Origin of the sequence: Streptomyces sp. NBC_01571, from assembly GCF_026339875.1 — a bacterium.
GTDB lineage: Bacteria > Actinomycetota > Actinomycetes > Streptomycetales > Streptomycetaceae > Streptomyces.
On sequence record NZ_JAPEPZ010000001.1, the window covers coordinates 9145831 to 9261173 of the forward strand.

At 71.4% G+C, this 115343-nt stretch carries 88 protein-coding genes and 2 pseudogenes (1 of these 90 running past the window's edge); 59 read left to right on the forward strand and 31 right to left on the reverse strand.

Features of this window, described 5'->3' with window-relative positions:
- Positions 1-454: 454 nt before the first annotated feature.
- A complete protein-coding gene (locus tag OHB41_RS40880) occupies positions 455-1291 on the reverse strand; it encodes an SAM-dependent methyltransferase (RefSeq protein ID WP_266704825.1) in 837 nt (278 codons plus the stop codon).
- Between the two features lie 163 nt (positions 1292-1454).
- Between OHB41_RS40880 and wrbA the strand changes: the two genes are divergently transcribed.
- Positions 1455-2087 carry an NAD(P)H:quinone oxidoreductase gene (gene wrbA, locus OHB41_RS40885; protein ID WP_266704827.1) on the forward strand — a complete coding sequence of 211 codons (633 nt, stop codon included), beginning with the start codon at positions 1455-1457 and terminating at the stop codon, positions 2085-2087.
- 87 nt (positions 2088-2174) lie between these two features.
- Here the strand turns inward: wrbA and OHB41_RS40890 are convergent, their stop codons facing one another.
- The gene (locus tag OHB41_RS40890) at positions 2175-2660 is read right to left on the reverse strand and encodes a MarR family winged helix-turn-helix transcriptional regulator (RefSeq protein WP_266704829.1); all 486 of its coding nucleotides are present in this window, start codon (positions 2658-2660) and stop codon (positions 2175-2177) included.
- A gap of 265 nt (positions 2661-2925) precedes the next feature.
- Between OHB41_RS40890 and OHB41_RS40895 the strand changes: the two are divergent.
- Positions 2926-3087: pseudogene (locus tag OHB41_RS40895) on the forward strand (SRPBCC family protein); the annotation flags it as partial.
- Positions 3088-3447: 360 nt separating this feature from the next.
- On the opposite strand, the gene OHB41_RS40900 reads toward OHB41_RS40895, so the two are convergent.
- Positions 3448-7527: a discoidin domain-containing protein gene (locus OHB41_RS40900; protein WP_266704831.1), complete on the reverse strand. Its 4080-nt coding sequence runs from the start codon at positions 7525-7527 to the stop codon at positions 3448-3450.
- A 281-nt stretch (positions 7528-7808) separates the two neighbouring features.
- Here OHB41_RS40900 and OHB41_RS40905 point away from each other — a divergent pair, with 281 nt between their 5' ends.
- The 12 genes from OHB41_RS40905 (at position 7809) to OHB41_RS40960 (ending at position 21321) form a co-directional block, all read left to right on the forward strand.
- A complete protein-coding gene (locus tag OHB41_RS40905) occupies positions 7809-9959 on the forward strand; it encodes a DUF8189 domain-containing protein (protein WP_526025015.1) in 2151 nt (716 codons plus the stop codon).
- A 35-nt stretch (positions 9960-9994) separates the two neighbouring features.
- A complete protein-coding gene (locus OHB41_RS40910; protein ID WP_266704833.1) occupies positions 9995-11278 on the forward strand; it encodes an ABC transporter substrate-binding protein in 1284 nt (427 codons plus the stop codon).
- Between the two features lies 1 nt (position 11279).
- A complete protein-coding gene (locus tag OHB41_RS40915) occupies positions 11280-12218 on the forward strand; it encodes a carbohydrate ABC transporter permease (protein ID WP_266704835.1) in 939 nt (312 codons plus the stop codon).
- The gene (locus OHB41_RS40920) at positions 12218-13075 is read left to right on the forward strand and encodes a carbohydrate ABC transporter permease (RefSeq protein WP_266704837.1); all 858 of its coding nucleotides are present in this window, start codon (positions 12218-12220) and stop codon (positions 13073-13075) included. Before OHB41_RS40915 ends, OHB41_RS40920 begins: the two co-directional genes overlap by 1 nt.
- Positions 13072-15177, forward strand: coding sequence for an alpha-galactosidase (locus OHB41_RS40925; RefSeq protein WP_266704839.1), 2106 nt, complete (start codon positions 13072-13074; stop codon positions 15175-15177). Before OHB41_RS40920 ends, OHB41_RS40925 begins: the two co-directional genes overlap by 4 nt.
- 65 nt (positions 15178-15242) lie before the next feature.
- On the forward strand, positions 15243-16016 hold the full coding sequence (locus OHB41_RS40930) for an SDR family NAD(P)-dependent oxidoreductase (protein ID WP_266704841.1): 774 nt from the start codon (positions 15243-15245) through the stop codon (positions 16014-16016).
- A gap of 31 nt (positions 16017-16047) precedes the next feature.
- Positions 16048-16785, forward strand: coding sequence for a FadR/GntR family transcriptional regulator (locus OHB41_RS40935; RefSeq protein WP_266704843.1), 738 nt, complete (start codon positions 16048-16050; stop codon positions 16783-16785).
- Positions 16782-17927, forward strand: coding sequence for a galactonate dehydratase (dgoD, locus tag OHB41_RS40940; protein WP_266704845.1), 1146 nt, complete (start codon positions 16782-16784; stop codon positions 17925-17927). Before OHB41_RS40935 ends, dgoD begins: the two co-directional genes overlap by 4 nt.
- A gap of 2 nt (positions 17928-17929) precedes the next feature.
- Positions 17930-18742 (forward strand): aldose epimerase family protein, encoded by an 813-nt coding sequence (locus OHB41_RS40945; RefSeq protein WP_266704847.1) that lies wholly within the window; start codon positions 17930-17932, stop codon positions 18740-18742.
- Between the two features lie 31 nt (positions 18743-18773).
- Positions 18774-19406 carry a bifunctional 4-hydroxy-2-oxoglutarate aldolase/2-dehydro-3-deoxy-phosphogluconate aldolase gene (locus OHB41_RS40950; RefSeq protein ID WP_266704849.1) on the forward strand — a complete coding sequence of 211 codons (633 nt, stop codon included), beginning with the start codon at positions 18774-18776 and terminating at the stop codon, positions 19404-19406.
- The gene (locus OHB41_RS40955) at positions 19403-20302 is read left to right on the forward strand and encodes an SMP-30/gluconolactonase/LRE family protein (protein ID WP_266704851.1); all 900 of its coding nucleotides are present in this window, start codon (positions 19403-19405) and stop codon (positions 20300-20302) included. Before OHB41_RS40950 ends, OHB41_RS40955 begins: the two co-directional genes overlap by 4 nt.
- Complete coding sequence (locus tag OHB41_RS40960) at positions 20299-21321, forward strand: sugar kinase (RefSeq protein WP_266704853.1); 1023 nt, start codon at positions 20299-20301, stop codon at positions 21319-21321. The genes OHB41_RS40955 and OHB41_RS40960 overlap by 4 nt, the downstream gene beginning before the upstream one ends.
- A 200-nt stretch (positions 21322-21521) precedes the next feature.
- On the opposite strand, the gene OHB41_RS40965 is transcribed toward OHB41_RS40960, so the two are convergent.
- A complete protein-coding gene (locus tag OHB41_RS40965; protein ID WP_266704855.1) occupies positions 21522-22922 on the reverse strand; it encodes a pyridoxal phosphate-dependent decarboxylase family protein in 1401 nt (466 codons plus the stop codon).
- A gap of 497 nt (positions 22923-23419) precedes the next feature.
- On the opposite strand from OHB41_RS40965, the gene OHB41_RS40970 reads away from it, so the two are divergent.
- From OHB41_RS40970 to OHB41_RS41020, 11 genes are all read left to right on the forward strand, one after another.
- Positions 23420-24700 carry an MFS transporter gene (locus OHB41_RS40970; RefSeq protein ID WP_266704857.1) on the forward strand — a complete coding sequence of 427 codons (1281 nt, stop codon included), beginning with the start codon at positions 23420-23422 and terminating at the stop codon, positions 24698-24700.
- A gap of 191 nt (positions 24701-24891) precedes the next feature.
- The gene (locus OHB41_RS40975) at positions 24892-25167 is read left to right on the forward strand and encodes a hypothetical protein (protein WP_266704859.1); all 276 of its coding nucleotides are present in this window, start codon (positions 24892-24894) and stop codon (positions 25165-25167) included.
- 338 nt (positions 25168-25505) lie between these two features.
- A complete protein-coding gene (locus OHB41_RS40980) occupies positions 25506-26087 on the forward strand; it encodes a TMEM165/GDT1 family protein (protein ID WP_266704861.1) in 582 nt (193 codons plus the stop codon).
- A 258-nt stretch (positions 26088-26345) separates the two neighbouring features.
- A complete protein-coding gene (locus OHB41_RS40985; protein ID WP_266704863.1) occupies positions 26346-27353 on the forward strand; it encodes a LacI family DNA-binding transcriptional regulator in 1008 nt (335 codons plus the stop codon).
- Between the two features lie 278 nt (positions 27354-27631).
- On the forward strand, positions 27632-28966 hold the full coding sequence (locus OHB41_RS40990; RefSeq protein WP_266704865.1) for an ABC transporter substrate-binding protein: 1335 nt from the start codon (positions 27632-27634) through the stop codon (positions 28964-28966).
- A 7-nt stretch (positions 28967-28973) separates the two neighbouring features.
- Positions 28974-29921 carry a carbohydrate ABC transporter permease gene (locus tag OHB41_RS40995; protein WP_266704867.1) on the forward strand — a complete coding sequence of 316 codons (948 nt, stop codon included), beginning with the start codon at positions 28974-28976 and terminating at the stop codon, positions 29919-29921.
- 47 nt (positions 29922-29968) lie between these two features.
- Positions 29969-30775, forward strand: a complete 807-nt coding sequence (locus OHB41_RS41000; RefSeq protein WP_266706515.1) for a carbohydrate ABC transporter permease — start codon at positions 29969-29971, stop codon at positions 30773-30775.
- Between the two features lie 59 nt (positions 30776-30834).
- Positions 30835-33573 carry a glycoside hydrolase family 38 N-terminal domain-containing protein gene (locus OHB41_RS41005; RefSeq protein WP_266704869.1) on the forward strand — a complete coding sequence of 913 codons (2739 nt, stop codon included), beginning with the start codon at positions 30835-30837 and terminating at the stop codon, positions 33571-33573.
- Between the two features lie 110 nt (positions 33574-33683).
- Positions 33684-36665 carry a glycoside hydrolase family 2 TIM barrel-domain containing protein gene (locus OHB41_RS41010; protein WP_266704871.1) on the forward strand — a complete coding sequence of 994 codons (2982 nt, stop codon included), beginning with the start codon at positions 33684-33686 and terminating at the stop codon, positions 36663-36665.
- 180 nt (positions 36666-36845) lie between these two features.
- Positions 36846-37544 carry an SDR family NAD(P)-dependent oxidoreductase gene (locus OHB41_RS41015; RefSeq protein ID WP_266704873.1) on the forward strand — a complete coding sequence of 233 codons (699 nt, stop codon included), beginning with the start codon at positions 36846-36848 and terminating at the stop codon, positions 37542-37544.
- A 173-nt stretch (positions 37545-37717) separates the two neighbouring features.
- The gene (locus OHB41_RS41020) at positions 37718-39127 is read left to right on the forward strand and encodes an FG-GAP-like repeat-containing protein (protein WP_266704875.1); all 1410 of its coding nucleotides are present in this window, start codon (positions 37718-37720) and stop codon (positions 39125-39127) included.
- Between the two features lie 126 nt (positions 39128-39253).
- Here the strand turns inward: OHB41_RS41020 and OHB41_RS41025 are convergent, their stop codons facing one another.
- Positions 39254-40411 (reverse strand): alpha/beta hydrolase, encoded by a 1158-nt coding sequence (locus OHB41_RS41025; protein WP_266704877.1) that lies wholly within the window; start codon positions 40409-40411, stop codon positions 39254-39256.
- A 510-nt stretch (positions 40412-40921) separates the two neighbouring features.
- Here OHB41_RS41025 and OHB41_RS41030 point away from each other — a divergent pair.
- The 5 genes from OHB41_RS41030 to OHB41_RS41050 all read left to right on the forward strand — a co-directional run bounded on the left by OHB41_RS41030 (position 40922) and on the right by OHB41_RS41050 (position 49340).
- Positions 40922-41608: a FadR/GntR family transcriptional regulator gene (locus tag OHB41_RS41030; RefSeq protein WP_266704879.1), complete on the forward strand. Its 687-nt coding sequence runs from the start codon at positions 40922-40924 to the stop codon at positions 41606-41608.
- A complete protein-coding gene (locus tag OHB41_RS41035) occupies positions 41605-42987 on the forward strand; it encodes a tocopherol cyclase family protein (protein WP_266704881.1) in 1383 nt (460 codons plus the stop codon). The genes OHB41_RS41030 and OHB41_RS41035 overlap by 4 nt, the downstream gene beginning before the upstream one ends.
- Entirely contained in the window at positions 42984-44819 is a 1836-nt protein-coding gene (locus OHB41_RS41040; RefSeq protein ID WP_266704883.1) for a GMC family oxidoreductase, read from the forward strand. Before OHB41_RS41035 ends, OHB41_RS41040 begins: the two co-directional genes overlap by 4 nt.
- A gap of 203 nt (positions 44820-45022) precedes the next feature.
- Positions 45023-47380, forward strand: a complete 2358-nt coding sequence (locus OHB41_RS41045; protein WP_266704885.1) for a GH92 family glycosyl hydrolase — start codon at positions 45023-45025, stop codon at positions 47378-47380.
- 328 nt (positions 47381-47708) lie between these two features.
- Positions 47709-49340, forward strand: a complete 1632-nt coding sequence (locus tag OHB41_RS41050) for a CehA/McbA family metallohydrolase (RefSeq protein WP_266704887.1) — start codon at positions 47709-47711, stop codon at positions 49338-49340.
- A gap of 183 nt (positions 49341-49523) precedes the next feature.
- On the opposite strand, the gene OHB41_RS41055 is transcribed toward OHB41_RS41050, so the two are convergent.
- Positions 49524-50687 carry a DUF3103 family protein gene (locus OHB41_RS41055; protein ID WP_266704889.1) on the reverse strand — a complete coding sequence of 388 codons (1164 nt, stop codon included), beginning with the start codon at positions 50685-50687 and terminating at the stop codon, positions 49524-49526.
- Positions 50688-51232: 545 nt separating this feature from the next.
- On the opposite strand from OHB41_RS41055, the gene OHB41_RS41060 reads away from it, so the two are divergent.
- The 4 genes from OHB41_RS41060 (at position 51233) to OHB41_RS41075 (ending at position 56039) form a co-directional block, all read left to right on the forward strand.
- A complete protein-coding gene (locus OHB41_RS41060; protein ID WP_266704891.1) occupies positions 51233-53152 on the forward strand; it encodes a glycoside hydrolase family 5 protein in 1920 nt (639 codons plus the stop codon).
- A 166-nt stretch (positions 53153-53318) separates the two neighbouring features.
- A complete protein-coding gene (locus tag OHB41_RS41065; protein WP_266704893.1) occupies positions 53319-53870 on the forward strand; it encodes a YciI family protein in 552 nt (183 codons plus the stop codon).
- Positions 53871-54200: 330 nt separating this feature from the next.
- Positions 54201-54767, forward strand: coding sequence for a hypothetical protein (locus tag OHB41_RS41070; RefSeq protein ID WP_266704895.1), 567 nt, complete (start codon positions 54201-54203; stop codon positions 54765-54767).
- 459 nt (positions 54768-55226) lie between these two features.
- On the forward strand, positions 55227-56039 hold the full coding sequence (locus OHB41_RS41075; RefSeq protein ID WP_266704897.1) for a hypothetical protein: 813 nt from the start codon (positions 55227-55229) through the stop codon (positions 56037-56039).
- A 223-nt stretch (positions 56040-56262) separates the two neighbouring features.
- Here OHB41_RS41075 and OHB41_RS41080 read toward each other — a convergent pair whose 3' ends face one another.
- Complete coding sequence (locus tag OHB41_RS41080; protein WP_266704899.1) at positions 56263-56934, reverse strand: type 1 periplasmic-binding domain-containing protein; 672 nt, start codon at positions 56932-56934, stop codon at positions 56263-56265.
- A 173-nt stretch (positions 56935-57107) separates the two neighbouring features.
- Here OHB41_RS41080 and OHB41_RS41085 point away from each other — a divergent pair, with 173 nt between their 5' ends.
- From OHB41_RS41085 to OHB41_RS41095, 3 genes are all read left to right on the forward strand, one after another.
- The gene (locus tag OHB41_RS41085; protein WP_266704901.1) at positions 57108-58316 is read left to right on the forward strand and encodes a HupE/UreJ family protein; all 1209 of its coding nucleotides are present in this window, start codon (positions 57108-57110) and stop codon (positions 58314-58316) included.
- A gap of 127 nt (positions 58317-58443) precedes the next feature.
- On the forward strand, positions 58444-60423 hold the full coding sequence (locus tag OHB41_RS41090) for a purple acid phosphatase family protein (RefSeq protein WP_266704903.1): 1980 nt from the start codon (positions 58444-58446) through the stop codon (positions 60421-60423).
- A 74-nt stretch (positions 60424-60497) separates the two neighbouring features.
- On the forward strand, positions 60498-61571 hold the full coding sequence (locus tag OHB41_RS41095; protein ID WP_266704905.1) for a WxL protein peptidoglycan domain-containing protein: 1074 nt from the start codon (positions 60498-60500) through the stop codon (positions 61569-61571).
- Positions 61572-61677: 106 nt separating this feature from the next.
- Here the strand turns inward: OHB41_RS41095 and OHB41_RS41100 are convergent, their stop codons facing one another.
- Positions 61678-62922 carry a glycoside hydrolase family 3 N-terminal domain-containing protein gene (locus tag OHB41_RS41100; protein ID WP_266704907.1) on the reverse strand — a complete coding sequence of 415 codons (1245 nt, stop codon included), beginning with the start codon at positions 62920-62922 and terminating at the stop codon, positions 61678-61680.
- Positions 62923-63538: 616 nt separating this feature from the next.
- Between OHB41_RS41100 and OHB41_RS41105 the strand changes: the two genes are divergently transcribed.
- Entirely contained in the window at positions 63539-64033 is a 495-nt protein-coding gene (locus OHB41_RS41105; RefSeq protein ID WP_266704909.1) for a hypothetical protein, read from the forward strand.
- Positions 64034-64304: 271 nt separating this feature from the next.
- Positions 64305-65090, forward strand: a complete 786-nt coding sequence (locus tag OHB41_RS41110) for a polysaccharide lyase family 7 protein (RefSeq protein ID WP_526025016.1) — start codon at positions 64305-64307, stop codon at positions 65088-65090.
- A 570-nt stretch (positions 65091-65660) separates the two neighbouring features.
- Here OHB41_RS41110 and OHB41_RS41115 read toward each other — a convergent pair.
- Positions 65661-66230 carry a universal stress protein gene (locus OHB41_RS41115; RefSeq protein WP_266704911.1) on the reverse strand — a complete coding sequence of 190 codons (570 nt, stop codon included), beginning with the start codon at positions 66228-66230 and terminating at the stop codon, positions 65661-65663.
- A gap of 325 nt (positions 66231-66555) precedes the next feature.
- Between OHB41_RS41115 and OHB41_RS41120 the strand changes: the two genes are divergently transcribed.
- Positions 66556-67014 (forward strand): SAV_915 family protein, encoded by a 459-nt coding sequence (locus OHB41_RS41120; protein WP_266704913.1) that lies wholly within the window; start codon positions 66556-66558, stop codon positions 67012-67014.
- 13 nt (positions 67015-67027) lie between these two features.
- Positions 67028-68362 carry a diaminopimelate decarboxylase gene (gene lysA, locus OHB41_RS41125; RefSeq protein WP_266704915.1) on the forward strand — a complete coding sequence of 445 codons (1335 nt, stop codon included), beginning with the start codon at positions 67028-67030 and terminating at the stop codon, positions 68360-68362.
- Between the two features lie 167 nt (positions 68363-68529).
- Here the strand turns inward: lysA and OHB41_RS41130 are convergent, their stop codons facing one another.
- Together OHB41_RS41130 and OHB41_RS41135 are read right to left on the reverse strand one after the other, a co-directional pair.
- A complete protein-coding gene (locus OHB41_RS41130) occupies positions 68530-68694 on the reverse strand; it encodes a hypothetical protein (RefSeq protein ID WP_266704916.1) in 165 nt (54 codons plus the stop codon).
- 216 nt (positions 68695-68910) lie between these two features.
- Positions 68911-69675: an SDR family NAD(P)-dependent oxidoreductase gene (locus OHB41_RS41135; protein ID WP_266704917.1), complete on the reverse strand. Its 765-nt coding sequence runs from the start codon at positions 69673-69675 to the stop codon at positions 68911-68913.
- 352 nt (positions 69676-70027) lie between these two features.
- On the opposite strand from OHB41_RS41135, the gene OHB41_RS41140 reads away from it, so the two are divergent.
- Positions 70028-71218, forward strand: a complete 1191-nt coding sequence (locus OHB41_RS41140) for an MFS transporter (protein WP_266704918.1) — start codon at positions 70028-70030, stop codon at positions 71216-71218.
- 370 nt (positions 71219-71588) lie between these two features.
- Here OHB41_RS41140 and OHB41_RS41145 read toward each other — a convergent pair whose 3' ends face one another.
- The 5 genes from OHB41_RS41145 to OHB41_RS41165 all read right to left on the reverse strand — a co-directional run bounded on the left by OHB41_RS41145 (position 71589) and on the right by OHB41_RS41165 (position 76205).
- Positions 71589-72263 (reverse strand): response regulator, encoded by a 675-nt coding sequence (locus OHB41_RS41145; protein WP_266704920.1) that lies wholly within the window; start codon positions 72261-72263, stop codon positions 71589-71591.
- Positions 72260-73555 carry a sensor histidine kinase gene (locus OHB41_RS41150; protein ID WP_266704922.1) on the reverse strand — a complete coding sequence of 432 codons (1296 nt, stop codon included), beginning with the start codon at positions 73553-73555 and terminating at the stop codon, positions 72260-72262. The genes OHB41_RS41145 and OHB41_RS41150 overlap by 4 nt, the downstream gene beginning before the upstream one ends.
- 90 nt (positions 73556-73645) lie before the next feature.
- Positions 73646-74494 (reverse strand): ABC transporter permease, encoded by an 849-nt coding sequence (locus OHB41_RS41155; RefSeq protein WP_266704924.1) that lies wholly within the window; start codon positions 74492-74494, stop codon positions 73646-73648.
- Positions 74491-75441, reverse strand: a complete 951-nt coding sequence (locus OHB41_RS41160) for an ATP-binding cassette domain-containing protein (protein ID WP_266704926.1) — start codon at positions 75439-75441, stop codon at positions 74491-74493. Before OHB41_RS41160 ends, OHB41_RS41155 begins: the two co-directional genes overlap by 4 nt.
- A gap of 284 nt (positions 75442-75725) precedes the next feature.
- Positions 75726-76205, reverse strand: coding sequence for a carboxymuconolactone decarboxylase family protein (locus OHB41_RS41165; protein ID WP_266704928.1), 480 nt, complete (start codon positions 76203-76205; stop codon positions 75726-75728).
- A 341-nt stretch (positions 76206-76546) separates the two neighbouring features.
- On the opposite strand from OHB41_RS41165, the gene OHB41_RS41170 reads away from it, so the two are divergent.
- The 3 genes from OHB41_RS41170 to OHB41_RS41180 all read left to right on the forward strand — a co-directional run bounded on the left by OHB41_RS41170 (position 76547) and on the right by OHB41_RS41180 (position 79146).
- The gene (locus OHB41_RS41170) at positions 76547-77260 is read left to right on the forward strand and encodes a DUF3159 domain-containing protein (RefSeq protein WP_266704930.1); all 714 of its coding nucleotides are present in this window, start codon (positions 76547-76549) and stop codon (positions 77258-77260) included.
- Between the two features lie 36 nt (positions 77261-77296).
- Positions 77297-77722 carry a hypothetical protein gene (locus tag OHB41_RS41175; protein ID WP_266704932.1) on the forward strand — a complete coding sequence of 142 codons (426 nt, stop codon included), beginning with the start codon at positions 77297-77299 and terminating at the stop codon, positions 77720-77722.
- A gap of 203 nt (positions 77723-77925) precedes the next feature.
- Positions 77926-79146, forward strand: coding sequence for a carbohydrate-binding protein (locus tag OHB41_RS41180; protein WP_266704934.1), 1221 nt, complete (start codon positions 77926-77928; stop codon positions 79144-79146).
- Between the two features lie 140 nt (positions 79147-79286).
- Here the strand turns inward: OHB41_RS41180 and OHB41_RS41185 are convergent, their stop codons facing one another.
- Entirely contained in the window at positions 79287-80501 is a 1215-nt protein-coding gene (locus OHB41_RS41185; protein WP_266704936.1) for an alpha/beta hydrolase family protein, read from the reverse strand.
- A 279-nt stretch (positions 80502-80780) separates the two neighbouring features.
- On the opposite strand from OHB41_RS41185, the gene OHB41_RS41190 reads away from it, so the two are divergent.
- Positions 80781-82874: an FUSC family protein gene (locus tag OHB41_RS41190; RefSeq protein ID WP_266704938.1), complete on the forward strand. Its 2094-nt coding sequence runs from the start codon at positions 80781-80783 to the stop codon at positions 82872-82874.
- Positions 82875-83018: 144 nt separating this feature from the next.
- Here the strand turns inward: OHB41_RS41190 and OHB41_RS41195 are convergent, their stop codons facing one another.
- Together OHB41_RS41195 and OHB41_RS41200 are read right to left on the reverse strand one after the other, a co-directional pair.
- Complete coding sequence (locus tag OHB41_RS41195; protein WP_266704940.1) at positions 83019-84950, reverse strand: N-acetylmuramoyl-L-alanine amidase; 1932 nt, start codon at positions 84948-84950, stop codon at positions 83019-83021.
- A gap of 458 nt (positions 84951-85408) precedes the next feature.
- A complete protein-coding gene (locus tag OHB41_RS41200) occupies positions 85409-87010 on the reverse strand; it encodes a M1 family metallopeptidase (protein WP_266704942.1) in 1602 nt (533 codons plus the stop codon).
- A 75-nt stretch (positions 87011-87085) separates the two neighbouring features.
- On the opposite strand from OHB41_RS41200, the gene OHB41_RS41205 reads away from it, so the two are divergent.
- Positions 87086-87361: a hypothetical protein gene (locus OHB41_RS41205; RefSeq protein WP_266704945.1), complete on the forward strand. Its 276-nt coding sequence runs from the start codon at positions 87086-87088 to the stop codon at positions 87359-87361.
- A gap of 258 nt (positions 87362-87619) precedes the next feature.
- Positions 87620-90343: a SpoIIE family protein phosphatase gene (locus OHB41_RS41210; RefSeq protein WP_266704947.1), complete on the forward strand. Its 2724-nt coding sequence runs from the start codon at positions 87620-87622 to the stop codon at positions 90341-90343.
- On the opposite strand, the gene OHB41_RS41215 is transcribed toward OHB41_RS41210, so the two are convergent.
- A complete protein-coding gene (locus tag OHB41_RS41215) occupies positions 90340-91542 on the reverse strand; it encodes a PP2C family protein-serine/threonine phosphatase (protein ID WP_266704949.1) in 1203 nt (400 codons plus the stop codon). The two genes, OHB41_RS41210 and OHB41_RS41215, sit on opposite strands and share 4 nt — an antisense overlap.
- 760 nt (positions 91543-92302) lie before the next feature.
- On the opposite strand from OHB41_RS41215, the pseudogene OHB41_RS52760 reads away from it, so the two are divergent.
- Positions 92303-92538 (forward strand): annotated as a pseudogene (locus OHB41_RS52760) (ATP-binding protein).
- A 33-nt stretch (positions 92539-92571) separates the two neighbouring features.
- Here OHB41_RS52760 and OHB41_RS41225 read toward each other — a convergent pair.
- Positions 92572-93306, reverse strand: coding sequence for a hypothetical protein (locus OHB41_RS41225; protein ID WP_266704951.1), 735 nt, complete (start codon positions 93304-93306; stop codon positions 92572-92574).
- 18 nt (positions 93307-93324) lie between these two features.
- Entirely contained in the window at positions 93325-94725 is a 1401-nt protein-coding gene (gene lpdA / locus OHB41_RS41230; protein ID WP_266704953.1) for a dihydrolipoyl dehydrogenase, read from the reverse strand.
- Positions 94726-95236: 511 nt separating this feature from the next.
- On the opposite strand from lpdA, the gene OHB41_RS41235 reads away from it, so the two are divergent.
- From OHB41_RS41235 to OHB41_RS41245, 3 genes are all read left to right on the forward strand, one after another.
- Positions 95237-96373: a trypsin-like serine peptidase gene (locus tag OHB41_RS41235; RefSeq protein WP_266704955.1), complete on the forward strand. Its 1137-nt coding sequence runs from the start codon at positions 95237-95239 to the stop codon at positions 96371-96373.
- Between the two features lie 318 nt (positions 96374-96691).
- On the forward strand, positions 96692-97600 hold the full coding sequence (locus tag OHB41_RS41240) for an SDR family oxidoreductase (RefSeq protein ID WP_266704957.1): 909 nt from the start codon (positions 96692-96694) through the stop codon (positions 97598-97600).
- A 208-nt stretch (positions 97601-97808) separates the two neighbouring features.
- Positions 97809-98429 carry a TetR/AcrR family transcriptional regulator gene (locus tag OHB41_RS41245; RefSeq protein WP_266704959.1) on the forward strand — a complete coding sequence of 207 codons (621 nt, stop codon included), beginning with the start codon at positions 97809-97811 and terminating at the stop codon, positions 98427-98429.
- A 93-nt stretch (positions 98430-98522) separates the two neighbouring features.
- Here the strand turns inward: OHB41_RS41245 and OHB41_RS41250 are convergent, their stop codons facing one another.
- From OHB41_RS41250 to OHB41_RS41260, 3 genes are all read right to left on the reverse strand, one after another.
- On the reverse strand, positions 98523-98945 hold the full coding sequence (locus tag OHB41_RS41250; protein WP_266704961.1) for an SsgA family sporulation/cell division regulator: 423 nt from the start codon (positions 98943-98945) through the stop codon (positions 98523-98525).
- A 164-nt stretch (positions 98946-99109) separates the two neighbouring features.
- Positions 99110-99529 (reverse strand): hypothetical protein, encoded by a 420-nt coding sequence (locus OHB41_RS41255; RefSeq protein WP_266704963.1) that lies wholly within the window; start codon positions 99527-99529, stop codon positions 99110-99112.
- A 378-nt stretch (positions 99530-99907) separates the two neighbouring features.
- A complete protein-coding gene (locus OHB41_RS41260; protein ID WP_266704965.1) occupies positions 99908-100456 on the reverse strand; it encodes a GNAT family N-acetyltransferase in 549 nt (182 codons plus the stop codon).
- Positions 100457-100676: 220 nt separating this feature from the next.
- Between OHB41_RS41260 and OHB41_RS41265 the strand changes: the two genes are divergently transcribed.
- Positions 100677-100997: a hypothetical protein gene (locus tag OHB41_RS41265; RefSeq protein ID WP_266704967.1), complete on the forward strand. Its 321-nt coding sequence runs from the start codon at positions 100677-100679 to the stop codon at positions 100995-100997.
- An 83-nt stretch (positions 100998-101080) separates the two neighbouring features.
- On the opposite strand, the gene OHB41_RS41270 is transcribed toward OHB41_RS41265, so the two are convergent.
- Entirely contained in the window at positions 101081-102310 is a 1230-nt protein-coding gene (locus tag OHB41_RS41270) for a phosphodiester glycosidase family protein (RefSeq protein WP_266704969.1), read from the reverse strand.
- A 200-nt stretch (positions 102311-102510) separates the two neighbouring features.
- Here OHB41_RS41270 and OHB41_RS41275 point away from each other — a divergent pair, with 200 nt between their 5' ends.
- Positions 102511-102660 carry a hypothetical protein gene (locus OHB41_RS41275; protein WP_266704971.1) on the forward strand — a complete coding sequence of 50 codons (150 nt, stop codon included), beginning with the start codon at positions 102511-102513 and terminating at the stop codon, positions 102658-102660.
- Positions 102661-102792: 132 nt separating this feature from the next.
- Here OHB41_RS41275 and OHB41_RS41280 read toward each other — a convergent pair whose 3' ends face one another.
- Positions 102793-104040, reverse strand: coding sequence for a PP2C family protein-serine/threonine phosphatase (locus OHB41_RS41280; RefSeq protein ID WP_266706519.1), 1248 nt, complete (start codon positions 104038-104040; stop codon positions 102793-102795).
- 316 nt (positions 104041-104356) lie between these two features.
- Between OHB41_RS41280 and OHB41_RS41285 the strand changes: the two genes are divergently transcribed.
- From OHB41_RS41285 to OHB41_RS41295, 3 genes are all read left to right on the forward strand, one after another.
- Positions 104357-105376, forward strand: coding sequence for a DUF4331 family protein (locus OHB41_RS41285; protein ID WP_266704973.1), 1020 nt, complete (start codon positions 104357-104359; stop codon positions 105374-105376).
- Between the two features lie 471 nt (positions 105377-105847).
- Entirely contained in the window at positions 105848-106816 is a 969-nt protein-coding gene (locus OHB41_RS41290) for an SDR family NAD(P)-dependent oxidoreductase (RefSeq protein ID WP_266704975.1), read from the forward strand.
- 217 nt (positions 106817-107033) lie between these two features.
- Complete coding sequence (locus tag OHB41_RS41295) at positions 107034-108062, forward strand: terpene synthase family protein (RefSeq protein ID WP_266704977.1); 1029 nt, start codon at positions 107034-107036, stop codon at positions 108060-108062.
- A gap of 91 nt (positions 108063-108153) precedes the next feature.
- Here the strand turns inward: OHB41_RS41295 and OHB41_RS41300 are convergent, their stop codons facing one another.
- From OHB41_RS41300 to OHB41_RS41310, 3 genes are all read right to left on the reverse strand, one after another.
- Positions 108154-108549 carry a hypothetical protein gene (locus OHB41_RS41300; RefSeq protein ID WP_266704979.1) on the reverse strand — a complete coding sequence of 132 codons (396 nt, stop codon included), beginning with the start codon at positions 108547-108549 and terminating at the stop codon, positions 108154-108156.
- A gap of 11 nt (positions 108550-108560) precedes the next feature.
- Entirely contained in the window at positions 108561-108797 is a 237-nt protein-coding gene (locus OHB41_RS41305; RefSeq protein ID WP_266704981.1) for a hypothetical protein, read from the reverse strand.
- 133 nt (positions 108798-108930) lie between these two features.
- Entirely contained in the window at positions 108931-111681 is a 2751-nt protein-coding gene (locus tag OHB41_RS41310) for an alpha-L-rhamnosidase-related protein (RefSeq protein ID WP_266704983.1), read from the reverse strand.
- A 572-nt stretch (positions 111682-112253) separates the two neighbouring features.
- Between OHB41_RS41310 and OHB41_RS41315 the strand changes: the two genes are divergently transcribed.
- On the forward strand, positions 112254-114122 hold the full coding sequence (locus tag OHB41_RS41315; RefSeq protein ID WP_266704985.1) for a glycoside hydrolase family 76 protein: 1869 nt from the start codon (positions 112254-112256) through the stop codon (positions 114120-114122).
- On the opposite strand, the gene OHB41_RS41320 is transcribed toward OHB41_RS41315, so the two are convergent.
- Positions 114119-114922 (reverse strand): SDR family oxidoreductase, encoded by an 804-nt coding sequence (locus tag OHB41_RS41320; protein ID WP_266704987.1) that lies wholly within the window; start codon positions 114920-114922, stop codon positions 114119-114121. The genes OHB41_RS41315 and OHB41_RS41320 overlap by 4 nt on opposite strands.
- A gap of 227 nt (positions 114923-115149) precedes the next feature.
- Here OHB41_RS41320 and OHB41_RS41325 point away from each other — a divergent pair, with 227 nt between their 5' ends.
- Positions 115150-115343: the start of an endonuclease/exonuclease/phosphatase family protein gene (locus tag OHB41_RS41325; RefSeq protein WP_266704989.1), read on the forward strand. The gene runs 622 nt beyond the window's last position; only the first 194 of its 816 coding nucleotides appear in the window; the start codon lies at positions 115150-115152; the stop codon falls past the right edge of the window.

The window sequence follows — 115343 nt, forward strand, 5'->3', positions numbered from 1 at the left end:
GGTCCCCGACACGGTTCGGCTGAACTCATCCAAACCACCCCTTCGTGGCGGACGGCACGCGCCGCCGCCGGTTCATGGGTCCCCGACGGGAGGCGCTCGACCCCGCTCGACCCCATGAATCCACCCGACAGAGGGACGGTGGAGGGGTGCCCGGCAGGCGAAGCGGAGCTGGCCGTCCGCCCGGGTCCCTAGGCGCCCGAACGCGTGCCGCCGTCCCTCCGGGTGCTGTGCTCGGGGGTTGCTGCCAGTAGGCCTGCCGCGGAAGCTCAGGCAGCTCGAACGCAGACGGTGCCGCCCGTGACGACCGGGTGCGGCAGGACATGCCCGGGAAGCTGGTGGACGCCGTCGGGGTGGGTGATGAACTCGGGCTCGCTCACGGTGAATCAGCTCCTCGAAGAGTGCGACGGTGCGGCTCGGGTGGCCGGTCCGGCCGCCGGTTCGGCCGGTGGCGGTGTCACGCGAGCGTCGCCGCGGCCAGCCAGGAGCGGCCCTCGGCCTGCGGCCCGGGGACGTAGGCGGGATGGGGCGTGCGACCGAAGCGGGCGGCCACGTCGACGAGTTCGTGCAGGTCGGGCTGCCATCCGTGACGGTGCAGCCAGGCGGCGGGATCGGTGGGGCCGGTCTGCCACAACCGGGTCAGGCCGGGGCTGATGCGGTCGGTGGCGGCGCGCAGGGACGGTCCGACCTCGAAGTGGTCGAAGGCGAGGGTGCTGCCCGGCGAGCTCAGTCCGCTCACGGTGGCTAGCAGCCGGTCGGAGGCCTGCTCGTCGAGCGAGTAGAGGAGACCCTCGATGAGCCAGGCCGTGGGCAGGTCGTCGCGAAACCCCTCGGAGCGTAAGCGGGCGGCCCAGCCCTTGCGCAGATCGGCGGGCACCGCGCGGCGGGTGGCTGTGTCCGGGCCCGCGTGGTCCTCCATCACCGTGTTCTTGAACCGCAGCACCGGTTCCTGGTCGACGTCGAAGACGGTGGTGCCCGCGGGCCATTCCAGCCGCCAGGGGCGGCTGTCCATACCGGACGCCAGCAGGACGACCTGACGGCATCCCCGCTCGGCCGCCGAGCGGAGGTGGTCGTCGAAGAACCGGGTCCGCACGACGGCCTGGGTCCGCATGACCGCGACGAAGGCCTGGGCCCGATGCCGCGGGCCCAGGACGTCCCCGGCCGCCCGCAGGAAGCGCTCGGCGTACGGATCGGTGAACAGGCTTTCCGGAGTGCGGTGTTCGGCGGCGCGCAGAGTGGCGACCGCGAACGCGGTACGGCCGATCGCGTCGATGCCGGAGACGTCCCGTTCCATGTGAACCACCTCGGGATCCGAGGCGCGGCGGGGGAGCACGGCGTGGCCGTCCCGTTCCGCGGCGCCAACCTTCTGTTACGATAGAAACGGTATCATTCAATACCGTCTCGCGAGATACGCCTACTGCCGACGCGCCCCGCGCACCGCTGGGAAGGTGAGACTCATGCCGGAACCGACCGCGAACGTCGCCGTCGTCTACTACTCCGCAACGGGAACGATCTTCACGCTGGCCAACGAAATAGGCGCCGGCGCCGCCGACGCGGGGGCCCAGGTCCGCCTGCGGCGCGTCATGGAGACGGCACCCGCCCAGGCCGTGGCGCGCAATGGTGCCTGGGTGGACCACCTTTCCGCCACCGGACACATCCCCGTGGCCACGCCCGAGGACCTGCTGTGGGCGGACGCCATTGTCTTCGGCACACCGTCCCGCTTCGGCAACGTCGCCGCCCAGCTCAAGGCGTTCATGGACACCCTGTCCGGGCTCTGGCACCAGGATCTGCTGGCGGACAAGGTCTACAGCGGCTTCACCTCGACCGCCTCACGCCATGGTGGCCAGGAATCCACCCTGCTGGCGCTCTACAACTCCGTCTACCACTTCGGCGGCATCATCGTCCCGCCCGGCTACAAGAACCATGTGATCGACGGCCCCGGCAACCCGTACGGGACCGGTCATGTCACCGGCGAGGACGGCTCCATCGCCGTCGGTGAGGAATCCCTGACAGCCGCCCGTGCCCAGGGCCGGCGTGGGGCGGAGACGGCCGCCGCCCTCAAGGCCGGCTTCGCGGCAAAAGCGAAGTGAAACGACGCCTGCCCGCACGGCGTTGGTCCGAACGGCGTCCGTCCCCACGACGTCTGTCCGCACGGTCGACGGCCCGCGCGGACGCGCTCACTCCTCGCTGTCGTCCGGGTGGGTGAACCGGTTGAGCAGGTCCGTCAACTGCTCGGGCTCACCCGCTCCCAGGTGCGCGACCAGGCGCTCGGCCAGCGGCTCGGCCGCCGCATGGGCCTGGTCGAAGAGCTCCAGGCCCTTCTGCGTGATCTCCACGACCCGCACCCGCCGGTCCCCTGGGACGGCCTTGCGCACGGCCAGCCCCTTGCTCTCCAGGTCGTCCACGACGCGCATGATCCCCGCCTTGTCCGACCCCGTCGCCTGGACCAGGTCCCGCTGCACGGTCGGGCCGCGGTCGGCCAGCAGGATCAGCACCCCGAAGTGCCGCAGCTCGATCCCGAGGGGCCGCAGCGCCTCCGCCATCACCGAGGCCGCACGCCGGTGCGCCCGGCGCAGCAGCAGCCCGAGCGCGAACGGCGAGGCGTCCCCAGGGCGGTCCGTGGCTCGCGCGGGCGTCTTCTCGGACGGGGTGTCGACGGTCATGAGACGGACATTACCAGACAGTCGAATCAATCGATACCGTATCGTTTGAAATCAAATGGGGATGCTGTCAGCTGCCGCCGAAGGAACCCCCGCACCTCCCGCTTCGCCTGTGCCAAGGAGGAGAACAAGGGCGTCCTCGCCGACTCCTCGCGGTACTGCGGCGAGCAGGGCCCGGTAGCCCGCGCGGTCGCATACACAGTCCTCTTACGGGTACCGAGTGGCTACTGAACCTTCCGATGCCCCAATCTCGCCGAGGAGTCATCAATTGTCCGCCTCTCTGGTCGAAACGGTCGACATTCAAGCTCCTGTTCCCGTCGCGTGGGCGCTCTGGAGCGATGTCACCCGGTGGCCGAGTTTTCTGAGCCATGTACGCCGAGTCGACAGGCTGGACGGACGTCGTTTCGCCTGGCAATTGCAACTTCCCGGCGTGAGGGCTTGCTGCGCAGCTGGCAGCAGGTGGGCGACGAACGGCGGGACATGTTCATGTACGCGATGCTGGACGGCGACAGGAACTGACCGACTGTGCTCCGGCCGGTGCTCGATCGGCAGGACGTAGCCGCGGAGCCGGTAGGACGGGCCGTCGATGCCGGCGAACGCCGCCCGGCGCAGGAGCCCGTCGCCCCCGTGCCCCGGCAACCGGACAGCGATTTTCCCGGCCCACGCGGCGGGCGCGGACCACGGCAGGATGCCGGTCGTGGTGTCCCCCTACGCCGACGGAGCACCATGACCGGCCGTCCTCGGCTCGTCCACGGCCCCGCACACAGGGGCCGCGGGCGAGCCGGCTCGATCAGTGCTGTGCCACCGCGGTCACCGCCGGCGCGTTGTAGGCCTCGACCCGCAGTTTCGGCCTGCCCGAACGGAGTGCCCCGGCGGGCCAGGACAAGGTGAGGGTGCGGGACTCGCCGGGCAGCAGCCACAGGTAGTTGTCGCTGTACAGAGTCGGCAGCACCCGCTCACCGGTCGCCGGGTCGACGAGCGAGACGCGGACCATCGCCGCCACCGACCCGCCCTTGTTGCGCAGCCGCGCGGTGAGTTCGCCGCGGTCGCCCGAGCGGTCCGTGCCGGTCACCTCGGCGGACAGCCTCGTCCGGTCGGCACGGTTCAGCGCCTGCATGGCCTGGGCGTTGCGATGACGCCAGTAGGTGTTCTCGGCCAGCAGCCTGCCGCCCGAGTCCTCCAGCCGCAGCCGCAGCAGATGGAGATCGGGCAGGTCGTCCGTCCAGCCGGCGGTGAACGCGTCCGCCGTGGCAGACGGAGCGATGTCGACGGACTTCCGCCGTTGCGCGGCCACTTCGCGCCCCGACAGGTCGAGGAACTTCGCGGTGACCGTGGCGCGACGGACCCGGTCCGGGGTGTGGTTGACCGCGATCACCCGGCCGTCCGGATCGGCCTGCACATGCAGGGCCTCGTTGGCCTTGCGGGCCCCGTAGTAGGCGCCGTTGACGTCGAAGTCGTAGTCGTACGTCTGCCAGACGGTGCTGTACCAGGCGGGGTGCGACATCCACAGCATCAGACCGGTCGCGTCGTCCCACAACTTCGCGTTCCAGGCCTCGAACATGGCCCGGAAGTTCTCGTAGTTGACGAACTGCGCCTTGCGGCAGAAGTCGTCGAGGTCCTTGGCCTTGCCGAGCCTCTCCTCGACGGCCGCCATGTAGTTCTGCGGGGCCTGGTTGCCCCGCGTGCTCCAGTCGTGGAGGTACCAGGCGCCGCCCACGGGCCACTCGGGCTCGTCGCCGACGAGCCGGCGCATGGTCTCCGCCGTCGGCAGTACGGGCATGCCTATCTCGGTGTGGAAACCGAAGTCGCCGCTGCCGTAGGTACTGGGCGAGTAGTAGCGCTCGGGCTCCACCCAGCCGTAGGGGCCGCCGCCCGTCACGATGCCGCCGGCCGAGTTGTTCTGGTACAGCACGTCCGGCGCCTCGGCCCGCACCGCCTTGCGCATGCCGTCGTCGACCGCACCCGGAGGGTTGCCCTCGTTGGCGCCGCACCACACCACGACACAGGGGTGGATGCGATAGCGCCGCACGGTGTCCTGCGCGGCGTCGAGGAACAGCTGGTGGTCGGGCGGGTCCATGCCCCACGCGTTGGGGAAGTCGTTCCACACGAGCAGCCCGTGCTCGTCGCAACTCGCGAAGAACTCCTCGCGGTTGCTGCACCCGACCCAGTTGCGGATCATGGTGAAGTTCATGTCGCGGTGCATCCGGACGGCCGCGTCCATCCGCTCGGCGGGCATCCGGCGCAGCAGTTCGTCCCAGCCCCAGTTGCCGCCGCGGCAGAAGACCCGGACGCCGTTGACACTGATCTTGAGCGGGTCGATGGAGTTGTCGACGGAGGTGACGTCCGTCCACTGGTCGCCGTCGTCCGACACCTGGATGGTGTACGTCTTCGCGTACGCCTGCTCCCAGGTGATCGCGACCCGGTCGAAACGCACCGGCGAGCCGAGGTCGACCTGGATCCACTGCTCGTCCTCGTAGGCCGAGGCCCAACGGGTGTTGGGGTTGCCGTCCACGGCGTTCGTGGGCCCGTTGGAGTCCTGCTCGACGGAGGACGCGGTGGCCTTCTTGCGCAGGGCGAGGTCGGTGTCCGCGGCGGCGCTGTCCACGACCGAAAGTCCCCACATCGACGAACCCCAACTACTGGCCCGCGTATGGCAGAAGACCCGCACGTAGCGCGCGGTCCGTGCCGCGAAGTCCACGTTCTGCAGGCTCGCCGAACCCGACGTGTGGAACGGCAGCGGAACCGCCGTGTTGTCCACGGCCTTCGCGTCGGTCCACCGGTCGCCGTCGTCCGACACCTGGACGGTGTACGTCTTCGCGTACGCCTGCTCCCAGGTGAGGACCACGCGGTCGAACGAGAGGGAGGAGCCCAGGTCGACCTGGACCCACTGCTCGTCCTGGAACGCGGAGGACCAGCGGGTGCCGGGGTCCCCGTCCGTGACGTTGCCGGCGCCGTTGGAGTCGGTGTCGACCGTGGACGCGGTGGCCGGCTTGTGCAGTGCGAGGTCGGTGTCGGGCGCCGCGCTGTCGGCGACGCTCAGGCTCCACAGGGAGGAACCCCAGTCCGTGGCGCGGGTGTGGCACGCGATGCGCACGTACCGGGCCTTCTGGCGGGTGAGGTCGACCGTCTGCGCGTACGAGTCACTGCCGGTCTGGAAGACCAGCGGCACCTGGTACTCGTAGCCGAACTGGCGGATGCCGAACCGTGTGGTGCGCCGGTCGCTCTCCTCGCCGTCGACCGAGGCGGCCAGCGTCAGCCTGTGCAGCGCCGCCTCGCCGTAGCCGTTGGGCCACCACAACTTCGGGTCGCGCAGCCGGAGTCGGGAGTAGTCCGCCGGGCTGAAGACGACGTCGGCGCTCTGACCGCCGGGGACCGTGACCGTCCTGGTCACCCGTACGTCGTCGAAGGCGGCCGAGACGGTGACCCGTCTGCTGACCGTGTCGGCGTTGCGCACCGGCACGGTGATCGTCAGCTCGGCCGTCCGCGTGTCCGGGAGGTCCGGCAGCCGCGAGTCCACGCGCGGATCGCCGATGACCGCCGCCCCGGTGGAGCGCAGGCGTACGTGGTTCCAGATACCGGCCGCGCGGTCGCGCACCGCGGGCATCCAGTCCCACCCGGAAGAGGCCAGGTAGGTGGGCGAGTTGCGGTTCATGGTGTTCGCGCCGGCGTCGACGAAGGCGAGTCCCTGCGGGCCCTTGTCACCCGGACTGCCGGGAACCGGCATCGGACTGATCTTCACGGCGACGGCCTGGTCGCCGTCCTCGAGCAGCTTCGTCACATCGAAGGCGCCCCGGGCGAACGGGCTCGTGACGGTACCCACGGTGGAGCCGTTGAGCCACACCTCGGCCTCGTGGTTGACGCCGTCGAACTCCAGCCAGACGTGCCGGCCGGCCCCCGTGCGCAGGCCCTTGGGCAGCTTGAACGCGCGGCGGTACCACCAGGAGTGGCGGGAGAGGGCCTCGGGGACGTGCAGGTTGTTCATCCCGGCGACCGGGTCGGGCAGGTGACCGCGGTCCACGAGAGAGGTCAGGACGGTGCCGGGGACCGTCGCGGGCAGCCAACCGCTGGTGTCCACCGAGGGCTTGGACAGTTCCGCGCCGCCCTTGCCCGCCCAGTCGTCCATCGTCAGGTCCCAGCCGGACTCCAGCACCACGGTGCCGTCCGCACCGGCCCGCAGCGCCGGGGGCGTGCGGTGGTGGGTGCCCCAGTCGGTCCAGCCGGTCACCGACGGGCGCGAGGTGCGGCAGGTCCCGTACACCTGCAGGCCGTTGAGGCCGACGGGGTTCGTGTTGGACCGCTTGTTGACGGTCATGCGCACCCAGCGGGCGGTGACGGGCTTCTGGAACGGGATCTCCATCACCCCGCCCTTGCCCGAGTCGGTGCGGAACGCGGCGGTCCAGGTGTGGTTGTCACGCGAGGTCTCGACGACGAAGTCGGTCGCGCAACTGGACAGGATCTCCTTGCCGGTGGTGTCCAGCCGGGGGTTGCCACTGGTGGAGTCCACGTACGGGGGATCGTCGAGTGTGGCCTCGAAGGTGAGCCGCAGCGACTCCACCTCGCACAGCGCCTGGAGGTCGACGGAGATCCACTGCGGGTCGCCGGCCGCGGCGCGCCAGCCCGAGTTCCTCACACCGACACCGGTCAGGCCGTCTACGGCGAACTCGGCCGGAGTGGGGGCGTAGTCGGTGGAGGACACCTGCACCGGTCGGTTCGCCGCGAGTTCACCCCGGCTGGAAACAGCGCCCGGCCGACCGGTGGCGGCCGCCGCGGCGGACGCGGGCAGGGCCATGCCGACGCCGAATCCGGCGAGCAGGGTGGAACCGGCCGAGAGAACGGCACGCCGGGAAGGAGGGGAGGACTGATTCGACATGAACCTTGGCTCCGATCAGGGATGTCGAAAGAACCGGGCGCTCGACTCGGTGAAGGGTGACAACGTTGCCAACGCCCATGACAACGTTGCCGAACACTGCCCCGGCGTACGCGCCCTGTCAAGGTTTCCGGCGGGTGACGGACCACGGCTTCTATTAAATTAGGAATTAATATTGACAAGGTTTCGGCCGCGGGCCAAAGTCGTCGCCGTGACGCCGAGGCCCCCGGCCCAGTGCGGCCCGCGTCACGCCCCTACTGCTTCCCAACCACCGGGAGTGGCACGTGACTTCGCAAGCACCCGCACCGAGGCCCGGACTCCGCCGCCTCACCCGCCGTAGTGTCGCCACCGCCGCCATGGTGGTCGCCGCGGCGACCACGGCCCCCACCGCCTCAGCCTCCGCCTCCGTCCCGCAGGACCACGGCGCGACCGCCTCGTACGACAGCGGACTCGCCCCGACCCCCTACATGGGCTGGAACACCTACTACGGCCTGGGCGCGCCCACCGAGAAGGAGGTCCGCTCCGTCGCCGACAAGCTGGTCAGCAGCGGTCTGCGCGACAGCGGCTACGACATCGTCTGGCTCGACGGCGGCTGGCAGGCCGACAACCCGCGCGACGCGCAGGGCCGGTTGGTCGCCAACCCCGAGCGCTTCCCCTCAGGCATCCCCGCCCTCGTCTCGTACCTGCACCAGCGCGGTCTGCGGGCGGGCATCTACACCGACGCCGGCACCTACGACGGCGGGAAGAGCTGCGGACTGGGCAGCCGCGGCCACTACGACGCCGACGCGCGGCAGTTCGCCGGCTGGAAGATCGACGCCATCAAGGTCGACTTCCTGTGCGGCATCGGCGCGAAGCTCGATCCGGGGCCCGCGTACAAGGAACTCAGCGACGCGGTGGCGAAGTCCGGCCGCCGTATGCTGCTGAACCTGTGCAACCCGCTCACGGACGACTGGGGCCTGCCGCACACCCCCGAGCAGGACGCCCACAACACGTTCGTGTACGCCCCGGCCATCGCCGACTCCTGGCGCACCGGCACCGACATCGCCTGGGGCACGCCGACCCCGGGCGAGTGGCCCAACATCCTGCGCAACATGGACGCCAACGCCTGGCACCCCGAGGCACAGGGCCCCGGCCACTGGAACGACCCCGACTACCTCATCCCCATGCGCCCGATGTCCGACGGGACACCGGAGCTGACCGAGGAGGAGTCCACCACCCAGTTCGTGATGTGGGCCGAGATGGCCTCCCCGCTCGTCCTCGGCTCCGACCCGCGCACCCTGAACCCCTCGATGCTGGCCACCCTCCGCAACCCGGAGATCATCGCCGTCGACCAGGACCGCCTCGGCGTCCAGGGCGTCCGGGTCGCCTCCGACGACACCGGCGACGTGTACAGCAAGGTCCTCTCGGGCCGTGGTGAGCGGGCGGTCGTCCTGCTCAACCGGTCCGACAAGCCGGCCCAGCGCACCGTGCGCTTCGCCGACACCGCCCTCGGCGGACCCGTCGCCGTGCGCGACCTGCGCACCCGCGCCGACCGCGGCGTCCACACCGACTCCTACACGGTCGAAGTCCCCGCCCACGGAACCGCGTTCCTCAAGCTCACCGGCGCGGACGCGCTGCCCGGCGCCGGCCTGGGGGAGCGGACCACCTCCGACCCCGCGATCGCGCGCTCCGGCGACACCGTGCACACCTTCCTGCGCGGACCCCACGGCTCGCTGGTCCAGCACACGGACACCGGCCGCGGCGCACCGCGCACCCGGGACCTCGGCGGTCCGGTGAAGGGCGGCATCCTCGGCCAGCCCGCCGTCCACGCCTCCGCCGACGGACGGATCGACGTGTTCGTGCGCGGCGCCGACTCCCGTGCCTACCGGCGGATCTACGCGGGCGGCCACTGGGGTGACTGGCAGAGCCTCGGCGGACGGCTCGGCGACGCGCCGTCGGTGGCGTTCACCGACCCCGCCCACTGGACGCTCGTCGCCCGGGACGGCGAGGGCCGGATCGTACAGCGCGGCCCGTCCACCGGCTGGACCTCGCTCGGCACCCCCGACGGCCGTGTGACGTACGGCAGGCCGTCCGCGGCGGCCGACTCCACCGGCCGGGTCCACGTCGCCGTACGGACCGCGTCGGACGACATCTGGACCCTCTCCCGGGACGCCTCGGGCCAGTGGTCGGACTGGAGCGCGCTCGGCGGCACGGTCAGCGGCAGCCCCACCCTCGTCACCGTGGGGGACCAGGTGCTCCTGTACGCGCGAGCCGGTGACTACACCCTCTGGCAGCAGCGGTACGAGGCGGGCTCCTGGCAGGGCTGGTCGAAGCGGCAGGAGTTCCCCAGCGCCGCGTTCGACGGAGCGCTCGGAGCCGTCGCTGGTGCGAACGGGACGGTCGACGCGGTCTACCGCGGACTCGACGGCACCGCGCACCGCACCGCGTTCAAGTAGATCAGCCAACCGTCCTGACCTCGCAGGAGCCTTCCATGACCCACTCACAGACCAGCCGCCGGCGCTTCCTCGCCGGAGCCGGCGCGGCCGGAACCGCGGCGTTGCTCAGCGGTTGCGTGACCTCCACCTCGTCCTCGTCCAAGACCTCCTCCAAGGGCGCGGTCTCCCTGCAGTCCAACCTCTCCGCACCGCAGGCCAAGGCCGCGATGCAGGACCTGGTCGCCGCCTACAAGAAGAAGGGCGGCGTCGACCTCAACACCGTCGCCGCCGAGACGTTCCGGACCCAGCTGCCGACGTACCTCACCTCCGCCAACCCGCCGGACGTCTACACCTGGTACCCCGGCTCGGTCGCGGACGCGTACGCCCGCAAGAACCTCCTGCTCGGACTGGACGAGGTGTGGACCTCGCCCGACCTGCAGCGCTACTCCAAGGCACTGCACACGCTGTGCACCTCCAGCGGCGGCAAGAAGGTCTTCGTGCCGACCACCTACTACTGGTGGGGCATGTTCTACCGCAAGTCCAACTTCGCGAAGTGGGGCGTGACTCCGCCCACCGACTGGGACGGCTTCCTCGACCTGTGCGACAAGCTCAAGTCCAAGGGCGTCGCCCCGATCGGCCTCGGCGCGGGCGGCAACACCGCCTGGGTCGCCTCCGCCTGGTTCGACTACCTCGACATCCGCATCAACGGCGCCCAGTACCATCGCGAACTCCTCGCCGGCAAGCACCGCTTCGACGACCCGGAGGTCCACAAGGTCTTCGACCGCTGGAAGGAGGTCCTCCCGTACTTCGACCCGAACGGCACCGCCGTCGCCTTCCAGGACGCCACCACCGCCCTGCTCAACGGCCGTTCGGGAATGATGCTGATCGGTACGTTCTTCGCCGACGCGGCACCGAAGGACGCCCTGGACGACATCGACTTCTTCCGCTTCCCCGTCATCGACCCCAAGATCCCGCTCGCCGAAGAGGCGCCCACCGACGGGTACTTCGCCAGCGCCCGCTCCGGCCACCGCGAGCAGGTCTTCGACCTGCTGCGTTTCCTGGCCGGCGCCGAGGCCCAGGAGATCTACCTCAAGGGCTCCTCCGGCACCGCACTCCCGTGCCACCCCGACGCCAAGGACACCGGCACCCCGCTGGTGACCAAGGGCCGCAAGCACGTCGCGGAGGCCGCCGAGGTCACCCAGTTCTTCAACCGTGACTCCAGCGACGCCCTTCAGCCCACCGCCGACACCGCCCTGACCAAGTTCATCGCCAAACCCAAGGAGATCAACAGCATCCTCACGGACTGGCAGCGCGACGCCCAGAAGATCTGGGGAGCGTGACGTGGCCGTCCTCACCACGGCCGCCCGCAAGACGACCCCGGTCCCGACGCCGCCCCGCGGCCGAAGGGCCGGGGGCCCGCGCCGCACCCCTCCACTGGTCCTGGCGTTCGTCCTCGTCCCGCTGCTCGTCGAGGCACTCTGGGTCTTCTGGCCGGCCCTGCAGGGCTTCTACCTGGCGCTCACCAGCTGGGACGGGGTCTCCGCACCGCGCTTCGTCGGCCTCGCCAATTTCCGGGAGATGATGCACGACGACGTCTTCCGCACCGCGGCCGTCGACACCGTACTGTGGCTGCTGCTCTTCGGCGGACTGTCCGCGCTGCTCGGCCTCGGCACCGCCCTGCTGCTCCAGCAGGAACGCCGCGGCGTGGGCTTCTACCGCGCCGCCCTGTTCCTGCCGGTGGTGTTCTCCCTGGTCGCCACCGCCCTCGTCTGGCAGGCGATCTACCAGCCCGACGGCGTCCTCAACCAGCTCCTCCAGTCGGTCGGCCTCGGCAGCCTGCGGCACGCCTGGCTCGCCGACCAGGACACCGCCCTGTACGCCGTCATCGTGCCCGCCCTGTGGCGCCAGATCGGCTACGTCATGGTGCTCTACCTGGCCGGACTCAAGGGCATCGATCCGGCCCTGTACGAAGCGGCCAAGGTCGACGGTGCCGGACGCTGGCAGGCCTTCCGCCATGTGACGCTTCCCCAACTCCGCAGCGTCAACGCGGTGGTCCTGTCCGTCATCGTCATCGACTCACTGCGCTCCTTCGACGTGGTGTGGTCCCTCACCCGCGGCGGCCCCTACCACTCCTCGGAACTGCTGAGCACCTACATGTACTCCGCCGCCTTCCAGTCCCTGCGACTCGGCTACGGCTCCGCCCTGGCCGTCGTCATCTTCGTGCTGGCCTTCGGTGTGATCGCCTCCTACCTCGTGCGCGCCTTCCGGGAGGCGGACTGATGACGACCTCGCACAGCTCCGACGCCGCCCTGCGCCGGCGCCGCCTGTCCACCGCCGGATTCCACGCCGGTGCCGGGGTCCTGTCCCTGCTGTGGCTGCTGCCGATCCTCCTGGTCCTCGTCACCAGCCTGCGGTCCTTCGACGACATCGCCGCGCACGGGCTGGGCAGTTGGCCCCGGTCCTTCACCCTCGGCAACTTCCGGCAGGCCTGGGTCGACGGCGGCCAGCAGCGCGCCCTCATCAACAGCCTGCTCGTGACCGTCCCCTGCGTCGTGGTGACCCTCGCACTGGCCGCGATGGCCGCGTTCGGGCTCAGCCGCTACGAGATGCCCTTCCGCCGCTCGCTGCTCCTGCTCATGCTCGGCGGCAACCTGCTGCCCCCGCAGATCCTGCTGATCCCGGTCTCCAAACTCAGCGAACTCATGGGCGTGTACGACACCCTGCCCGCGCTGATCGGTGTGCAGATCGGTTTCGGCGTCGGCTTCTACGTCTTCGTGCTGCACGGCTTCATGCGGTCCATCCCCGTCGAGATCCAACAGGCGGCGGTCGTCGACGGCGCCGGTCCCTGGCAGATCTTCTGGCGGATCATCCTCCCCCTCACCCGGCCCGCCCTCGCCGCGCTCAGCGCCCTGTCCTTCACCTGGATCTTCAACGACCTGCTGTGGGCGATCACCGTCCTGCGCAGCGACACCAAGATGCCCATCACCGCGGCCCTCATCGGACTCCAGGGGCAGTACGTGTCCATGTGGAACGTGATCGCCGCCGGCTCCGTCATCGCCGCCGCCCCGACGGTGGCCGTCTTCCTCCGTTTCCAGCGCCACTTCGTGGCCGGACTCAACCTCGGAGCAGTGAAGTGACACCGTACGACCGCTGGACCCTGCGCACCGAGAACACCAGCTACACCGTGCGGCTGTCGCCGGACGGACCCTGGGCCGAACTGGACGCCTGGGGCCCGCACGGAGCCGAGGACGGGCCCTCCGCCCTCGACTGGTCGCACCGCACCCACTTCGTCACCCCGGCCGACGCCGCCCCCGCCGAGTATCTGCCGCACGGACAGCGGCCCTTCACCGGTGCCGACCTCATCGCAGGCCGCCCCGGACAGGAACGCGGCGTCCGGTGGGAATTCACCGGAGCGCAGGAGGGCACCGGCACTCTCCGGCTGACCTTCACCGACGACCTCCTCGGCCTGCGCACCACCCTGTGCTACGCCGTCGTACCGGGCACCGACGTCCTGCACCGCTGGACCGAACTCACCTGCACCGGCACGGAGGAGCTGCGCCTGGAGCGCTTCGACTCCGGCGCCGTCAACGTGCCGGTCACCTCCGGCGCCCGGCTCACCTACCTCACCGGCCAGTGGTCGCAGGAGTTCCAGCACACCGAACTCGCCCTCACCCGGGGCACCTTCACCATGGGCAGCACCCAGGGCACTCCCGGGCACGCCTACGCGCCCTGGCTCGCCGTCCAGGACCTCGCCGCGAACGACGCGCCCGCCTACGGCGTCGCCCTGGAGTGGGCCGGCAACTGGCACATCACCACGGAGGCCGAACCCGGCGGCGCCGTCCGGGTCCGCGCCGGACGCGTGCCGCACGAGGGCGCCGTCCTCCTCGCCCCCGGCGCGACACTCACCACGCCACGTCTCGCCTGCGCGTTCAGCGCGGACGGGCTCGACGGCCTCTCCCGTGTCTGGCACCGCTACGAGCGCCACCTCACCGGAGAGCGACTGCACCGCCCCCGCAAGGTCCTCTACAACTCGTGGGAGGCGACCGGCTTCGACGTCGACGCGGCCGGGCAGCTCGAACTCGCCAAGTCCGCCGCCGACCTGGGCGTAGAGCTGTTCGTCGTGGACGACGGCTGGTTCACCGGCCGCGCGGACGACACCGCCGGCCTCGGCGACTGGTATCCCGATCCGGCCGCCTTCCCGGGGGGCTTCGACCGGTTCGTCGAGGACGTCCGCGCGCTCGGCATGGACTTCGGCCTGTGGATCGAGCCCGAGGCCGTCAGCCCCGGCAGCCGGCTGCTGGCCGAACACCCCGACTGGGCCTACCGGATCGACGGCCGCCCGGCCCGCCTGGTCCGCAACCAGCTGCTCCTGGACCTCGGCCGCGCGGACGTGCAGGACTTCGTCGTCGCCACCCTGGACCGACTGCTCACCGAGCACCGGATCGACTACCTCAAGTGGGACATGAACCGGCCGCCCACCGAACGCGGCCGCCCCGGCCCCACCCCCGCCGAACGCCTCGACCTGGACGCCGCCCACGTCCACGGATACCTGCGCGTCCTCGACCACCTGCGCACCGCCCATCCCCACGTGACCGTCGAGGGCTGCGCGGGCGGCGGAGGGCGGATCGACCACACGACCCTCGCCCGCACCGACGTCGTCTGGCCCAGCGACAACACCGCGCCCCTGGACCGGCTCGCCATCCAGTACGGCTTCCTGCACGCCCACGCCCCGCACGTGATGAGCTCCTGGGTCACCGACGCCCCCGGAATCTTCGACCCCCGCCCGCGCAGCCTCGCCTTCCGCTTCGTCACCGCGATGTGCGGCGTCCTCGGCATCGGCGCCGACCTGCGCACCTGGTCCCCGGAGCAACGCGCCGAGGCCGCCGGATGGATCGCCCGCTACAAGGACGTACGGGACGTGATCCACCACGGTGAGACCCACCTGCTCGGCAGCCCGGACGACGCCACCTGCGGAGTCCAGTACGACGGCGCGGACGGCCGGACCGTCGTCGCGGCCCTGAACACCGGCCGCCTGGACGGCGCCCCCCTGGTGCCGGGCCGACCCGCCCGACTGCGCCCGCGCGGCCTCGATCCGGAGGCCCGCTACCGCGACGAGGACTCCGGCACGACCTACGGCGGCGCCCACCTCCTGCACTACGGACTGCCGTTCGCCTGGACCGCCGGTCACGACGCCGAACTGGTCGTGCTGACCCGCCACCCGGGCCGGCGACCGGCGTAGGTTCGACCCACCCCGCCCCGTGGGCACGCATTCCGTGCCCGACCCCGAAGGAGCCGTAACCCACGATGGACCAGCCCGTACGAGACGGCGGTGCCCGCTTCACCGGCCGCACGGCCGTGGTCACCGGGGCCGCCTCCGGCATCGGAGCCGCCACCGCCGCCCGCCTCGCCCAGGAGGGAGCCGCGGTCGTGCTCGTCGACATCGACGAGGAGCGGGGCCGTGGCGAGGCGGAACGGATCACCGACGACGGCGGCCGGGCCCGCTTCGTCACGGCGGACGTCGCCGCGGAGGACGACTGGCACCGCGTCATCGCCGCCGCCCACTCCTTCGGACCGGTCGACGTCCTGGTCAGCAACGCCTACACCGTCGACGTCCACCCCGCCCACGAACTCTCCCTCGCCTCCTGGCGCCGCCAGCTCGACGTCAACCTCACCGCGGGCTTCCTCGGGGTCCGTGCCGTCCTGCCCGACCTGCGCGACCGGGGCGGCGCTGTCGTCCTCACCTCGTCCGTCCACGCCCACAAGGGCATCCCGGGGCATCCCGCCTACGCCGCGTCCAAGGGCGCCCTGCTGTCCCTGTGCGGCCAGCTCGCCGTGGAGTACGGGCCCGAGGTCCGCGTCAACGCCGTCCTGCCGGGACCGATCCTCACGGCCGCCTGGGACCGGGTGCCGCCCGAGGACCGTGAACGCAGCGTCGCCGAGACGGCGGCCCGCCGGTTCGGCACCCCCGCGGAAGTGGCCGCGGCCATCGCGTTCCTCGGCTCCGACGAGGCCTCCTACATCACCGGGTCGCACCTGCTCGTCGACGGCGGCTGGAGCGTCCTGAAGGCCTCCGCATGACCGCACCCCGACCATCGAAAGGCTGTACGACATGACGCCCTACGCCCGCCGCGGCGTGCACGGTCAGACCGTGGAGTTCCTCGCCCGCCGCATCCTCGGCGGCGAGATCCCCGAGGGGGCCACGCTCGACCTCGTGGCGCTGCAGCGTGAGCTGGACGTCAGCCTCACCGCGCTGCGCGAGTCCCTCAAGGTCCTCGCCGCCAAGGGCATGGTCGACGCCCGGCAGAAACGCGGCACGTTCGTGCGCGCCCGCTCCGACTGGAACCTGCTCGACGCCGACGTGCTGCGCTGGCAGATCCAGGGCGCCGGTTCCACCGAGGCCGACCTCGGCCTGCTGCGCAACCTCGCCGAAGTACGCGCCATCGTCGAACCGGCCGCCGTCCGGCTGGCCGCCGAGCGCCGCACCGACGCCGACCTCGCCGCCCTGGAGGACGCCCTGACGGCGATGGGGGAGCACGGTACCGGCGCCGCCCACGCCGTCGAGTCCGACCTCGCCTTCCACCGTGCCCTGCTCGCCGCGACCCACAACGAACTCCTGGAGCGCATGGAGGTCGTGATCGAGTCGGGACTCGCCCACCGCGACCGCATCGTGCACAGCGCCCCGCACAGCGAGGACCCCGTACCCGCCCACCGCGCCGTCCTGGACGCCGTACGCGACCGGGACCCGCGGGCCGCCGAGGCGGCCATGCGCGCCCTGCTCGACCAGGCCGGACGCGACCTGGACCGGATCGGCGGGCCCGACGACCCGAAAGGCACCGGTGGCCGGTGAAGATCACACGCGTCGAAACCTTCCTCGTACCGCCGCGCTGGCTGTTCTGCCGCGTGGAGACCGACGAGGGCGTGACCGGCTGGGGCGAACCCGTCGTCGAGGGCCGCGCCGAACTGGTGCGGACCGCCGTCGACGTCCTTGCCGAATACCTCCTCGGCCAGGACCCGCTCCGTATCCAGGACCACTGGCAGGTCCTCACCAAAGGCGGCTTCTACCGGGGCGGCCCGGTCCTGTCCAGCGCCGTCGCCGGACTCGACCAGGCGCTGTGGGACATCGCGGGCAAGACCTACGGCGCTCCCGTGCACGCCCTTCTCGGCGGCCCCGTGCGCGACCGGGTCCGGGTCTACGCCTGGGTAGGCGGCGACGAACCCGCCGAACTCACCGAGCAGATCAGCGCGCAGGTGGAGGCGGGATTCACCGCCGTGAAGATGAACGGTGCCGGACGTGTCGGGCCGGCCGCCACGATGGCCGAGACCGCTGCGGTCGTCGCCCGCGTGGCGGCGGCCCGTGACGTCCTCGGGCCCGACCGGGACGTCGCCGTCGACTTCCACGGCCGCTTCACCGCCGCCAACGCCCGCCGCGTCCTGAACGAACTCGCCCCCCTGCACCCCCTGTTCGTCGAGGAACCGGTCGTCCCCGAGCAGAACCACCTCCTGGCCGGGCTCGTCGGCGCGAGCCCGGTGCCGCTGGCCACGGGCGAACGCCTCTACTCCCGCGCCGAGTTCCTGGCTCCGCTCACCGCCGGCATCGCCGTCGCCCAGCCCGACCTCTCGCACGCCGGAGGCATCTCCGAGGTCCACCGCATCGCCTCCCTCGCCGAGACCTACGGCGCCCACCTCGCCCCGCACTGCCCCCTCGGCCCGATCGCCCTCGCCGCCAGCCTCCAAGTCGCCTTCGCCACACCCAACTTCCTCATCCAGGAGCAGAGCAGGGGCATCCACTACAACAAGGACGCCGACCTGCTCTCCTACGTCGTCGACCCCGAGCCCTTCCGGTTCGTGGACGGGCACGCGCGGCGCGGCGACGCGCCGGGCCTCGGCGTCACCGTCGACGAGGCCGCCGTCCGCGCCGCCGACCGCGCGGGCCACGCCTGGCGCAACCCCGTGTGGCGGCACCCCGACGGCTCCTTCGCGGAGTGGTGAGCATGCCACTGGACATCGTCACCGACCCTCTCCACGGCGGCCGTTGGACCTCCCTCGCGGCGCCCGGCCGCGAGTGGCTCTGGCATCGCCCCGAACCCGGGCGCCAACAGGCGGTTCCCGGCTCGGCGTTCGTGGACGCGGGCGGCCTGGAGGAGTGCGTGCCCACCGTCCGCGGCACCCCGGACCACGGGGACGTCTGGTCCCGGCCCTGGACCCGCGAGGGTGCCGCCGAGTCCGTCCGCTGCGCGGACTTCACGCTCCGCCGTACGCTCCGTGCCACGGCCGACGGAGCCGAGGCCCACTACGTCCTCACCGCCGAGCCCGGCTTCCGCTTCGTCTGGGCCGCGCACGCCCTGCTCGACCTGTCGTCCGCCGCCACCCTGCACCTGCCCCACGGGGCGTCCACCCGGTTGTTCCCGGAGTCCGCCGCGCTCGTCGACCGCTCCTGGCCGGACGGCGCCCCCTGGATCACCGGCGCCTGGCCGGCCCCGTGCGGAGTGCCGCTGGACCGGCTCGGTCCCGACGACGGAACCGCCGTGGGGGCCGTCGTCGACGCCCCGCGGGCCTGTGTCCACGACGGCCCCGACCGCCTCGGCCTCGCCCTGCACGCCGACGAACAGCCGGTGTCGGTCGCCCTGTGGCGCAACCTCGGCGGCTTCCCGCAGCCCGCCCCCTACCGCAGCACCGGCGTCGAACCGATGCTCGGCCGCGTCTTCGACCTCGCCGAGGCAGGACCCGACGACGCCGCCCGCGTCCCCGCCTCCGGCGAGGTGCGCTGGCGCCTCACCCTCGGCACCACCTGCCGCTGCCCCTGAACACCGCCGTCGAGAACTGGAGTTCCCTGCCGTGGATCTGCAAGCCGCCCTGGCCGCCCGCCGATTGCTGGCCATCGTGCGCGGAGGCGACGCGGACGCCGCGCTGCGCACGGTGCTGGCCCTCGCCGAGGAGGGCGTCGACCTCATCGAGGTCTCCCTGAGCGGAACGGACGCCCTCACCGTCATCGAGCGGGCCCGGCACGCCCTCGGGCCCGACGCGCTCCTGGGCGCCGGGACGGTCCTGAGCGCCGACGACGCCCACGCCGCACACCGTGCGGGAGCCGCCTTCGTGGTGACACCCGGACTCGGCGACGGCGTCCGCGCGGCCCGCGACCTGGGCCTGCCGGTCCTCGCCGGGGTGCTGACCCCGACCGACGTCATCGCCGCCCGCGCGCTCGGAGCCGAGGCCCTGAAACTCTTCCCCGCCGGAGCATTCGGCGGAGCGGACTACCTCAAGGCCCTGCGCGGCCCCTTCCCCGACGCGCAGTTCGTGCCCGTCGGCGGCATCGACGAGGCCGCCGCACATGCCTGTCTCACGGCCGGCGCGACAGCGGTCGGTGTCGGCTCGCCCCTGGTCGGCGACGCCGCCGACGGAGGCAGTCTCGCCGCGCTCCGCGACCGGGCCCGCGCCTTCCGTGCCGTCGCGGAGGAGTCCGGACGATGAGCTCCTCCGTGCGCGTCACCCGCCCCGACCGCCTCGAACTCGGCGAGGGCATCCGCTGGACGGGCGAGGAGGTCGTCCTCGTCGACCTCCTCGCGGGCCGCCTCCTCAGGGCGCCGGCGGACCCCGCCGGCGTCCTGGAGACACTGAGCCGACTCCCCTTCCCGATCGGCGCGGTGGCCCCGGTGGCCGGGCGCCCCGGCACCTGGATCGCCGCCGCGGACACCGGCGTCTGCCTGCTGACGCCCGACGGCGCGACCACCTGGCTGGGCCGGCCCGAGGACGGCGCGGCGGTCCGTACGCGCATGAACGACGCGGTCGCCGACCCCTCCGGCCGCTTCTGGGCGGGCAGCATGGGCTACGACGCCGACGAGGACGCCGGTTCGCTGTACCGGGTCGACCACGACGGCACCGTGGTCCGGGTCCTGGACGGCGTCACCGTCCCGAACGGGCCCGCCTTCACCCCCGACGGCAAGGCCATGTACCTCGCCGACAGCGCCCGGGGAGTGATCCGGCGCCACCCGGTCGACCCGGACACCGGCGTTCCCGGCACGCCCGAGGTCTTCGCCACGATGGACGACGGCAGCCCGGACGGCATGACCGTCGACGCCGAGGGCGCCCTGTGGGTCGCCGTATGGGGAACCGGCACGGTACGCCGCTACCTCGCGGACGGCACCCCCGACCGCGTCCTGACGCTGCCCGCGAGCCTGCCCGCGGGTGTGTGCCTGGAGCACGACGTCCTGCACGTCACCACCGCCCGGCTGGGCCTCGCCGATCCGCGTCCCGAGGACGGGGCCGTGTTCTCCGTCCGCGTGGACGTGCCCGGCACGCCGACGCCCGCGTTCCGCCTCCAAGGCACCACGCCCGTGCGGCCGTTCCCGGCCGGGGGGTCCGTGTGACCGCGTCGTGGCGGCCCGCGCCCGGACCCGTCGTGTGCGTCGGGGAGACGATGGCGGCCCTGGCTCCCGACCCGGTCGGCCCGCTGGAGGAGGCCGAGCATCTGCGCCTGACGGTGGCCGGGGCCGAGTCCAATGTCGCGATGTACCTGGCCGACCACGGCATACCGGTGGCCTGGCTCTCCGCCCTCGGCGACGACGCGCCCGGCCGGCGCGTCCGGGCCGCCGTCGCCGCCGCGGGCGTCGATGTCACCCACGTCCGCACCGACCCCGACCGCCCCACCGGCCTGCTCCTCAAGTCCCCCCACCGGGACGGGACCCGGGTCCAGTACTACCGTTCCGGGTCCGCGGCATCCGCCCTCGGGCCCGGCCTGCTGGACACCCGACCGGTACGCACCGCCTCCCTCCTGCACGTCAGCGGGATCACCCCGGCGCTGTCCCCGTCCTGCCGGGAACTGGTGAGCCGGGCGCTCGGTACCGCACCCGGCGAACGGCCGTACGCCGTCAGCTTCGACGTCAACCACCGCCCCGCCCTGTGGCACGACGACTCGGCGGCCACCGTCCTGCGGGACCTGGCCGACCGCGCGGACGTCGTCTTCGTCGGCCTGGACGAGGCGCAGGACATGTGGGGCTCCGACCTCACGGCCGACGGCGTACGGGAGTTGCTGCCGCGCCCGCGGATCGTCGTCGTCAAGGACGGCGCCGACTCGGTCACCGCCGCCGTACGGGACGGGGACGTCGTCGTGGTTCCGGCGCTGCGCACCCTCGTGGTCGAACCCGTCGGCGCGGGTGACGCCTTCGCCGCGGGGTTCCTGGCCGGTCTGCTCCGCGGCGAGACCCTGACACGCGCCCTGCGCCTCGGCCACATCACGGCCGTCTCCGCCCTCAAGGTGACGGGCGACCACGGGTCACTGCCCGGCCCAGGGACCGTACGACGGCTTCTCGCGCTGTCGGCCGAGGAGTGGGTGCGGGTGGCACGCGCGGAGGACGCCCACCGCGAGGAGCGATCGCCGGGCCGATGAGGCGAAGGGGAAGCCCCGGCTGCGTGCGACGAAACGCCACGCGACGCGACGCGAGGGACGCGGTGTCGGACAGTGGGCCCGGACAGCGCAGTTGGGCGAACTCCCAGCGAGTCCGCCAGTGGCTCTTGACCGTTGCGCGGGAAGGTCCGTAGGAGTGGCGGGTGGCCGCGAGGATTCTCGCGCGGCCTCCGGAACGTGGGCTACGAGACCGGTGCCGTCGCGTCGGTGATCGCCGCGAGGGCCCGTTCCATGTCCGGCTCCGTCGTGCGCCAGTTGCTGAACGCCGCGCGCAGGGCGGGCACGTGACCGTAGACGGTCGGGGTGACGAAGACTTCACCGGTGGCGGCGATGGCATTGGCGGCGGCCTGGACACGGTCGGGTGTGGCACCGTCGGCGAGGGTGAAGCAGACGGTGTTGAGCCGCACGGGCGCCAGGAGTCGCAGGTGTGGGACGCCGACGACGGCATCGCCGAGACGCCGGGCGAGACCGGTGTTGCGGGCGACGATCTCACGATGCCCGTCCCGGCCGTAGGCGACCAGGGAGAACCAGGCGGTCAGGGCGCGCAGCCGCCGGGAGTTCTCCGGAGTGAGGTGCAGGAAGTCCGGGTCGGGGAGGGAGGGCGTGCCGAGGTAGGGCGAGGAGTTGTGGAAGACCCGGACCTGGAGGTCCTGTCGCCGGGTGAACGCGACCGCGCTGTCATAGGGGACGTTCAACCACTTGTGGAGGTCCAGACAGACGGAGTCCGCGGCGTCCAGGCCGTCGGTCAGGTGGGAGTGGGAGGGGAGCAGCGCGGCGAAGGCCCCGAAGGCGCCGTCGACATGCAGCCAGAAGCTGTGCCGCTCCTTGAGTGCCGCGATGGCGCGCAGGTCGTCGAAGTCGACGGTGTCGACGGTTCCGGCGTTGGCGACGACGATGGCGGGACGGCCGTCCATCTTCTCCAGCGCGTCCGCCAGAGCCGCCACGTCGACCGCCTCACGGTTGCCGGGCAGGAGTGGGACCCGCCGTACGCTCGCGCGGCCGAGGCCCAGGACGGACGCGGCCTTCCCGATACTGGAGTGCGGTGCCCCGGACAGTACCGTGACCGGGCCGAGCGCGGCCGCACCGTCGTGGGAGACGGACACCTTCCACTGTTCGCCCAGCCACTCGCGTCCGATGGCCAGGCCCACCGTGTTCGACATGGTCGCGCCGGTGACGAAGGCCCCGCTGTGTGCCTCGCTCAGCCCGAACAACTCGCGCAGCCAGGCCAACGTCTCCCGTTCGAGCGCGGCGGCGGACGATCCGGTGCTCCCGCCGACGTTCTGGTCGTACACGCTGGTGAGCCAGTCGGCGGTGAGGGCGGCGGGCGTCGCGCCCCCGGTCACGAAACCGAGGTAGCGGGGTCCGGCGCTGCCGGAGAAGCCCGGTGACCACCGCTCGGCGAAACGGGCCAGCGCGCCTTCGGTGCCCGCGCCCTCGGCGGGCAGAGGCTGCGGCTTCGGGGCGGCGCCGAGCCGCGCGGCGGGGCGGGCGTCGACCGCCGCCAGCTCCCGGCCCGCCAACTCGCTCACGGACCGGAGCAGTTCCGTGAGGCGCGCGCGGTCTTCGGCGAGTACGGGATGCATGGCGGTCCTCCGGGGGTGTGCGGCGCCTTGAGCCGGCCACCGCGTCGACTCCGCGAGCGCACCTGTGCCACCCGCATCGTCGGCACGACCGAGGGGACGGCTGCGCACGTCGGTTCGGGTGGCGCGACTCCCTGTCGGGGCACAGTAACCGCAAAGCGGCGGTGCGCCTCCGACCGCTGCTCGGTCGGGTGGGCCATGTGGAGGGGGCGGGCGTCCCGGTACGGAGTGTGCGCGCGGGCGGTTCCCTCCAGCCCACCAGTCAGCCGGCGCAGCCGTCTGTTCGCCTGACGCCTCGGGCGTGACGCAGGTCATGGTGTGTCCTGCGCGATCCCGGAATGCGCGGGTCCCCGCCGCTGTTCCCGCGTTGAGGGCCCTGCCCTGTTCCGAGGGGTGTCGGGCAATGGTGCTCGCCAGGTGACGGGAGCTGGACACGATCCAGGCCCTTCCTGCTGCTCCCTGGTTCCTGGATCGATGTCTTCGAAGGGTTCTTCTGCGCCATGCCACTTGCCTTGCTGGCCCTGGCTGTCGTCGCGTTCGGTATCGGCACGACCGAGTTCGCCACGATGGGGCTGCTGCCCCAGATCGCCGACGGCGTGGGCGTCTCGGTGCCGCACGCCGGCAACCTCGTGTCGGCCTACGCGCTCGGTGTCGTCGTGGGTGCGCCCGTACTGACGGGCATCGGTGCGCGCGTCCCCCACAAGCGACTGCTGCTGCTTCTGTCCGGCCTGTTCGTGGTCGGCAATCTCGCGTCCGCGCTCGCTCCCGGCTTCGGTCTCCTGTTCGCCGCGCGTTTTCTGGCGGGTCTGCCGCACGGCGCGCTGTTCGGCGTGGGCGCCGTCGTGGCCTCACGACTGGTCGCGCCCGAACGGGCCGCGCGCGCGGTCTCCAAAATGTTCCTGGGTCTCACCGTCGCGAACATCGTCGGTGTCCCGGCCGGGACGATCCTCGGGCAGCAGCTGGGCTGGCGGTGGGCCTACGGTGCTGTCGCCGTCATCGGGCTCATCGCGCTCGCTTCGCTGGCCCTGTTCGTGCCTCATCAGCCGCGCGGCCGGCAGGCGGGCATCGGCCACGAGCTGCGGGCGATGGGGAACAGGCAGGTGGCGATCGGTCTGGCCACGGCGGTGATCGGGTTCGGCGGATTCTTCGCCGTCTACAGCTATCTGGTGCCCATGTTGACGAATCTGACGGGCATCTCCGACTCCTCGACCACCTTGGTCCTCGCGCTCTACGGCGTCGGTATGACGCTGGGCACGCTGATCGCGGGCCCCCTCACCGACCGGGCCCTGCGTCCGACGCTGTACGTGGGGCTCACCCTGCTCGCCGCGGCGCTGGTGGCGTTCTACTTCACCGTGCACAGCACCGTGCCCGCCCTGCTGACGATCGCCTTCATCGGCGCGGTGGGAGCCCTCATCACCACACCCGTCCAGATGCTGCTCATGGCCAAGGCGAAGGACGCTCCCACCATGGCCGCGGCCTCCAACCACTCCGCCTTCAACCTGGCCAACGCGGGCGGTGCCTGGCTCGGCGGTCTGGCCATCTCCGCCGGCTGGGGCTGGGCCTCGCCCAGTCTGGTCGGTGCGGCTCTCGCGGTGGCGGGCCTCGGCCTGGCCTTCACAGGCGGGTTCATGGACCGGGGCAGTCCTGGCTCCATGGTGGTCACTTCGTCCGGCGGGGAGGAACCGAAGGCGGCCGCACAGGACGTGGCCCGGGGCGCCCGGGGCGCGGACGTGCCGGCCCTCTCCCCGCGGGCGGCGGAGGCTCCCCAGAACCTGGACTGAGGACCGTCCCGTATTCCCCGGTGGATCGGCGTTCCCCGGTGGATCAGCGCGTCACGCGGCGAACGCGCTGCCCACGGCGGCGGGCGGCCTCCGCCGTGTCCGCGGAGGCGTCCGCTGGCCGCGGTGACCGGAGCCCGTCGAGCGCCTCGGGCGGCCCGGCGTTGTCAGTGGTGACTGGAATCCTGGGGCGTATGGACAGGGACGAGGAGTTGCTGCGCGGCCGGGTCTACGGCGTGGACCACGACGATCCCCGGCGGGGTCCACAGCCGGGACACGTCTACGGCCAGTTGGTCGGCGGTCCGCTGGACGGCCTGCTGCTCGACATCACCGGCTGGACACCGGACGAGACCGGCACCGGCGTCGCCCTCGAAACGGAGCTGGGGCGGTTCGGTGCCGGCGGGCGGGCGATATACGACCCGCGCCCGGGCGGCGGGGCCCGCTGGGACTGGTCGGGCGACACTCCCTGACGGCGGTCGCGCGGTCTCCGCCCGAGCCGACAGGTGGCCGGCCACGTGAGTGGACTCCCGGGCGGGCGCGCGGGGCGGGCGCCGGAGATCGCCTGTTAGGGTGAACGGCAGCGAAGGGGAGTAGTCCCGAGAACCGCTGGTCGACACACTGGGCCCCCGAGGGGGCCCCGGCCACCGGGCCACCGTACGCAGTGCGGGGCGGACGAGACCTTCGGCCAGGCATGACCAGGCTCATACTTCCGTGTGGGCCGTTCCGTCGTGCCGGGCCGAGTGGTTCCTCCCGTCGCCCTGTGGGTGCCGCACGAGCCGACGGCCCGGCCCCAGCAGAAAGCAAGGGAATGACCTTCGACCCCCTGGCGATCCTCACCGCCTTCGGGCTGATCTTCCTCGCGGAGCTCCCTGACAAGACCATGTTCGCGTCACTGGCCATGGGTACCAGGATGCGGCCGCTGTACGTGTGGTTCGGCACCTCCACCGCCTTCATCGTGCACGTCGCCATCGCCGTCGGCGCCGGCAGTCTGCTCGGCATGCTTCCGGGCATGGCCGTCAAGCTCGTCTCCGCGGCGCTGTTCGCGTTCGGCGCCTTCGTCCTGCTGCGCGGGGGAGACGATGACGACGAGGACGGCACCGCGAAGACGGTGACCGGCTTCTGGCCCGTCTACACCACGGCCTTCATGGCCGTCTTCATCAGCGAATGGGGCGACCTCACCCAGATCACCACGGCCAACCTGGCCGCCACCAACGGCTGGCTGCCCACCGCCATCGGCTCGGCCCTCGCCCTGATGTCGGTCTCCGCGCTCGCCCTGCTGGTGGGCCGTTTCATCGCCCAGCGCGTTCCCCTGAAGAACGTCCAGCGCATCGGCGCCCTGTGCATGGCCGGACTCGCCGTCTGGACCCTGGTCGAAGCCTTCACCGGCTGAGGCTCCCGCCCCGCCGGCGAGGCAACGGGACACCGGCCGAGGATCAGGCGGCCGGTTGTTCAGGACCGGTTGTCCAGGAGGGGGTGCTGCCGGGACCTCCGTGTCCGGGCGCACCCCCGCCGGAGTCGCCGCGGCAGACAGTCGACGAGGCCGTGGTCGCCGGCCGCGAGAAGACCTGACCTCGCGCGTTCCCGTCAGGCACAGGCATACTCGGGCCCTGCGGGCGCATCGGCGTCCGCTGGCAGCAGGAGGTGGGCGATGGTGTCGTCGTCGGTGTCGGGGGAGCCCCGGAAAGTCACGATCCATGACGTCGCCCGGTCCGCCGGGGTGTCCCGGCAGACCGTGTCGAGGGCACTGAACGACAAGGACGAGATCGACGGCTCCACGAAACAGCGCGTCCTCGACGCCGCCCGCGCGCTCGGATACCGGCCGAGCCGGTTCGCCCGCGGTCTGGTCCGGCAGGACACCACCACCATCGGGCTGGTCATACCCGACCTGCTCAACCCCTTCTTCACGGAGGTCGCGGCGGCCGCGCTGGAGGCGGCCCGGGCGCGCGGCTGGCACGTGGTCGTGTACGACACGGCGGACAGGGCCGAAGAGGAACGCGGCACCCTCCAGGTGATCAGCTCGCAGGTGGACGCGGTCGTCGGATACTTCAGCTGCCCCGAGGACGAACTCCAGCTGTTCACCCGTGGCATGCCGGTGGTGCTCATCGGCCGTGAGCACCACACCGCGCGCTTCAGCTCGATCCGGATCGACGGCGAGGAGGGCGTCCACGCCGCGGTCGCGCACCTGGTCGCGGCCGGGCACACGCGGATCGGCATGCTCGACCACCACGGTCGCGTCGACCCCAGCCTCCGGCGCGATTGGTTCACGGCGGCCGCGGTGTCGCACGGCATCGACGCCGACGTGGTGGTCGGCGCCGACCAGTCGGCCGACGGCGGTGGAGCGGCGCTCAGGGCCCTGCTCTACGCCCATCCCGACGTCACCGCGGTTTTCACCTTCAACGACATCATCGCGATCGGTGTCCTGCGCGAGGCGCGCCGGCTCGGCAGGAGCGTCCCGCAGGATCTGGCCGTGATCGGCTTCGACGGCCTGCAACTGGGCGCGCTCGTCGAGCCCCCGCTCGCCAGCGTCGCCCTGGACACGCGCAAGCTCGGCGCGCTCGCCATCGAGCAGGTCGCACGGCTGCTGACCGGGGCGAGCCCGCTCACCGACGACGACCTCGTGGTCCGCGCCGAGCTGCGGCTGGGCGGGTCCGCTTAACCTGCCGGACTCGTGCGCGACTCGAAAGTCTTGACACTCGAACACGCCGGAGCGCAGACTTCCGAACACTTCACCACGTTCCCGTGAGCGCTCCCGTGAACGTTCACGGGAACGCTCACGGGGCGCGCTGGAAGGTTGCTGAGTTCCACCACGGCGCCCGGCGCTCGAGCCGACACCGTGATGTATGTCCCGCCCATTCCAACCAGAAGGCTTCACGCCTGAGGTGTCAACGTCGACCCGCCTAGCGCCGTCGCTAGTCGTTCTCTGGAACGGAAGATATGAGCAACACAGTCACGCGCATCCGCCTCGCCGTCGTCGCTGCGGCAGCCGGTGTCGCCGTACTCGCCGGGTGCTCGTCGCCCGCGCCGTCGAGTGATGCATCCGCGGCCTCCTGCGAGCCCGCGAAGGGCAAGGTCACCCTCCAGTACTGGAACACCGTTCCGGGCATGGACAAGGTCGTCGCCCTCTGGAACAAGAAGAACCCGGACATCCAGGTTCAGATGAAGAACATCTCCAACGACCAGTACGGCACCATCGGCAACGCCCTCAAGGCGGGCAAGGCGCCGGAGCTCGCCCAGGTCGGTTACGACGAACTCCCCTTCCTGCGCACCCAGAACGCCTTCGTGGACGCCTCGGCCTGCTCGGCGGCCACCGCGGCCAAGTCGAAGTTCGTGCCCTGGACCTGGTCCCAGTCCAGCTTCGGCGGCACCGGCGTGTTCGCCTTCCCGCAGGACACCGGCCCGATGGCGCTCTACGTGCGCAGCGACATCTTCAAGCAGCACGGTCTGGCGATCCCCAAGACGTGGGACGAGTACGCGGCGGACGCGCAGAAGCTGCACAAGGCGGACTCCGGACTCAGCATCACCTTCTTCGATCCGAACAACGCCGAGGCGTTCAACGGACTGCTCTGGCAGAACAACGCCGAGATGTACAAGTACTCCGGCGACAAGTGGCACGTCTCGGTCGCGTCCGACCAGAGCAAGCAGGTCGCCGACTACTGGCAGAAGCTGATCGACGCCAAGCTCGTGCGCACCGACCTCGCCCACGGCTCGACCCAGATGTACACCGCGTACCAGAAGAACCAGATCGCCAGCTACGTCGGTGCCGCCTGGGGCTACAGCATGTTCCGCGACAACCTGCCCGACCAGGCCGGCAAGTGGTCCATCGTCCCGATGCCGACCTGGGGTTCGAGCGCCTCGTCCGGTGACTGGGGCGGTTCCACCGTCGCGTTCATGAAGGGCAACAAGCACCTGTACGAGTCGGTCAAGTTCAACTCCTGGCTGAACACCGACCCGGAGGCCCTCGCGCTGGAGAACAAGCTGGGCGGCCTCTACCCGGCGGCCACCGCCGGTTCGAAGCTTCCCGCCCTCTCGCAGGGCGTCCCGTACTACAACAACGAGAAGATCTTCGACGTCTTCGCCGACTCGTCCAAGAACATCGACACCGACTTCTCCTGGGGCCCCACCCAGAAGACGGTGAACCTGTCGCTTCAGGACGCGATGGCCAAGGCGACGGCGGGCAGCGGCACGCTCAGCGACGCGCTCTCGGCCGCGCAGGCGACCGCGCTGAAGTCGATGAAGGACCAGGCGATCCCGGCGACCGCGGGCAAGTGACCAGGGAATGACTGACATCGCACCCCGCGCGACCCGCGTGGTGGCGTCTACGGGGGGCCGTCGCCGTCAGCGCGGCGGCGGCCCCCGGGCCCGCACCATCGCCGCGTTCCTGACCCCGTTCTTCCTCCCGTTCGTGCTCTTCTACCTGGTCCCCGTCGGCTACGCGGTCTGGCAGAGCTTCCTCGTCGTGCGCCGCACCGGCGGCCAGTACGGCACGTCGTACACCACCTTCGGCGGCTTCGAGCAGTACACGAAGGTGTTCCAGAACGACGAGTTCTGGTCCAGCATCGGACGCATCGGACTGTTCGGCGTCGTACAGGTGCCGGTCATGCTGTTCGTCGCGCTGATCATGGCGCTGCTGCTCGACACCCCGTTGCTGAAGCTCAAGTCGTTCTTCCGCATCACGGCGTTCATGCCGTACGCCGTACCCGGTGTCATCGCCGCGATCATGTGGTCCTACCTGTACTCGCCGCAGATCAGCCCACTGGTCGACGGGCTGAAAAGCGTCGGGCTCCACCCCGACTTCCTCGGTCCGGGAGCCGTGCTGTGGTCGGCGGCGAACGTCTCCACCTGGCTCTGGACCGGCTACAACATGCTGATCATGTTCTCGGCACTGCAGTCGATCCCGCAGGAGCTCTACGAAGCCGCCAAGCTCGACGGCGCGAGCAACTGGACGATCGCCTGGCAGATCAAGGTCCCGATCATCGCGCCGTCGATCATCCTCACCACGGTGTTCTCGATCATCGGCACCCTGCAGCTCTACGCCGAGCCGGCCGTCCTGCGGCAGATCTCCTCGAACATCTCCAGCACGTACACACCGAACATGCTCGCGTACGCGGTGGCCTCCGGAAACAACTACCAGCAGGCAGCAGCGATCTCCGTGGTCATCGCCGTCATCACCTTCGTCCTGAGCTTCGGTTTCATGCGACTGACCTCGAAGAAGGCCGGACTGTGAGCAACCCGAACACGATCCGCGAAAGCCGCGCCAGCCGCACCGCCGTCATGGCGCTGATGTTCCTGCTGGCGATCTACTTCCTGCTGCCGGTCTACTTCCTGATCGTCGCCGCGACGAAGCCGCAGAGCGACCTCGCCTCCACCAACGGTCTGGCGTTCTCGCACTTCGACCTGTTCAGCAACCTGAGCACCCTGTTCAGCCGCAGCGACGGCATCTTCGTCAAGTGGGCCCTGAACAGCGTGATCTACGCGGTGCTGGGCGCCGCCGTCGGCACCCTGATCTCCGCGCTGTGCGGCTACGCGCTCGCCAAGTTCACCTTCCGGGGCCGCGAGTTCCTGTTCTCGGTCATCCTCGGCGGCGTCCTCGTCCCCACCACCGCGCTCGCGCTCCCGCTCTTCCTGCTGTTCTCCGCGACCGGGATCGTCAACACCTACCTCGCGGTGTTCCTGCCCAGCATCGTCAGCCCGTTCGGCGTCTATCTCGCCCGCATCTTCGCCTCCGCCGCGGTCCCCGAGGAGATCCTCGAATCGGCTCGGCTGGACGGCGCCGGTGAGTTCCGCACCTTCTTCTCGGTGGCGATCAGGCTGATGGGGCCCTCCCTGGTGACCATCTTCCTGTTCCAGTTCGTCGCGATCTGGAACAACTTCTTCCTCCCGATGGTGATGCTGCAGAAGGAGTCCCTCTTCCCGATCACGCTCGGCCTCTTCGAGTGGAACGGTCAGACCGCCCGTGCCCCGCTCCTGCAGGAATCCGTGATCACCGGCTCACTGGTCTCGATCGTGCCCGTGATCATCCTCTTCCTGCTCCTCCAGCGGTTCTGGCGCACCGGACTCGCCTCCGGTGCCCTCAAGTAACCGCGCACCCCGTTCGCCTCCCCCCTCCGCGTCACCGCAAAGAGAAGGTCGCTCGCGCTATGCAGAACTCCGCCGACTCTGCCGTTTTCGTGCCCCATTTCCACTGGGACCGGGAATGGTACGAGCCTTTCCAGGTGTTCCGGCACCGCCTCGTCACCGCTCTCGACACCGTGCTGGAGACAGCCGAGGCGAACCCGGACTTCCGGTTCACCGTCGACGGGCAGATGGCCGCGATCGAGGACTACCTGGAGATGCGCCCGGAGAACCGCGACCGTGTCGTGGCCCTGGTCGCCGGCGGCCGACTCGCCATCGGTCCCTGGCTCATCCTGCTCGACGAGTTCCTCTGCTCCGGCGAGACCATCGTGCGCAACCTGCAGATGGGCTGGGCGGCCGCGGCGGACCTCGGCGGCTCGATGCCCATCGGCTATCTGCCCGACATGTTCGGCCACGTCGCGCAGATGCCACAGATCCTGGCGCGCGCCGGGATCGAGCACGCGGCACTGTGGCGCGGTGTACCGGGCTCCGTCGACGGCCACGCCTTCCGCTGGCGCGCCCCCGACGGCTCCGAGGTGCGCACCGAGTTCCTCTTCGACGGCTACGACAACGGCCTCGACGTCCTGCTGGTGCCCGACCAGATCGGGCGCGCGCTAGGCGAGTACGCGGAGATGACGGCCGAGCGGTGGGGCGACGACCCGCTGCTCGCGATGGCCGGCACCGACCACAACGCGCCCGACCCTCAGCTCGCGACCTGGCTGCGGCGCGCGTCGAGCGAGGAGCGCGCCATCACCATCGCGACCCTCGACGAGTACATCCGTGAGCACGTACGCGACGAGGTCACCGCCGTCGTCACCGGCGAGCTGCGCAGCCATGTGCGCGGCAACATCCTCCCGGGCGTGCTCTCCGTGCGCCTCGCGCTCAAGCAGCGGATGGCCGCCGCCGAGCGCACCGTCGACCACGCCGAGCGGATGAACGCCCTGTGGTCCGGCCGGGACGACTCGCCCTTCCTCTCGCTCGCCTGGCACAAGATCATCGAGTCGTCCGCGCACGACTCGGTCGTCGGCTCCGGCACCGACGAGACCTCCGACCAGGTCGAGGCCCGTCTCGCCGAGGCCGCGCAGACCGCCCGTGCGGTCCGGGACGCCGCCGTCGCCGAGCCCGCCGCCCGGGTGCCGAGCGACGGTTACCTGGTCGCCAACCCGTTGCCCTTCCCGCGTACGGCCCTGGCCGAGGTGGATGTCGTGGCCCCGCCCGAGGGAACCGTGCTCGTCGCGACCGCCGACGACGGCTCGGCCCACCCCGTGCAGCTCGTCTCCCAGGCCCCGACCGTGCTCGCCGACGAGCGCATGGACGCCTCGCAGCTCGAACGCGTGCTGCGCCGCATCCACCGCCGCGAGCTCTTCGGCCGTCTGATCGACCACTACGAACTCACCGCCGGGTCGCTCGTCTTCCACCTCGCCGAGGTGCCGAGCAGCGGACCGTTCGACCTGCTGATCCTGCGCCGCGAGGTCGCCGCCGCGGCCGCCGCGCATCCGGGGGAGTGGCGGGTGCTGACCCTGGAGGAGGCACGGGCGACCGCGCTGGTGCCCGTGGAGGTCCCCGCCGCCGGGCTCACGAGTTTCCGGGTCGCACCGAGCGACAGCGCCCCCGCCCGCCCGACCGGGTTCGCACCCGCGACGGCGACGGCCCGCACGCTGTCGAACGGACTGGTCGAGGTGACGATCGCCGCCGACGGCACCCTGGACGTGACCGGCGCCGACGGCACGGTGCTGCACGGTGTGGGTCGCCTCGTCGACGGCGGTGACCGCGGCGACAGCTACAACTACGCCCCTCCGGCCCGGGACGTGCTCGTGTCGGAGCCCACGGAGGTCGCCACCGAACTTCTGGAGGACGGCCCGCTGCGCTCCAGGATCCGGGTCACCCGGGTCTACGAGTGGCCCGCGGCCCTCTCCTCCGAACGCGACGTCCGTGGCGCCCGCACCGTGCCGACCCCGGTGGAGACGCTCGTGGAGGTACGGGCGGGCGAACCGTTCGTGCGCGTCTCGACGTCGTTCCTGAACCAGTCCGCCGACCACCGGCTGCGCTTCCACGTGCCGCTGCCCGAGCCGGCGGCCGGATCCGCGTCCGCCGGACAGTTCGCCGTCACCGAGCGCGGGCTCACCGCCGAGGGCGGCTGGGGCGAGTACCCGATCCCGACCTTCCCCGCGAGTGCGTTCGTGTCGGCCGGTGCCGCCAACGTCCTGCTCGACCACGCCACCGAGTACGAACTGGTCGGGGACGGCTCCGAACTCGCCATCACGCTGCTGCGCGCGATCGGCTCGATCAGCGTCAACATCCATCCCCTGCGGGACGAGCCCGCGGCGAGCGAGATTCCCGCACCGGGCGCGCAGGATCTCGGCGTGCGCGTCGAGAACCGCTTCGCCGTCGTGCCCTCGGCGACCGGCTGGCAGGGCGCGAACGTGGTCGCCCTCGCCGAGGACTTCCGCAACGACGTGCTGGTCATCCGCGGGACCGCACCCGCCGAAGGCCGACTGCCGCCCGCCGCGACCGGCGTGCGGGTCGACGGCAGGGACGTCCTCGTGTCGAGCATCCGCCGCGTCGCCGACGACGAGCGCGGAGCCGGCACCGAGATGCGGTTGGTGGCCATGAGCGACGCGGGGTCGGCCGTCCGTGTGACCGGCGTGTTCACCGAGGCCACCACGGTCGACCTGCTCGGCCGCCCCCTGTCCACGGCACCGGCCGCGGACGGACTCGAACTCGCCCTCGGCCCCTGGGAGATCCGAACCGTCGTGGTCCGGTAACCCGCGGCGACCGCGCGCGACGAGGGCGACGAAGCCCCGATCGGTCGAGTCGGCGGACACCGCCGGCGTTCGGATCCCCGTTCTTTTCAGCAAGAAAGAGTTGTGACCCAGTGCCCTCCCAGAACTCCGCATACGTTTCGGACACCGCCCCAGGGCGTGGCGCGCTGCGTGCGGCGCGCTCGTGGCTGCACTCCGACGCCCCCAGCCGTTCGCTGAACGGGGACTGGCGGTTCCGGCTGTCGCCGACGGTGCCGGTGGCGGCGGACTTCGCGGCCGAAGGCTTCGACGACAGCGGCTGGGACAGCATCCCGGTGCCGTCCCACTGGGTTCTCCAGGGCGACGGAGCCTACGGCCGGCCGATCTACACCAACGTGCAGTTCCCGTTCCCGATCGACCCGCCCCATGTCCCGGACGAGAACCCCACGGGCGACTACCGCCGCCACTTCGACATGCCCGCCGACTGGGCGGGGGCCGAACGCGTCGTGCTGCGGTTCGACGGTGTCGAGTCGCTCTTCAGGCTGTGGGTCAACGGCGAGGAGATAGGCGGCGCGAGCGGCAGCCGGCTCGCCCACGAATTCGACGTCACGTCGTCCGTGCGTCCGGGCGACAACGTCGTCGCCGTGCGCGTGCACCAGTGGTCCGCGGCCAGCTATCTCGAGGACCAGGACCAGTGGTGGCTGCCGGGCATCTTCCGCGACGTCACCCTGATCGCACGGCCGGCCGGAGGCATCGAGGACGTCTGGCTGCGGGCCGGTTACGAGAAGGGGCGGGGCCGGGTCGAGCCGGAGATCAGCGCCGGCGCGGCGGCGTTCCCGGTCACCGTCCGTATCCCCGAGCTCGGCGTCGAGCAGGTCTGGGCCGCCCCGGCCGACGTGGTCCCGTTCGACGTCGACGCGGTGGAGCCCTGGTCGGCCGAGCAGCCGCGGCTGTACGACGTCACCGTGTCGGGCGCCGCGGAGAGCATCGCCCTGCGAGTGGGGTTCCGCACGGTCGAGATCCGCGGCGACCGGTTCCTGGTCAACGGCCGCCGCGTCGTGTTCCACGGGATGAACCGCCACGAGACCCACCCCGAGCGCGGCCGCGTCTTCGACGAGGAGCACGCCCGCGAGGACCTGGCCCGCATGAAGCGGTTCAACGTGAACGCGATCCGCACCAGCCACTACCCACCGCATCCCCGGCTGCTCGACCTCGCCGACGAACTCGGCTTCTGGGTCGTCCTCGAATGCGATCTCGAGACGCACGGCTTCGACAAGGTCGACTGGGCCGGCAATCCGAGCGACGACCCGGCCTGGCGCGAGGCGTACCTCGACCGCATCCAGCGCACCCTCGAACGGGACAAGAACCACCCCAGCGTCGTGATCTGGTCCCTCGGCAACGAGGCGGGCACCGGCGGCAACCTCGCCGCGATGGCGGCGTGGGTCCACACCCGCGACACCGGACGACCCGTGCACTACGAGGGCGACCACACCGGCGAGTACACCGACCTCTACTCCCGGATGTACGCGACGGTGCCGGAGACCGAGCGCATCGGAAGCGACGACTCACGGTCGCGGCTGATGAACTGCACTCCCGCGCAGAGCGCCCGGCAGCGCACCAAGCCGTTCCTGCTCTGCGAGTACGCCCACGCGATGGGCAACGGGCCGGGAGCGCTCGACCAGTACGAGGCGCTGGTGCACGCGTATCCCCGGCTGCACGGCGGCTTCGTCTGGGAATGGCGCGACCACGGCATCCTCACGACCACCCCGGACGGTACGCCCTACTACGCGTACGGCGGCGACTTCGGAGAAGCCGTGCACGACGGCAACTTCGTGATGGACGGAATGCTGCTGAGCGACGACGTCCCGACGCCAAGTCTCCATGAATACAAGGCGGTTGTGCAGCCGGTCCGCTTCAGCTTCGACAGCGACGCGGGCGAGGTCGCGATCACCAACCTGCGGCACTCCGCCGACACCTCCGACCTGCGCTTCGTCTGGCGCGTCGAGCACGACGGGACACTCGTGGACTCCGGGGACATGGAGGTCCCCGTCGTCGCGGCGGGCGAGTCGGGGCGGGTGAAGCTTCCATCGGTCACGGTGGCGCACGACGCGGAGACATGGCTCACCGTCGACGCCGTGCTGGCGGCCGACACCGCCTGGGCGAGCGCCGGGCATGTGATCGCCACCGCCCAGCTCGACCGTTCGGCCCGTCGTCCCGCGCCCGGTGTCCGCTCCCGTACCGACTGGCGGCACAGCGACGGAACGCTGACCCTCGGCATCGCCGAATTCGTCGACGGGTCCCTCGTACGGCTCGCCGGCCGGCCCGTGACGGGCCCGCGCCTTGAACTGTTCCGTGCCCCGACCGACAACGACGAAGCCGCGTCCGACGAGGTCGAGGAGAGCGACGCCGCCGTCGCCGGGGTCTCCCAGGCCGCACTGTGGCGTGCCGACGGCCTCGACCGGCTGACCGTACGACGGGTCTCCGTGGAGCACACCGCCGAGGCCCTGCGCACGATCTCCAAGGTCTCCGCCGCGAACTCCGGATCGTCGGTGACGGTGGAGACCGTCTGGTCGATCGAGGGCGACGAGCTCGAACTGCGGGTGGAGATCGAGCCCTCGCGCGGTTGGCGGACGGTGTGGCCGCGGATCGGGATCCGCTTCGACCTGCCCGACGGCACGGCCCCCGTCGACGGCGCCCAGTGGTTCGGTCTCGGACCGCTGGAGTCCTACCCCGACAGCCTGCGCGCGGCACGCACCGGGCGCTTCTCCTCCACCGTCGGCGACCTCTCCGTCGACTACGCGCGCCCCCAGGAGACCGGGCACCGCTCCGGGGTGCGGCAGCTGACGCTGACGAGTGCCGGCACCGAGGTACTGCGCCTCACGACCGTGCCGGACACGCGGGGACGCCGTCCCGGGTTCACGCTCAGCCGCCACACCCCGCAGCAGATCGCCCGAGCCGAACACCCCTTCGAGCTGCCGGGTTCGACCACGAGTCACCTGATCGTCGACGCGGCCCAGCACGGACTCGGCTCACGCGCCTGCGGACCGGATGTGTGGCCCGAGTTCGCGCTCCGCCCCGAATCCCGCACGATCAGGCTGCGCGTCTCGGCGGCCTGACGAAGGGGCGCTCGAACGGCGCCCGGGACACCGCCGTCGCGGTCCACGGTGGGGTGGGTGAGGTACGGGCCCGCCCCACCATGGACCACGACAGCGGTGAGGAGATCCGATCCTGGTACTGCCGGTCCCTGGGCAGGAGCGTCACTGGCGGGGCGCCGGCGCGCTGGGGACGATCGACGCATGACCACCACGTTCATCACCGGAGCCAACAAGGGACTCGGCTACGAGACCTCCCGCCGCCTCATCGCACTCGGTCACACCGTGATCATGGGAGCCCGCGATCCCGAACGCGGCAGGGCGGCCGCCACCGCGCTGGGCGCGCGATTCGTCCGTATCGACGTCACCGACGACGCCTCCGTGGCCGCCGCGGCCTCCGACGTCGCCGCACACGAAGGCGTGCTCGACGTTCTCGTCAACAACGCGGGCGTCCACGGTCCGCACGGTGACCCGAGCGACCTGACGGGCCCGGACGCGCTCGGCGTCTTCGACGTCAACGTCTTCGGTGTCGTCCGGACGACCAACGCCTTCCTCCCGCTGCTGCGCCGGTCGCCCGACCCGGTCGTCGTCAACGTCAGCAGCGGTATGGGATCACTGGCCATCACCCACGACCCGTCGCGTGTCGAGTCCTCCGTCGTCGCGCCCCTCTACACCGCCTCGAAGGCGGCCCTCACGATGCTGACCACCCAGTACGCCAAGGCACTGAAGGACATTCGGGTCAACGCCGCCGACCCCGGCTACACCGCGACCGATCTCAACGGCCACAGCGGGCCCCAGTCCGTCACCGAGGGCACGGACGCGATCGTGCGTCTCGCCACCGAAGGGCCCGGCGCGGGCTCGGGACGGTTCATCGACCGCACCGGCCCGATCGACCTGACCTGAGCTGTCCTGACCCTGACCCTGACCCTGACCCGAACTGGCTCCGGCAGCGCGGGTCTCCCAGGTGAACCCGAGGTGAAGGGACGGCGTACAACCCTTCACGTCCCTTGAGGGTCAAGGTGGTTGCGAGCGTGCGCGAAGCGCGGCCCACCGCTTTCCAGCCCTAGGGGTGCATCTTGTCCTCTCGAAGACTCCACAGGTCCGCCGCCGCCGTGGCCGCGGCCGTCGTCGTCGCCGTGACCGGGGCGACCCCCGCGGTGTCCTACGGCGAGGACGCCTCCGTGGCTGCCCTCGCGGCCGGTGCCGCGGGCTCCGTGCGGGCCGACTTCGACGGTGACGGATACCCCGACGTCGCGATCGGCGCTCCGGGCGGCACCGTGAACGGCAGGTCCCAGGCCGGGTACTTCTCCGTCGTCTACGGCATGGCCGAGGGCCCCGACGGCGTCAAGCGCCAGGTGATCAGCCAGGACCGGTACGGCATACCCGGCACGGCGGAGACGGGTGACCGCTTCGGCAGCGACCTCACGGCGGCCGACCTGGACGGCGACGGCTTCACCGATCTCGTCGTCGGATCCCCGGGCGAGGACATCGGCAGCGTGCGAGACGCCGGGCGGCACACCGTCCTGTGGGGAAGCGTGGGCGGCCTCATCGCCGCCTCCGTCATCGGCGAGGGCCGGTCGGAGACCAGGGCCGGTGACTTCGACGGGGACGGGCACCTCGATCTGGCGACGGCCGACCGTATGCGCTACGGGCCCTTCAGCCGCACCGGCGAGGCGGCCCGCACCGGGCCGCTCGTCGACCTGGACGTCCGTCTCTACGCGATGGAGGCGGGCGATGTGGACGGCGACGGCAGGACGGACCTGGTCGTCAGCAGCGGTTCGTGGGACTCGGACGACGGAGGCGAGCTTCCGCCGCCGCATCTGCAACTCTTCAGGGGCACCGGGAAGGGTTTGGTGGCGGGACCGTCGATCGCCTCCCCCGACACCGTGTCCGCGGACAGCGTCGCCCTCGGTGACGTCAACGGCGACGGCCGCCAGGACGTCGTCTTCGGCCGCAGTACGGCGGCGGGCGGCGGCCTCGTGGGTGTGGTGCGGGGTACGGCGGGCGGATTCGCGTCGCGGGCCACGCTGATCGGCCAGAACACCGCCGGCGTCCCCGGGACGGGAGAGAGCGGCGACGGTTTCGGCACCGGTGTGTCGGTCGGCGACGTCACCGGTGACGGGTACGCCGACGTCGTCGCCGGGATCCCCGGCGAGGATCTCGCCGGCCGGACCGACGGGGGCACCTTCGCGGTCCTCAAGGGGAGCGCGTCGGGTCTCACCGGGACCGGGGCCCAGGTCTTCAGCCAGAACACCGCCGGTGTGCCCGGTACCGTCGAGAACGGTGACCGGTTCGGCAGCCGCACCGCCGTCGTCGGCCGGTACGTCGCCGTCTCGGCGCCGCAGGAGAACACCGGTTCCGGCGCGGTGTGGGTCTTCGCCACCAACGCCTCCGGCGTCACCGCGACCGGCTCGGTGAGCTTCGGACCGGGCACACTCGCCGCCCCCGTGCCCGGCGCGCTCCTCGGCTCCGCCTTCCACCACTGACGGACGCGACGGACGGAAGGGAGTCCTCGACGTCGGCGGCGCACTCGCCGTGGAGACCAGCGAGTGCGCCGGACCCGCTCGCGGGACGAGGAGGACGACGGGACGAAGGGGACGACGGAGGTCCGGCTACTTGCCGGCGCCGGTGTCGGCCGACGCGTACAGCGCGTCGCGCAGTGCCGCGGTGGCCTGGGCGACGGCCTCCTTGGCGGCCGCGGTGTCCGCCAGCGCGTTGAGCATCATGAAGTCGTGGGTGACACCGGCGTGGTGGGACGAGGTGACCGGCACACCGGCCGAGCGCAGCTTGGCGGCGTAGGCGTTGGCCGCGTCGAGCAGCACATCGGAATCGGTGATCATCAGCGCGGGCGGCAGTCCGCGCAGCTGGTCGACGGTGGCCCGCAGCGGCGAGGCCAGGGGGTTGTCCCGATCGGCCGCGCGAGGCGCGTAGGCGTCCCAGAACCACTTCATGGCCGGCCGGGTGAGCCAGCAGTTCTCGGCGAAGCGGTGGTAGGAGGCCGTGTCGAAATCGGCGTCCGTGACGGGGTAGAGCATGACCTGCTGCCGGAAGTGCGGGCCGCCGCGCTGCTTGGCCATCAGGGTGACGGCCGCGGTCATGTCGCCGCCCACCGAGTCGCCGGCCACCGCCAGACGGCTGCCGTCGACGCCGATCTCCCGGCCGTGGCCGGCCACCCACTGGGCGACGGCGTAGGCCTGCTCGACCGGTACCGGGAACCGGGCCTCGGGGGAGGGGGTGTAGTCGACGAAGACGACAGCCGCGCGGGCACCGTCGGCCAGCTGCCGGACCAGGCGTTCGTGGGTCGCGAAGTTGCCCAGGACCCATCCGCCACCATGGATGTAGACGATGCCGGGCAGGTCGCCCTTGACGCCGTCGGGGCGGACGACGTGAACGGACACCGGGCCGGTCGGACCGCCGGGCACGGTCCGCTCGCTGATCTGCGCGGGCAGCATGTCCACCGGCCCCGCCTGCAGCTTGTTCAGCACCTCTCGGGCGGCGTTGTACGACATCTCGTACAGCGGCGGGCCACCGGCTGCCGCGAGACCGTCGAGGAAGTCCTGGTCGGTCTTCTCGAGCTTCACCGGCGGCGTGCCACAGGCGACGTACTTCGCCTTCACCTGGTCGCCCACGGCGGCTGTCACCGTCGTGCTCCTGTCGGAGGCGCGGTCGCCGCCACAGGCGCTCAGCGTCGCGCTGGTGGTGGCCAGGAGCGCGACCAGGACGCAGTAGCGGGCCCTGCGGGATATCGGCCGTCGTTGCGAGGCTGTCATGTGTGCGGATTCCCAACGTGATCGTAGGTTCCCCCAGGTCAGCCTGATCGCATCGCGGGTCACCGACCAGCCGGGTTAGGCCGCAGGAGTGTCCTGCGGCGGCGGGCGGCGGCGGGTGCGTCAGCGGGGCGATGGGCGCCGACGCCGTCGTCCTGCCCCGGAGGCGCCCCCCCTGCGACCAGCAGCGGCGGGGTCCGCCGGGACCGCGCTGCCCGGACGCACGGCGCCGGCGAGGAGAGGACCCCGCACGTCGCGGTGAGAAGGGGACCCGGGACCCGCGGAAACCGGGGACGCAGGTGCGTGACGGTGCCGGCCGGGTCCGGTCCGCGTCGGGCGATACCCTGCCGGCCTACCGAACCGCCAACTCCGCGGCCCTGGCGCACACATGAGGCGACGCTCCGAGCGGCGCAGGCCGACGACACCGTGCCGTACGGGGGGTTGACCCGGAGCGCCTCCACTGGTTCAGTGGCTGAGCCACTGGACAATCGGGCACTCACCGGAGGAGGAACCGTGGAGGCGCTGCCCCGCGAGACCATCGTGGACGTCCTGGAGGGGCGACTGCGCACGGACATACTCGACGGCCTTCACCCGGCCGGGAGTTACCTGCCACCGGAGCGTCAACTCGCCGACGGTTACGGAGTCACCCGCACCACGCTCAAGCACGCCTTCGGCCGGCTCGTCCAGGCCGGTCTGCTCGAAACCCGGCACGGCGTCGGGACCCGGGTGCGCGACTACGCCCGGCTGGGCGGAGCGGATCTGCTGCCCATGCTGGTCCGGCACGACGCGAAATGGGTCCGCGAGATCTTCGAAGTACGGCGCAGCATCGGCGCGTTGATCGCCGAACGGTCCGCCACGCGCGCCACTCGCGCCCAGCGGGCGGAGCTTCGCACGCTGCTGGAAGCCGTACGGGCGGGCGACGACGCCGACGCGGTCCAGCTCGCCGACCTCGAAGTGCACCGAGCCCTCGCCAGGGCGACCGGAAATCGCGTCTACGTCCTGCTGACGAACACGCTGTTCAACGCCTACCTGCCCGTCCGTTCCCTGCTCCGGGCTCCCTTCACCGACCCCGCGGCGGCCCACGGACGACTGTCCCCCGTCGTGGAGGCGGTGCTGGCGGCCGACGCCCCGGGGGCCCACGCGGCAGCCGACGCCTACCTCGGGGCCACCGAGCGCATCATGCTGGACGACCTCGCATGAGGGGCACCGTGTTCACCGAGACGATGCTCGGCACGGTCCGGCTCGACGCCGACAGCCGGGAGCGCCGCATACGCCTCGACCTGCGCGCCGAGACCGAAGAAGTACTGCGCCCGCACCGCACGACCCGGGCGCGCCTGACCGGCCGGGTGCGGATCGCCGGTATCGCCGACGCGCCCTGCGAGGGGGGCGAGTTGGAGATCTCACCACTCGCCAGGAGACGCATCCGCTACCGGCTCACCTTCACCGCCGACGGCCGCACCCTCGTACTGGACGGCTGGAAGTCCGTCACGGCACGCCACCCGGTCGCGTCGATGACCGTCCTGCCGGTCACGCTGTACGAAGGGGGCAAGCGGGCCGGCGAAGGCGTCCTGCGGTTCCCCCTCACGACCGGTCTGGCACCGTTCCTCCTCAGCTTCCGCTTTCCCCGCCGCGAGGACCACGCCGAGCACTTCGCACCGCGCTGGAACGGCACACCGGGCCGCACCGAGGTCTGGTACACCACGCTGACCGACCCGGCGAGCGGCACCGGCGTATGGCTGCACCACGAGGTGACCGCGCCCGCCGACGGCTCCGAGGCGTTCGCCCACGGATGGGTCGCGGCGTTTCCCCGCGAGGGGGAGGTGCGACACGCCCGTTTCGGGCCCGTCCCCTGGACCCGCCCGACGGTCGGATTCGAGGGCGACTCCGTCACCGCCGCCCCTGGGCAACTGACGGGCAGCGCCGACGACTTCCACTGGAAGATCAGTGAACATCCGGAGGGGGAGAGTCTGTTCACCTTCCCCCGCTGGTCCTGGCGCCGGTCGCTGCTCCCCGCCGCCCAGATGCTGCCGGCCGCGCGGGCCACGTACGACGGCGTGTTCTCGTACGGACAGGACACCTTGACCCTGCGCGGCGCGCCCGGCGCCTCGGCCCGCATCTACGGGCACGGCAACGCGCACCGGTGGACCTGGCTCCACGCGGATCTGGGCGGCGGCGACGTCCTGGAGATCGTCGCGGCGGTGTCCACCAGGCCCGGTCTGCGGCGGCTTCCTCCGCTGGTCTTCCTGCGCCTGCGCCGTGGAGAGCGGACCTGGCCACGGCGGGCGGAGCGGTCCGCGATCGGCTGGCTGGGCCTCGGACGGTTCCGCGCCGGGTTCGGGCTGCCACGATGGACGGTCACCGGCCGCACCGCGCTGCGCCGCATCCGCGTCGAGGTCGAACAGCCCCCCGAGCGGACCCTCACCCTCGAGTACCGCGACCCTGACGGAGCCCGCGCGGTGTGCCGCAACAGCGAGTCCGCCGACGCCCGCGTCGTGCTGGAACGCTGGTGGGGCCGATGGCGCCCGGAGCGGTCCTGGGTGCTGGACGGCACCGCGCACGCCGAGTCAGGCGAGCGATGACCGCCGAGGGACTCGTCGCCGCGCTGCTCGCCGACGACGGCGAGCAGGCCTGGCCCGCCCGCGTGCCGCGCCGCCTCGGCACGGTGCTCGCGGCGCTGCCCCGCCCGGCCAGGGCCGGGGTGCGCACCGCCGCCGCGGCCGTGGAGGCGTACGCCCTGGCGCGCACCGGCAGGCGGCTGGCCGCACTCGGTCCCGACGAACGCGAGCGTGTGCTGCGCTCGCTCGCCGCACACCCGCGTCTCGTCCCCCTGCTCGACGTCCTCAAGGTGCCGGTGATGCTGGCGGCGGGCACCGAACGCATGCCGTCCGTGCCGGCTCCCCTGTCACCTCCGCAGGACCCGCCCCTCGACTGCACCCCGGCGCACGCGTGGCCGGCGCGTTCCACCGCCGACGTGGTGGTCATCGGGTCCGGGGCGGGCGGCGCCGTGGCCGCGAGGACGTTCGCGCGCGCCGGAATGAGCGTCGTCGTCCTGGAAGAGGGCGAGCACCACTCGACGGCTTCGTTCGGACGCCGGGCGCCGCTCGACCGTTTCACCGACCTGTACCGGGACGGCGGTGCCACCATGGCGCTGGGCAACCCACCACTCCTGCTGCCGGTCGGCCGCGCGGTCGGCGGCACCACCGTGGTCAACTCCGGTACCTGCTACCGGACTCCGGATCACGTGCTGGCCCGGTGGAGCCGGGTCTACGGATTCGGTCTCGCGGAGGGCCTCGGAGCCCGTCTCGACGAGGTCGAGCGCACCCTCCGCGTCGCCACCCAGCCCCTCGACGTACTGGGGAACAACGGCCTGTTGGCGCTCTCCGGCGCCGAACGCCTCGGCTGGCGGGCCGGTCCGCTGCGGCGCAACGCCCCCGGCTGCAAGGGCTCGTGCCAATGCGTGGTCGGTTGTCCCACCGGTGCCAAGCAGAGCGTGCAGCTCTCCGTCCTGCCCGCCGCGTGCGCCGCGGGGGCCCGGATCGTCACGGGCGCACGGGTCCGGCGCATCCTCCTCGACCCCGACGGACCGGGAGCCCCGCGCGCGGCCGGCGTGCGGGCGCGGCGGCCGGACGGCAGCGAACTGGAGATCCTCAGCCCGCTCGTCGTGACGGCGGCCGGCACATTGGGGACCCCGCCTCTGCTGCGCCGCTCCGGACTCGGCGGCCACCTGCGGCTCGGCCGCAACCTCAGCGTGCACCCGGCCACCAGCGTCGCGGGACGCTTCGCCGAGCCGGTCACCGCCTGGCGGGGCGTCCTGCAGAGTGCCGGAATCGAGGAACTGCACGACCGCGGCATCCTCATCGAGGCGACCGCGAGCCCGCCCGGCATGGGAAGTTTCGTCCTCCCCGGTCTCGGGCGCGAGCTGCGGCGCGAACTGGAGGACGCGGAACGCCTCGCGACACTCGGTGCCATGATCGCGGACCGTCCGTCCGGACGGGTCCAGGGCCGGGACCGTACCCTCGTCCGCTACGACCTGGACCCCCGTGACGGGGCACGGCTGATGACGGCCGTACACGCCATGGGCCGCCTGCTCCTCGCGGCCGGCGCCGAGGAGGTCCTCACCGGCGTCCCCTCCGCCCCGCGCGCCCGCTCACTGGCCGAACTCGACGAACTGCTCACCGGGGTGACCGCGCGGAACCTGCACCTCTCGGCGTTCCATCCGACCGGCACGGTCGCCGCGGGCGGCGATCCGCAGCGCGCTCCCGTCGACCCCGAGGGCCGGCTGCGCGGCGCCCACGGGATCCTCGTCGTGGACGGTTCCGTCCTGCCCGGCTGTCCTGAGGTCAATCCGCAACTGAGCATCATGGCGGTGGCGCTGGCGATCTCGGAGACCTGGCTGGAGGCAACGGGCTGAACGCTCCGGCGTCGTGACCGGCCGACGCGGAGCGTGGACGACGGATCCGGCGGGCAACGGCACCGGGGGAACCCCGGTTGCCCGTCCGGGACACGAACTGCCCGTCCGTCCGGAGTACTTGACGATTACGTGTACACGACGAAGAATGATCGCGCTCCACGCTTTGACAACGTTGTCCAGGCTTTGAGGAGGCGTTCCCGCCCATGAGATGGACTCAACGGCTGCGCGGTGCGGGGATGGCGGTGGCGACCGCCATGCTCCTCGGCAGCTCCCTGGCGGTTCCGGCGGCCCGGGCGGCCGTCCCGCCGAGCTCCCCGCTCACCGATCTGGTCAATCCGTTCATCGGAACGGAGAACGAGGGCAATACCTATCCCGGCGCCGCCGTGCCCTTCGGCATGGTGCAGTTCTCGCCGGACACCGGGCACAACACCGGCTACGACTACTCCCAGAACCACATCCGGGGCTTCTCCCTCGTCCACCTCTCGGGCGTCGGCTGCGGCCTGGGCGGCGATCTTCCCGTGCTGCCGACCACGGGTGAGGTCACGGAGACGGACTACGCCAAGTACGAGGCCGAGTTCAGTCATGACAGCGAGCAGGCCGCCCCCGGCTCCTACCGGGTCGGTCTGAAGACCGGCATCGAGGCCGAACTCACCGCGACCGCCCGGACCGGTGTGCAGCGCTACACCTTCCCGGCCACGGACAAGGCCAACGTCCTGCTCAACGCGGGACAGTCACTGCACAGGACGATCTCCACCAAGGTCGAGATCCTCGACCACCGCACGGTGCGCACCGCCATCACCGGCAGCGGCTTCTGCCAGGACACCAAGCCGTACACCGTCTACACGGTCACCCGCTTCGACCGTCCGTTCACCACCTCGGGCACCTGGAACGGCGACACCGTCACCGAGGGTTCCAAGGAGTCCGTGAGCACGGGACGAGGCGGCGCCTTCGTCCGCTTCGACACGACCAAGGACCGGACGGTCGAGGCGACCACCGCGCTGTCGTACGTGGACGCCCGCGGCGCCGCCCTCAACCTCCGTTCCGAGGGGGGCCGTTCGTTCGACTCCGTCCGGCGTGCGGCGAACCGCGCGTGGGAGGACCGGCTCGGCGCCGTACGTGCCCAGGGAGGCGGTGACACCCTGCGCCGCACGTTCTACTCGTCGCTCTACCGGTCCTTCCTCGCACCCAACATCGGCAGTGACGCCGACGGCCGCTACACCGGCTGGGACCAGCGGATCCACCGCGCACAGGGCTTCACCTACTACCAGAACTGGTCGCTGTGGGACACCTATCGCACCCAGTCGCAACTCCTCGCCCTGCTCGCGCCGCGTGAGGCCCGGGACATGGCGATCTCCGTCATCAAGATCGACGAGGACAGCGGCTGGCTGCCCAAGTGGGGCTACGGCACGGTGGAGACGAACATCATGACCGGCGACCCGGTCACCCCCTTCCTGACCAACGCCTACCAGCAGGGCCTGCTCAAGGGGCCCGGCGGATACGCCGAGCGGGCCTACCGCGCCCTGAAGAAGAACGCCGACGGGGTGCCGCCCGCCGACTCTCCCGCGGTGGGTCGCGAGGCCAACAAGGAGTACATCGCGAACGGCTTCGCGCCCTACGTCAAGGACCGCCCGCACGCGAAGCCCGGCGACTCGGACTACGACCACGGAGCCTCCGCGACCCTGGAGTACGCGCTGTCCGACGCCATGCTCGGCGCGATGGCACGGGATCTGGGTCATGACGCGGACGCGGCGCGCTATGCCGCACGGTCCCGGAACTACCGGAAGATCTTCGACGGTTCGACCGGCTTCTTCCGCGCGCGGGACGCCTCGGGCGCCTTCACCGGACCGGCGGACCCGGCCCTGAGCGAGGGCTTCCACGAGGGTACGGCCTGGCAGTACCAGTGGCTCGTGCCGCAGGACCTGCCCGGGATGGTCGACCTGATCGGCGGCACGCAGGCGGCCAACGACCGCCTCGACTCGTTCTTCGCGTACGACCAGTTGCTGAAGGACCCGGCGAAGACGGCCCGCGAGGTGTGGGTCAACGGCCCGTACGACTACTACAACGCGGACAAGTACAACCCGCAGAACGAGCCCGACCTCATCGCCCCTTACACCTATCTGTCGACCGGACAGCCCTGGAAGACGACCGACGTGGTGCATGCCGCGCTGACGCTGTTCACGGACGCGCCGACCGGCATGACCGGCAACGACGACCTCGGCACGATGTCCGCGTGGAACGTGCTCTCGTCCATCGGGATCTTCCCGGTGCAGCCCGGCTACGACACCTGGGGCCTGTCGACGCCCGTCTTCGAGCGGGTCGATCTGAGGCTCGACCGGCGCTACTACCCGCGCGGCGCCCTGACCGTGACGGCACCGGGCAGCTCGGACCAGCACCGCTACATCCAGTCGGCGCGGGTGGACGGCTCCGCCTACGGACGTACGTATCTGACGACCGAGTCGCTCCGGCACGTGCGGTCGCTCTCCTTCACAGTCGGCGCCGAACCGTCCGCGTGGGGGACGTCCGCCGACGCGGCCCCGCCCGCTCTGCAGCCCGCGGGGTGAGCCGGCACCTGGCTCACGTCCGGAAGTGACGGACGCGGCACCCGCCCACGCCCTGGTCGAAGGACGGGCGGGGCGGGTGCCGCGTCCGCGTTCCCGGACCGGCCGGCCGGCCGTCCGTTCCGGGACAGGGCGTTGAGCCGGACATGGCAGATGTCCCTCGTTCCTGCCCCGGACATCTTCCGCCATTGGTCCTGACCTGCGGCGACGCGGAGGAGTACGCCACGGGCAGTTGCCAACCGGGCCATACGGGACTCATGTGTCGTTCACCGAGGCGTATGAGAGTCCAGGGCATCCCATGTACCCATCACGAAGACATTGCTGAGGACACATGTGCCTTGACGGACACTGCGAGAGCCACGTGAACATCTTCGAGCCCGAGGCGGGAGGCGACGGCGAGGCGGGTGGCACGCTGGGCCGTCGTCGGCTGCTGGCCGCGGGTGTCGCGGGCGCCGCGGCCATCACCCTCGCCCCGGTCTCGTTCGCGGAGGCGGCCGACAGCACGACCGCGGGCACACCGCCGAAGACCGGCGAGGAGACCCGTGTCATCACCGGGCTGCTGCCCACCGGCGTCGCCGACTTCGTGTACCTCCCGGTCGAGGTCCCGCGCGGCGTGCAGAAGATCGCCGTGTCGTACTCCTACGACAAGCCGGCCGTCCCGTCCGGCACGCCCGGCAACTCCTGCGACATCGGCGTCTTCGACGAGCGTGGCATCGAGCTGGGCGGGCGCGGCTTCCGCGGCTGGTCCGGCGGCTTCCGCACCTCGTTCGAGATAAGCAACAGCGAGGCCACCCCGGGTTACCTGCCCGGCCCCGTGGGCCGCGGCACCTGGCACATCGTCCTCGGCCCCTACCAGGTCGCGCCCCAGGGCCTGAACTACCGGGTGCAGGTGACGCTGACCTACGGCGAGCCCGGCCCGGCCGCTGTCAGGAACTTCCCGCCGCGGCGGGCCATGGGCCGTGGCCGCGCCTGGTACCGGGGCGACTGCCACCTGCACACCGTGCACTCGGACGGTAAGCGCCAGCCCGCCGAGGTGGCCGCCGGTGCGCGCGCCGCAGGGCTCGACTTCATGGTCTCCACCGACCACAACACCTCGTCCTCGCACGGTGTCTGGGGCCAGTACGCCGACTCCGAGCTGCTCATCATCACCGGTGAGGAGGTCACCACCCGCAACGGCCACTGGCTGGCGCTCGGTCTGGAGCCCGGCGAGTGGATCGACTGGCGTTACCGCAACCGCGACGACGCGTTCCCGCGCTTCGCCCGCCAGGTGCGCCGCAGCGGCGGCATCGTGGTGCCCGCGCACATGTACTGCGCGTATGTCGCGAGCCAGTGGAAGTTCGGCTTCGAGGACACGGACGCCACCGAGGTGTGGACCGGCCCGTGGACGTACGACGACGAGCACGCCATCAGCACCTGGGACCAGAAGATCGGTGAGGCGGTCCGCAGCGGTGGGCGCTGGGTCCCGGCGATGGGCAACAGCGACGCGCACAGCGAGCCGCAGGTCATCGGTATGCCGCACAACGTCGTCCTCGCCGACGACCTGGCCACCGACTCGATCATGGACGGCATCCGCGCCGGCCGCAGCTACATCGCGGAGACCTCCGCCGTGCAGCTGACCTTCACCGCCTCCGGTGACGCCCGGCAGGCCGGCATCGGCGAGACCCTCAAGGCGTCCGCCGACGCGCCCGTGGACATCCGTCTCGACGTGAAGGGCGTGCCCAACGGCACGGTCCGATTCATCACCGACGAGGGTCAGATGCACCAGGAGTCGCTGGGTGCCTCTGGCGAGGGCACCGTCACCTGGCGGACGACCGCGTCGCTCGCCGCGTACGTCCGCGCCGAGGTCCGCCACCCCATGGCGGACGGCACGCCCGGTCAGGGCAACACCATGGGCGCCGCGCTCATGTTCGGCCCGATGGCGGCCCTCACCAACCCCATCTTCCTGAAGAAGACCGGCCGGTGATCCCCGCCGCGGTCCGCCGTCCGGTCACCGCGCGGTGAGGGACGACGTATCGCGGCCGAGCCGTGCCCGGGGCGTCCCCCGGGCACGGCTCCTTGCGTTCGTGGCCCGCTCAGGCCTGTCCCGGACCGGTCCCCGCGCCGCACGCCGTGCGGGGGAGCGTGGAGACCGGGGGAGCGTGCCGCCTCAGAACTCCTGAACGAAGTACGGCTCCACGGTCATCCATCCGTTGCCGCGCGCGCCGTAGCGGGTGCCGTTGTCGCTCTGGGCCAGGGTGTACCAGGAGTCGACGTAGTCGGGGTCGTCGGTCCACCAGTCGTCCGGGATGGCGTCCAGCACGGCGTTCACCAGGGGAACGTAGGTGCCCTGGTCCGTGATGGTCAGCAGGGCCGTGGCGATGGCCTTGGCGAGGTCGCGGTAGTTGGTGCTGCCGTCCTCCTCCATCATCACGGCGTCGGCCAGGTCGTACTTGTAGTTGGACCAGTTGACGAGGATCTGGTTGGGCCGGTAGACGGTGCCGTCGTTGTCGAGGTACGGCATGTCGACGGGGTCGACCCGCACCTGGCCGTCCTGTCCGAAGCCGGTGACGAGCGTGTAGATCTCTGCGTCGCCCTTCACCCAGGGCTCCTCGTCGTCCGAGAGCTCCACCGCGGTGATCCGGCTGGTCCAGAAGCCCGCGCCCGCCGCCTGCGCCCGCTTGGGCGCGTCCGCCCGCGGGGTCGCGGCCGGGGCGGCGGAGTCGAGGCCGTACCGGCGGAACTGCTCGTCGAGGACGTCCAGTCCGGCGGCCAGGGCCTTGGAGCCGTCGATGTCGACGACGTAGACGGGGTGGGAAGGCGTGTGACGGGCGTCGAGGGTGTGCGTCCGGCCGTGGCTGTCGTAGGCGACGACGGTGGTGGCGTCGTCGTCGGAGGTGGCCGGGGCGACCCACGGCGCGGTGCCGGAGGCCAGCGCGCCGCGCATGCTGTCGGACCCGAGGCGCAGCCGGAGCAGCGGACCGACCTTCGCGTCCAGCCCCTTGGCGGTGGCGATCCGTCGGTCGGCCGCGGCCAGCGTGGCCTTCAGACCACCGCCCGCCCGCCCCGCGAGGTCGGTGACGGGCACCTCGTCGGAGGTGAGGGCGGCGCGCCGGACGCGGGCGCGCCAGGCGGAGTCGGCGAGGGAGCGGGCGATCGCGCGGGCGGCCTGGTCCTGCGTCGCGTCGACCGAGGCTGCGGTGGAGGGAGCGGGGGTGGCCGCGGTCGCCTGGAGGGCGCCGGCGGTCTGGCCTGCGGACAGGGCCAGCAGGGATCCCACGAGGGCGGCGACGGTGCCGCGCCGACGGGACTGACGGGATTGACGGGGTCTCACTGGGGCGATCCTCCTGGTAGCGGGGGACGGATGGTCGCTGTCAGTGGAGCTGGTGGAGCTGCTGAAGCCGGCGAAGCGGGAGGAAGGGGGAGAAGCCGGGTTTCTATGCGAGTAGATTCCCGGCGGCAATGATGGCGTGTGCATGCCTAATCAGGCAAGGGTGCAGGAGCCCCCCACCACATGAACAACTGGCAGACACAGGTGGGGCGTTCTCGCTGCGGGGCTTCGTGCCGCGCCCCGGCCGACGGCCCTGCGGTGCTTCCGGATGCGGCCGGCGATCTCCCGCCGGGCGGGGCCCGCGACCGTGGGGTGCACCCCTCCGCGATGCCCTCACGGGTGACCCGAACCGTCCCCTCGGGCACTGTCCTCCCGCTAGGCTCGGGCCCGTACCCGCGATCACCGGGAAGCGCGAAGTCCCTTCGGTGCAACGGACGTTCCGGCCGTCGCCCCCGGCCCGGGATCACGTCACCGCGAGCCGTACCGCCCAGGTGACATCCGGCGCACACCTCACCGTCCGTGCACCAACACCCGCTCGCGGAGGTCTCATGACGACGCACAGACTTGGCAAGTACCTGACAGCCGCAGCCGCGGCCCTCCTGCTGCTGGCCACAGCGCCCGGAGCCGTCGCCGCCACCGTGGAGTCGCCGGGCGGGCCGACAGTCCCCGGCGTCGCCCCCGTGGCGGAGACATGGCAACCGCCGTTGTCCACCCGCGGGCGGTACATCGTCGACGCCGCGGGCAACCGCTTCCGGCTGAAGTCGGCCAACTGGGACGGCGCGCAGGGCTCGTGGACCGGCAGCGGCAGCGCCGCCGACCCGGCCGACCACCACGCGGGCCAGGACTCCTACGGCATCCCCCTCGGCCTGGACCGTGCACCCCTGCCCCAGCTTCTCGGCGACTTCCACCGTCTCGGCATCAACAGCATCCGGCTGCCGTTCTCCAACGAGATGCTCCACGGGACGACTCCCGTGCCGGACGCCGCCGTCACGGCCAACCCGCAACTGCGCGGCAGGACACCGCTCCAGGTCTACGACGCCGTCGTCGCCGCCCTCACCCGGGACGGCTTCGCGGTCATCCTCAACAACCACACCAACACGTCCCGTTGGTGCTGCGGCATCGACGGCAACGAACGCTGGAACAGCGGTCAGTCCACCCAGCAGTGGGCGGACGACTGGGTCTTCATGGCGCGCCGTTACGCCGGCGACCCCGGCGTGGTGGGTGCCGACCTCTACAACGAGGTACGCCGCGACGTGCTGGACGATCCCAACTGGGGCCGGGGCGACGCCCACGACTGGTACGCGGCGGCGCAACTCGCCGCGGACCGCATCCTGACCGAGGCCGACCCCGACCTTCTCATCGTCATCGAGGGGATCAACTGGACCGGGCTGCCCGTCGACGGACTGCCGCACGGCCGCCCCACCCTCACCCCGGCGCGCACGCTCTCGCACACCCTCGTCGCCGCTCACAAGCTGGTGTACTCCGCCCACTTCTACGGCTACACCGGCCCCCAGCACAGCGGTGCCACCGGGATCGGCGAGACCCATGACGCCCGCTACCAGGACCTCACCCGGGACCAGCTGTACCAAACCCTCGACGACGAGGCCCTCTTCGTCGCCGAGGAGGGAAGCCAGCACTTCACCGCACCTGTCTGGATCAGTGAGTTCGGTATCGGAGCGAGCGAGACCGGCACCGCCGCCCGTACCTGGTTCGGCAACATCACCGACTACTTCGCCGACCACGACGCCGACTTCGCCTACTGGCCGCTCGTCGGGTGGGAGGGCCACGACGACTGGTCCCTGCTGCGCTACGACACCGCGGGCAACCGCTACGGCATCCTCGACCAGGCCGACTGGCGCGGCACCGCCTGGAACCGGCTCATGACCGCCCCGACGCGCACCGGACCCGTCGCCGCGGTCCCCAGCTGGCGCATGCTCGCCACCGACCACGGCGACCACGTGCAGTCGTTGCGGGTGCGCGCCGGCGGTGACTGGGACTCGGGCGCCTACAAGGCCGCCTGCCCCGACGGTCAGCGGCTGACGGGGCTCGGCCACAGTGACGGTCGGGGACTGTGCACCGACGTCACCACCGGCGACCTGCGCGCCTCGGGGGACGCCCAGACGGTCGTCACCGACGAACGCTATGTTCCCGCGGGCGGCGACTGGGCCTCCGGATACACCAAGTTCCAGTGCCCCCAGGGGAATTTCCTCATCGGCTACAGCCGTCGCGGCGGCCGGACCTCGGCGGCCCTGTGCGTGCCCGCCCGCATCTCGTTGGGGGGCACCGGGCGAACCGTGTGGTTCGACCGGTCCGACAACCGGCCCGCCGACGCCGCCGGAGGTGACTTCGCCAACGGTGACTACAAGGGCCAGTGCGCCGACGACGAGTACGCCGCCGGAATCGCCTTCACCACCCGGCTGGGAGCCGGCCCGGGCCCCGCGGCCCTGCTGTGCCGCTCACTGAACTGACCCGACTCAGCCGCGCCGCACCGGCGCACCTGTGCGTCCCCCGTCTTCCGCCGCCCGCACAGGTGCGCCCAGGGGAAGCGTCCTCCCCGACGACGGCGCCACGCGGCCGGAAGGCGTCCCCGAATCCCGTTGAGACGCGGCCGTCGAGCAGGAAGAGTCTGGGGGCATGGAGTTCCTCTGCTACCACCAGGACCGGCCCGGCTCCCTCGCGTTGCGCGACCAACTGCTGGAAGAGCACTGGTCCTACATGGACCGCTACGCGAAGGAGATGATCGCCCGCGGCCCGACTTTCGCCGGCGACGACGAGACGCCCACGGGCAGTGTGCACATCGTCGATCTGCCGGATCCCGCCGCCGCCCGTGCGTTCGCCTTCGACGAGCCCGGCTACCGGGCCGGTGTGTACCGCGACGTGCTGCTGCGCCGGTGGCGCAACACGCTCGGGCGCACCATGTGGGACTTTCCCGGTGGCCGTACCGGTGGCGACAGGTACCTGGTGCTCGGCCTCGGCACCGGGGAGGCCGTCGATCTCGCCGTGCCGCCCGGCCGGGACGAGCTGATCGCGTACGGGCCACTGCTGTCCGACGACGGCGCCGACTGGCTGGGCACGGCGGCGCTGGTCCGGGCACCGGGCCCGGAGGCGGCGCGCGCCGTACTGACGGCGGACCGGTACGCGTGCGTCGAGGTCCATGACTGGCGGTTCGGCGGCCGGCCGTCATGAGCGGACGACGCACCGCGCCGTCGGTCTTGGGTAGTCCGGTCGGGTGAAGGGGGCCACGGGCCGGGCCGCGGCCCGGCCCGTGGCGTGGCGTTCCAGCTGCCGTCGGCCCGCTGCTGTGAGACGTCAAATAGCCACGTGAGAAGGCTACTTGGGCGCTCGGTAGGCGCGCTTCTCGAGCGTCGACCGACCGCGGTCCATGGGTCCGTGCGTCCATTCGGGTGTCTGTCGACGGACTTCTGCGTGTCCGATATTGAAGATAAAGGGATTATCGGTACGTTCACTCACAGATCGGCCGGTGCGGCCGACGTCTCAGAGATAGGGAAATGCGACATGACCACGCGCAACATTGCGGTGACTGCCACCGTTGCGGCCGCTGCGGCCCTCGTCGCCACGGGCGTCACCTACGCCTCGGCCTCCGCGGCTCCTGAGGCCGCCCCCGCCGTTCAGCAGGTCGCTCCCATGGGTGGCGACAGCGGCCAGTCGAAGGGTAACGAGGGAGGTGGCGGAGGCGACCGTGGTGGGCGTCGCCACTACGAGGGGCACATCGACTTCAACGAGCGTACGTACTCCGCTCGCTCCTGGGGCTGCATCACCGTGGTCAGCGGTCTCGGTTCCCGTAGCTTCAACGTGCGCAACGACAGCCGCAAGACCGTCGAGGTCTTCCGTGGCGCCACCTGCGACAACGGTTCGCCGCTCGCCACGGTCGGCCCGTGGAGCACCAGCAACGGTGTCGTGCCCTTCCGGGTCCACGGTGGCGTGAAGGTCAGGGACGGTGTCGTGGGCAGCTTCCGCGTCGTCGAGGACCACCACGGTGGTGGCTACGGCGGTGGCTTCGGCGGCGGCGGCGGCGACCGTGGTGGCGACGGTGGCGGCTTCGGCGGCGACGACCGCGACTAGTCCTCACGGGCAACGTCCGCACCACATGGAGACTCCGGCCCGCTGCAATCGGGCCGGAGTCTCCGGCATGTGGTGCGGCTCCCGGGGGCTTCCCTGGAGTGGAGGCCTGGGCCCGTGGGAAGCCTGCGTCCGGTAAAACCTATTACGCCATACTAAGTGTTCTTCGGCGGTTTCGCGTGTCGCTCCGCCCGGACCGGGGCATCCCACTCTCCGGCCTGCTTGTACGGTCATCACCCTCCACGTACTGCCGTGTGCTCCCGCGTGCTGCCGTGCGTGCGCGATCCGCGCGGGCCCCCGGAATGCCGGTCCGGGTCGCGAAGCCGAACACTGTCCGGCCTTCGTCGGCATCGCCCGCGTCCGCATCCGACGGCACGGGATCGCCAAATAGGATGATTGTTTAGCAGACCATATGCGCGTCGATGTCGCGGGTCACGATCGGGTGCTATCACTGTCGACCCAGTGTCCATCAATCGTGAGAGCGCTATGAAACTACTGTCCAAGGTATTCAGGCAGCCGAAGAACTCGGCTGACGAAGTGATGCTGCGGCTCCTTGAGGAAAGTGCCGAGGACGCGGGTTACTGGGCCGGCCGCATGCCGCGGGAAGCCGCCAGGCTGGTGCGGAAAGTTCGGATGTACACCATCGCATCGGCGGGGCTCAGCCTCACCGCTGGACTGCTCGTCTGGCCCGCGATCGCCGAATCCTCGCAGTTCGGCGCCCAGGTGGTCGTCTCCGCGCTGTCGGGATTCGCCGCACTCGTGATCGTCGCCCCCCATGCCAGCGGGCTGAGCGATCGCGCTGACGAATCCATCAAACTGTGCAGTGCCTACAGCGCCGTGTACGGCGACCTTCTGGCAGCGAAAAGCCGTCTCGATTCGGGATCCACGGCCGACTTCTCGCACGCGGCGGAAATCTTCCGCCGGTTCCAGCACATCCAGGAGCGCAAGGACGCCCTCGGGCTTGCGGTCGGGAACGGACGTGTGGCGGGTGCGATCGCCCGGGTCAAGGAGAACGGGCGGCCGGCCCGGATGATCACCGGCATGCCGCGGAGGGCCGAACTGCCCTTGATGCCGTATGCCCTGGAGAACCGCTCGGCGACGGACCGGGAGGAGAAGGTGATTCCCGCCGAGCTCGCGCACCCGTCGACGAGCGGGCACCCGGCAGCTCAGGAGCTGCCCGATCCCGGCTCCTCGACACCCAACCCCAACATCCCGTCCCCCCACCAGATCCGGGGCCGCGGGGCAGCACTGGTGGCGAACCCGCACAAGAGATGACGCGGGGTGCGAGCACCGCTTCCACCGTGGCAGAAGTGAGAGGCGACGGTCGCGGACCGGCGCACCCGGCCTGTCCTCGCGTACGGGAGCCGTGGCCGCGCCACGCACGTACGACCAAGGGTGGAATCGCTCGTAAGGGCCCCCGTTCCGGAAGCGGGGGCCCTGGTCATGGGATCACCTCGTACCCCCGCCGCGCCGCCGGGGCAGGCCCGGGGCTCGGCCGCTACAACCGGTCGAGCCAGAGCACGATGCCCGTCAAGCCGTGGAGCACGGCCGCCACACCGGCCCTGACGGCGGCCGAGCAGCGCCGGTCCGTGAACGAACGCGCGTCGTAGGTCGACGACATGCCGAGGCCCTCGCCCCGGAAGGACGCGCCCGACCAGTCGACGGCGGTCACGTTCGCGGTGGGCTCGGCCAACTCCGCGCCCACGACGAGGAACTGCTGCGCGAGATGGTTCGGGGTGACCATCGCGAGGGGGTCGATCAGGTCGTTGCCCGCGCTGATGACGAGGTCCGGTCGCATGTCGAGGGCCCTGGTGACGCTCGGGACGAGGTCGGAGGGGCCCGAGGCGGTGACGGTACGCAGGGAGACGTGTTCGGCTCCGGCCCAGGACTTGACCGCGCTGACGAGAGTCCTGGTGGGGCGGTCGTGACCGGAGGTGAGCAGCACGACCCGGTAGTCCTTCGGCGGGTGGACGCCGTTCCAGGAGCCGGGCCGTGGCGTGGTGGTCGCCTCGGGCTGGGGCCGTCGGGCGGGGTCGACGAATCCGGCGCCCAGGGCACCCGCGGCGGTGGGCCTGGGGTGTGGGCGTGACCAGTCGTCGCCGGCACCGCATCCGGTGACCAGCGCGGCGACCGCGGCCAGTGCGGCCAGGGCGCTGAGCGGGGGGCGCAAGGTGATCGTCCTTCGGGTGGTGGTGGGCGGTACGCCCCCATCCTGCTCTCCCGGGTGCTGGAGTTCCGCCCCCGGAAGCCCCGTCCGCATGCTTGTTCTTGTGGGGTTCGCCGACGCGGCGGCACGAGTTCACCGATGACATGGACCGTGCACGGGCAACCCGAAGGAGCACCATGTCACGACCGTTCCGCCGCGCTCTCCTCGCCCTTGCCGCAGCGGTGATCACCCTCCTGTGCGTCGGCGGGCCGGCCCTCGCGCACGGATTCAGCTCGACCGTGTACGTCCATGTCACCGAAGGGGACGGAGGCCGGCTGCGGACAGCCGTGGACGTCGAGTACGACCTCTTCGTCGTGTCCGCCGCCGACTTCGAGCACGACGATCCGCTGTTCCGTTCCGGCACCGCCGCGTTCGACGCGGGAGACCCCGCCGAGCAGGCCGCGGCACTCCGTGCCCACACGCGCTCGGCCGTGAAGTACGTGACGGACCGGTTCTCGGTCACCTCGGGCGGGACGGCCTGCCGGGCCACGCGCGCGGGTGACTTCACCATCGGCCGTCATGAGGGCGTGCCGTACGCGGGGCTGGTGCTCGACTGGTCCTGCCCGGCCGAGAGCGCCGACCACACCGTACGCAGCGGACTGTTCCCGGACGGGGAGCACTACGTCCGGGACGCCAAGACGATCGTGACCTACGAGGTCGGCGGCCGTTCGGGCAGCGCGGCGCTCGACGGACGGCATCCCTCCTTCTCGATCGGGCAGTCGTGGTACGAGCGGTTCTGGGAGTTCTTCCGCCTGGGCGCCGAGCACCTGCTGACCGGCATCGACCACATCCTCTTCCTGCTGGCGCTGATCGCAGGATCGCGGCGCCCCCGCGAGGTCGTCCTCGCCGCCACGAGTTTCACGCTGGCGCACTCGGTGACGTTCCTGCTCGCCGCCCTCGGAGTGGTGGACGTGCCCCCGGGGGTGGTGGAGCCGGTCATCGCCCTGTCCATCGCGGTGGTCGCGGGCTGGTACCTGTGGCGGGTGTGGCGGCGTGGCGACGCGGCGGCCGACCCCGGGATCGCGGGAGAAGGTCACTTCGGCCTGGACCGCGCGGGCTGGACCCGGTTGGGTGTCGTGTTCTGCTTCGGTCTCGTGCACGGGCTGGGATTCGCGGGTGCCCTGGGTATCCACGACGCGTGGTCGTGGACCCTGCTGTGGTCGCTGCTGGTGTTCAACGTCGGTATCGAGGCCGTGCAGTTGGCCATCATCGGGCTCGCCTTCCCGCTGCTGATCCTGATCCGCCGTCAGGCGCCACGGGCCGGCCTGTGGACCACCGGGACGGTCTCCGCGGGCGTCGCGGCGATGGGCCTGGTGTGGTTCGTGCAACGCGTGTCCGCCGTGTGAGACCAGCCCAGACATCCTGCGCTGTTCAGTCAACCCGGAGATTGCATTTAACTTTTCTTTACCCGGGCCCGCGAGCTTGACGATCTCCACATCATGCACATCTCCCGTGCACAGAAGGAACACAGCAATGAGATCGAACCACTCCGCGCGGGCTTCCGAGCCCTCGCAGCGCCGTATGGCCCGAGGGGCCGCCGCGGCGTTCCTGGGCCTGACCGTGGCCCTCGGCTCCGGCCTGGCTGCCTCCCCGGCCGAGGCCGCGGGTACCGACGCGGTCACCGGCATCGTCCTGGGCGTCGGCGCCAACGAGTCGCAGCGCACGGTCACCTGGTACACCTCCGCCGACACCGCGCAGAAGGTCCAGATGGTCCCGACCGCGCAGCTCGCCGGCGGCGAGTTCCCGGCCGACGCGGCGACCTTCGACGCGACCGGCGGCGCGAACATCGCGACGAGCGGCGGCTTCAACCGCCACGCGACGATCACGGGCCTCAAGGAGAACACCGCCTACTCCTACCGGGTCGGCACCGAGGGCAACTGGTCCTCGGCGTACTCCTTCAAGACGCAGGACTTCGAGGGCGACTACGACTTCCTGTTCTACGGCGACCCGCAGATCGGCTCGTCCGGCGACCTCGCCAAGGACCAGGCCGGCTGGCAGGACACCCTGGACGTCTCGCTGGCCGCCAACCCGAACGCCGAGCTCCTGGTGTCCGGCGGCGACCAGGTCGAGACCGCGAACACCGAGTCCAACTGGAACTCGTTCCTCGCTCCCGACAAGCTGCGCCAGTACCCGTGGGCCGCCACCATCGGCAACCACGACGTCGGCGGCAAGGCGTACGAGCAGCACTTCACCACGCCGAACACCGACCGCTCGGGGTCGTACTACTCCAACGGCAACCCGGCGTCGAACACTTCGGGCGGTGACTACTGGTACATCTACAAGGATGTGCTGTTCATCGACCTCAACAGCAACAGCTACAACCCCGCCACCGGTGGCGGCGGCGACGCGGCGCACGTCAACTACGTCTCCGACGTCATCAACAAGCACGGCTCCGAGGCCAAGTGGAAGGTGCTCGTCTACCACCACTCGATCTACTCGCCGGCGTCCCACGCCAAGGACGGCGACAACAAGACGCGTCGTGTGGACTTCCCGACCACCTTCTCCAAGCTCGGCGTCGACCTGGTGCTCCAGGGTCACGACCACAGCTACTCCCGCAGCTACCTGATCAAGAACGGTGAGAAGGCGGACCCGGCCGAGCAGCCCGGTGCCGCCGACGTGTACCCCGGCCCCGGTGGCGTCCTCTATGTGACGGCCAACTCCTCCTCGGGCTCGAAGTACTACGACATCACCGCTCCGGACAACAGCGGCACCAGCGGTGCGGGCAACGGCGCCGACCCGCTGAACCCGAAGAACTACTGGTACAACTCGGTCCAGAACCAGGAGCACGTCCGCTCCTACGTCAAGGTCCAGGTGCGCAACGACAAGCTCGTCGTCGAGGACCTGCGCAGCGGTACGTGCGCGGCCCCGAACTCCGAGGTCGAGCACGGCCTGTCGTGCAGCAACACCACCGCCGACCAGCCGGTCGGCTCCACGGTCGACAAGGTCACCGTGCACCCGTTCCACGGCGACAAGCAGGACCTCCAGGTCAACGTGCCCAACCCGGCCCCGGGCGAGTTCGGCTGGACGATCGACGGCTACAACGGCCTGGTCGACCTCGGCACCGCCAAGGAGCAGGACGGCGACCACTTCACGGCGACGGGCAAGATCAACCCGCTTCTCGTCTCCGACAGCCGCCGTTCGCTCGCGCCCTGGTCCATCTCGGCCAACGTGAGCGACTTCCGGGACGCCGACAAGACGTTCTCGGGCTCCAACCTCGGCTGGACGCCGTTCGTCCTCGACGGCGGCGCGGGCGCCAAGGCCGGTGACCCGGTGGCCTCCGGCTACGACGACCACGGTCAGGGCCTGGCCCTCTCGCGTGCGCTCGGTTCGGCCGAGCAGGGTCACCCGCGCGGCGAGGCCCGCCTCGGTGCCGACCTGGATCTGAAGATCCCGGACAGCGTCGAGAAGGGCGGCTACCGCGCCACCCTGACGATCACCGCGCTCAGCAGCTGATCCGACCCGTTCCACCGGGCGGGGCGGGCACCTTCCGGGTGTCCACCCCGCCCCCCTCCCAGGAGATCCCCGACATGCACCCGCCCGCATCGCGCCGTACGACCACGGCACTCGTCCGCGCCGTCATCCTGACCCTGCTCCTGGCCTGCGCACTCGCCGGCCTGCGGGCCGTCCCCGCGGCGGCGGCCGACGGCGACGTCACCTGGACGGTCAGGACGGCCGCGAACGGGTACGGCGACGACCGCTCCAGCTTCAGCTACGGGGTCAACCCCGGCGGCCGGATCAAGGACGCCATGGTCGTCGCCAACCACGGCAAGACGCCACTCACCCTCGCCGTGTACGCCGCCGACGGGTTCACCACCGACACGGGTCAACTCGACCTGGTCACCAAGGACAAGAAGTCGGTCGCCGTCGGCAGCTGGGTCCACGCCGACCACCCCACCGTGCTGGTCCGCCCCGGCAAGTCCGTCGAGGTACCGTTCCAGATCGCCGTACCCGGCAACGCCTCTCCGGGTGACTACGTGGGCGGCGTCCTCACCTCCCTGCGGCAGTCCGACGACGCGCAGGGCATCAACGTGGACCGGCGCCTCGGCATCCGGGTCAAACTCCGGGTCAGCGGTGAACTGAAGCCGCGTCTCGCCGTCGAGGACCTCCACGTGGACTACACCGGGTCGGCCAACCCCTTCGGCACCGGCGACGCCACCGTCACGTACACGATCCACAACATCGGCAACGCCATACTGTCGGCCCGTCAGACCGTCTTCACGGCAGGGCCCTTCGGATGGTGGCGGACGGCCGCGAGCACCGTCCCCGCGCCCCCGGAGCTGCTGCCGGGCGAGCACTGGAAGGTCTCGGTGCCCGTGCACGGGGTCACGCCCGGCGTCCGGCTGACGGCGACCGTGAACCTCGTCCCGCTGCTCACCGACGCCTCGGGCTCTACGACGTCGCTCAAGCCGGTCCTGGCCACGGCGGCCACCTGGACCGTCCCCTGGTCACTGCTGCTGCTCGTCGTGCTGCTGGCCGCCGCGGCGGCCGGTGCCTTCCTCCTCGTGCGCCGCGGCCGTGCGCGACGCAAGCGGCGCGAGGACGCCCGAGTCAGCGACGCCGTCGCGCAGGCACTGAACTCGAAGAAGCAAGAGGTCGGGTGAACGCATCCAGGTCCACTCCCACCGTGTCAGCGGGGGAGTGGACCTGGATGCGAGCTCATCTGCGGTGCGGGCAGCGGGCGTTGGGACAGCCGCCGCGGCCAGGCGATCAACTGCAGGTCAGCAGACCCACCTTCTGCTTGGCGGTCAGGATGCGGTGGACACTCTGGTCCACCTGGGTGCGGAAGGCCGAACTCTGCGCCATCCGGGCCGTCACGGCCTTGGTCATGGCCGGGAGCTGGTTCGGTTCGCCGGCCAGCACCAGGTCTCCGCCGGCGGACAGGAAGTTCAGGGCACGGTCGGCCGGAGGTACGGCCTTCACCGCCACCGCGTTACCCAGATCGTCCGAGACGACCACACCCTTGAAGCCCATGGACTTGCGCAACAGGCCCTGGATCACCGTGGGGGAGAACACGGCCTGGTGCTTCGGGTCGATCTTGTTGTACGTGGCCAGGGAGATCATGACGAACGGCGCGCCCGCCTTGATCCCCGAGCTGAACGGGGTGAGGCTCGAACTCTTGCTCGTCGTCACGGTGTCCACCACGTTGGCCGTGGTGTCGGTGTTGCCTCGCACGTTGCCGAGTCCCGGGAAGTGCTTCAGCGTGGCCAGCACGTTGGACTGGGCGAAGCCCGCGGCGAACGCGTTGCTGTGGGGCGTCACCGCCGCCGCCGTATGGCCGTACTCACGGTCGTACCTGCCGATCGGCGCGTTGTTCCTGCCCAGGCTCAGCGGGACGACGTCCGCCACGGGCGCGAGGTTCAGGTTCACGCCGGCCGCCTTGAGCTGCTTCGCCCAGGTGGCAGCCTCGGCGCGAAGCTTCGAGGTCGACCAGCTTCCCTGCACCAGCCCGCTCGGCATGGTCGAGAACCCGGGGCCGGACAGCACCTGCACCTGGCCGCCCTCCTGGTCCGTGGACACCAGCAGGCCCACACGATGCTTCGACACCGTGTCGGCCTTCGCCTGCAGGCTGTCGACCAGGGACTTGGTCGCCTTCGCGCCGGCCTTGCTGCGCCCCGCCAGGAAGACCGACCCGACGTGGTACTGCTGCAGGACCTGGATCCGCTTCTGGTCCGGTTTCGCGGCGGTGATGCTGCCCATGAACAGCTGGCCGACTCGCTGCGGCCCGGTCATCGCCGAGTAGACCTTGTCGACGCAGCTCGCCGCGGCCTGGCTGCCGACCGACATGCCGGGCGCCAGCGATGCGGCCGAGGGGTGCGAAGGGTAGGTCGCGCCCAGGCTCGCGGTCGCCAGTGACAGCGCCAGCAGCGGGACGGGCCACAGTGCCTTCCTGCCCCTCGGCGCGCGGGACGGCGCTCGCCGTGCTCCATGGGTCGGCGCCTGCTGCGATGTCATGCGGAGCCCCTTCCGGTACGCCGGACCGCGGACACGGGCACGCCAATGCCCGGCCGTCGACGGCGGTCACGCGGCCAGCACAACTGAACCAGCACCACCAAACGTACAACGATCCGATCGCGCGCGCCTCTGCGGTGGTGTATCGGGCGGATGAAGTGCGGGGACGTCCTGAGGGACGGGGAGTGCGGAGGTCCGGTACGGGGGGTTTCGGCCGACTCGACGTCGAGAAAGCGGAATTGAGCCGGCGCGCGCATCACGGATGACCGTGGCGGCCGTAGTGGCTGCCGGGCGTCCGGCGGCCCGCCCCGCTGTGGCCGGGGGTGTTGGCGTCATGTGCTCCGTGCGGAACCGGCCGCACCCGGCGACCCGGGTGCCGTGTGTGCCGACCTTCCGTCTTGCTCGACCGGCCTCTCTCGGCCGGGTCACCGCGAAGCGCGAACTGCCCTTGCTCCAAAGCATTTTGGCTGGACGTCAGGTGGGACGGCGGAGCGTGTGCGCCCAAACGGGTGTCTGCCACGAGACTTCTGCGTGTCCGATATTCCGGATAAAGGGATTATCGGTACGTTCTCTCGCAGATCGGCTGCTCGGCCGACGCCTCAGAGATTGGGAAAGTGACATGACCACGCGCAACATTGCCGTGACTGCCGCTGTCGCGGCTGCTACGGCCCTCGTCGCCACGGGCGTCACCTACGCCTCGGCCTCCGCGGCCCCTGAGTCCGCGCCCGCCGTTCAGCAGGTCGCTCCCATGGGTGGCGACAGCGGCCAGTCGAAGGGTAACGAAGGAGGCGGCGGAGGCGACCGTGGTGGGCGTCGCCACTACGAGGGGCGCATCGACTTCAACGAGCGCACCTACTCCGCCCAGAGCTGGGGCTGCATCACCGTGGTGAGCGGCCTCGGTTCGCGCAGCTTCAACGTCCGCAACGACAGCCACAAGACCGTCGAGGTCTTCCGCGGCGCCACCTGTGACAACGGTTCGCCCGTCGCCACGGTCGGCCCGTGGAGCACCAGCAACGGTGTCATGCCCTTCCTCCATGTCCGCGGTGGCGTGAAGGTCAAGAACGGCGTCGTGGGCAGCTTCCGCGTCGTCGAGGACCACCACCGCGACTGGTAGTGAAGGCGTCACGTCGCCATCCGCACCGCACGGAGAACCCGGCCCGCTGCAATCGGGCCGGGTTCTCCGGCTTTGGTGCGACCGATCGTGACCGCATCGAAGACCTCGAAGACATCGAAGGCGTGCCGGGGGCGAACTCCGCGTGTGCCGGGGCCCGTTGACGGCCGAGCCGGGTCGTGTTACTCAAGTGTGACGTCCTATTGGACTAGACCTAGTTCCACCGCTTCCCGCTTCACCCCTTCATCGCTTCGATCGTCGAAGGACCCCCCACATGATCCGCTCCAAGCTTCTCGCGATAGCTGCCGCCGCGGGCATGGCCGGCACTCTCGCCCTGTTCGGCACCGGCAACGCCACCGCCGGAGTCCTCGCGGACCCGTCCGTGGCACCCGGCGGCAATTTCGACCTGTCCGTCTGGCAGCTCCAGGAGCCGGTGGGTTCGCCCGGCTCACCCACCACGATCCCGTCGTCCCGGCTCCAGGGGGCGAACGGGTTCCAGGACTCGTACTTCTACACCGACACCCGTGACGGTGCCATGACGTTCTGGGCGCCGGAGAAGGGCGTCACCACGCCGAACTCCAACTACGCCCGCTCCGAGCTGCGGGAGATGAACCGCAGCGGCAGTGCGGCGAACTGGTCGCTGAGCGGTACCCACCGGATGAGCGCGACCCTGCGCGTGGTGTCGGTGACGCAGAACGTCTGCGTCGGGCAGATCCACCTCGGCACCGGCGGCAGCTCCACCAAGCCGCTGCTGGAGCTGTACTACCACTCGAACGGGGACATCGTCCTCGGCACGGAGAACTCGCCGTCCGGCGGTCAGACGACACACACGGTCGGCCATGTGTCGATCGGCAAGACATGGAGCTACACGATCGGTGTCTCCGGCGGTCACACCATCGACCTGACGGTCAACGGCACCACCACGCACTACTCCATTCCGTCGTCCTTCGACCCGTACAAGCAGTACTTCAAGGCCGGCTCGTACAACCAGTCGTCCTCCGACAGCACCACGAAGGGCGCGCGTGTCGCCTTCTACGGGCTGACCGTCTCCCACAGCTGAGCGGTCCGGGACGACTGCCGGAAGGTGAGGCGCGCCCGGTTCACACAGGTGCTCGGACGGGGATTCCCGGCCGAGCGTCCCGCGCTCGCCACACAATTGGCTCTCCAGACCGTTACGTACGGAGTCTGTGTCGGCCTCGGGCGGGCGCGGCGGCGGCTCAGCAGGAGGTCGGCGACGGCCCGCCTGCCGGCCGGGGCAGAGGAGAGCCGGCGACAGGCCGCCGATCGCGAACGTGCGGCGCTCGCCCGCGAGTTGTACGACGTCGGCACGCGCCGCCTGACGTCGGTCGTGGTCACCGTGGTCACGGCACGCAGGCCCGGCGCCCGCCGACCGAACGCGTCGCGGAGGCGCTGGAGTTCGCGGAGCGGACGGGCGGGGAGGCGCTGACGGCGCTTCACCAGCTGGTCACGGTGATGCGGGAGACGGCTCACCCCCGCCCCCGGCCCATGAGCGGGCGCATGCAGGAACTGAGCGCCGGATGGGGCCGGTTGGGCCGTGCGGCCCGCCTCGCGTGGGCGGTCAGCCGGGAGAGGGGTCGGTCCTCGGCGGGCCGACCGTGAGTCCCGGCCGTCAGGCGTCGGGCGGTACGGTCTCCTCGGCCGCCTCCGCCAGGCGCCGGGTGTCCAGGCGCAGGCGCCACAGGTTGCGCCGGTGCGCGGTGGTCAGTTCGGCCTCCAGCGGGGACGGTGGCACCGCGAGGACCGGGCAGAGGGCGTGGGCGAGGCAGTAGCGGCTCACCGAGCACGAACAGAGCCGGTGCCAGCTGCTTCGCCGGCCGGCGCCGACGACCAGGAGATCGTTCTCGCGGTCGGCGCTCTCCACCAGCGCCCGGCCCGCGGTGCCGCGCGCGACGAGGGCGCGCATCGGCACCCCGGGGCCGGCCTCCCCGAAGGCTCCGTCGAGCGCGGTGAGCAGGTTGCGCCGCGCCAGCCGTTGCCACTCGTCGACCAGTACGTACGAGGCCGGCGTACGGCGGGCGGCGAGTTCACCGCCGGGCGGTTCCCAGGCCAGGACGGGCCACAGCTCCGCACCCCGCCGCCGGGCCTCGTCGGCGGCCCGGCACAGGGCGGTGAGACTGCCGAGGGAGCCGCTGACTCCCACCACGACACGAGCGGCTGCGGGGGCGCCGGAATCAGACATGACTCGACCGTTCTTCGCACGCGCCCACGGGTCCCTCCCGCGGGCGGTCCGCGAGGGACCGCTCCCCATTGGACTCCTGGCCGGGGGCGCTCCGACACCCCGTACGCCCCATTTTGGCGCGCTCCTGACGGCCGTCCCCGGGCCGGCCGAGCCGCCCGTCAGTATCCCGTCAGCGTCGGCACGGTCACCGTCAGCGTCGCGTCATGAGGTGTCGGAGAACCGGAGGGAACGGGAATAGCTTCTGCGGTGAGCCCCGGTCCGCCCGCTCACGTCCGAGGCACCGCGTCGCTCACCGAACCGTCCCGGATCCTCCAGGAGGCATCCCATGCAACAACTCTCGTGCGGTGAAGACCCCGAGCCCTCCGAACGATTCCCGGCCGGAGTGCTGTTCGTTCCGGTCCGGCCGGGGTCGGCAGGGTGTGCCGCCCGGCTCTTCCGTACGCCGCTCGGCGAGCGTACGGCCGTCGGCTTCACCTCGGAGCGCAGACTGACCGCGACACTCGGCCCCGAGCAGGGGTGGATCAGGCTCGCCGAGTCCGCCCTGCGCGCGCTGGCGGAGCCGCTGGGCGTCACCACGGTCACGGTGGATCCCTCCTTCTCGGCGCCGGCCCCGGCCCAGGCCGCGCCGGTCACCCCCGAGCCGTTCAGGACCGTCGCCCCCGCCCCGCAGGAGGCGTCCGCACCCCGTACCCGCACGAGCACTTGGGATCCGCAGGCCGTCGGGGTGCTGCGGGTGACCGGCGCCGCCGCACTCGTCTCGGCGCTGGCGCTGTGGATCGGTTGAGAGGGAACGCACGATGACCACTGTTCACGAATCCGCTGTCAGCACCACCGGGGGCGACCTGTCGGTGTGGCCCGCCTCGGCCACCGAACCCCGCCAGGGAGACCTGGCCGTGGGCGGCGTCCCGCTCGCCGAGATCGCCGACCGCTTCGGCACCCCCGCCTACGTCCTCGACGAGGGCGAGGTGCGCGAGCGCTGCCGCACCTACCGGCACGCCTTCCCCGACGCCGACGTCCTCTACGCGGCCAAGGCCTTCCTGTGCAGGGGCATGGCGCACTGGGTGGAGGAGGAGGGCCTCGGCCTCGACGTCTGCTCCGCGGGTGAACTGGAGCTCGCGGTCACCACGGGGTTCCCGCCCGAGCGGATCGTGCTGCACGGCAACGCCAAGTCCCCGCACGACCTGGAGTCCGCGCTGCGTCTGGGGGTCGGGCGCATCGTCATCGACAGCCCCTCCGAGATCGCCCGGCTGGCCGCCGCCGTCGGGCCCGGCGGGCATCAGAAGGTCATGGTGCGGGTGGTGCCGGCCATCAGCGCGGGCGGCCACGAGAAGATCCGGACCGGTACCGACGACCAGAAGTTCGGCCTGTCCATGGCCGACGGGTACGCGCAGCACGCCATCACCCGCATCCTCGACCAGCCGCAGCTGGAACTCACCGGTCTGCACTGCCACTTGGGCTCGCAGATCACCAGCGTCAAGCCGTATCTCGTCGCCGTGCGGCGCATGGTGGGGCTGATGGCACGCCTGCGGGAGCAGCACGGCCTCGTCCTGCGCGAACTCGACCTCGGGGGCGGCCACGGTGTCGCCTACCGGCCGGGTGAACAGGCGCTGGACCTCACGGCCCTGGCGCGCCGGGTCCGCAGCGAACTCACCGAGGCGTGCGCCGCCGCCGGGCTCGCCGTGCCCCGTCTGCTGATCGAGCCGGGCCGCGCCGTGGTGGGGCCGGCGGGGATCGCCCTCTACCACGTCCTCGCCGTCAAACGGACCGGTGACCACATCTTCGTCGCCGTCGACGGCGGCATGAGCGACAACCCGCGGCCCGCGCTGTACGGCGTGCGCTACGCGCCGCGTCTGATAGGCCGGCACACCGCCGCTGACCTGGCCGCGGTGACGGTCGTGGGCCGCCACTGCGAGGCCGGTGACGTGCTCGCCACCGACGTCGAACTCCCCGCCGACGTACGCCCGGGCGACCTGCTGGCCGTCCCGGTCGCGGGTGCGTACCACCTCTCCATGGCGTCCGGCTACAACATGGTCGGCCGTCCACCGGTGATCGCCGTGCACGACGGCCATGCCCGCCTGCTCGTCCGCCGCGAGTCCCTGGACGACATCCGCAGCCGCGACGTGGGGCTGTAGCGGGCGCCGCCCCCTTGGTACAGCCTCCGGGCGGGTGACGGCCCGACCCTCGCCCGGAGGCTCCCGGTTCCGGCCCTGTCCTCCGCCGTCGGCACGCACCTGGAAGCCGTCCCGCGGGCGCCGCCGTCGCTGCCCCGCGCCGGCGCCCGCGGCCGTCGGTGTGCCGCTCAGCCGGTGCGGTCGCGCGTGGTGGCGCGCCACTCCTGGTACCCGCGCCAGAGCCGCTCGGCGCGCGGACAGCGGCCCGACTCCCGTTTGCAGACACGGCAGTTGCCGACGTGACTGACGTACACGGCCTCGGGGCTGTGACGCCCCGGCTGCGGATTCGGCATGGCCCCCGGCACCCTTCGGCGTGATCTTCACACGCGCGTTGTCGCTTCTGCTGCCGTACTTCCGGGGCGCAGGAGCTTTCGGATGCGGCGGACCGGGTGCCGATTCCCGTACCCCGCGGTCCCGCGCGGGACGGCGGTGCCCGCGGTCCGGGAGTGGGGCGGGTCGCTGTGCCGACGTCCGCCGTTGGTGGACGCCTGTCGGACCCGGGGGGTGTGTCAGCCGGCGATGACGGCGGTGGTGGTGCGGCCCCCGTCGACGTCGAGCACGATGCCGTGCACGAAGGAGGACTCGTCGCCGGCCAGGTACACGGCGGCGTTCGCGATGGCGTCGGGGGTGCCCATCCCGCCCGCGGGGGTGCCCTTCATCATGATCTCGGCGGGGTGCTCCTCGCCCGGTGCGGGCGTCAGCACCACACCCGGGGAGATCGCGTTCACGCGTACACCCTGCGGCCCGAACTCCGCCGCCCAGGCCCGGGTCAGCGTCTCCACGGCTCCCTTGGTCGAGCTGTAGAGGGCGCCGACCGGAATGCCCAGACGTGCGATCCAGGAGCCCAGGTTGATGATCACCCCGCCACCGGCCTCCACCATCGCGGGGGCGACGGCCGCGGTCAGGAAGAACGGGGCCTTCACGTTCACGGCGTAGACCTGGTCGAAGGTCTTCTCGTCGGTGGCCGTCGTGGCGTCGGCCGGGTAGATGCCGGCGTTGTTGACCAGGACGTCGACACGGCCGCCGAGGACCCGCGTCGCCTCCTCGGCCAGTGCCTGGGAGGCGGCGGCGCTGCCGTCCAGGTCGGCCCGTACGAAGTCGGCACGGCCCCCGCGTGCGCGGATTCCGTCGACGACCTCCTGGCCCCGCTCGGCGCTGCGGCCGGAGACGGCGACGTGCGCCCCCTCGACGGCGAAGGCCTCCGCGATCGCCCGCCCGATGTTGCTGGTCGCCCCGGTCACCAGGGCGGTCCTGCCCTCAAGACGCATCGACATGATCCACTCCGTTGCTTGGCTTGCTCGGTTCTGCACCGTGAACCCGTCCGGCCGAACCGCACACTGCCTTCGGCCGGACGGGGCCCTGGACGGCCAGGGCGTGAGGTCCACTGTGCGAGGGAAAAATTGGACTCGCAAGTCCAAAGTTTGCGGATCCCTGCCCCATGGGTGATCCCCCCGTCGTCGCCACACGAGCACTGTGGCCAAGTACGGCCGTCGGCGGATCAGTAGCCACTACTCAACCGGCCCGCGACTCCGCCTGCGCGCGGCCCCGCGCGGCCCCCGGGACACGTCCGGCACGCCGGGCAGGCCGAACCGGCCCGGGGCGGATCGCGGGGTTACTGTCGGCGGCATGGACGGTGTTCGCCGAGGATGGAGCCAGTGTCTTCTCGGCGGGGCGGTGTTCGCGGTGTGCATGGCCGGCACCACGCTGCCGACCCCCCTGTACAACCTCTACCAGCAGAAGTTCGACTTCTCCGAGCTGATGGTCACGGTCGTGTACGCCGTGTACGCCTTCGGAGTCATCGGCATGCTGCTGCTGGCGGGCAACGCCTCGGACGCCGTGGGCCGGCGGCCCGTACTGCTGTGCGGCCTGGGGTTCGCGGCGGCCAGCGCCGTCCTCTTCCTGTGCGCCACCGGGCTGGGCTGGCTCTTTGCGGGACGGCTGCTGTCCGGACTGTCCGCCGGTCTGTTCACCGGCGCCGCCACGGCCTACGTGATCGATCTGGCACCGCACGGCGGCGCGTCCCGGGCCACGCTCGTGGCGACGGCCGCCAACATGGGCGGGCTGGGCTGCGGCCCCCTGCTCGCCGGACTGCTGGCGCAGTACGCCCCCTGGCCGCTGTACCTGCCCTTCGCCGTACATCTCGTCCTGGTGGCCTGCTCGGCCGCCGTGCTGCTCCGGCTGCCGGAGACCGTGGGGGAGCGGCGGTCGTTGCGCACGGTACGGCCGCAACGGCCCGGCCTGCCCGCGCAGGTGCGGGCGGTCTTCGGCCCGGCGGCGATCGCCGCGTTCGTCGGGTTCGCGCTGTTCGGTGTGTTCACGGCCGTCAGCCCCGCGTTCCTCGAACACTCCCTGGACGTGCACAGCCGCGCCGTGAGCGGGCTCGTCGTCGCACTGGCCTTCTTCGCCTCGACCGCGGGACAACTGGCCGTCGGTGTCATCGGGCTGGGACGGTCGCTGACGGTGGGCTGCGCCGCACTCCTCGGCGGGCTGGCGCTGCTCGCGGGCGCGCTCCGGTGGGACCTGCTGGTGCTGGTGGTGCTGAGCGCGATCGTCGGCGGGGCCGGGCAGGGGATCGCGTTCCGCGGGGCGCTGTCAACGGTGACCCAGGCGTCCCCCGACCACCAGCGCGCGGCGGTCATCTCCATGCTGTTCGTGGTGGCGTACGTGGGCATCTCGGTGCCGGTGATCGGCGCGGGGGTACTGGCGGACCGGATCGGCCTGGAGGGCGCCGGACTGGTGTTCATCGCCTGCATGGCCGTCCTGGTCTCCGTCGCCGTCCTGTACCTTCTCCGGCGGCCGGCACCCGCCAGTACGTAGGCGCGCGGGGACACGGCTGTGTCCCGGCGTGTCCTGGTGTCCCGTGCGGGTGCCCCGGACCCCGGCCCGATCCGACGCGTGGGCGCACCAGGCGCACCGAACGGCCCGGCGCGTGTGACGACCCGCGGGCACCGCGGCCCGCGCTCGGAAGGCGGCCCCGCCGGCCGGCCCGGTCGCTGGGCGCACCAGGCGCACCGAACGGCCCGGCGCGTGTGACGACCCGCGCGCACCACGGCCCGCGCTCGGAAGAGGGCCCCGCCGGCCCGGCCCGGTCGCTGGGCGCACCAGCCGCACCGAACAGCCCGGCGCGTGTGACGACCCGCGCGCACCACGGCCCGCGCTCGGAAGAGGGCCCCGCCGGCCGGCCCGGTCACGCGGAGCTGTTGGGGCGGGCGAGGCCCAGGTCGTAGGCGAAGATGACCGCCTGGACCCGGTCGCGCGCGCCGATCTTCGCGAGGACCCGGCCGACGTGGGTCTTGACGGTGGACTCCGACAGGACGAGACGCGCGGCGATCTCCCCGTTGCTCCAGCCCCTGCCGATGGCCACCAGGATCTCCCGCTCGCGGTCGGTGAGGGAGCTCAGCCTCGGGTCGGCGTCCGCGTCCGGTACGTCCTGACGCGGCAGGTGCCGGGCGTACGCGTCGAGGAGACGCCGGGTCAGGGCGGGGGCGATGACGGCGTCCCCCGCGGCGACGGCGCGGATGCCCGCCAGGAGCTCCTCCGGACGGGCGTCCTTGAGGAGGAAGCCGCTCGCCCCGGCCCGCAGGGCGGCGTGGGCGTACTCGTCCAGGTCGAAGGTCGTCAGGACGAGGACCCTGGAGCGGCCGCCCGTGGCGATGATCCGGCGGGTGGCCTCGATGCCGTCCATGCCCGGCATCCGGACGTCCATGAGGACCACGTCGGGGCGCAGTTCCGCCGCCTGGCGCACGGCCTCGGCACCGTGCGCGGCCTCGCCCGCCACCTCGGTGTCGGGGACCGACTCCAGCAGCATGCGGAAGCCGAAGCGCTGCAGGGGCTGGTCGTCCACGATGAGCACGGTGGTCAAGAGGTACCGCCTTCGGAGCCGGGGAGCGGGGTGAGGTCGAGGGTCGCCTGTACGGTCCATCCGCGGCCGGGGCGGGGTACCGGCCCCGCGTCGACCGTGCCGCCGTACAGGGCCGCCCGTTCGCGCATGCCGACGAGCCCGTGCCCTTCCTCGTTCGGAGGACCGGCCGGCCGCGACCCGCCCGGCGGCCCGGTGTCCTGGACGCGGACGCGCACCCGCGCGCCCTCCACCCCGATCGCGAGGCGGACCTGCGTGTCGGCTCCGGCGTGCTTGAGGCTGTTGGTCAGCGCTTCCTGGACTATCCGGTAGACCGTCAGCTGCACGCCGCCGTCCAGTGCGTCCGTGTCACCGGTCGTCCGGTAGGAGATCACGGGCCCGGCGGAACGGATCCGGGCGCAGAGCGCGTCGATGTCGGCGATGCCCGGCTGGGGACTGAGCGCGGGAGCCTCGGCCTCCTCGCGCAGCACGCCGAGCATACGGCGCAGCTCGCCCAGGGCCTGGCGGCCGGTGTCGCCGATGAGCAGCAGCGCCTGCTTGCCCCGTTCGGGGCTGACGTCGGAGGCGTACACGCCGGCGTCGGCGAGAGTGATCATGACAGCGAGGTTGTGGCCGACGATGTCGTGCATCTCGCGGGCCACCCGGGTGCGTTCGGTGGCCGCCGCCAGCCTGCTGCGCTGGTCGCGTTCGATCTCCAGCCGGGCCGCGCGCTCCCGCAGTCCGGCGAGCTGGGCCCGTCGGATGCGCACCGCCATCCCCACGGCGACGGCCGCGATCGCGGCGCTGAACAGGAAGAACAGCGCGTCCCAGACGGACACCACGGCGGAGGCCCGCACGGCGACCAGGACCAGGCCGACGGCCGTGACGGCGCAGGCCCACCCCAGATGCCGCAGCGTTCCGTGCAGCGTCAGGCTGTACAGGGCGATCAGCAGGGCGACGTCGGCGCGCAGCAGCACACCGAGCGACCACTGCAGGAGAAAGACCGCAGTGATGGCGGCGAAGGCCGCGGACGGATTCCTGCGCCGCCACAGCAGCGGCAGCACCAGTCCCGCCTGCAATGCCAGCATCCCGGCGAGCGGCGGCCGGGTGAACCTGGCGGCGAGCTCGCGCCGGCCGCCGTGTCCGTGCACCACCAGGTCCGGCAGACAGAACATCAGGAAGACCAGGACGACCACGGCCGTGTCCAGCACCCACGGGCGCGCTCGGTCCGCCTGCCGCAGCCACTGTCCGCCGCGGGTCAGCCGGGCGAACAGGGGGCTCATACCGGCGGTGTCTTCGGCGGTCACGGGTGTCACCTGTCCATGGTGGGCGAGGCACGCGGGCGCGGCACCCGGATGAGCCGGGCACCGCACCGACAGCGGACGATACGCGTGGTGTACGGGCCGTCAGGCGTCGCTGCGCACCAGCCGGAAGGCGGCCCCCGCCAGCGCCAGCACGGTCCAGCCGAGGAAGACGACGAGCCCGGCGGTGGGCGACAGGGTGGTGCCGTCGTGGGTGAGGGCGAACATCGACTCGCCCGCGTTGCTGGGCAGATACGGGCTGATGTCGTCCTGCCAGGAACTCGGCAGGAGCGAGATCAGGCCGGGGACCAGCATCAGAGCGCCGACCAGCACCGAGATACCGCCCGCCACCGAGCGCAGCAGCGCGCCGAGGGCGGCGCCGATCACACCGACCAGACCGAGGTAGAGGCCCGCGCCCAGCAGACTGCGCACCACGCCCGGGTGCGAGAACGTCATGGCCGCGTTCGTACCGGACACGATGCCGCTCGCGAACAGGAAGGCGACGAACGCGCCGACCGTGCCCACGGCCAGGGAGACCAGGCCGAACACGGCCGACTTTGACCAGAGGACCGGCAGCCGCCGCGGGACCGCGGCCAGTGTGGAGCGGATCATGCCGGTGGAGTACTCGCCCGCCGTGACGAGGACGCCCAGGACGCCCAGTGCCAGCTGCGCGAAGTTCGTACCGAACAGCGACAGGCTGACGGCGGTGGAGCGGGCGAAGTCCGGGTCCATGTGGTGGCCGGAGTCGATTCTCGACTTGTACTGGGCCGCGGCGATCAGACCGAAGGCCACCAGGAAGACCAGGCCGAGGCCGAGCGTGATCCAGGTCGAGCGCAGGGACCACAGTTTGGCCCACTCCGAGCGCAGCACCCGGCGTCCGGTCACCCGGTAGTCGGGGCGCGCGGCGGGCGCGGGGAGCGGAGCGGAGGTCTCGGTCGCGGTGATGGTGCTCATGCGGCCCTCCCGGGGGTCTCGACGCCGGCGCCGGTCGCGGTGGTGGAGCCGTGGTACTCGACGGCGTCCCTGGTCAGGTCCATGAACGCCTCCTCCAGCGACACCGACTTCGCGCTCAGTTCGAACAGTGCGATGCCGTGCTCGGCCGCCTTCACTCCGATCTGGCGTGCCGTCACACCCGTCACGTGCAGTTCCTCGGAGCCCGCGCGGCCGGTGACGTCGACGCCGGGACCGGCCAGCACCTCCCGCAGCCGGGCCGGATCGGCGGTGGCCACCTTCACGGTGTCCCCGCCCACCTCGCGGATCAGGTCGTGCACGGTGGTGTCGGCCAGCAGCCGGCCCCGTCCCACGATGATCAGGTGGTCCGCCACCAGCGCGACCTCGGTCATGAGGTGCGAGGACACGAAGACGGTGCGGCCCTCGGCGGCGAGTTCGGTGAGGAGGTTGCGGATCCAGAGCACGCCCTCGGGGTCGAGCCCGTTGACCGGCTCGTCCAGCATGACCGTCTGCGGGTCACCCAGCAGCGCCGCCGCGATGCCGAGGCGCTGGCCCATGCCGAGCGAGAACGCGCCGGCCCGCTTCCTGGCGACGCTGCCGAGCCCGGCCAGTTCGATGACCTCGTCGACGCGGCGGCGCGGGATGCCGTGGGTGAGCGCGAGCGCGTGGAGGTGGTTGTACGCGGAACGTCCGGGGTGGATCGACCTGGCCTCCAGCAGCGCGCCGACCTCCTGCAAGGGGGCGGCGTGCTGGGCGTAGCGGCGGCCACCGACCCGTACGGAGCCGGCGCTCGGGGCGTCCAGTCCGACGATCAGGCGCATGGTCGTCGACTTTCCCGCGCCGTTGGGTCCCAGGAAGCCGGTGACAGTGCCGGGCCGGACGACGAAGTCGAGATGGTCGACCGCCGTCTTCTCCCCGTACCGCTTGGTCAGCTGCTGTGCCTCGATCATCGCTCGTCCCTCGCGTCCGGGCGCCACACCGGTTCTGGAGCGCCTCACCTGCGACGTTAATCTCCAGAGACCTCGCGAGCCGTGGTACCGGGGGGTGAACTACGGCCATCGGGTGGTACCGCGGTACCACCCGGCACGCTGCGACCGCGATCGGGGGCCGTGGGCCGGCGCCGGCCGTGATCGACCGGCGCCGGTGGATCGGGCCGACGGATTCGGCCGGCGGATTTCGGCCGGTGGCGCCGGCCCGGCGCCCCGGGCACTGACGCGGGGTCAGTGCGTCGCGGTCATCCGAACTGGCCGGGCTGGTAGTCGCCCGCGGGCTGCCGGACGATGACGTTCATACGGTTGTACGCGTTGATCAGCGCGATGAGTGACACCAGCGCGGCGAGCTGCTCCTCGTCGAAGTGCTTGGCGGCGTTCTCCCAGACCTCGTCGGACACGCCCCCGGCGGCGTCGGCGACGCGGGTGCCCTCCTCGGTCAGCTCCAGGGCGGCACGCTCGGCGTCGGTGAAGACCGTGGCCTCCCGCCAGACCGCGACCAGGTTGAGACGGAGGGTGGACTCACCGGCGTGCGCCGCGTCCTTGGTGTGCATGTCCGTGCAGAAGCCGCAGCCGTTGATCTGGCTGGCACGGAGCTTGACCAGTTCCTGTGTCGTGCGGGGCAGCGTCGACTCCGAGACGACCTTGCCCGCCGAGTTGATGTGGCGCGCGAACTTGGCCGTGAGGGCGTTGCCGTAGAAGTCCAGACGGGCGTCGGCGTTCATGGTGGTCTCCTCGTCGCGTCGGTGGATGCACCCCCATGACGGACCGGCCCGGCGGGATGTGACACCGAGGCGGGGAGGTCGGATGTGACCTGCGTCTCCCGGTCGGACGGGCGCAGCGGATGCGGCGTGAGCGGGGCGGTCGCAGCATGAGAGGCAGAGGTCTCGCCTCAGCGCCGAGCCGGGGGACACCTCGTGCCCTCGGCCCGATACGGCGGCTCAGGCCGCGGAGGTGTCCGATGGCTCCACCCGATGCGACGCACGGCCCCGGAGGGACGGGGACCGGCAGGACTCCGCCGCCCGGCGGCGCGGGGGCCGGTTCGCGGCCGAGGTCCGTGCCACCCGTGACGGACAGGGACCGGACGCCGCCCGGACCCGGATCCGGGCCCGTGATGCTCGCGCGGGCCGACGCCTCCGGCCGCGAACCCCCGCACACCCGCGGCGTCTTCCTCGGCTTCGCCCCCTGGATCGTCTTCGACGTCGTGGCGAGTCCCAGTACGTGGAAGTACGCCGCCCTGGCCGCGCTCGTCACGGCGCTGGTGCTCAACGTTCCCGAACTGCGGCGCGGGAGCCTCAAGGTGCTGGAAGCGGCGGGTGTGGTGTTCTTCGCCGTCCTCTGCGTGCTGGGGCTCGTGCTGGACCGTCAGGAACTGATCTGGCTGGAGACCTACGCGCAGACGCTGTCCAACGGGGTGATCGCCGCCGTTGCACTCGGGTCCCTCGCCTTCACGCCGTTCACCGAGCAGTACGCCCGCGAGTCGGTGCCCCCCGAGTACTGGGACTCGCCGGTGTTCCGGCGCACCAACCGTGTCCTGACGGCGATGTGGGGCGGGGTGTTCCTGGTCACGGCTCTGCTGGGGCTGCTCGCCCTGCGGGTGAGGTCGGGGGCGGACTGGCTCAACTGGGTCGTCCCGATCGCCATGCTGGTCGCGGCGGTCCGCTTGACGAAGTGGTACCCGGAACACGTCCGGGCACAGGCGCGGGCCCGGGCCCAGGGGCCTCCCCGGGGCCGAGGGGACGACCGCATTCCGGGGGAGGGGCCTCGCACGCTAGGGTGAGCGGCCATTCGTGCAGGTGAGGGGCAGGGGAGTCGGATGCTGGATCACTCGGAGGACAGGCTTCTGGAGGAGGCCCTCGGCGCGATCGCCGGACAGGGGCGTCTCGGCGCGAAGTTCGCGGCCAGGTTCCTCAAGCACGACGTCCACGAGATCGAGCTGAGGCTGCCGCTGAGCTTCGACCTCGCCCTCGAACGCGTCCGCGGGAGCCTGGTCGAGTCGGCGGACGGCACGGATCCGTCGCTGCTGCAGTCCGGGGCGGACCGGGTGGCGCTGCGCGTGATGTCGGGGGCGGGCTTCGCGGCGATGAACCCGGTCGTGGTCACGGTCACCGTGACCCGCGTCGAGGAGGACAGCACCGGGATACGGGTGCGGGCGGTGGCCAAGGAAGGCCTGATCAAGCAGCACGCGGGTGAGAAGACCGCGCAGCGTGTCGCGTCGGCGCTGGAGGGCCGACGCGGGTGACTCCGGCCGGGCCCCACCGCGGGTGCGCGTGCCCGCGTACGTGCCCGTGCGAGTGCCGTTGCCCGCGCCGTCGGGCGCCGGGGAAGAGGTAAAGAGTTCGCCTGGTCTAGTCCAAAGGGAAATCTGGTCTAGGCCAATCCATTGACATGGCCGCAACAGCATCAGGAAGCTGGGGCGAACCCCCTCTCCCCTGGAGGCACGCAGTGAGACGTCTTCGCGCATGTCTGGGCGCAGTCGCCGCCGTCGGACTCGCCGCGGCGGGTACGACCGCACTGGTCGCGGGCAGCGCTTCGGGCGCGACCTCCGCACTCGCCAACCGCTGGTACGCCGCGGCTCCCTACCTGATGCCGCTCGACAACGACCCGCCGGACCCGGGCGCGATCATGGACGCCACCGGCCTGAAGGCGTTCCAGCTCGCCTTCGTCCTCGCCCCCAACGGCGGTGGGTGCAGCCCCACTTGGGGAGGCACGGCCGCGGTCTCCTCGGACACCGCCGTCCAGTCCGTCGTCAACACCATCCGTGCCAGGGGCGGCGACGTCTCCGTCTCCATCGGCGGGTACGGCGGTACGAAGCTCGGCCAGGTGTGCTCGGACGCGGCCGCCACGGCGGCGGCGTACCAGCAGGTCATCACCAAGTACGGGCTGCACGCCATCGACTTCGACCTCGAGGAGCCGGAGTACGAGAACACCGCGGCCATCAAGAACGAGATCGGTGCCGCCAAGATCCTCCAGCAGAACAACCCCGGCCTGTACGTCTCCGTCACCACCGCGGGCACGGCGGACGGTACCGGCTGGTTCGGCAAGCAGATGCTGCTGGAGGCCAAGTCGCAGGGGTTCATCCCGAACAACTTCTCCATCATGCCGTTCGACGGCGGCTTCAACGGCGCGGCCTCGCAGACCAGCGCGCTCACCAACTTCAACCAGATCCTGCAGTCCACCTTCGCCTGGGACCAGGCGACCGCCTACGCCCACGAGGGCTTCTCCGGGATGAACGGACGCAGCGACACCGGCGAGTACTTCTCACAGGCCGACTTCCAGACCGTGCTGGACTACGTCACCAGTCACAACATGGACCGCTTCACGTTCTGGTCCCTCAACCGCGACCGCCAGTGCACCCCGGCCGACAACGGCGGCCGCACATCGGGGACCTGCTCCAGCGTCGCGCAGAACTCCTGGGACTTCGCGAAGTATTCGGTGAAGTTCGCCGGCGTGACACCCCCCACCTCGACCCCCACCCCCACCCCCACCCCGACGCCCACGCCTCCCGGCACGGGCTGCAAGACGGCCTGGAGTTCTACCGCCGTCTACACCGCCGGCAACGAGGTGTCGTACAACAAGCACAACTGGAAGGCCAAGTGGTGGACCCAGAACGAGACTCCGGTCGCCTCCGACTGGGGCGTCTGGCAGGACGAGGGTGCCTGCTGAGGTCCTGACGGAAACGGTGGGGCGGGGCTCCCGGGGCGAGGCCTCGGGGACGCCGCCCCACCGCGTGCCGGCCCCACGGCAGGTGCCCGCAGCCCTCGGGACAGCAGTGCGCGGGCGGTGTCCGCGCCCGTCGGGACGGATCAGTCCGGTGGCCCGGCTGTCAGGCGGGCGTCCAGCCAGTCGAAGACGCGCTGTTCGAACAACGCGCGGCCCATCGGCTCGCAGTGCAGATGGGCGCCCTCGGCCTCGGTGAAGCAGACCAGCGCCTTGGGACCGGGCAGCGCGTCGTAGAGCCGCCGCGACGCGCCGGGCCAGAAGTGCTCCCCCTCCGGGTCGGTGATCAGCAGCGGGGTGGTGATCAGCCCGGCCACCGGGGACACGTCGTACCGGGCGACCTCGGACAGCAGGTCGTACGGCGAGTCGACCCCGTACGGCCGGGCCCGCCGGCGCCACATCGCGGCGAGCGCCGGATCCGCGTCCAGAGCCTCGCGGACGACGTGGTCGAACGTGTCGCGGTCACCGGAGTCCCACAGGCCGCGCAGCTCCGGGCCGAGGTGGCGCCACCAGCTCTCCGCGACGTCGACGACACCCGGATCGGCGACCGCCGCGGCGATCCGGTGCTCGAACGCGAGCGCGCGCGGAACCCAGTATCCCGCCTGGCTGATTCCCGCGAGCGCGATGCGCCCGGCGTCGACATCGGACCGCGCGGACAGGAAGTCCACGACCGGCGTGACGACCTTCTCCCAGTCCGGGCGGAACGTCACTCCGTGCTCGAACAGCATGGACTGCTGACCGGGCCCGTCGAACAACAGCGCACGGTGGCCCCTCGCCACGGCGGGCGCGCCGAGCAGCGTCCAGGCCGAGCTGACCGGGCCGTCGCTGCCGTTGTTGACGATCACCGTCGACAGCGGTCCCGGCCGATCGGGCGGGCTCATCAGATAGCCCGGCAGCGTCCTGCCCCCGTACGGGATCGCGACCCGCTCGGCGGGCGGGTCCCATGCCCGCGCGAACCGGTCGAAGCAGTCGCGGTGCTCGCCGAACACCTCGCGCAGCCGCGTCTCCGGGTCCTCGCACGACTCGACGCCCACGAGGGCCAGGCCGAAGTATCCGGCGGCCCGCAGGAAGGCGTCCCGGGCCGTGGCCGACCGGCCGCGCGCCGCGCTCCTCTCGCCCTGCTCCCGGACACGGCGGCCCAGCGCGGCCCAGGTCCAGAACCAGGTCTCCCCGCCGGCGTCCGACACGGCGGCCGAAGTCGCCAGCACCTCGCCCACGTCCGCGCCGTGCCGCCAGGCGGAGCCCAGAGCGATCAGGATCTCGTAGTCGAACTGGTCGTCCTCGTTGAACCGGTACGCCATGGCGACTCCCGTGGCCCGCGCCGCCGGACGCCCCCGCGCCCGAGTCCACCACCGTTTCAGGCTACGAGTCCCCCCGTCCCCCCGCACCCGGCGGCGACCGCCACCACGTGCGCAGGTCCTCCGCCGGGTCGAAAATGAGCAGAGGCCCGGTCGCCGAGCACCCGCGGTGCCTGCCGAGAGGAACGTCCGCATGTGCCCCATGAGCCGCAGGAGCGCACCGCCGCCACCCCCGTCACGGGCCGACCGTGGTGAGCGAGCCGACGTGGGCGGCGAGCGGGTATGAGGCCCGGGCCCGTCGGCTCCGCGGTCGTACGGCGGTCCGTACAGGTCACCTGCTCGGCGAGCGTCGGCTTCTACGCGTTCCTCTACGGTCTCCATCAGCCCGTGGCGGCGTTGTACGCGCTCTTCACCCCCATCGCGCTCGGCCTGCTGTCCATCATTCCCGGGACCGGCCGGCGGCAGGCGTGGATCACTCTGCGGACCCTGCCGTTCGGGCTGGCCCTCGTCGCTCTGGGCACGGTCCTGGCGCAGTCCACGGCAGCCGCCGTGGCGGGCATGCTGGTCGTCGGATTCCTGTTGACCTTCAGCGTGGTGGCCGGACCCCGCGCGGCGGGACCCGCGCCCGGTCTGCAACTCCTCTACATCCTGGCCTGTTTCCCGCCCTACGCCCCCCAGACGCTGGGCGGCCGTCTGACGGGCGTGGCCGTGGGCGTCGTCCTCCTCGCGCTGTGCCACGCGTACCTTCTGCGCGGTCCGCCCGCCATGAGCTTCCGCGACCGGCTCGCCGACGCGCTGGAGGCGGGCGCGGTCGCGGCGGCCGACTCGGACCGCGTCCCCGTCGCGAGGCTGCGTGAACTCAGCGAGGGGATGCGGCTGTCGCGGGTCGCGCCCGGTGAGCGCCCCACCGGCCCCGGCCGCGGGGACCGGGCGCTGGGCCAGGCGGGCGCCGCGGCCCGCCGGATCCTGGACCAACTGGCCTCGCAGTTCGAGCTGTCCGCGTTCGAGGGCGTACCGCTGGGCACGGACCGGACGTCCGCGGCGCTGCGCGCCCGTGTCGCGGCCGTGTGCGCGGACACGGCCGCGGCCCTGCGCACCGGTCGGCCACCGCCGTCGGCCGACCTGCTGAGGCAGGAGATCCAGCGCTTCCAGGCGGACCGGATCCGTCGCGCGGCCGATCCCGGGGAACAGGGCGTGGACAGTCGTGTGCTGCGACGGCAGGCAGCGGTGCTGACGCTGGCGGAGTCGGCGTGGATCGCGGTGACCGCCGTGGGGGTCGCCGCCGCCCGGCGCCGCGGCGCACCGCTCTCACCCCGTGAACTCTTCTGGTACGTGGACCTGTCCACGGCGCAGCTGTGGGCGCGCCGGATCGCGGGGAACGCGACGCATCGCTCGGTGTGGTTCCAGAACGCGGTACGGGTCGCCTGCGGGCTCGCCGTCGCCCGGCTCGTCGCGGGCACCTTCGACCTCGCGCACGGGTTCTGGGTCCTGCTGACGGTCCTCACCCTCGCCCGCACCACGGTCGGCGCCACCTGGCGCGCGGTGCGCGAGGCGGTGGCCGGCAATCTGGTGGGAGCCGTGGTGGCCGGTGCCCTGCTCATCGCGCTCGGCCGGCACCTGGACGCCTACGCCGTCCTCCTCGTACCGGGCATGCTCGTCGCCTTCGCCCTGGGCCCGCGGCTCGGAGTCGCCTGGGCACAGGGGCTGTTCACCCTGGTGGTCGCCTTCGCCTTCGCGCAGATCACCCCGACCAGCTGGCGGCTGTCGGAGGCACGCCTCGTCGATGTCGTCACCGGCAGCGTCATCGGCCTGCTGTGCGGGCTGCTGGCCTGGCCGGCGGGTGCGCGGAAGGAGGTCCGCCGGACCATGGCGAGCCTGCTGCGTTCCTGCGGGGCGCTGGTGCCCGCCACGGTCGAGGCGCTGCTGGACGCGCCGGGGGCCGACCCCTGCGAGCCCCCGACCCGGCCCACCCTGCATCACCTGCGGCTGGCGGAGGCCGCCTACGCGCAGTTCCGCAGTGAGCCGCCCGCTGCCTGGGAGGCGGTCCAGGTCGACTGGCACGGGGTGCTCGTGGTGGCGTACCACACCGTGCTGGGGGCCCAGCGGCTTCCCTGCTTCGAGGTACCGCTGGCCGACGTGCCGCCGGACGCGTGCGCCTGGGCGCGCAGGACGGCGGCCGAGCTGACGACGGACGTGGACCGCATCGCCCTCCACTTCACCACGGAGAAGCGCCCCGCACCCGGTCGGCGTCCCTGCGCTCCGCCGCTGCCGCGGCACCATCCGGGGCTGCCCACCCTCGTCGACCTCGAAGTGTGGCTGACGGCCATGGACCATCAGCTCCGCCGCATCGAGGCATCCGTCGCCGTGAAGCCGTGAAGCCGTGAAGCCGTGAAGCCGTGAAGCCGTGAACCCATGAGCCCGTGAAGTCACCGAGCCGCGTAGCCGCGAGACCGCGAAACCGTGAAGCCCACGGGGACCCGGACCGGAGACCCGGACCGGAACCCGCGTCCGGCGTTCCGGTCACCGCCCGCGTGGGGGTGCCGCGTTGCCCGCCGTGGACTCGGACCCCTGCGACTCGACCACGTCCACGTCGCTCGCCCGGACGAAGGCGATCCGCTGGCCGAGCTGGATCTCGTACCACTCCTCACGGCCCGTCACGACCGGGCTCGGCGTGTCACGGAACCGCGACCTGTCGATGTGGGACCCGACGAGGCGGGCCTCGGTCGCGTACCGCTGCCCCGCGAGGAAGTGGTACGGCAGCGCCGACTCGGGCTGCGCCGGCACCCCGTCCGGGTAGGCGTCCTTCTCCGGGAGGGCGCGTCCGTAGACCGGGACCTCGTTCAGGCCTGCCTTCGGAGTCACCATCCGGCCGCTCGCCCCGACGGCGGTCGGGTGGTTCTTCGAGTTCTTGAGCCACGCCCGCTGTCCCTGGTACCAGATCGCCGTCCAGTCGCCCTCGTACCCGGCCACCGCGAACGTCTGGCCCGCGGAGACCCGCGACCCCAGATCGTCGACGTCCACCGTGGAGGCCTCGCCCCCCGGGCGCCGGCCCGGGTCCTGGATCAGCGGAGCGCTCTCGTCCGGCGCGGTGCGGAGGCGGACGGTGCTGGAGCCGTGCGGCGCGCAGGGCGTGCCGGCCTCGGTGCAGCCCGTGAACTCCGGTCTGTGGGTGGCGTAGTCCGGCAGCACGGTCACCATGTCGCTGTCGGTCCCGGCAGTGGCGCGCAGGGGTACGCCGAGGAGGTCGAAGTAGTGCCGCCAGTCCCAGAAGGGTCCCGGGTCGTCGTGCATGCCGGGAATGGACGAGGCGGTCGGGCCCGGTACGTTGTCATGGCCGAGGATGTGCTGCCGGTCGAGCGGGATGTCGTACTTCTCCGCCAGGTAGCGCACCAGACGGGCCGAAGCCCGGTACATCTGTTCGGTGTACCAGCTGCCGGGCTGTTTGAGGAATCCCTCATGCTCGATGCCGATCGAACGGGCGTTCACCATCTGGTTGCCTGAGTGCCAGGCCATGTCCTTGGTCCTGATGTGCTGGGTCACATGGCCGTCGCTGGAACGGATCGAGTAGTGCCACGACGGCTCCTTCGGATTCTGCACGGTCCGCAGCATCGACCGCAGGGTCGCCTCGGTGTCGTGGAGGACGATGTAGTCGATCCTCTGGTCCCGGGGCCGGTCGGCCACGTCGTGGTTGCCGTAACTGCCGTCGTCCGTACGTACGTACGGGGCGCTGAGCCAGTCGCAGTCCAGCTCCGGCGGGCACTCGACCTCCTTCGGCCGGTGCGCCTTCCGCTCGTCGGCGGCGCGCGGGCGCACGCGTGGGCTGGCGGGCAGGGTGATCTGCTCGCCCGCGTCGGTGGTGCGGTGCGCGCCCTGGCGGATCAGCGAGAAGACGTCGTTCGCGTAGGCCGCGGCCGACACGGCGTCATCCGTGCCCGAGAAGCGCGCCACCGCGTCCCACCAGTCCTTCGGGTCGGCGCTGAGCGGTTTGCCGAGCTGTCGCTGAGTCGCGGCCAGGAGCGCCGCGCCGCCGCGGACGTTGGCGGCGGCGTCCGTCCGCAGCTGCCCCGCCGGGGCCCCGATCAGGACGGCGGCGCGGCGCAGGTCCGCCGGCTGCTCGGGGCGGCTGCCCGGGGAGTTCACCGGGGGAGCGGCCGACGGCCCCGCCGCGATCGCGGGCGCCTCGGCCTTGCCGTTCGGCGGCTTCGCCGGAGCCTTGGCCTGACGGGTGTCCACCAGGTGCATCGGACCGTAGCCGCCGGCGACACTCGGGGTGCCCGGCCGGGAGTCCCACCGCGACTGCAGGTACGAGACGCCCATGAGCACACTCCGCGGCACGTGGTACTCGTCCGCGGCATCCGTGAAGACGTTCTGCAGCTTCGGGTCGGGAGCCGGGCCGCCGCAGGCCGGAGCGCCGGTCAGCAGCGGTATCAGCAGCGCGGCGGACGCGGTCATGCGGACGGTCCGGCGGCGCCCTCGTCCAGCAGCGGGGCTTCGGCGGGCGGCACGTGTCTTCATCCCGGAGATCTCCAACCATGCTCGTCGCGGCCAGGACAAGGAGTTGCCCCTTGCACCACCCCTTGTACGTTTCCGTGCCCGACACGCGACGGCGCGCCGAGCGTCACCGGTGTGGACCAGCGGCCCGGCAGAGGCCACCCGGTCGGCGGCAGAAGCGTCATATCTGACGCAGCGTCAGTAAAGAGCCGCCGTTCAACGCGAGGGCGAGCGGAACGGAGGTGCGACGACGCTGTACGAAGCGTGGGGTGACGGGCCGTCGTGACGGACCGTCGAGGCGGGCTGGACGCCTGACAGGCCGTACGCCTGACGGGCCGTACGCCTGACGGGCCGTACGGCTGACGGGCCGTACGCCTGACGGGCCGCACGGCTGACGCGCCGACGGACGGCGCGACGGCTCAGCCCTGGACCGGGTCCGGGTGCCAGTCGGGGTGCCCCGGCATGGGCGGGGTGTGCGTCCCGTACAGCCACGGGGTCAGAAAGGCGCTCAGGTCCCGGCCGGCGATCCCGGACGCGAGCGCGACGAAGTCGTGGGTGCCGGCGACCCGGCCCTGATACGTCGTCACCCAGGCCCGCTCGATCCTGCCGAAGGCCTCCTCGCCCACCTTCTCCCGCAGGGCGTAGAGCACCAGTGCCGAACCGTCGTACCGCATCTGCTTGAACAGATGTGCGTCGCCGTCGGGTTCGGCGGGCGCCCCGTCGTCATGACGCCACTGGTCGTGCCGTTCGTACGCCGTCCGCATCGCGCTCTCGAAACTGTCGCCGCCGTGATCGCCGGAGTACAGGCGTTCGTAGAAGCGGGCGTGACCCTCGCTCAGCCACAGGTCGGACCACCGCCGGATGGCGACGCTGTCGCCGGTCCACTGATGGGCCAGCTCGTGCACGAGGTTGCGCTCGGCGTCGACCCGGTCGCCCAGCAGGTCGGCCCTCGGTACCACGGACAGGGACTGCGTCTCCAGCGCCACCGGCAGGTCGGTGTCCCCGACCAGGACGCCGTAGCGGCGGAAGGGGTACGGGCCGAGCCGCCGTTCCAGCCAGGTGAGGTGCTCGGAGGTGAGTGAGCGGTACGCCTTGGTGCCGGTGACCAGGCCGTCCGGGACCACGTCCCGAACGGGCAGTCCGTGCGGGCCGGTGCTCTCGACGAACGTGAACTTCCCGATCGCCACCTGGACCAGCTGGGCCGCGACCGGGTGCTCGGAGTCGTACGTCCAGCGGATCCGTCCGTCGGGCCGCCGGACGCGCTCGACGAGCCTGCCGTTGGCCACCGCGCCGAGATCCGGTGGGGTGGTGATGTGGAAGGTGACCGGCGCCCGCAGGCTCGGGTGGTCGTCCACCGGGAAGATCATCTTGGCGCCGTCGGGCTGCGGGTAGAGCACGGTGCCGTCGGGCGTCGGCACCCAGCCGTAGTCCGCGATGGCGTCGCTCCGGTGCCGTTGCCGTGTCGGATCGGCGGTGTAGTCGACCCGCACGGTGAAGGTGCCGCCCGGGGCGATGGGCCGCGCGGGTGTGATGACGAGCTCGTCGCCGTCGCGCACGGCGCGCGCCGGCGCGCCGTCGACGGTGACCCGGCGCAGGGTGTTGCCCGCGAAATCGAGGTCGAAGCGGGAGAGGGCCTGCGTGGCGGTGGCGTCGACGGTGGTGCTCGCGCCGAACGGTGTTCTGGGGGCCGCCCAGTCGAAGTCGAGGGTGTAGCGCCGGACCGTGTAGCCGCCGTTGCCGTCGAGCGGCAGGAGCGGGTCGCCGATGCCCGGCGCGCCGGGGGAGGGGAGGGGCGCGGGCGAGGCGGGGGGCGCGGGCGAGGGGCCGGGGGCGTGGGTGCCGGGGCGGGCGGAGGCGCGGTGGTCCCCGGAGGGGAGGGCGCCGGCGAGGGCGACCGCGCCGGTGATGCCGACGGCACCGGTGAGGGTGAGCGCGACGACCGTACGGCGGGAGCGGAGGTCCCGGCGGGGGCGTCCCCGCGGATCCGCTTCTGGCGGGCATGGCGTGAGCGGCGCGCTCACCGGAGGAACCGGCGGACGTCACCGCACGCGCGGACCGGCGTGCGCGTGGGGATGTGCGTGGGGGTGTGCGTGGGGGTGTGCGAGCACGCGGCCGTGGTGTGCGAGGACGCGGGCGTCGTGTACGAGTACACGGGTGGGTACGAGGACTCGGGCGTGCACGGGCGATCGGGCGTGGCCGTACATGGGCGAGCGCGCGTGATCCTCGGCCGGCGGACGGGCGTGGTCCTCGGCCGGCGGACCGGAGTGGTCGTCGTTCGGTGGGCGCGGCCGCCGGTCCACGGACGCGTGCGGCTCGTGGTCCTGCGAGGGACCTGGCCGGCGGCGGTCGCGATCTTCATGGCCGCACTATGACACCAAGGGGTCCCAAGAGGGCCTTATCTCCTCATACCGTCCGCCCGCATGGGCTATCCGGGCGGACGGAGGGCTCGTACGTCGCAACCGCCCGTGCCGGAGTCCACGGCCGGGGAGTGGGTGCCGCCCCACCGTCATCGGGGCCGTCGGCGGCCGGCCGGTCGGGAGGTGAGCCGGAGGGGTGAAGGGCCGGGGCGGGCGCGTCCACCCCGCGGGTGGCCCATGGCCGCCCGGGATCACCAGTGCTAGAAAGGTCACATGGCGAATCGTTTCGCCGGATTTGGACGGTTTTCACTCAGGCCACTGGTCAGCAAGAGCCCGCGAAGCGTAGCCGGGCAGGTGTTGGTCCTCCAGGTGGCACTGGTCGTGCTGCTCGTCGCCTTCGGCGTGCTCGGACTCGCCCTGCAGTCGAAGCGCGACACCGACGCCGAGGCCAAACGCCGTTCCCTCGCGGTCGCGGAGACCTTCGCGCACTCTCCCGGCATCGTGGCGGCGCTGGAGAGCCCCGAGCCGAGCAAGATCCTCCAGCCGCTCACCGAAGCCGGGCGCAAGGCCGCCGGTGTCGACTTCATCGTGGTCCTCAACACCAAGGGGATCCGCTACACCCACCCCCTGCCGGGCCTGATCGGGAAGCGGTTCGTGGGCACCATCGCGCCCTCCCTGGCGGGGAAGATCTACACGGAGAGTGTCAACGGCCCGCTCGGCCGCGAGGTGCAGGCCACCGTCCCGGTCAAGAACGACGCGGACAAGGTGGTGGGCCTCGTCTCCGCCGGGATGAAGGTCAAGAACGTGACCAACCAGGTGGCCCGGCAACTGCCGATCATCCTGGGCGCCGGGGCGGGGGCGCTCGTGGTGGCCACCGGCGGTACGGCGCTGGTGGCCAGGCGGCTGCGGCGGCAGACCCACAGCCTGGCCCCGGCGGAGATGACCCGCATGTACGACCACCACGACACGGTGCTGCACTCCGTGCGTGAAGGGGTGCTCATCATCGGCGGAGACGGACGGCTGCTGCTGGCGAACGACGAGGCCAGAAGGCTGCTGGCGCTGCCCGCGGACGCCGAGGGAAAGTTCGTCTCGGAGCTGTCGAGCCTCGACGAGGAGACGGTCGCACTGCTCGCCTCCGGACGCGAGGCCACCGACGAGGTGCACTTTGCGGGGGAGCGGCTGCTCGCGGTCAACCAGCGGCCCACGGATCGCGGCGGAGGCCCGAAGGGCACCGTGGTCACGCTCCGCGACTCGACCGAGTTGCAGGCGGTTACCGGCAGGGCGGAGACCGCACGGGAGCGGCTGAAGCTGCTGTACGACGCCGGAGTCCGCATCGGCACCACCCTGGACGTGCTGCGCACCGCCGACGAGCTGGCGAGGGTCGCGGTGCCCCGCTTCGCCGATTTCGTCACCGTGGACCTGGCCGACGCGGTGCTGCGCGGGGAGGAGCCCGCCCTCACGGCCACCGGCATGCGGCGCACGGCCGTGTGGGGGATCCGGAAGGACCACCCGCTCTACGAAAAGGGCCGGCTGATCGACTTCGTGCCCTCCACGCCCCAGGCGCGCGGCTACGGGACCGGCCACTCCGAGCTGGTGACCGATCTGTCCACCGCCAAGGGCTGGCACGCGCAGGACCCGGCGCGCACCAGGCGGATCATGGACTACGGCATCCACTCGCTCATCGCCGCCCCGATCCAGGCCCGCGGTGTCGTGCTGGGCATGGCCAACTTCTGGCGGTGCGAGCAGCACGAGCCCTTCGACGAGGAGGAGCTGTCGCTCGCGGAGGAGCTGGTGGCCAGGGCCGCCGTCAGCATCGACAACGCCCGCCGCTACACCCGCGAACACGCGCTGGCGGTCACCCTCCAGCGCAGCCTGCTGCCGCGGGCCCTGCCCGAACTGAGCGCGCTGGAAGTCGGCTACCGCTACCTCCCCGCCCAGTCGGGTGTCAGCGGGGACTGGTTCGACGTGATTCCGCTGCCGGGGAGCCGGGTGGCGCTGGCCGTCGGCGACGTCGTCGGTCACGGCCTGCACGCGGCCGCCACGATGGGGCGGCTGCGGACCGCGGTGCACAACTTCTCCACCCTCGATCTGCCGCCCGACGAGCTGCTGAGTCACGTGGACGACCTGGTCGGTCTCATCGATCAGGACGAGGCGGGTACGGACAGTGCCGTGGGCGTCGTGGGCGCGACCTGTCTCTACGCGATCTACGACCCCGTGACACGTCGCTGTGTCATGGCGAGCGCGGGGCACCTGGCACCCGCGCTCGTCCACCCCGACGGAACCGTGACCTTCCCGAACCTGCCGGCGGGTCCCCCTCTCGGCCTCGGCGGCATGCCGTTCCTGACCACCGAGCTGGAGCTCGCGGAGGGGACCCAGCTCGTCCTGTACACCGACGGTCTCATCGAGGACCGCAGGCGCGATCTGGACGTGGGGATGGATCTGCTCGCCGCCGCCCTCGCGGGTCATCCGGACCGGACACCCGAGGAGAGCTGCGGGGCTGTGCTGGAGGAGCTGCTGCCCGGGCGTCCCAAGGACGACGTGGCCCTGCTCATCGCCCGCACCCGGGGTCTGCCGCGCGACCGGATCGCCGACTGGGACGTGCCGCTCGACCCGGCGGCCGTCGCGGGGATGCGCGACGCCCTGTCGCAGAAGCTCGCCGAGTGGGGCCTGTCCGAGCTCGGCTTCGGCATGGAGCTGGTCCTGAGCGAGCTCATCACCAACGCCATCCGTTACGGCTCCGAGCCGATCCACGTCCGGCTGATCCGCGACCGTACGCTGATCTGCGAGGTGGCCGACGGGAGCAGCACCTCGCCGCATCTGCGGTATGCGGCGACGATGGACGAGGGCGGCCGGGGTCTGTTCCTGGTGTCGCAGGTGACCGAGCGCTGGGGCACCCGGTACACCCCCCAGGGGAAGGTGATCTGGGCCGAACAGGCGCTGCCGGCAAGCGTCGGGGAGCCCGGCCAGGAGCCCCTGGAGCAGGAGGACCCGATCTAGGACTTCCGTCCGGGGGACGTCGCTTCTCCCCCCGGATCCCGAGAGGTCGCGCTATCGGGCCCCTCGATCCGACACGTGTCGGCCCGGTCACGGCCTCTGCTGTCGCGGTTCCCGCCGTCCCGCTCCGGGGCCTCGTCCGGGATGCGGTACGCGGCCAGGGCGGCGGTGTCGTCGTCGAGGTTCCCGCCGCTGTGCGCCAGCAGGTCCTGGTGGAGGCTGTCGAGCAGTTCGCGGGGCGGCAGGCGGCACCAGGACCGGACGCGTTCGGCGAGGGGGTAGAAGTCCCCGGCCCGGTTCCGTGCCTCGGTGACACCGTCCGTGTACAGCAGCAGCTGGTTGCCGGGGTGGAAGGGCACCACGTCCGCGTGGTAGTCGTCCCCGGCCAGAACACCGAGGTTGAGGGGGAGCGAGGGGTCGGCCGAGTCCAGCTCGGTGACGACGTCACGGTCGATGAGCAGCGGCGGCGGATGGCCGCAGTTCACGATGCGGACGACGGGTTCGTCGTCGGGAATCTCCGCGAACACCGCGGTGACGAAGCGTTCCGCGCCCTCGCTGCCCGGCAGCTGCACGGCTCTGCGGTTCATGCTCTTCTCGACCCGGCGCGCCACCCCGGCCAGATCGGGTTCGTCATGGGCGGCCTCGCGGAAGGCGCCGAGCATCGTCGCCGCCGTCTCCACCGCCATCAGGCCCTTGCCGCGGACGTCGCCGATCAGCAGGCGGACCCCGTACGCGGTGGGCACCGCCTCGTACAGATCGCCCCCGATGCGCGCCTCCGCGGCGGCGGACAGGTAGAGGGTCTCCACACAGATCTGGCCGAGGCGGCGGGGCACCGGGCGCAGCAGCACGCGCTGCGCGGTCTCGGCCACGGAGCGCACGGTGGCGAGGGTCCGTTCCCTGCGGAGGCGGTGGGCGGCAAGAATCGTGCCGAGGACACCGACCAGGGCGGTGGAGATGTACGAGGCCACGTAGTGGCGCTCCCACAGATAGCCCACCGAGCGGCCCGCGCAGCACGGGGTTCCGGCCAGGACACCTTCGAACACCACGGCGAACACCGTGACGGCGGCGACGACGGCGGGGCCGTGGGCGTAGGCGGCGACCAGGGGGAGGGCGATGAGCAGGAAGCTGACCGGCCACTGCACCGGGGTGACGGGTTCGAGCACCAGGAGGAAGGCGACGTAGAGGGCCGGCAGCCAGCGCATCCACAGGGGTGTCGCCGGTCCCTGCAGACCGGTGGCACTCGACCGCTCCGCACGGCGTCGTTCTGCTCCGCGACTCCCCGGCCACCTCACTGCCCGCTCCGGCGGGGGCTCGGCGTCAGCCGGAGCGGCCGGGGAGAACCGGCCGGGCGCACGGAGGGGGAGTCCGGTCCCGGACGGAGGTCCTGGCGGATCCACTCAAGCGGCCTGTGCACGAGAACTCCTGGCGGGCTTGGTCAAGACAACCGCCCTGATGCGGCTCAACAGCTCGACCCGGTCATGGCTCCGGCAAGGGCATGTCAGGATCTTTGGGGCAATCCTACGACGCGGAGATCCTCGCGAGGGGGCTGAACCGCATCAGACGGGAGGAATCGCCGCGTGGCCGCGGCACTGCCGGCCCACCGGAAGCGGCTCCTTCCCCCGGACCCCGGCCTTTTCGACGCGCGGGAGGCGCCGACGGGGGCGCCGAATCCGGACCGACCGTTGCCTCGGGAACCGGACCGCCGCCCGGAACCCGGGTTCCTGTCCCGGTATCCGGACCGCCGCCTCGGGAACCGGACCGGTCGCCCGGGACCCGCGTCGCTCCCTCGGGACGCGCGTCGCTTCCCCGGGACCGTGCGGATCGGGCGGTCGGGCAGGAACACCCGCCAGGCAGGAACATGTGGAGGCACCGAGGAGGGGGGCCAGGGCTTCTGGTCGAAACGATTCGGACGCGCCTCCGTCCGCGGGACCGCGCGATGCCCTCGACGCGTCCAACGACGCGGTGGCGGTGGTCTCCGGTGCCGGTGCCGTGGTCGGCTGGACCCGCGGCGCCGAGGCGCTTCTCGGCTACTCCGGTCCAGAGGTCGTCGGCCGCTCCACCGCCCCGCGGCTGCGGCAGGCCCGCGGCACCGACGAAGGCGGCCGCGGCTTCTTCCTCGTGGCCCACTCGCCCACCGCTGGGGCACCCGGCACACATCCGAAGGGAAGATCATCCGGGCCGAACAGGAGATCCGGTGAGGGGTGCGCCGGAGCGGGTATTCAACTCCCGTGTCATCGAAAGATGTTGACCGCCCGGGCGACCACCAGGACCACGGTCACCAAGGAGATGGAGGACTGCAGCATCATCAGCATCTTGGCCCAGCGCGAGAGCGGCATCACGTCGGTCGGGCTGAAGGCCGTGGAGTTCGTGAACGACAGGTACAGGTAGTCCAGGAACGCCGGTTCCCAGTCGGGCGGCGCGGTCTCCGGGCTCTGCATCTGCACGAAGAGGAAGTCGGCGAACTGGTGATGGCCGCGGGCCCGCAGCATCGGTCCACTGCGGTCCCACTCCCAGTACCACAGGGCGAACACGATGACGTTCGTGAGCCAGATGCCACCCCCGGTCAGCAGCAGCGGCCCGGCGTCCTCGCCCTCGGTGCCGTTCACCAGGCCCGCCACCAGCCTCACCGCCGCCCAGCCGTTGGCCAGACTGATCACGGAGGTCAGGGCCAGGCCCAGCCACCGCAGCCACCGGTTCCGGGGCTCCACCCGCCGGGGGTTCGCCACGATCAGACCCGCCAGCAGCACCAACTCCAGGGCGGGCAGCACCCAGTAGGGCTGGAGGGCGAGCTCGTGCGGCACCATCCACTGGAGGGCGACCGCCACCAGGATCACGGCGGTCACCGCCCAGCGCGGCTCGCCACGCGTCGCCCGGCGCCAGGCCGGTGCCACCTCGCGCTCCCGGCTCTCCAGGAGCCGCTCGATCCTGGCCAGGCGGCTCTCGGCGTCGTTCATCCCGTCGGTCATGGCGAGGATTGTCCCGGGTCACATGTTGATCATGTGACCCGCCAGCCCGTGGATCGCCTCCTTGACCGCCTCGCCGAGCGTCGGGTGGCCGTGCACGTTGCGGGCGACCTCATGGACGGTCAGATCCCACTGCTGGGCGAGTGTCAGCTCCGGCAGCAGCTCGGTGACCTCGGGGCCGACCAGATGGGCACCGAGGAGTTCACCGTGCCGGGCGTCGCTGAGGATCTTCACGAAGCCCGCGGTGTCGCCCAGACCGTGCGACTTGCCGTTGGCGGTGAACGGGAACTTCGCCACTTGCACGTCGAAGCCCCTCTCACGGGCCTGCGCCTCGGTCCAGCCGAAGCTGGCGATCTGCGGCTGGCAGTAGGTCGCCCGCGGGATCATGACGTAGTCGAGTTCCATGGTCTCCGCGTCGGCGATGGTCTCGGCCGCCACGATGCCCATCGCCTCGGCCGCGTGAGCGAGCATCAGCTTCGACGTCACGTCACCGATGGCGTAGATGTGCGGGACGCTCGTGCGGCACCGCCCGTCGATGTCGATCGCGCCGCGGTCGGTGAGCCGGACACCGGTGTTCTCCAGGCCGTAGCCCTGCACACGCGGCTGGAAGCCGATCGCCTGGAGCACCTTGTCGGCCTGGAGCGTCTGCCGCTGGCCGCCCGTGGTCACCATGACCTTGACCGAGTCGCCCGAGTCGTTGATCGCCTCGACCCGGGTGGAGGTCAGCACGTTGATGCCGAGCCGCTTGTAACGGCGGGTCAGCTCCGCGGAGACCTCCTCGTCCTCCAGCGGGACGATACGGTCGAGGAACTCGACGAGGGTGACCTCGACGCCGTAGTTGTGCAGGACGTACGCGAACTCGACGCCGATGGCGCCCGCGCCCGCGATGATGATGCTCTCCGGGAGCGAGTCGGACAGGATCTGCTCCTCGTACGTCACCACGCGCTCGCTGAGCGAGGTGTTCGGCAGCAGCTTCGTGGTGGCGCCGGCGGCGACGATGCAGTTGTCGAAGGTGAGGGTTTCCGTGCCGCCGTCGGTGAGGGCGACCTGCAGGGTGTGGTCGTCGCTGAAGGTGCCGCGGCCGGTGTACTGGGTGATCTTGTTCTTCTTCATCAGGTAGTGGACGCCCTTGACGCGCCCGTCCGCCACCTTCCGGCTGCGGGTGAAGGCCTCGCCGTAGTCGAAGGTCACTTCCCCGTTCACCCGGATGCCGAAGGTCTTGGCCTCCTGGGTGAAGATGTGGGCCAGTTCCGCGTTGCGCAACAGCGCCTTCGACGGGATGCAGCCCACGTTGAGGCACACTCCGCCCCAGTACTTCTCCTCGACGATCGCCGTGCTGAGCCCGAGCTGGGCGGCCCTGATCGCCGCGACATATCCACCCGGGCCGGCGCCCAGGACCACTACGTCAAAGTGTGCGCTCATGGCGGCCAGCCTAGTACTCCGGCCTCGAATGCCGATCTTGCCGGTCGGGGGTGGCGTCGGGAAGTGTCCGGACGGGGTGGGTGACCAGGACGGGTGGGTGAGGGGGTCCCCTCCTGCCGATGTTCGGCTCCCGTGCCCCGGGACGCACGACCACGGCTCGTGCGTGCGACCGGCCGATGCGCAGGGGCACGGTCGGCGGGGGCGGGTGTGCGACCCGACATGCTGCTGGGAGCACCCCAACTACACGGGCGCAAACCGGGATATAAGATACGTATTCGCGCGTCCGTCATGCGATCATGACAGCTGCGACCGCTGACCACGGTCGGTCGAGAGCCGCCGTACGGCGGACGGGGGACGAACGGGGGCTGCTGTCGCGCGCGGTGAGCGCGGAGCGGGTCGTCGGCGGAAGAGCACGCGTCGGACTCCGCAGCGGTGTTCGCCCGCTGTCCCGTCGCGAGCGCCTGCCCTTCGGGTCCTCGTGCCGTCCGGCCTGCTTCTTGGAGGAACCTGAATGCAGAAGACCCCATCGCCCCACGGCCGCATACGTCTCGAGGCCGTCGTGATGCTGAGCGTCGTGGCGCTGCTGGGCAACGCCGCAGCGGCCCGGGCCGGCACCGCGCCGCCCCACATGACCGCCGCCCCCACACAGACCGCCTCGGGGACTTCGCGGAGCGCTGCCCCCGCGCCGAAGTCGCCGGCCGGCCCGACTCCCACGGACCCGACCGGCCCGTCCGCGGAGCCCCCGGCTTCGGACGCGGTGGTGCCGGCCGCCGACGACGACTGGACGGTCGAGGCCGCCGTCCGCTTCTGGACTCCCGAGCGCATGGACGCGGCCACCGACCCCTCGGGCCGTACCGCCCCGCCGGAGGGCTCACCGGCAGCGGCCCGGGGGCCCTCCGCCGGCGGGGTCACCGCCCAGCACTTCAAGGGCATCAAGTCCGTCGGCACGATCTTCAGCGCGGACAAGGGGCTGAAGGGGCACCGCTGCACGGCCGGCGTGGTGCGCAGCGCGGGGCACGACCTGATCCTCACCGCGGGGCACTGTGCCGGCTCGCATTCCATGTTCGTACCCATGTACGACCACACCAGGACCGCGGCCGCGCAGCCCTACGGGGTCTGGGTGGTCGACAAGTGGTTCCGTGACAAGAGGGCCACCTGGGACAAGGCCAAGACCTCCGACCTTGACTACGCCTTCGCGAGCCTGAAGCCGAACGGCCGTGAGAACGTCCAGGACGTCGTGGGCGCCAACACCCTGGCCCGTACGCCGGGTTACGCCAACAAGGTGACCGTCGTCGGCTACCCCAAGACCGCGCACAACCCGCCGGACCAGGCGGTCCGCTGCCCCGACGTCCACACGACCGCGCTGTCGGGCTACTACCAGATGCAGATCTTCTGCGCCGGGATGTGGGGCGGAGTCTCCGGCGGCCCGTTCTTCTCTCGGCTCGACCCCTCCGGCGACACCGGCACGATCATCGGCAACGTGGGCGGGTTTCTTCAGGGCGGCCCGGATGTGAGCGAATCGGATCCGCGATACAACGAGATCACCTACAGCCCACTGCACGGTGACCGCTTCTTCCGCCTTTACGCCGATGCCCAGCAGGGCCGCAACCCGGACTACGGTCCCTACCAACAGCCGTCACTGCCCTAGACCGTGGGCTCGGGCGCGACCTCGAAGAACGTCGGCCTCATGGCCCCGGGCGCCTGGCGTGCGCCCGTACCGTCGGGCTGTCGAGCACGACCTCGCACTCGGTTCGGGCACTGAGCGGACGCGGCGGCAGAGGCGTCCGACGGCGGAGCGCACCTGTCCGCCGAGGTCGGCCTCCTCGACCTCGGCGGGCTGCTCCTCCAGTCGCATGCTTCCTTCGGGCGTCTCACCCGGTGGGGCGTCCGTGGCAGGTGGAGGAAGTGAGGGCGTGATCGACTGGCCGGAGTGAGGGGGCCGCGCGTCCTTCAGGAGGCAGCAGTGATGCAGAGCCGGCCGAGCGGACGGGTGGCGGTCGTCACCGGGGCAGCACGAGGGGTGGGGGAGGCGACGAGCCGCGACCTCGCGCGTCGCGGGCTGCGGGTGGCGTTGCTGGGACGAGAGCTGGAGTCGCTGCGGCGCGTGGCGGACAGCCTGCCCACCGAAACGTGCTGCTTCGAGGTGGACGTCACCGACGAGGCGGCCATGCAGGGTGCGGCACGCGATGTGCAGGCGCGGCTGGGGCCGGCGTCGGTGGTGGTGGCGAATGCCGGGATCGCCGCCGTGGGCCCGTTCGCCGGCAGCGAGGCAGCCCTGTTCAACCGGGTCATCGACGTCAATCTCATCGGCAGTGCGAACACAGCCCGCGTCTTCCTCCCTCAGCTCGTACGCACGCGCGGCTACTTCCTGCAGATCGCCTCCACCGCGTCCTTCGGATCGTCGCCCCTGATGAGCGCCTACTGTGCCTCCAAAGCGGGAGCGGAATCCTTCGCCCAGGCCCTGCGCAGCGAATTGCGCCCCGAGGGTGTCGGCGTGGGCATCGCCTACCTCCACTGGACCGGCACCGACATGATCGACGCCCGCGACGACCACCCCGTACTACGCGCCCTGCGCTCCCACCAGCCCGCACCCGTCCGCCGGGTCCACACCCCCGAACAGGTCGCCGGCTGGCTGACCCGCGGTATCGAACACCGCGCCACCAGCGTCTACGCACCACCCTGGCTGCGCCTCGTGCAGCCGCTGCGCCCTCTGCTGCCCCTGCTCGTCTCCCGCATCGCGCGCCGTTCCCTCGCGGGCCTTCCCGCCGCGGAACTGCACCGCACCACAGGCGTCCTGGGGGCAGGCGGCCGTGCGGACTGGGAGGCCCACCAGCCGGAGCCCCCGGCATCACCCGCCACCCCACCCCAGTGCTGAGACGCCCGCACGGGCGGAAAACAACCCGACTACCTTCGCCTTCGGGCTGCCGCTCGTTGCGGTCCGCGTCATGAGAAGGGTCACATCCGGGAATTTGAGGGCCCCCTCATGTTACCGTGCGCAGATGAGCCCCCGACATGTCCTGTCCGTGTCTCAGGCGCCGGCCAAACCGCTGCGCCGGGATGCGCAGCGCAACAGGGACGCGATCGTGGCCGCCGCCCGCAAGGCCTTTGCCGATCAGGGCGTGGACGCTTCCTTGGAAGGCGTCGCCCGCGACGCCGGCGTCGCGATAGGAACGGTCTACCGACACTTTCCCACCCGGCTCGACCTGGTCGAAGAGCTCTTCACCGCGAAGTTCACGGAGCTGCTCGGCGCCACCGAAGAGGCCGCAGCCATGGACGACGCCTGGGAGGGGTTCTGCCACTACCTGGAAAAGCTCTGTGAGCTGCAGGCCTGTGACCGTGCCTTCAATGACCTGGCCTCGGCCCGGCTGCCCGTCCACGCGCTCGGCAGGGGAATGTTCGAGCGCGCCCAAGAACTGGCTGCTCAGATCTTTCGCAACGCTCAGGAGCAGGGCGTCCTCCGCAACGATGTCACTCCGGAAGACATCATCTTCGTGATCTGGTCCCAGGCCGGGATCATCCAGGCCACACGTGCCGTCGCCCCCACCGCCTGGCGCCGCCACCTTCACCTGATGCTCGACGGCTTCCGCGCCGAGTGCGCCCACGAGCTGCCCGAGCCTCCACTGACCAGCCGGCAGGTCGACCAGACCCTCACCACTCTTGAGTGTCCTGAAGAGGAATGCCATGAGTGCCACGAGGAGGCATGATCTCCGCGGCAGGTGAGGTCGCGGGGCACGAGGGCATACGCAGTGGGGACGGTGTCGCGGTCGGCAACCGGACCCTCACGCCCGAGGGGGCGTTCAGCTTTCCGCGAGCAACTGTGCCAGCTCGGCGTCAAGGTCGAGCCGGCTGGACTCGGCCCCCGGCGGCACCACGGACCGCGTGTCGCGCAGGAAGAATCGCACGTCCCGCGCGGGGAGTTTGAGCAGAGCCGATCCCGCAGGTGAACGGAGAGCGATGTACAGCGTGTCCCGTTCCGAGCCGCCCGCCGGCCACATCCGCACGTCTCCGTGCCCGGTGTGCTCGCTCAGGGCCTGAGCGAGCATGTCACGGCTGAGGAGCCACTCGACCGCCCCGCCCTGATCAAGGGGGTGGAAGGCGGCACGGACGGTATAAGGATCACCCGCCTCGTACCGCAGAGCCGCACCCATCGACACCGACAGGTCGGGTGACACCACAAGTTCCACGGGCAGCTCGTGCACCACGGTTCTGATCGATCTCACTGTCCCTCACTCCCATAATTCCGCTCGCCCCACCCTCTGATCGCTCACTCATTGGTCCGGGCCCGATGTCGGCCCGGCGTGCGGTCGTCAGGCGGGGCGAGGACGCAACCGCCAGGCCATGTCCGTGTGCCTCGTCAAGCCGACCGTGATGCCCTGCGGCCGCGTCAGCGCTGGACCAGCGGGAGCTGGTCCAGGTGCCGGCGGTCGACACCGACACCGACACCGCGCCACGACGTCACCTCGACCCACCGGTCCCCGTGCCGGGCGTACCGGTGATGACCGTCCCACCGCTCTTCCCACCTGTGGTGGTGCCGGCCAGGGTGGTGACCTCGGTGGTCGTCGTCCGTGTACGAGCCACGCCGCCCGTCCCGACTGTCGTCCCGTCCCCCGTGGTGAGCGATGACGTACCCGTCATCGCGATAGCCGTTACGTGTGCCGTCGGTCCCGACGGTGGCGATCGAGGGCTGGGTGTGCGCCACGGGCTCCGAAGCCGCGGACGCCGAGCCGCCGGCGCCGACTAGGGCTCCGCCCACCATCGCCGTGGAAGCGAGAGCGATCGAGACGCGCCTGATCCAGCTGCGCATGGTCATCTCCTTTTGATGTGGCGCGATTCCGCCGATCGGGCGGTCGCCGCCATGTCAGTGATCGGTTCATCCGGATTCCGAATCAACCGGGTACCGGGCTACGAGGACCATTCGGAGGGGTCCCTCATGTTCGGCTTCGCCAGCGTACTCGAGGGATGCCTCATGTTATGGGTGAGGCTCATCACAGCAGGTCGGAGGGGATGTGCCAGCATCAGCGGGCTGGCGACGACCGAAATGCGCAGGCGCCTGCTCGGGCCCCGCTGCCCGGAGGTGGCGGCCATCCGGACACACCGGCAACCGGTCGCTTGACGAGGCCGAGCTGCCGGCCGGCACCCCCGGCGACTGGGGGCCGCGGCGCCGTACCGAGCCCGCGCTACCTCAGCGGGGGGCCGCAGGCAGACGAAGCCGTGCCGGGATGACGGGGCGTTCGCCGGGGCCGAGGTTGCGGTTGGTGTTCGTCGCCGGGCCAGGTGTGCCGAGGGTGAAGCCGAGGGCGGCGAGGAACGCCCGGCCCGGCTGCCAGCCCTCGGCCACCGAGGCGACGACCTCGGTATGGCCGCGTGCGGCGAGTTCGCCGAAGAGGGCGGAGGCGACCTGGCGGCCGAGGCCGCGGCGCCTGTGGGCGGGATGGACGAGGAACATGCCCAGCGAGCACGTGCTCACGGTCGGGTGGTGAAGCACGGCATCGATCAGGCCGACGATCCGGCGATCGGCCTCGATCACGAGGAGTGCCTTGTCCTCGAAGGCCGCGCCCTCGGGCAGGGCGTAGTAGAGGCTCTGTATGTCGCCGGGGGCGGCAGGCTGACCGGTGGTGGCCGTGAACCAGTCTTCAGCCGCGTCGAACAGCGCGAGCACTGCTTTCTCGTCGCCGGGTTCCAGGTCGCGCACACGGAACTGCCCGTCCGCGACCTCAAGTTCCTGCAGCATGACGGCCAGTCTAATGCGGTGCGGCTTCGCAGTCCGGTCCCGTCAACCGTGCTCCACCCGCCGCCACTTGGTGACAGCGGCGGTGACGCGCCGTCGGTGGTGGCCCGGTCGGGGGCGGGAGCGTCCACCGCGTGATCATCGGTGGTGTGGCCTCCATGACTCCAGGAGGGGGTGCGAAGGCGGCGGCCATCCCTCTGTCCTGTTCCGCGGGGAGCGAGGCATGGAACTCGACCACGGGCTGCGACTCGGCGCCGTCGCGGTCATGCTCCAGGGCGAGGACCTGACCGGTCGTCAGTGGCAGCGACACATCGACGGCGCGGGGACCGTGTACGTGACCGCCCCTCACGACCACCCGCACGTCGACAGCCCCGGCCGGGATCCGTACCCGGCCGGGGCTGCTTGCGTATCGGTCACGCGGGTGTCGTGGCGCGCGGGACGTCGGCGGGGGAGAGGCCGGTGCGGGCCCGGCGCCCGGGGTGGCGCCACCGACCGGCGGCGTCACGGGCGACGCTCCTCCGGCAGTAATGACTTCGGCGGCTGACCGTTCCAGCCGACCGCGGCCGGGCGGGCCATCCGGCGCACGGCAGAACCTGCCACGGCACCAGGGCCCGCCCGGCCGGCGGATCAGCGCGAGAAGAGCCCGATGCCCTCCGGAACCGGGCGTTCGGCGCCACCGGTCGGGTGGTTGCGGACGAGGGGGGCTCCGGTCACCGGGTCCCGGGTCACCAGGGTGGACGAACCGCCACCGTCCAGGTTCACCCCGGCGTCGGCGCCCACGGTGTCGAGTACATCCGCGACCTCGGCGACCGTCAGGCCCGAGCCGCTCTCCGCACTTCCGTCCAGCACCAGCAGGTAGAGGCGCCTGCCGTGGTCACCGACACCCGCGCCGGTCCGGGTCGCCGCCGCCTTCGTGTCCAGGCCGGGCAGCGGCTTGCCGTCCCGGAGCACGGGGAAGCCGCCCACGGCGAACTGCAACCGCTTGCCGCTCGCGGTCTTCAGCCGGTCGGAGACCTTGACCTTGTCCCCGGTCCGGAGCGCGCGCAGCCGGTCCGCGCCGGCCTCCCGGCCGACCAGCACCACGGTGTCCTCGGGGATCGCGCCCGCCCCGATCGTCGCGGATCCGGAGACCACCCGGCCGTTGCGGACGGTCACCTCGTAGGCGTCCGTGGAACAGGCCGCGGACCGGACAGTGTCGGTCCCGCAGACCGAGCGCTGCCGGGAGACGTCGCCCCACTTCGGGGTGAACGCGCCCACCCCGCCCACCGGGATGGCGTACTGGTTGAAGCCGCCGAGGTCGAACGAACCGGACTTGGTGCGGACGCTTCCCTTGAGCGTCAACTCGTCCAGCCGGGCCCGCTTGTTGTAGCCCACCCCGATCACGTCGCGCGTCGACGTGCCGGGCGGCAGGCCGGGTCCGAACCGCTGGCCGTCCGGCACAGCCGCCTTGAGCGCCTCACCGTGGGCGATCGCCGGGCCGACCGCCGAGTTGGTGGGAGCCACCCCCACGTGCTGGGACTCCTCGATGTTGAAGAAGTCCGCGTTGACGCCCGCCACCGCGCCCTGGGCGGCGGCCATTTGGGACAGCTTGACGCGGCTGGAGACGGTGCCGGGGGTGAGCAGGTCCACCGACACGTGCCGGTTGGTGAGGTCAGCGGCGACCAGATGCCCGGACACCACCCCGTGCGAGCCCGTCACCGAGAAGGCCCGGTAACTGATGCCCGGTGCCACGGTCAGATCGTCGGCCAGCCGGACCCTGTCCAGCGCGGTCGCCTGCCCGCTACCCGCACCCGCGACCACCGCACCCACGGTGGCCGCCGCGGCGACGACCGTACGAGCCCGAACAACAGATCTCATCAAGTGACGTCCCGTCATGTCTTCTTGCCTGCCGGATCTTCGACAGACGGCATGACACAGGACGGGACACAACATCGGACGACGGCACGCCGACGTGACGGCGAACTCTGTTGACGCGGCCCTCGAGACGGTCTCCTCGACGGCGGCTCCGTCGGTCAAGGAGACACCAGGCGAGCACCACGACGATCGAGCGTGCGTGCGTGGGTGAGCCGGTCGGTGCGGCCGCCTCGGACGAGCAGTTGATCGCGAGGCCGGTCGACCGGGCACGGCACGGAGCGAGGGCCCGTCCGGCCGTGGTCCACGGCGTCGAGGTGTCCCGGCAGACCGTCACCACGATCACGACAAGGTGATGGAGGGGACGGCCGCGCGGGCCGACCGGCCTCTTGACCGCGGGCGCTTCCATCGATGGTTGCGCATCAGTTGGTCAATCTGCCAGGTGGCGGTTCGGGCACTCGGCGCCGGGGCGCAGGGGGACTTGCCGGTTACGGCTGCTGCGCCGGCTGCTGCGTGCGGCCGGCCGAGGCCTGTTGAGTGTCCGCGCCGGAGCTGACGTGCCGGTGGGTCTCCTGGGGGCCGTGCCAGTCCAGGCACATCACGGTGGCATCGTCCTCGAGACGGCCGTCGGCCGCGTCCCGGACCGCGGACGTCAGGGTCAGCGCGGTCTCACGCGGGTGCAGGTCCTGGGTGCGCTCCAGCAGGGCGGCCAGGTCGATCTCCTCCCCGTGATGTTCGAGCATGCCGTCGGTCAGCATGAGCAGACGATCACCGGGGCGCAGGTCGATGTCCTGAACGCGGTAGGGGTGGGGCATGGGCACACACAGCCCGAAGGGATGGTCCACTTCGCAGGCGATGACCTCGGCGATCCCGTCGCGCACGCGCAGCGGCCAGGGGTGGCCGGCGTTGACGAGCCGGGCCTGTCCGGTGTGCAGGTCGACGCGCAGCAGCTGCCCGGTGGCGTGGCCGTGGCCGTGGTCGGCCAGGGCCCGGTCGGCCGAGTGGGCCTGCTCGGCCAGGCCGGCTCCGGCGCGGCGGGCGCCGCGCAGGGCTCCCACCAGGACCGTGGCGGCGAGGGCGGCGTCGATGTCGTGGCCCATGGGGTCGGTCACCGACACGTGCAGCGTGTCCCGGTCCAGGGTGTAGTCGAAGGTGTCGCCGCTGAGGTCTTCGGAGGGCTCAAGGTTCCCGCACAGCGTGAACTGCGCGGCCTCGCACGACAGTGACGGGGGGAGCAGCTGGTACTGGATCTCTGCTGCCAGGGTGGGCGGTCTGGAGCGTTTGCCCCAGGTGTAGAAGTCGGTGAAGCGCTCGTTGGCGATCACGATGTAGGCGAGGACATGGGCGGCCTCCCCGACCGCGTCGAGGATGTCCTCGCCGGGGGCGGCCGGCAGGAGCAGTTCCAGCAGCCCGATGGCGTCTCCCCGGTTGGTGACCGGCACGATCACCCGCTGCCCCCGGCCGGTCGCCTCCTGATAGAGCCGCTGGGTGCGGATCACCTGCTCGTAGACGCTGCCGAGCATCGGGATCCGTTCGGCTTCCCGCTCACATCCCACCGTGCCGGCGGTGGACAGCCGTGCCACCGCCCTGCCTGTCAGGTCGACGATGAGGAAGGAGACCTTCGTGGCCTTGAACCGCCGCCGCAGGTCCTGCGCGATCACGTCGACGGCATCCGCCGGCGCCGCTGTCTCCGCCGCCGTCAGCAGTCGGGGGAGTTCACTCTGTCCGCCACTCACGGCCGCGGTCCCTTCCACCAGCCCTGACACCAGCTTGGGTGCCGCCATGGTGAGCGGCAACCTGTGACCAGGGGACGTCCGGAAGACCGACACCTCCTCCGACGACCCTGCTCCCGGACCGCGGGACGATCGCCTTCCGCCCGCCGGTGACCCGTTCGAGCGTTGTTTGACGGCGGTGCCTTCGCTCTCGACGGTCGGACCGCTGGGGCGGGCTAGCGTGGCTGCGCCGCTCAGGTGCGGTGTACCTCACGCGCCGCAGGACGGCCGTTCGAGCGTTCTGGCGGTGTTCCGGCGAGCGAGCAATGGAGGGCCTGACATGTCCAACCACTTCACCGGCCTCAGCCTGGGGCCGCCACTCGGCGACCAGCGCCTCGATCTGTGCGACCTGTACGCCTTCGGGGCACCCGGCGATCCGAGCAGGACCGTTCTCATCCTCAACGCCAATCCCAACGCGGACGCCCTCCACCCCGACGCCGTGTACCGCCTGAACATCGACAATGACGGCGACTACCTGACCGACGTCGCCTTCAGCTGGGTCTTCGGCCCACCGGCATCCGACGGCTCGCAGACCTACAGCGTCTTCATGGCAACCGGTGCGGAGTCCCGCAGGCCCGAGGCGGTCGGCATCAAGATCGTGTCGGACGCCGCCGTCTCCTTCGGCCCCCAGGCCAACGTGGTCGGCAGCGGTGACTACAAGGTGGCCGCCGGTAGCCGCAGTGACGCCTTCTTCTTCGACTTCGACGGAATCAAGGATCTGTTCGACACCAGCGGGAACCGGAATTTCACCGCGCCGCACCTGGGCGGAAAGTCCCCGTGGACCGGCGTCGACTCCAACAGCACGGCCAACGTCTTCTCCATGGCCGTCGAACTGCCGACCGCGGAGCTGGCCCCCCAGCCCGAGCTCCACATCTGGGGCCGGTGCAGCGTCCTGCGCGACGGCGAACTCGTCCACGCGGACCGGGCCGGGCACCCGTCGATGAGCAGCTTCTTCAACACCGACGACACGAAGGAGGAGTACAACGCGAGCGAGCCGGTCAACGACCGGGCCAGGTGGACGGACCAGTTCGTCCACCTCTTGGGCCACACCGGCGGCTACTCGCGCGAGGAGGCGATCACCGCGATCGAGGAACACGGCCTCCTGCCGGACGTGCTGCACTTCGACCCGTCCAAGCCTGCCGCGTACCCCAATGGCCGGACGTTCACGGAAGACGTCATCGACATCCGCGTCGCGTTCCTCACCAAGAACGAGGCGCCGCCCACCGGTCTGACGCCGCACACCGACACCCTGGACCGGTTCCCGTACCTCGGGGACCCGCACCCGGCCACCACCTCCTGACGGATCCCGGCGGAACACCCCGGGACGGCCTTCGAGTACAGCGGTGACTCCCCCGGCTCCTGACCGGGCAGCTCCGGTGCACAGCCGCACCGGGCTTCAGGGACCGTCGTCACACCGGCGGGCACGATCGAGCGCCGTACTCGTCCAGGCCTCCGGTCGGAGCGCTGCGCCGTGGCGGGTTCGTTCTCACGACGTGTCCTCCGGCGCAACGGCGCGTGCCGGAGCGTTTTGCGCTTGTGGTGCGCCCGGATGCGTCGGGTGGATGCGGTGCACCCTGTACCGGCCTGGTTCGTCCGGGCAGGGTGGGCGGCAGGGGGCGACCAGTGACGCTTCGTCGGGGATCAAGCGTCTTCCCTGCGCGGATCGTGTGGAACGTGCGGACCGGCGGCCGCGGGCAGGTTGCCGGGTGCGCGGGGTGCCCGTCGCGGGTAGGGGCTGGGAGCGCGTCTTCCGGGAGGGGTGGTGGGCGGGGTGGATTCGCTTCGTTTCGACGGCCGTGTGGCGGTAGTGACGGGTGCGGGCCGGGGTCTGGGCCGGGAGTACGCGATGCTCCTCGCGGCCCGGGGCGCGAAAGTGGTCGTCGATGACGTGGGGACCGGGATCGACGGCCGGGGGACGTCGCCGTCGCCCGCGCACGCGGTGGCCGAGGAGATCCGGGCGCTGGGCAACGAGGCCGTCGCGGATGTTCACGACGTTGCCGCCACGTCCGGCGCCCAGGCCCTGGCCGCGGCGGCGCTGGAGCGCTGGGGACGGCTGGACGTCCTGGTCAACAACGCGGGGATCTCGATCCTGCGGCCGTTGGGAGAGCTCACCGACGAGGAGTGCCGCCGTGTGCTGGACACACACGTGGGCGGGACTCTGAACCTGCTGCGTGCGGTGTGGCCACACATGGTCGCGTCGGGGTACGGGCGGATCGTCAATACGTGCTCCGACGCGCTGTTCGGCGACAGCGGGCTCAGTGTCTACGCGGCAGGGAAAGGCGCGGTGCTGGGCCTGACCACCTCCCTGGCCGCCGAAGGCGCCGGTCTCGGCATCAAGGTGAACGCGGTCGTGCCGGTCGCCGGCACCCGCATGTCGCTGGAGGCGGTCCAGGGGGACGACCAGATGACCGCGATCCTCACGTCGCTGTTCCCCGCCCGCCATGTCGCGCCCGTGGTGGCGTTCCTGGCCCACGAACGCACGCCCTGCACCGGAGAACTCCTGCACGCGGCCGGCCGCCGGACCGGGCGGATCTTCCTGGGCGCCACCGAGGGCGTCCTGTGGGAGGAGGACCCGACGCCCGAATCGGTGTGCGACCACTTCCCCCGGATCCGGAGCACCGAGACGTTCCGTACACCGCAGAGCGTGGGCGCCTCCATGGCGTTCTCGCTCGCCCGGCTGGGGGTCGGCGGAGCGGAGCCGCTCGCCCTCGATCTCACGACCCCGGCCGCCCCGGCGTGAGAGCCGTTCCGGATCCGGTGATACCTGATCGGACCGTACGCACGCAGTGGTGACACGACATCCGGACCGGCCCGCCTCGACCAGCCCCTCCACGAGCAGCACGGGTCGGCAGCCGTCTTGAGGGCCCGGGCCGACGTACCGGCCCCGAACCGTCGGCAGCACGGCTCGGCCCCTACGGCACCAGGCCGCACCTGCCGTCCACGACCCGGGAGGACCTGTGCCGCAGGACATCGATTTCGACCTGCCCCCCATGGCGGGGATCAGCCCCGACCTCGACGGCGCCCGCCGGCGCAACCTCCACTGGGTGCGCCGCATGGACCTGGTGGGCGACGACCGGTCCCTCGCCTGGTACACCTCGTGGGACATGCCAGGCCTGGCCGCCCTCGGCTTCCCCTACGCCCAAGGCCCCGCCCTGGACCTGTGCGCGGACGCGATGGGCTTCTTCTTCGTCTTCGACGACCAGTTCGACGGCCCCCTCGGCCGGGATCCCGTCCAGGCCGCCCGCGTGTGCCAGCCGTTGATCGACATCGTCCACGGCGCCACTCCGCAAGCCGGCGCGGACCCGTGCTCGCATGCGTTCGCCGACATCTGGGCCCGCAGCACCCACGACGCCCACCCCGCCTGGATCGCGCGCACCGCACACGAGTGGGAGTACTACTTCGCCGCCCAGGCCCACGAGGCGATAGGCCGCCTCCGCGCCGCCCCCGCCGACATGCAGACCTACCTCCAGGTCCGCCGCGGCATCGCCGGCACCGACCTGCCCCTCTCCCTCGGCGAACGGGCCGCCGGCGTCACCGTCCCCGCCGCCGCCTTCCACAGCCCCCAGCTGCGCATCATGCGCCAAGCAGCCATCGACGTCACCCTGATGTGCAACGACGTGTACTCCCTGGAAAAAGAGGAAGCACGCGGCGACATGGACAACATCGTCCTCGTCATCGAACACACCCGGCGCTGCACCCGCGACGAAGCCGTCACCGCCGCCCGCCAGGAAGTGGCGCTGCGCGTGCGGCGGTTCCAGGAACTCGTCGGCCAGGTCCCGGACCTGTGCGCCCGGCTCGACCTCTCCGAACAGCAGCGGACCGCGGTGAACACCTACACCGGGCTCATGACAGCGTGGATGAGCGGCTACCACGCCTGGCAGACCGAGACCCTGCGCTACCGCACCGCCCCGCAGGTCGTCCCGGCCTCCGGCCCCGGCTACTTCGATCAGGTGCTGCACACGCAGCCCGACACGCGCTGCTCCTGACGGGCCGAGCGTCTGAAAGCCTGCTTCATGTGACGCGACCGCGGAGTCCCCACCACCGTGGGAGGACGGTCGCCGTCCGGACCACGCCTGTTCAGGCCACGGGAGGCCGCACCCAAGGCGCGAGGCGCTCCCCGGCCGCGAGCTCGCGCCAGTATCGGAAGACGGTGCCCTGGACGATCTCGAGCTGCCCGGCGGCGATCAGACAGGAAGCCCGGTCCGGGCCACCCGCGTCCGCCTCGAAGGCAAGGACGACAGGTGGTGTCTCCCCGATCTGATCGGCGACCAGCCGAACCTCCTCGGGCGCCGGTGCACGGAAGACGGGATCGTGGAAGACGGCGGGGCACCTGACCAACACCGGTTCCGTGAAGACCAGTTCCAAGGAATGGGCGTACGAGATGTCGTGTCCGGCGCCGAGACGCAGCCTGCCCGCGTTCCACTCCACGACGTCCCAGTCCCACCAGGACCCCTCGGGGAGACGGATCGCCACGCGGTCCCTCCTCACGCTCCGAACTCCGGGACGTCCAGGCCGAATGCGCGCAATCGGGGAAGGCAGACCCTCAAGCAGGCTTCCACCGAGTCCGCGCCCGTCCGCACCAAGAGGTCCTCGTGGAACGGGGCACCGCTCGCGACGAACGTCCACGGCCCCACGCCTTCACGCATGCGCTCGCCGTCGGCCTTGAACAGCACCGTGACCCCCTGCTCGGCCAGCGACTCCATGACGCGCACCACATCCACCGAAACTCCCCCTCGCGCCCGCGATCGAACAGGGCACTTGGGCCGCTGCTCCCGGACGGTCCGGTACAGGCCGTCGGACGAACGCCCATGACCTGTGCCGGACCGTCGCTCCGGCATTGTCCTCGACTGCTCCTCAGGACGTGAGGTAACAGTTCTTGCGCACGCCGGGCAACGGATCCGTACCGAGTGCCGCGGTGGTGCAATGCGTGCCACCGGTGAACGACTTGTAGACGAAGCGGCCTCGTGCGCCGTAGGCGACGGTCTGCTGCCCGCTGAAGCCGCACGTGCCGTCTTCGGCGGAGCAAGCGGTGGCGTAACCAGGTGGGCCGCCCGCGGAGGTGTAGCAGGCCTTCGACTCGCCGGGGATCGGGTCGCCGAACGTGGCATCGGTGCACGGGGTGTCGCCGGTGGCCGTGATCATGGTGAACGCGCCGTAGGCGCCGTACATCACCGGCTGTCCCGCGACGGCCGGACAAGTGCCGTTCTGGTCCGTGCACTTGGTCCAGCCGCCGGACGGCCCTCCGGCGGGCGGCAGGTAGCAGGACTTGGCGACGCCGTCGACGGGATCGCCGAAGTGGGCGTTGGTGCAGGCGACGGAACCGTTGGTGACCTGGTGGGCGAAGTTGCCGTTGGCGCCGTACGCCATGTCACGGTTGTAGCCGGGAACGGAACAGGTGCCGTTCTCGGCGGAGCAGAGGGTATATCCAGGAGGGCCGCCGACGTCGGCGACGTAGCAGGACTTGACGAGATTCGACGCGGGATCGCCGTCGAAGGAGGCGTTGGTGCAGGTGATGCGGTCGGTCGCCGTCCTGTACGTGTAGGCCCCCGCTCCGTAGGCCACCGCGCGGGTGCCGCTGAAGGCGCAGGTGCCGCCCTCGCCCGCGCACCGGGTGAAGCCCGCGCGCAGGGCACCGGTACCCGGCTCGGCAGGCGCGGAAGGATTGCCCAGTCCTGTGCCGGTCACGGTGTAACTGCCCGGAGCGACACCGGTGAGGTAGACGTAGGCGTCGTCCTGGTTCGCGCCGGTGACACCGCCGGTGGGCGTGAAGGTTCCGTTGCTCCAGACGACGTTGCCGTTCACGGACACCGATATGTTGCCGCCGCCGAACTTCGGGACGCCGATGCGACCGGTGGTGCCGGCCGGGCTGGTGAGGTGTGCCGCATACGTACCGGCTGCAGGATCACGGGACCAGGAGGCGTCGACGGCGCCCTGCGGCATGGTGATGCGGCCTTGGGCGCTGGTCAGATCGCCTGCGTGCGGAACGAAGCGGTACGCGCCGGCCGCCGACTCCGGTGCGGTGCCCAGCACGTCGAAGGTGAGCGTGGAGGTGGGCGCGGTGGACCAGCCGTGGGCCAGGCTCATGAAGGAACCGCCGTAGGCGAGGCCGCCGTCGGCCTCGACGCCCTCCCAGAAGGTGCTCCTGGTACCGATGTCACTGTTCAGCATGTGGCCCCAGGTGCGGCGGACCTGCGCCAGCGCGCTGTAGTCGTCATTGGCGGTGAAGCGGGCGTTCAGCTCCATCCCGCCCGCGAAGGGCGACACGTTGCCGCCCCACTCGGGGGTGGTCGGACCGTACGCGCCCCATCGTGTCCCGAGCCCGGTGATGATGCTCCGCGACTTCGCCGTGGAGTCGGTGAGCCCGTACCAGACGGCGAGCGAATTACCGTCCTGGGGGTACATCCCGCTGGTGGGGTTGTCCTTGTACATCCCCTTCGAGGCGTCCCACAGACGGGAGTTGGCCGAGGCCTTGAGCGCGGCCGCCTTGCCGGTCCAGCTCGCGGCGAGCGCGCTGTCGCCTTCGACCGTGGCCAGGGTGGCACCGGCCTTGAGCGCCGCGTACAGCAGCGCGTTGGCCGAGACGTTCTCACCGCCCTGGCCGACCCGGGCCCAGTCCTGGGTGCGGGTCACGTTGAGCAGGTTGTTGCCGTCGATCTTGTTGTTGATGAAGGCCATCCCGCGCTTGTAATCGGCCCACTCGGAGTCCAGCCAGGCCCGGTCGGCCGAGTAGGTGTAGTACGTGGCCGTGCCCAGCAGCGTCCAGATGTGGTAGGTGTCCGAGCCGGTGAGGTTGAACGGCGGGCCCGACCAGGGGATTTCGCCCTCCGCGGACTGCGCGTTGTACATCGTGGTGAGCGCGTTGCGGGTCGAGGTGAGGTCGTTGGAGTACGCGTACTGCGTGGGCACGGCGATACCCAGGTCACCGGGCCACACCGTGCGGTCGCGCTTGGCCCCGTCGACCAGGACGGAGTCACCCACCCCGACGGTGGCGCCGTTGTCCCACTCCGAGGCCGGCGGGGGCCAGGCGCGGCCCTGGTTGGACGCGATCGTGTTGAGCTGCACCGTGTACGCCCCCGCGTACCAGATACGGTTCAGCAGGTCGTCACTGGAGAGGAAGTAGTTGGCGTAGTCGGCCGGGACGGCTTTTCCCGGTGCCGCGGTGAAGTCGAGGCTGACGCCCGTGAGGTCCACCCAGCCCGAGGCGTCGAGGAAGACTGTCAGGTAGCGGAAGCCGCCACGCAGTCTCGCGGTGGGCATCGTGTACGTGCCGTTGGCGGGTGCCGTGGTGTAGAGAGCCCCGTCCTCGCCGTCGCGGCCGCTGCTCCGGTCGCTGTTGGTGCCCGCGTAAAGGGACGACTCACTGAAGGCCAGGCCCACTCGGCGGCCACTGCCGCTGGTACTGCCGAAGGACAACGTCGCCAGGCCGGCGACCTCCTTGCCGAAGTCGAGGGTGATGGCCGACTGCGACCCGGAGATGCGCGTCGGCTGCCCGCTGAGGACGTTCTGCGGGTTCGCGACGTTGCCGGACGTGGAGTGCACGGCGGTCGGCTTGAGGGTGCGTGAGGTCGGCGAGTAGTTCAGGGCGTCAGAATCCGTCAGGGGCACGGCCGTTGCTGTTGCCGACGCTGCCACGGATGGGGGAGGGGAGGCGCCGGCGGCTGGCGCGGTGACCGCGGTGACCGCGGTGACCGCGGCGGTCACGGTCACGGCCACGGCCAGGCCGAGTAAGCGCCCTGGACCGGGCGATCGGTTCAGTGGGGGACGGACGCGGCGCATGGGGACCTCCCGGATCGGGGGTGGGAACGGCGGCGTGTTTGAATCGATTCAAATCGTTTGCCTGCGAAGGGCGCGACTGCTGGAGCGGTGTGGTGTGCAGGGTGCCTCGCCGAAGGTGCACCGATGATGGGCGCCGGGAAACGGAGTGTCAATCGATGGCGCTCGCCGTGAACTCCCGCGGGATACGGCGGGTTTGAAGCATTGACAGGGTCCCGCCAAGCCGTTTCACTTTTCGGAGGCAGGTATGGACCAATGCTCGATTCCTGGCGGGCGCATCGGGGCTGTCGACTGACGACGCGCCCGCTGACGGCGACTTCATCACGGTGAGATCGAGGCGGGTTACGGTGCACTTGGGAAGCTCCGACATCGTTGTCAGGCCTTCACGGCCACTCACTTACCTGATGGCGGTCCTCCTTGCGGCCCTCGGGCTGGACCTGGGGGCGACGCCAGCGGCCGCCGCCGGCCCGGTGTGCGTCCTGGCCTGTGACACCCAGGATCCTTCCCTGGCCCACCAGGAGAGCTTTCCGGTGCCGAACAAGGACCTCAACGGCCGTCGTCTCGAACTGCACGTGTCCGACGCCGACGACATGGCGTGGGCCAGCATCGACAACGGCGTGACGGGCGACTCGGTGTGGCTGGACCGCTCCTGGGACGGCGGCGCCACCTGGGAAGGACTGCTGGGCAAGGCCGCCGTCCCGGCCACCTGGACCGGCACCAGAACGCTGATGTACAACATCACCGACCCCCGCAACCACAGGCGCGGGCTGGTCCGGGCCTGTGGGGACGCCGCCGCCGTCGGCTGCACGAACTGGGTCTACCCCACCGTCTGCGACACGCTCTGTGACGGTACCGACGCCGGCCAGGCGGCCGGTGACGACCAGCCGGTGCCGTCGACCACCCTCTACGGTCGCACGATCCGGCTGCATGTCGACCAGCGGAACTCCATGGCCTGGGCCGGCATCGACACCGGGGGCGCGGGCGACGAGGTCTGGCTCGACCGCTCCTGGGACGGCGGCTCGACCTGGCCGGACGGTTCCTCCCTCGGCCGCACCGGCATCCTGTCCGGAGCGACCGGCACCCGTACCGCGATGTACGCCACGCGCGACCCCCGCGGCCGGCTCTACGGCGGCGCGGTGCGCGCCTGCGGCCGCGAAGCCGGCCACCAGGAGGGCAGGTGCACCGCATGGGTCAGGCCCGCGCCGACCAGAGCGCGCGCGGCAGCGGACGCGCTGATGGCCTCGTACGACCCCTACAACGGCTGGTGGCCGAGCAGTTGGTGGAACTCCGCCGCCACCCTCACCTCCCTCGTCGACTTCGCCAGGACCACCGGCACGCACGACTACGACTGGGTTATCGCGCGCACCTTCGACCAGAACAAGGGCACCTTCGCCGCCGGAGTGCGCAGCTCGGACGCGATCGAGGGCGACTTCATCAGCCGTGCCATCGACGACTCGGGCTGGTGGGCCATCGCCTGGCTCGACGCGTACGACTACACCCGCGACTCCCGCTATCTCAACGAGGCGACCACCATCGCCCAGTACGTCCAGCGGTACTGGGACACCGGCACCTGCGGCGGTGGCGTGTGGTGGGACCGCGAGCGCACCTACAAGAACGCGGTGACCAACGGGCAGTACCTCTGGCTGACCACGGCGCTGCATCAGCGCATCCCGGGCGACACCGTATGGCTCCAGCGGGCGAGGACGGCCGCGGCCTGGTACAGGTCCAGCGGGCTGATCAATTCGTCGGGGCTGGTGAACGACGGACTGACCTCGGCCTGCGCCAACAACGGCAGCACCGTGTGGAGTTACAACCAGGGACTGGCCATCGGCGGCTTCACCGAGCTGTGGAAGGCGACCGGCGACGCCTCGCTGCTGACCACCGCGCGGACCCTGGCCGACGCCGCGATCAAGAGCTCGACGCTGACCAGCGGCGGAGTGCTCACCGAATCCTGCGACGTGGGCTCGGCGTCCTGCGACGACAACCAGAAGCAGTTCAAGGGCATCTTCATGCGGCACTTCGCCGACCTCGCGGGGGCCACCGCCTCCAGCGCCTACCAGAGCTACGTCCACAAGCAGTCGGACACACTGTGGGCGCAGGACCGCAGCTCCCTCAACACCTTCGGCGAACGCTGGGCCGGCACCAACCCCAACCAGACCGACTGGCGTACCCAGGCCAGCGCCCTCGGCGCGCTCACCGCCGCCACCGACCCCGCCCTCGCTCACGGCGACGCCCGGTCGCGCGTGTCGCCGCGGGGAAGGGCGGCGCGCTAAGCGAGACCACCGTTGCTCATCAGCAACTGGCCGTTGATCCACTCACCTTCCCGGGAGCACAGGAAGTCCACGAGGTGCGCGGTGTCCTGCGGAGTGCCCAGGCGGCCGAGCGGGGTGTGGCGGACGCAGTGCTCCCGGATCTCCTCGGACATCCAGCCGGTGTCGACCGGCCCGGGGTTGACCACGTTCGCGGTCACGCCGAGGTGGGCGAGTTCGCGGGCGGCGGCCAGGGTGATTCGGTCCAGGGCTCCCTTGCTCGCTCCGTAGGGCAGGTTGCCGACGGTGTGGTCGCTGGTGAGGCCGACGATCCGACCGGTACCCGGGGTTGCGGCGAAGCGGCGTCCGAACTCGCGGATGAGCAGCCAGGTGGCGCGCGCGTTGACGGCGAAGTGGCGGTCGAAACTCTCGACAGTGGTGTCGAGCAGACCGGAGTCGACCGACTCGCAGTGGCACATCACCAGAGCGGTGACACCCCCCAGCCGTTGTTCGACCTCGTCGAAGACGCGTACCGGGGTGCCCGGGTCGGCGAGGTCCGCCTCGATCGCCGCGGTGGACGCACCGAGTTCGGTCAGAGCTCGGCTGATCGTTTCGGTCGCGCCGGGCTCGCTGCCCCAGGCCATACGGTCGTCGTAGGGCGTCCAGTAGGTGAAGGCGACATCCCACCCTGAGGCCGCCAGCCGACGGCCGATGCCGGCGCCGATACCGGCGGTGCGCCCCACTCCGGTGACCAGGGCGAGCGGGCGAACGTCGGAAGGGGTCCGACCGCGGGCGGACTGGTCTTGATCGCTGCTCGACGTCACGGCCTGGGATCGTGCCCGACCGGAATCGAAGCGTCAATCGATTTCCCGGCACCGTGCCGGCCAGGACTCGTTCGTTGTCAGGGTGTTCCCTCCAAAGGATCACCGTCAACGCCACCTCCGCCGCGGACGCGCGCCCCGCACCGGTGGCGGTGACGCCTGAGCGAGAGAGGGGTGAACTCTTTTCCAGCAGCCTTCCTGACCTGGTGTCGCATCAAGACAATCACTTCATGATCAGATCTTCCTTGAGGCCTCTGCGCTCGTTGATCCTCGGCTGCCTGTTGGGCGCCGGGCTGCTGCTGTCCCCGAACAGCGCCGTGGCTGCCACCACGGCCCCATCCGGAGGGACGCACGCGCACGACGCGCACCGGACCTTCGCGCTACTGCAGATGAACGTGTGCTCCAGCGGATACGCAGGCTGCTA

What these genes read in the sequence shown, in the direction of transcription:
- OHB41_RS40880 (WP_266704825.1), bottom strand. Translation starts at nt 1,291, where the DNA reads ATGGAACGGGACGTCTCCGGCATCGACGCGATCGGCCGTACCGCGTTC.
- wrbA (WP_266704827.1), top strand. Translation starts at nt 1,455, where the DNA reads ATGCCGGAACCGACCGCGAACGTCGCCGTCGTCTACTACTCCGCAACG.
- OHB41_RS40890 (WP_266704829.1), bottom strand. Translation starts at nt 2,660, where the DNA reads ATGACCGTCGACACCCCGTCCGAGAAGACGCCCGCGCGAGCCACGGAC.
- OHB41_RS40900 (WP_266704831.1), bottom strand. Translation starts at nt 7,527, where the DNA reads ATGTCGAATCAGTCCTCCCCTCCTTCCCGGCGTGCCGTTCTCTCGGCC.
- OHB41_RS40910 (WP_266704833.1), top strand. Translation starts at nt 9,995, where the DNA reads ATGACCCACTCACAGACCAGCCGCCGGCGCTTCCTCGCCGGAGCCGGC.
- OHB41_RS40920 (WP_266704837.1), top strand. Translation starts at nt 12,218, where the DNA reads ATGACGACCTCGCACAGCTCCGACGCCGCCCTGCGCCGGCGCCGCCTG.
- OHB41_RS40930 (WP_266704841.1), top strand. Translation starts at nt 15,243, where the DNA reads ATGGACCAGCCCGTACGAGACGGCGGTGCCCGCTTCACCGGCCGCACG.
- OHB41_RS40935 (WP_266704843.1), top strand. Translation starts at nt 16,048, where the DNA reads ATGACGCCCTACGCCCGCCGCGGCGTGCACGGTCAGACCGTGGAGTTC.
- OHB41_RS40945 (WP_266704847.1), top strand. Translation starts at nt 17,930, where the DNA reads ATGCCACTGGACATCGTCACCGACCCTCTCCACGGCGGCCGTTGGACC.
- OHB41_RS40955 (WP_266704851.1), top strand. Translation starts at nt 19,403, where the DNA reads ATGAGCTCCTCCGTGCGCGTCACCCGCCCCGACCGCCTCGAACTCGGC.
- OHB41_RS40965 (WP_266704855.1), bottom strand. Translation starts at nt 22,922, where the DNA reads ATGCATCCCGTACTCGCCGAAGACCGCGCGCGCCTCACGGAACTGCTC.
- OHB41_RS40970 (WP_266704857.1), top strand. Translation starts at nt 23,420, where the DNA reads ATGCCACTTGCCTTGCTGGCCCTGGCTGTCGTCGCGTTCGGTATCGGC.
- OHB41_RS40975 (WP_266704859.1), top strand. Translation starts at nt 24,892, where the DNA reads ATGGACAGGGACGAGGAGTTGCTGCGCGGCCGGGTCTACGGCGTGGAC.
- OHB41_RS40980 (WP_266704861.1), top strand. Translation starts at nt 25,506, where the DNA reads ATGACCTTCGACCCCCTGGCGATCCTCACCGCCTTCGGGCTGATCTTC.
- OHB41_RS40985 (WP_266704863.1), top strand. Translation starts at nt 26,346, where the DNA reads ATGGTGTCGTCGTCGGTGTCGGGGGAGCCCCGGAAAGTCACGATCCAT.
- OHB41_RS40990 (WP_266704865.1), top strand. Translation starts at nt 27,632, where the DNA reads ATGAGCAACACAGTCACGCGCATCCGCCTCGCCGTCGTCGCTGCGGCA.
- OHB41_RS40995 (WP_266704867.1), top strand. Translation starts at nt 28,974, where the DNA reads ATGACTGACATCGCACCCCGCGCGACCCGCGTGGTGGCGTCTACGGGG.
- OHB41_RS41000 (WP_266706515.1), top strand. Translation starts at nt 29,969, where the DNA reads ATGGCGCTGATGTTCCTGCTGGCGATCTACTTCCTGCTGCCGGTCTAC.
- OHB41_RS41005 (WP_266704869.1), top strand. Translation starts at nt 30,835, where the DNA reads ATGCAGAACTCCGCCGACTCTGCCGTTTTCGTGCCCCATTTCCACTGG.
- OHB41_RS41015 (WP_266704873.1), top strand. Translation starts at nt 36,846, where the DNA reads ATGACCACCACGTTCATCACCGGAGCCAACAAGGGACTCGGCTACGAG.
- OHB41_RS41025 (WP_266704877.1), bottom strand. Translation starts at nt 40,411, where the DNA reads ATGACAGCCTCGCAACGACGGCCGATATCCCGCAGGGCCCGCTACTGC.
- OHB41_RS41035 (WP_266704881.1), top strand. Translation starts at nt 41,605, where the DNA reads ATGAGGGGCACCGTGTTCACCGAGACGATGCTCGGCACGGTCCGGCTC.
- OHB41_RS41040 (WP_266704883.1), top strand. Translation starts at nt 42,984, where the DNA reads ATGACCGCCGAGGGACTCGTCGCCGCGCTGCTCGCCGACGACGGCGAG.
- OHB41_RS41045 (WP_266704885.1), top strand. Translation starts at nt 45,023, where the DNA reads ATGAGATGGACTCAACGGCTGCGCGGTGCGGGGATGGCGGTGGCGACC.
- OHB41_RS41050 (WP_266704887.1), top strand. Translation starts at nt 47,709, where the DNA reads ATGTGCCTTGACGGACACTGCGAGAGCCACGTGAACATCTTCGAGCCC.
- OHB41_RS41060 (WP_266704891.1), top strand. Translation starts at nt 51,233, where the DNA reads ATGACGACGCACAGACTTGGCAAGTACCTGACAGCCGCAGCCGCGGCC.
- OHB41_RS41065 (WP_266704893.1), top strand. Translation starts at nt 53,319, where the DNA reads ATGGAGTTCCTCTGCTACCACCAGGACCGGCCCGGCTCCCTCGCGTTG.
- OHB41_RS41070 (WP_266704895.1), top strand. Translation starts at nt 54,201, where the DNA reads ATGACCACGCGCAACATTGCGGTGACTGCCACCGTTGCGGCCGCTGCG.
- OHB41_RS41085 (WP_266704901.1), top strand. Translation starts at nt 57,108, where the DNA reads ATGTCACGACCGTTCCGCCGCGCTCTCCTCGCCCTTGCCGCAGCGGTG.
- OHB41_RS41090 (WP_266704903.1), top strand. Translation starts at nt 58,444, where the DNA reads ATGAGATCGAACCACTCCGCGCGGGCTTCCGAGCCCTCGCAGCGCCGT.
- OHB41_RS41095 (WP_266704905.1), top strand. Translation starts at nt 60,498, where the DNA reads ATGCACCCGCCCGCATCGCGCCGTACGACCACGGCACTCGTCCGCGCC.
- OHB41_RS41100 (WP_266704907.1), bottom strand. Translation starts at nt 62,922, where the DNA reads ATGACATCGCAGCAGGCGCCGACCCATGGAGCACGGCGAGCGCCGTCC.
- OHB41_RS41105 (WP_266704909.1), top strand. Translation starts at nt 63,539, where the DNA reads ATGACCACGCGCAACATTGCCGTGACTGCCGCTGTCGCGGCTGCTACG.
- OHB41_RS41110 (WP_526025016.1), top strand. Translation starts at nt 64,305, where the DNA reads ATGATCCGCTCCAAGCTTCTCGCGATAGCTGCCGCCGCGGGCATGGCC.
- OHB41_RS41115 (WP_266704911.1), bottom strand. Translation starts at nt 66,230, where the DNA reads ATGTCTGATTCCGGCGCCCCCGCAGCCGCTCGTGTCGTGGTGGGAGTC.
- OHB41_RS41120 (WP_266704913.1), top strand. Translation starts at nt 66,556, where the DNA reads ATGCAACAACTCTCGTGCGGTGAAGACCCCGAGCCCTCCGAACGATTC.
- lysA (WP_266704915.1), top strand. Translation starts at nt 67,028, where the DNA reads ATGACCACTGTTCACGAATCCGCTGTCAGCACCACCGGGGGCGACCTG.
- OHB41_RS41130 (WP_266704916.1), bottom strand. Translation starts at nt 68,694, where the DNA reads ATGCCGAATCCGCAGCCGGGGCGTCACAGCCCCGAGGCCGTGTACGTC.
- OHB41_RS41135 (WP_266704917.1), bottom strand. Translation starts at nt 69,675, where the DNA reads ATGTCGATGCGTCTTGAGGGCAGGACCGCCCTGGTGACCGGGGCGACC.
- OHB41_RS41140 (WP_266704918.1), top strand. Translation starts at nt 70,028, where the DNA reads ATGGACGGTGTTCGCCGAGGATGGAGCCAGTGTCTTCTCGGCGGGGCG.
- OHB41_RS41155 (WP_266704924.1), bottom strand. Translation starts at nt 74,494, where the DNA reads ATGAGCACCATCACCGCGACCGAGACCTCCGCTCCGCTCCCCGCGCCC.
- OHB41_RS41160 (WP_266704926.1), bottom strand. Translation starts at nt 75,441, where the DNA reads ATGATCGAGGCACAGCAGCTGACCAAGCGGTACGGGGAGAAGACGGCG.
- OHB41_RS41165 (WP_266704928.1), bottom strand. Translation starts at nt 76,205, where the DNA reads ATGAACGCCGACGCCCGTCTGGACTTCTACGGCAACGCCCTCACGGCC.
- OHB41_RS41175 (WP_266704932.1), top strand. Translation starts at nt 77,297, where the DNA reads ATGCTGGATCACTCGGAGGACAGGCTTCTGGAGGAGGCCCTCGGCGCG.
- OHB41_RS41185 (WP_266704936.1), bottom strand. Translation starts at nt 80,501, where the DNA reads ATGGCGTACCGGTTCAACGAGGACGACCAGTTCGACTACGAGATCCTG.
- OHB41_RS41190 (WP_266704938.1), top strand. Translation starts at nt 80,781, where the DNA reads ATGAGGCCCGGGCCCGTCGGCTCCGCGGTCGTACGGCGGTCCGTACAG.
- OHB41_RS41195 (WP_266704940.1), bottom strand. Translation starts at nt 84,950, where the DNA reads ATGACCGCGTCCGCCGCGCTGCTGATACCGCTGCTGACCGGCGCTCCG.
- OHB41_RS41210 (WP_266704947.1), top strand. Translation starts at nt 87,620, where the DNA reads ATGGCGAATCGTTTCGCCGGATTTGGACGGTTTTCACTCAGGCCACTG.
- OHB41_RS41215 (WP_266704949.1), bottom strand. Translation starts at nt 91,542, where the DNA reads ATGCGCTGGCTGCCGGCCCTCTACGTCGCCTTCCTCCTGGTGCTCGAA.
- OHB41_RS41225 (WP_266704951.1), bottom strand. Translation starts at nt 93,306, where the DNA reads ATGACCGACGGGATGAACGACGCCGAGAGCCGCCTGGCCAGGATCGAG.
- lpdA (WP_266704953.1), bottom strand. Translation starts at nt 94,725, where the DNA reads ATGAGCGCACACTTTGACGTAGTGGTCCTGGGCGCCGGCCCGGGTGGA.
- OHB41_RS41235 (WP_266704955.1), top strand. Translation starts at nt 95,237, where the DNA reads ATGCAGAAGACCCCATCGCCCCACGGCCGCATACGTCTCGAGGCCGTC.
- OHB41_RS41240 (WP_266704957.1), top strand. Translation starts at nt 96,692, where the DNA reads ATGCAGAGCCGGCCGAGCGGACGGGTGGCGGTCGTCACCGGGGCAGCA.
- OHB41_RS41255 (WP_266704963.1), bottom strand. Translation starts at nt 99,529, where the DNA reads ATGCGCAGCTGGATCAGGCGCGTCTCGATCGCTCTCGCTTCCACGGCG.
- OHB41_RS41260 (WP_266704965.1), bottom strand. Translation starts at nt 100,456, where the DNA reads ATGCTGCAGGAACTTGAGGTCGCGGACGGGCAGTTCCGTGTGCGCGAC.
- OHB41_RS41265 (WP_266704967.1), top strand. Translation starts at nt 100,677, where the DNA reads ATGGAACTCGACCACGGGCTGCGACTCGGCGCCGTCGCGGTCATGCTC.
- OHB41_RS41270 (WP_266704969.1), bottom strand. Translation starts at nt 102,310, where the DNA reads ATGAGATCTGTTGTTCGGGCTCGTACGGTCGTCGCCGCGGCGGCCACC.
- OHB41_RS41285 (WP_266704973.1), top strand. Translation starts at nt 104,357, where the DNA reads ATGTCCAACCACTTCACCGGCCTCAGCCTGGGGCCGCCACTCGGCGAC.
- OHB41_RS41315 (WP_266704985.1), top strand. Translation starts at nt 112,254, where the DNA reads ATGGCGGTCCTCCTTGCGGCCCTCGGGCTGGACCTGGGGGCGACGCCA.